Source organism: Legionella sheltonii, assembly GCF_026191355.1.
Taxonomy (GTDB): Bacteria; Pseudomonadota; Gammaproteobacteria; order Legionellales; family Legionellaceae; genus Legionella; species Legionella sheltonii.
Genome location: NZ_JAPHOQ010000009.1, coordinates 113,572 through 224,225, shown reverse-complemented (window position 1 = coordinate 224,225; position 110,654 = coordinate 113,572). Strand labels below are relative to the sequence as shown.

Sequence of the window (110,654 nt, the reverse complement as noted above, 5' to 3'; positions counted from 1 at the left end):
TTCGTGAAGGCGATACCTTGGTAGTAACCCGAATTGACCGATTAACCCGAAGCATTCTCGATTTACAGACCTTACTGCATTACTTAAAAGAAAAAGAAATCCACTTGAAAGCACTGGAACAACCCGTGGATACCTCCAATGCTTCCGGTAAATTCTTTTTGGATATGCTCGGTGTTTTTGCTGAGTTTGAAACCAATCTTCGCCGTGAACGGCAGCTCGAAGGCATTGAGCGTGCCAAGCGCGAAGGCAAGTACAAAGGCCGGAAACCCACTGCACGCTCAAAAACCGATGAGGTCATGAAGTTAATCAATCAGGGGTACACACGCACCGCGATTGCTAAAAAACTCAACATGGGAATTGCCTCTGTTTATCGTATCCTTAAAACTCATCGCCAGGATAATCCAGAAAAAACAATTCCAGGAAGCCAAGGAACTCAAAAAATTGCAGTCGTTGAGGTTTGGTTACGAGTAGAAAACAACAATAAGTTTGTGCGTGGAAAAAATGAATCCAGACGGCAAATCGAGCAATACTGCTTTTCGTCTTTTGATATGGTGAAAAAAGACAAGGATGGCTGGGAGTACATTTTGAAAGTTCCCTATACCAATGATAAAGACTTGGATAAAACTCTTTATGATGTGATGCATGAGGCCGAATCGATTGCCGATTGTCGCAATGGATTTACAGAAATGAGCATCATAGAGCCTGCAACTGGTAAATCCTGGTAATGAATCCCTGGTTCACCACCCTACCCTGGGTTCTTTACCTTAACTTTAAAACAAAAGCGTGTTTTCATACCGCCCGTTTTGAAAAGGCAACACGCTATTACGTCATTCGCCTGGAACAGGATTTATTAGGTGACTGGACGCTTTGCATATCCAATGGACGGATCAAATCAAGACCAGGACAAAGCCGCATTATTGCTTTTGAATGCTTTTCTGATGCTTGTGAACACTTTTGCCTCATGGCAAAAGAACGAAATCAACGTGGTTATCATCCTGTATCCTATGACACAGAGGATCTTCTATATCAAACCATGGTACTATGGGCATGTATTACAGAAAAACCAGTGACCGCACAAAAAAGAAAGACTACAACACATAAGAAACGGGTTAGATCACCATCAAGACCAACTCCAGAGGTTCAATATCCATTTCATGATATTCATCAAATGCCGCTGATTTTTTAAAATTTATTTTACTAAATCGAAACCATCGCTGGATTGCCTTGCTGTTCAACGTGTAGAGGTGCTGTACCAAACATGCATACATGCCACAACCTATCGAGAACAGACATAAATGATGACCTCATCCATTAATTTGCTGATGTAGTAATCTGTATACACAAAAGTTGAAATCCCTTTTGACAAGAAACAGAATATAATAATTACACGCCACTCTTATTAAGGATAATCATGTCATTAGCAGAACATATCGTACAATATGGATTCTCAATCAGCTTAATTGTTAATGCAGCATTATTCATCCCTCAAATCATCTCACTCATTCGCACTAAATCAACCAAAGGTATTTCCTTGATTACTTTTGCAGGATTTAATGTAATCCAGTTATTTACCCTACTCCACGGTCTTTATGTTGACGATTATCTCCTTGCTGGTGGTTATCTTTTAAGTATTATCACGTGCGGCACAGTATCCCTCTTGATTATTTATTATCGTTATATAAGAAAAGAAATAACCTTAACGACAACCAATACAACAGGTGATTAATTAAAAAACTTAGTGATTATATTTTACCCATGTGTTATGATATCCCGCTCTTAAAGTCACTCTACGGAACTGGATATGGAAATAAATCAAACAAACCTGGCTTTACTCCCTTATGATCCCTACATTGTCATCAAAGACATTACTCAGAAAATAAGCATCATCGAGTTGATGAGTGCACTACTCCACCAATTACATCATGCACTTTGTTATTTTGAAAAAAATGAACTTTCTCGATTTGATGCCCAGGTAGGGGAAACACTTTGCCAAATCAGAGCCTACAAGATCTATTATCTTGCTACTTATTCATCACATCATTTTTTAGAGCAGGTTTTGACACTAAAAACCCGTGTGTTAGATGGAATAAAAATATTGTCCATGCAGGCAAAACAGTTCCATCTGGCGCTGAAACAGCATAAAAACGAACGATCTGATTTCATTCGCAATCCAATAACCCTGATCGATTTTTTTAAAGAGTTAAAATGTCTTATTCCTTTATCTGATGATGCCTTATTTTTGTTTAGCTCCTTTTTTTTATGTCATTATCACGTGGTCGATGATAACCATATCCCAATGGCAATTAATTTTGCAGCTATCGAAGAAGAACTTTCCTTATCCCGTAGTTTCGCTAAAAAACTAGGGCATTTTTACCAAAAAAGACTGTCCGAACTGTCCTGCGATTTCATATTCAACCTGGTAAAAGAACTGCCCGAATCCCAGGAGTTGGAATCCATATTACCCCTGGTGCATCACCAGGCAGATGAAGGACGTATGGTCTTACCCTGTTATTGCGTAACCGAAATTATTGTATTGCATATGATAGAGAAAAACGCCAATATGTTGTTTTTGGTCGATGTCATCACGCCAGCCCAAAGAACACGAATACCCTTATTTTTAAAAGGTTCAAAAACCACACACAATTTTGAATTAATAGACCAGTATAATGCTCAAGATGAACCCTGCATGGTCATGTACGGTTCACGTAAATCTCATAGCGCTGCACTTAAAGACATACAGGAACAATTACTCTCTATAGGAATTAAGGAAGTAATTCTATCTAATAATGCTGCACATCCCCAATATTCTGGAAAAACACTGAGTGCCTATAGAGACAACCATTATGAAACCTTAATTTCAGAGCGAACACGGTTATCCGTCCAACAATTAGCGACTATTCAAAAAAGAGCTCATCATTTGGCGCATCTAAAAATTAAGGCAAATATTCTAGGCTGCACCAGCGACAATCCGAAATTATTTGTGCTACAGCATATTTATTGCAGTACCATAAAGAAAGATACACACCAGACGATAAAAATACAGTAAAGGGTATGGTTATTTAAGGAGTATACTTAGTTTAGCAGACGGTTAACTAAGAGGATGGATTGACTGGATGAAAATAAATCAAGTGGTGTCATTACTAGAGCATATTCTCCCTCTGATACCTGGATATGCTTACCTCCAGAATAAAGAAGGTGAATACATCGCATGCACCCATTCACAAGCCCTACTTTGGGGATTAAAAGAACCAAAGGATATTGTTAACCAGACTAATGCCACCCTTCCCCTAGTTCAAAAACATCCTAATTTGATGAATACATTAGATGGCATCTACCAACGCATCTTGAAATCAAAAACCGCTCTCCATTTTGAAGAGCCAGTTTATCAAGGTGAGCAACTAATCGTCATAAACTACTACAAAATCCCCTTATCCGAACAGAATCGATTGGTGGGAATTTTATCTTTGGTTATTGATGATCCGAACCACCCTATTCCTATCAAACCAAATTCCCCCAATGACATTGCTTTAAAACACATATTGACTAACCTTCCAGAACACGTGTACTGGAAAGACAATCAAGGCCGATATTTAGGGTGCAATCTTGCTCAAGCTCAAGATCTCAACTTGAGTCATTGTGATGAGATCATAGGAAAAACAGACTACGACTTATCAACCAAAAACAAAGCAGATCAGTTTTGGGAGGTCGATAATCAAGTATTGTCTTTTGGAAAAACCATCGAGGTCGAAGAAGAAATTATAAAAAATGGGGATAGTCGGATAGTGATTTCGAAGAAATCCCCGCTTTATAATGAGCTCAACCAGGTGATAGGGCTTTTAGGGATCTCTTTTGATATCACGGATCGAAAAATGATGGAAGAAGAACTTAAAAAATCTAAAAATGCAGCTGAAACAGCAAATAATGCCAAAACAGAATTTCTTGCTAATATGCGCCATGACATCAGAACTCCACTTTCAGGCATCGTTGGATTTTCTGAACTGTTAAAATCTGAATCCAATGAACCACGAATCAAAGAATACGCTGATAACCTCATCGCCTCAAGCCATGCATTACTTGATTTAATGGATGAAGTACTCGAAGCAGTTAGAGTAAGCTCTGGTGAAATACCCATGCTGAAACGAAAATTCAATCTGGCGCAAACCCTGGAACAGGTGGTTGCTTTATACCAGGCACGTGCACATCAAAAAAAATTGGCATTATCCCTTTCTTTAGACAAAACACTGCCTCACTTTGTCATAGGCGATAAAATCAGACTGCACCGCATTGCTCTTGAATTAATAGGAAACGCACTGAACTTTACAGATACAGGACATGTAAGCATCAACGTGGTTTTGGCAAAAAAAGAACATCGTGAATTAATAATTAAAATAACAGTTGCTGATTCTGGAATAGGTATTCCTAAAGAGAAACAGCAAGAAATTTATCTGCAATTCAAAAGGCTAACCCCCTCTTATCAAGGCATATATAAAGGTGCAGGACTTGGGCTTTATGTCGTGAAACAATTTATTGATGAGCTAGGCGGTGAAATCTATGTTGACAGCGAACCACGCAAGGGAACAGTATTTACCTGCCTTATTCCCATGCAAGCAGCACTTTTAGATGATGCATCCGGCATCACTCAAGATGAAGATCTAAAACTGGAAAAACCCTACATGCTCCCCTTACACCATCATATAACAGCACCAAAGCCCCAAAATAATTTAGAATGCGAAGCCAAGCATAAAATATTAGTGGTAGAAGATAATTTTATTGCCCAAACTGTAGCCAAAGCACTTTTATCAAAAATGGATTGTCAGGTTGATGTCGCATCCAGTGGGGTGGACGCACTGGCTCTTTATGATAAAACCGATTATGACTTAATCTTTATGGACATTGGCTTAGGTGAAGGTATGGATGGTTATGAAGTCACACACTTTATTCGTTCAAAAACCAGTGTAACCAAACATATTCCCATCATAGCACTCACCGCGCACGGTGGTGATGAAAGCAAACAACGTTGCATTGAGGCTGGAATGGATGCGGTATTAACAAAACCCCTAACTCAGGCACATGCTACAGATATCCTCAAGTCGTTTATTCCCAAGCCACATGAAACACCAACGGTTGAATCCCCCAAAGCAAGACGCGACTTGCCTGATAATGATGATGAGATGTTTCAACTAAACCAGTTCCCTATCTTAAATAGTGAAGAAGCATTGAAAAACGGTACAACTCAAGACATGTTAAAAGAATTATTAACCCTAATGACTAAAGAACTTCCATCAGACTTAGGGTACATGAAAAAAGCATTTGAAGAGAAGGATTATCCTCTAGTTGAAAAAACAGCTCACAAAATCAAAGGCGGAGCGGTTTATGTAGGAACCATTCGTATGAAATATGCCTGTCAGTATGTTGAGCGCTACTGGAAAACAGGGCAACGTGACTTATTTGAAGCACTTTATATACAGGCAGTAAGTACTATTGAAGAAACCCTCACCTACATTGATGGCTGGCTTCAAAGGAAAGCCCCATAAATAAAAAATTATTTCATACACTCGAACAGGAGTGTTTCATTTATTTATCCAAAATGAGATAACACTAAAAAATATTCGCCAGTTAATTAATGAATTTATTCCCACGTAGCAAAAGCCATTAGGGATCGGTTGGTGTCTGCTCTTGCTTTTTCTTTAACTGTTCCTGTTTTCTTAAATAAATTTCCTGCCTGTTCACAGTAACCTGTTTAGGTGCATCAATTCCCAGTTTAAAATGTCCAGGTTCCTGGGTTTTAAAAGGGGTAATCACCACCTTTTGATTGTTCTCTAATGTAATAATTAACTCAGATTCAAAGGCTACTGTTCTTATTTCCATATTGATTTACTCGTTTTAGTTCAAAATAATTGCAAAAAAAACACCGGTTATACTACAGCAACCATCGGAGTCCTATGGGTAGGAGCAGAAAAAAATGAAGGTTCATTTTTTATTGCATAAAACCCATTAATGCTTGGCTTAACACCATCAAACGATTCCTGCACCTCTTCGGGTTGAACCACATCAATTTGTTCCAGACGAATAATCTGCTGTTCCTGCCGGTCTAAAAGCTTGCGATATCTCTGATTACTTTCTTCTAATTGTTTTGTAACAACAGAGAGTTTGCGTTCGGCTTCGCATATTCGCTCCGCTACCTGATCAAAGCTCTTTTCTTTATTAGTTAGGAACTCATTGAGTCTTAATTGAAATGAGGTACGTTGCTCTTCATCTGCGATGACCGTTTTTGATAGGGCTTCTACTGTACTTCTTAGAACAAGGGACAGTGTTTGTGCCTGATCAACCTCTTTACTCATTTTTACTTTAACTTCATCAAGCTCTTTAATTTTTTCAGATAACTGATTCTGATTGTCTTTATATGCCAGAACAACCTGCTCTAATTCCTTTTGAGTGTTTTCTAAAATTTGAGACTGTTCCTCAATAGAGCCTTTAAGCGTTTTGGCAATCAATTCGAGTTCAATCTGAGTCGCACGCAGTGCCTTTTCGGTGTCATTAAGCTTACTGATTTCTGATTTTAATGTATTAATTTGCTCACAAAATTGATCCACATTTTGGGTTAGGCGCGAATTTTCTTTCTGGAATGCATCGATTTCAAGAGCTAGTTGTTCGCGTAAGAGATCTAAAGTTGAAATAACCGTATCCAGCAGGTCAACAAGACTTGATATTCCTGCGTTTAAATGTTTGGTGTTGTTGGTGTTTTGGTTTTGATGATTTTCAAGAAGGATGTGACTTGCCGCATAAATAATTCCAGTAACAATACTGAGCGTAATAAGGGCTGCAAGATTTGCCATGAGTCCAATCATCAAAAGAGGTATGGTGAGCACTGCACCTGCGGTAATTTTTTGCCACAAGGGAATTTCATTCCAAAAACTTGCAGCACGAGACAGCCAACTAGGATTGTTATTCATTGATTGAATCAATTGATTCAGATCTACTTTGATTTTTTGTATTTTATTTTGAGTCGTTACCATCTTTTCAAAACGTTCTTTATCTTTTTTTGTTTTCTGAGCAAGAATGTCTTGCTCCGTGTGTTCTGCTTGATGGAGTTCAGAAGCTAACTCAAGTTCCACTTTTTGATACGACATGATTCTTCCTTACAACGAATGGGTCATCCACTTTTTTTAAATCGAAATGGTGTCACTTGATTTTCAGATCAAGCATAAAATCAGCAGGGTAACGGATAACCTCTTAATTATTGAGTTAATTACCAGTACCTTTTTTACGTATTGGATTGAGGTGTATTTTTGGTTTTTGAGGCACCGTATAAAAACCCTGAACATAAGGTCTTAAGGTTGCTCATTGAGGGGGAAAATTGATTTTTAATATTCAGAATGTTACTCATTACCACGTTTCCTTAATTTGGTTTGAAACAACAATCAACCGGGCGCTTTTCCTTCGAACGGTTAAATCTTGATCATTCTATCGAATAAATTATGTTCAGTCATTCTTTTTTTTTGGTGGCTTTCTTATACAAAAATCAAATACCCCTAAAATGTATTAAAACCTATAGACCATCAGTCATCGATGCACATTAAAAGAGAGTATATTTTAATCAATCCTTACATCACGTATTCTTTTATGCATCAAATCCACAAGGTTATCCTCAGAAAATGTGGATAACTTAATGAAGCGTTGATGCATAGTGTCCATCCAGTTTTTAATAACCTGCTATGTTTAAGCGCACTGTTTTTGATCATTTAACAGCTCCTGTTGACATTGTTGTTCAATGAGAGACTGCTGATACCATAGGTGCTCTAATTCACGCCTGACGTCTTGAATGCGTTCTCGAATAGTATTTATTACTTCTTCACTTGATTGTTCATAAATACTTTGCATGAGTGCATCAAGCTGCGTACTTTTCTCAAGCATTTGAGCTTCTAGTTGAATTAGTTGCTCGTCTTGTTGTTGTTCTTCAACTTGTTCATGGTTAGGATTCATTTCGTTATTCTTTTGTTTTTTCCATCGTTTTTCACGCAATTCTTGTTGGTCTTTAAAATCTTGTCCAAGATAAAAGTGTTTATAAAATCCTTTAGGAGTTTTCCACTGATTGGTACGAATCATTTTGGCAAGAATGTTGTTTCGATGTTTAAAACACGTCACATCAGGGAAATAAAACTCGATGTTCAATAGTGCAAATATGTATTCCGCTGTTAATTGTGCTGGTGATGAAAACTGTTTTTTGTGTTGAAACGTTAAATTAAAAAAAGTTCCTAATATTAGTTTTTTAACTTCATCAGGGATTTCTTCTTTAATTTCTGAATAAAGTAAATTTTGAATGGCATCGAATTGTTGGGTTAACCGCTGAAGTGTTGTTTTATCCACAGAACGGGTTAATTTTTTAAAAATAATATTATTAATAAGAAAAGAAGGATAAAGATCTCTTATATATAATCCCCTCATTTTGAGGGGATCGATCCCCTCATTTATATCAACTTCTTTGCATTCTGGTTCTTTATTATCCTGTTCTTGATTGTCTTCTTGATAAGGATCCTTTGAGTCATTGTGGATATCTGTTGCAGCAGCCGGTGGCGCCTCTGGAACAGGTTTGGAAGGTTTAATCAGTGCGAGTAGTTTATCGGTAATGTGAATGTAATTGCCTTTTTTTACTTCAAAGCCCCCCTGCTCTTTCGTTCTGCTATAAAGCGCCTGACGTCGTTCAATAAAACCCTCTTCAACTAATTCTTTGATGTACCGTTCTAAAGTGCTTTTGGGAATGCCGGTATCTTCTACGATTTCGGCATAGGGTTTCATGAACCATTTACGGTCAGAGTTTCTTAATGTGTACGTACTGGTTTGCCAGCCGAGCAGTATGTAATCTACTAATTGCGCTTTTCGGGCAGATGGAATTACTTTCATGAGACTTTTAAATCTCAGGTGAAAAATTGAACAAAGGTTCCCCATAGATAATATCCTTATCTTATTGTTTTTTTTGGGGAACAAAGCTAAAATAACCAGTGGATGGATCCAAAAATTTCGATGGAACTAGTTATTCCTTGATGATTTTTGGTGTTTAGCTTCGTTCCAAGCTAAATGATTTTCAGTTATGGGGAGGGCCAACTCTCCATAACTGGTTGTTCTTATCCTAGTAATTCTTGTATAGATACTTTTCCTTCTGTTATTAATTCAAGTGCAGCAGCATACTTAGGCCTTGGTTTTCTCATGCCAAGTTCCCACGTTTTTATAGCCGACTCTGAGACATTTAATGCGTTAGCAATTATTTTTCTTGCTAGCATTCTTTTGCCTTTCGGGTATTGATATATGTATTCTCTTAGATTCATAAAAATTAGATTAACCTAATGTAACGTTACGATCAACAAAAAATATTACATAAATGCGATCATTACTTAAGGATACTTAGATCAAATTATTTGATGTTATATTATATTAGATCATGTTATAAATTAATTTTCCAATAAAAACATCATGTTATGTTTTTTGGAGTGGGTTTTTAATGTCATGTAGTATTAAGTTATATTATATAATATAAAATTATATTTACTTATGTTGATTTATTCGTGTAGTATGTAGGTGTATATAATAAAAAATAAGGTATGGATATGGCTGGAAAAGTAATTGCAATATTGCAAAGCAAAGGCGGTGCAACAAAGACATCTACAGCAATAAATATAATGATGGCTTTAAGGGAAATGGGGTTTTCATCTGTTACATGCGATATGGATAAGGAAAAACCAGATGCTATTATGTGGGCAGATTTGGGTTCTGAATTAACGGAATTGGTTATTCCTTTATTTGATGGTAACCCAAAACCCAAAGTGGAAAATTTAACAAAAAATTACGATGTTGTTATATTGGATACCCCACCTAATTTTGAAGGGGCTGCATTAAAGGCTGCATATCTTGCTGATTATTGTATTATTCCTTCCTCACCATCTGCATTAGATACTAATGCTTTGGTAAGTGCGGCGGAATGCGCTTTATTAGTTGGGAAGCCTTACAGGTTTTTGGCTAGCAGGATAGTTAAAAACACCATGATGACAAAAGATTTACTAAAAAATCTTAGTGAAACTGGAGAGTCATTTGAAACTAAAATAACTAATAGTGTCAATATGACTGGAGCTGTTTCTCGTGGTTCTTGGGTTGGTTCGTACATGCCAGGATGTGATAATCATCTTCAATTTAAGGCTCTTGCAGAGGAGCTTATCTTATGTGCACAAATTAAAAAGAATGCTAATCAATTGGTTGGGGTATAAATATGGCAAATGATAACAAGCGCCACCCTTCCATTCTTGGCGGTTCTTCATTGAAGGAGAAATTAAGTAAGGCACGGGAAGAGCTTGATGCTCTTCATGAGGAAAAAGATGTAAGTGTGGTTCATGATGAGATGGCAGTTAATAACGCTGTTAAGAAGAATGAGCCTAAATTCCATCTTACAGGCAGATGTAACAGGAAGGACCAGAAATATACAACAAAAGCATTTTATATTTTGGATGAATTAGATCAAGATATTAAAAAATATTGTAATGGTGGTGATGTTGCATTGTTTAACTATCTTATTTATTTGGGCTTAAATGAGATTAAGAAAAGAGAGGGGCATTCTTTTGATGAAGTATCCAATATGGAAGGCTCTTACTTAAGAAAATAAGCATATCACATAATATAATATCACATAATATAATATTATGTGATATTGCTCGATGTGATGTAATATTACATAGCTGTAATATGTAATTAAATATTGTAGCTACTATGTGATTTGAAAGATGATATTTAAAAAATATAATATTATATAAATCCATATAACATTATATTACATAATGTTATGGTTTTCGGTGTTTGTGAAATTTTTGTATGAGAATCAGAGTTTTTAGAAAGCTTACTTTAAGTCGTTACAATATATATAATAAATCATTTGCTCTGTATTAGGAGGTATTATGGAGTTATTAGACATAGTTGAGGTATTAGCAAAAAATCCATTGATTGATTTATCAATTTTAGAAAATTCAATTTTGAGCCAGAATTTAATTGAAGCTTACAAGAATTCTGATTCGCATGAAGTCAGGAATTTGATAGCACAAAAAAATGAATTTTCAGATATGAGTCATGTTATACCCTTTTCAGATATGAGCCATGTGTTTCCACTGATGGGATAAGATTTGTGAAATTATTGGCGTTAGTTGGCTCAGGAATTAAAACTATTTCCCATATAACAGAAGAGGCGAAAGGTTATATATGCAGCTGCGATAAAGTGTTGTATTTAGTAAATGAGCCTTTACTTGAAGCTTATATTGATAAGCTATCGAAATCTTGTAGATCATTAGCGCCTATTTATTTTAGATCTGAGTTGAGAGAGTGTGCGTATAAAAATATTGCACAAGAAATTCAATTAGAGTTGGATGGGGTTAACTCTTTATGCGTCGTAATATATGGTCATCCATGTGTATTTGCCACCCCTGGATTATTAGCTTTATCAGATATTGATAAAAATATTAAGACGGTAGTTTGTCCAGGAATATCAGCTCAAGATTGCTTATATTCTGATCTAAAATTTGATCCTGCTTCTGGCGGCGTTCAAACTTTTGATGCTACGGAATACCTTTTGTATGATAAATTGGTGGATTCTTCTTCTCATATTATTATTTACCAAATTGGTATGGTTGGTAATTTGGGGTTGCCAACCAATAAAATAAATATGGAAGCAATCAGATTTATAAAGAGAAAATTGCTCTGTATCTATGAAAATGATAAAAAAGCCATTATCTACGAATCTGCTTTATATCCAGGTACTAATCCTAAAATAACTAACTTTAATTTATATGAATTAGATGCCCAAGAGTTAACAACACTATCTACTTTATATATTCCTCCTGACAAAAAACAAAGGGAACCAAATGCTCAAGCTTTAAAATTATTAAATCAAGTTGCAAGGTAGATACAGTTTATATTTAAAGAGAGGGATCATCATGAGCTTAACAGTCAGCTCTCCTAAGATAAGATTTTCTTTTGGGGATTTGCCAATAACATGTAAATTATTATTAGCTCTTATTTTTATAGAAGCTATTGGCGGGGGATTATCTTACCATATTGCATATTATTTTAGTGCAAGCACTAATTTTGATAAGCTCAATATAGGGTTTTTAGGGTTTTCAATGGGGGTAGGTGCAATATTTGGTAGTATATTTGGTGGATATTTTACAGGAAAAATCCAAGCAAAAAATTTAATTGGGAGCAGTTTTTTACTAATAGGGATAGCTTTTGCTTTTTTAGGTAAATTGAGTTCCTTCCATATATCTATTTTGTTCGTATTGTTGATGGGGTTTGGAATTAATTTATTTATTACTTGCAGTAACGCATCATTTCTACAAATATCGAAGAATACTAATCATAGTCTAACTGTTGCTCAATCATATAAAAATGCATTAGAAAATGCAGGTGGTATAGTTGCAATGGTTTTGATAATGATTTTGGCGCAAAATTATTTTAAATCCGTTATGCTTTTAGTCGGATTGTCATTTATATTATTTTCTGCCTATGTATTTCTAAGGTTAGAAGTACATGATGATGCTGTTAAACTTACCAATGCAAATAATAAAGAAAAAATTGAAACTATCTATAGTTCTCTCGTTCCAATGTTGCTTTCAGTATTTTTTATAGGTTTAACATATGGAATACAGAAAACTGTACTTGGGGTTCATCTAAATGAAACTATAGGGAATTCATTTATCATTGGTTTCTTTTTTGCAACAGATCCAGTGTTAATAGCATTATTTCAAGTAAAGCTATCAAAAAGCATAGAGGGCTTTAATAAGCATGTGATTGCTAGTATTGGTTGTATATTGCTCGGAGTTTCTACTTTTGCGATGGGGTTTTCTTCAACAATGCTAGAAATGTTTTGCTCTCTAGTGTTTTTTACTATTGGAGAGATGCTGTTTATGGCGCATTCTGTGGCATTATGTCATCAATATGGCAGTTCTAACCATAGCGGATTAGGAATAGGTGCCTGGCGTAGTTCATATGCATTAGGAATGATGATTGGTCCTTTGGTATCTGGATTTGCTATGTACTATTTTAATGCTAAAAGTGCTTGGACAATATCTTCATTGCTTTGCTTGGTTAGTGCCTACTTGGTCTTTGATTCTAAAAAGAAATAGATTTTTAGCTGGTTATTGAGATGCATCCTTTAAAAAAGGACGCATCTTGGCAAAAATCGTCAATATTTAAATGATTAATCATTGAGTCGTTTTTTATTAATTGATTAACATCTGAAAGCCAAGAATTTTTATGTTCAAACCCATGGTAGTAGGAAAACTGAACTTTTTCTGCCTTTTCCGAAAGTATAGTGTCTGCCCATTCCTCATGTTTAGATGAAAAAAGTTCTTTATATTTATTAGAAACTATATATATCTTTTCAAGTTCGGAAATTAGGGTAGCCTTTTTTCTCGAAAGTCCTTGATAGGTTCTAAAAATAGGATGTTGAAGTGAAAAATAAACAGGTTTTTTTTCAATGTGTTTTTGAGGAACCATTATAGATGGTTCGGTTTTTAAATTATATATATCTTTTAAAACGTGTTTAATCCAGGTACTAGGCAATAACTCATCTGTATTTGTAAAAGCAAACCCATATTTTTCACCTATCAGGATTTCAAATATATATTTAGCTGCATCTTGAATAAAAAAATCTCTTTCTAAATTTGATTTATCAAAAGCAACTCTGAAAATGTGTTGATAGTAGTCTCCATAGTAGGTATAGGCATAATAATGCAGATAGTATTTAAAGAAATATTTATTAATATTTATCCATTCAGGATTATTAAGAATATTTTCAACCCATTTTTCAGAGAAATAAACTATGGATGCGTGCCATTTATTTTCCGAAGTACAAGATTGGTAAATTTTTTTAAAAAAGTCACTATGATCATGATAAGTCTTAGGTGCATCACAATGAATTCCTGATCTTGCAAGACGATTAAGACTTCTTTTACACCCGATATTCTGAATTACATGAGAGGTTTGAGCACCTGCTTTTACGGATAGTATGCCATTAGGCAAATATCGTTTAAGTGGCTTTATTTGAGTAACGTGCCCAATATTAAAAAAATCTCCTTTTTTATCTATATAGACAGGATGGGTTTCATTTTCGGAATTACCTCTTAAATACCACTCAAAGCATTTATCTAAGACGAGTCCTAAAGGGCAGCTATGAAATCCATAAAACAGATCTTTGGTTATTGGATCTACTGTCGAAAAATGGTTGAGAGTTTTTAATTGTCCTTGGTGGGGAATATAAAATGTTTCTGAATCACCAATCAAATCCCCGTATCCAAAATTAAAAATATAAAGAGGGAAATCGTTTCCTGGCGATAATTCATCAACTAAAAAAAAGAACTCAGGATTTGATTGTTTGACTTCATGTTTTATTTCATCCCAATATACTTTGGTAAAATTTCTAAAAGATTCCATTATTAATCAAATCCTGTTCTATTTGTGTTTTTAAAATCCTGATTTGCGTTTTTGCTATAAAAATTATTGATATAAATGACAAAGGTATTGTGCTTTAATTGCAACATGTTTGTCAAACATAGAATGATTTAGCTGTGTAGTGAATAAGGATTTTATCATGAAGATTATTAGTGAAAATGTTATTAAAGGAGAAAATATTGCAGCTCATATCATTGATACAATATTGAATATGACCGAACATAATCCCGTTTCGTTATCAGGGATCTTGGGTATCTCGTTAAAAAAGCTTATTCTAAAAAAGGGATTTTCTACGGATGAGGTTTCTTTGATAGTAAACCTCGGGAGTACGCTTTCTATTAATTAATAGAATACTTTAATCCCATTTTTTAACCAGCCTAATATTTGGAACATTTCTTGAGATTCAAACCTGATTTGTGGCCAATCTGAGTTAATAGGTGAGAAAGTGTAGGCATTGTCAGAGTAACTTATTTTTCTAAATAAGTTCTCGCCAGTAGCTTTAATTTTCATTAAAACTAAATCACAGTCACTTTGTTCCTCATGACAAAAGGTAACTATATCGCCCTCGTTGTAGCTGGGGAACATGCTCTTATCTTCGATAATAAATGAAAAATCATTGGAGCTTATTTTTTCTCGTATGGATAGAGGGATCGGTAGAGAGTCTTCTGTTTTATTGGAGTTGATTATAGGGATTGTTTGAAAGTTATTTTTTTTGGTGGGCTGATCAAGATCTAAAAATAATAACCATGTTGGGGAAACACCTAAAGCATTGCCGAGAATTTCTGCATCTTTAAATTTAGGAGTTCTAGCCCCTCGCTCCCAATTGCTAATTCTTTGAGCAGAAAAGCCTGTCCTTTCAGCTAATTGCACGGCGGATAGATTTTTATTTTTCCGTGATTCTTTAATTCTTGAACCGATTTTTAATTTAATATCCATAAATCTCTTGCAAAATAAACGATTTCGTTTATTATAAAACGAAATCGTTTATTTTTTTTTGTTGTGTTTATTTATCGTTTATTATACATGGAATTTTAATAAATACTAACTGGTTCTGATGAGACAAATAAAATTATCTTAACTACAAGAAATTTATTAAAGATATTAATAATCAAACAATTATTGAGGTAGCAAAAATTGAAATCGGATAACAATTATAAAAAAGTATATATCACGTTACAGTTATCGGAAGCATCCAATGAAATGCTTTCTATGTCCTCAAAAAGATCAAATAGGAAAAAAATTCAAGAAGCCACCTTGCGCTTGGAGGATCACTTAAAAAAATATCGATCAATATCAGAGCTAGATCATGCGATTTCATTAAGTAAGGAATAAAAATAGAGATGTTGATTTTATCCAGAAAAGAAGGTGAGAGCATCATGATTACCGAGGAAATATGTATCACCATTCTTAAAAATATAGATGGTAAAGTTGACGTAGGAGTGTCTGCACCAAAGTCAATGTCTGTTCATCGATTGGAAATATTTGAAAAAATTAAAGCTCAGGAAAATAAGGATTAAGCATGAACGCAAAAAATAGAATACTATCAAATGTTCTTCTAGCTAGCGCTGTTGCTGTTTTAACAGGTTGCGCTGCAACACAAACCGCATTAGAACACCGCACCCTAGAGGTCAGCACTAAACAAAGTGAAACCATCTTTTTAGATCCAGTCTCAAACGCTCAGAAAACAGTATATGTTTCAGTAAAAAATACCTCTGACGAGGAATTGAATATTGCCCCACAATTAAAACCTGCCTTAATTGCCCATGGTTATAAGGTAGTTAATAACCCCAATTCAGCACACTATATATTGCAAGCCAACGTACTTAAGATCGGTAAAATGAGTGTTGCAGCAAGTCAATCGGCATTAGGTGGCGGTTACGGATCAGCCATTGCGGGTGCGGTAGCTGGTACTGCTGCGGGAAGTTTGACTGCGTCAAGCACGGGCATGATTGCCGGCGGCCTTGCGGGTGGAGTTATTGGTTTGGCTGCTGATTCTTTGGTCAAGGCTGTGAATTACACCATGATAACCGATGTCCAAATCAGTGAGAGAGTAGGGAAGGGCATTAAAGTCAATGAGCAGTTCCAATCCCATTTAAAAAACGGAAGCGCTACCGTGACTTCCCAAAAATCATCGCGCGATAGCCAATATCAACGCTACAGAACTCGTGTAGTATCCAATGCGGACAAGGTCAACTTAAAGTTTGTCGATGCACGAGCCTCCTTAGAACAGGGATTAGTTAAAGTCATATCGGGGATATTCTAATGAGTCATCAAACCTAAAAAGACGATTTAATTTCGTTAAAGAAAAACACTCAAGCTTTGTGATTAAAAATTAGGCGAAAAGCGCTTAAGGGATTGTTGCAATCTAAAAAAGGAGAAAATAATGCAAATAGGTAAAAAGGTTGTCAGTTTAATGCAAAAAGGAAGTTCAATACTCGTGTTCACTCTGCTTTCAAAAAGTGTATTAGCGAATGATTTATTGTCCCGTGCATTAGAAGGCGATGTCAAAGATTCATTAGGCAGCGGATCTATGTTTTGGAAAATATTTATTTTGGTGGACATCATTCTGGCAACGGCGATGGCTGTAAAAAGCAAAAATCCCATGGTGTTTGTTGGTGTGACGGCGGTTGCCTTTATTCCAGCCTTTTTACTTAAAACATTTGTTTTTTAAAGGAGGGTTAACGATGAGTACCATGAACTATCAATTCTTAAACCACATTGATGCGCCCAAAAGGGTTTTGACGTTAACCATGGACGAGCTGGTGGTGGCGGGGCTAGGTTTTATGTTGCTCATCATCTCCAATCAAAAAGTGTTGGTATCGATGTTTGGATTGGGTGTGTTAAGTGGGTTGCGGTATTTGAAGAAAGGGGAGGGTCCAAAAGCTCTTTTAGTGCTGGCTTATTGGTATTTACCCAGTTTTATCACCCAATTTTTCCTGCCCAAATTACCGTTATCACACCACCGTGTGTACGTGGCATAAGGAGAGAACATGGATTTTAAAAGTTATCAAAGCCGCTTAAGCCAATTGTCTGCGCGGTTTAATCTGATGGTGGTTTTAGTATTTGGCCTTTTGGTGTCTAACCTCGTGTTGTCTTGCTTTTTATTTAAAGCATGGAATCACCATACCATCGAGGTAACGCCCTTTAGTGGCGAGCCTTCCTATGTGAAATCAGCATCTAGTGTTGATGGCCATTATCTAAGTCTCATGGCAGAAAATTTTGTTAATGAACGTTTAAACGTCACACCAGAAACCGTGGATGCTAATCATCAGCGACTGCTTTCCTATGTAAACCATCAAAATTACACCCAGATGCTACGGCTTTTAACCAATGAGGCCAAGGTCATCAAAGCTAAAAAAATGTCGTCCATTTTTTATATCGACAAAAATAAAGCCAACCCACATGAACTCACAGTGGTTGTTTCAGGCATTTTGAAGCGGTTTGTAGGGCTTCAAGCATTAAATGACGAGCGTAAAACCTATGTCTTGCGGTTCCAATATAAAGACAGTCGCCTGTCTATAGTCCAGTTTTCGCTTTTAAAGGAGAAAGAAGATGCGTAAACCATTAAGTATCGCATTGGCGTTATTATCAACGGTTGCAATGGGTGCGAACAGTATCCCCGTAAAAGACAACAGCGATATTGCATTAACCCTAAGCCAAGGCAATTACAACCGCCTTGTGGTTAAAAACGACAAAATCATGGAAGCGGTGTTTCCTCCCAACGCTATGGCTATTAAGCGTGATGAGCAGGATGGTTCTGTCTATGTGATGCTCTCAGCCGCTAATCCCTTTACTTTATTTCTGACTACAGAGAATGGTCGGCATTTTTCAGTGACTTTAAATGGAGAAGAATCATTAGGTAAGACCATTGAGCTGGTTCCATCATCACCAGTGGTCACAGCAAATAAGACTAACCCCATCAAGACAAATCCTAAAACCATCACACAAGAGGCCGTTCCCGAAGCCATTCTTGCCATGCTCACGCATATGGAGCAGCAAAAACCTTTTGCAGATGTAAGCGTAAAACGCCAATTTGGAAAAGTAGAGCGCTGGTCAAAAGGATTAACGCTTTTACCCAAAGAATCCTGGGACGGCAAGCTGTTAAAGGGCGAAACGATTGAATTGTATAACGGTGGCAAGGAGCCTTTGGAATTGGCGCAAGAGTGGTTTGCCAAAGAGGGAACATTAGCCATTAAATTCTCCAAACCATCCTTAGCCCCTGGTGAAAAAGCCATGCTGTACCGTGTTCAAGGAGCAAGCCATGGCTAACTGGCAATGGAATAAAATGGTTAAAGGGCGTCAAGTGCGCACATTGATTGTGGTTGGAGGCAGTCTATTTTTTATTGTTGCCATGATGATTGTGCTATTAGCCGACGGTAGCCCCAAAAAGAAATTTACCGCCAAAAAATCGGTCGACTTAACTGGAATTGTTGAGGAATCGTTTACTGATGCGGTGGCTGATAATGCCCTTACAGCACAACAAACCGAGCTGGAATCATTAAAAAAGCAAATTATTGAAATGACTCAAAACATTAAAGCGATGGATGAGGCGCATCAAAAAGAGTTGCAGGCGCAAAAAGAAGAACTTAATTCTAAAGTACAAGAGCTGGCTTTGGTTAATCAGGATAAACAAACTAACTCAGAACAGCAAAATAACCCTCAAGAATTAAATCAAGTACAAAATCCACAATTGTGGCATAACCCCAACACCTATGCCATGAACAATGCAATGAATGGAGGGGCGGTGTTATCTGATGCAAGTCCTCGCATTCATACGGTATCTTTTCGGCCTAAACGTCGCATCATCAAAACACACCATAATTTTTATCTAAATCCTGCGCATTACGTACCGTCTAATACATCAGTGAGGGCAGTTATTTTGGGTGGGGCAGATGCTGATGCTTCCGTGAATGGCCAATCAAAAAACAATGGTGTGATGCTCTTTAAGTTCCTGGAAGACGGCACTTTACCTAATGGCCAGCGCTCACGCTTAAGAGGGTGCCGAGTCAGTGCTAATTCCTATGGGGATATTTCCAGTGAACGAGCTTATGGGACGCTTTATCGTCTATCGTGCGCTCATCCTGGTGAGCCGATAATCGATAAAGAAGTAACCGGATGGGTGTTTTTCAATGGCAAGGTAGGTATTAAAGGAAAGCCTCTGATGCGTGATAACAAAGTAATGACCTGGGCGGGTGTTAGTGGTGCGTTATCGGGTATTGCAAGTGCAGCCCAATATGCGCAAAGCGTGCAAGCCATTGGTCCTTATGGCGCCACTTCTGTTGTGCCAAGCAGTCAAATCGCACCCTTTGCTGCTTATGGTGGTGCTTCCAAAGCGGCTGACACACTATCTCAGTACTACGTTAAGCGGGCAGAACAATACCATCCGGTGATTCAGGTAGGCTCTGGCAATGTGGTGACCATCGTCTTTAAAGACGGCTTTTATTTAGAGCCGGATGAAGATAAGAGCCAACACGCAATGAACCAAGTCAAAGCACAGCAAGAATCTCATGAACTGATAGCAAGTCAAGAGGACAACCAAAATTCTGAGATGAATTTTACCGTTCCTCCCGAGGTCTTGGGGAAAATTGACCAGGTAAATACCTTAAGTCGTAATGAAACAGGAGGTTTACGATGAAACGCTCTATGTTTGTCTTAATGCCTATCATATCAGTCCTTTTGACGGGTTGTGGCACGATGAATTCCAATTTCAGTTGTAATGCCACAGCGGGGGACAGTTGTTTGACCATTGAGCAGGTCGATGCCATGACCCGCTTCGCTGATGATGTTAAACCAGTCCCTCCAAGACGTGGCAAGCTGCGCGCGGAAAACACTCTTCAAAATTTTGAGGGGAAAATCATCAAACAAAATAATGGCCAGAATGTGTGGGTTGCACAAAAAGTGGAGGGGCAATCATGGGCTTAACTTTGGCGGCATTTCGTGATAAAGCCCGCAATTTATTGCATCAAGCTGCGACTTTACTTGGGGAAACATCTGGTATTAAACCTGCTTCACTGCATGCGCATGCTGAAAGATCCCCACGAAATTACCAAACACGGTTAAGCTCCTGTTCTATAATCTCTTGTAAGGTTCTAGGGTCAGGGGCTAAGGAACAGAGCTGATTATGCTCAATCATAAGCTTACCCAGGGTAAAATAAGAGAATATTTTCTTATCTTTGACCGTATTGGCTTGGAAGTATTGTTGTTTATTTTGACTATGTGCAATTACTCCAATAACCCAATAAGTAATTTGCACAATAGCAGCAAGAAGCATTTTTACTCCCCATCTATCTACTGAATGAGTACGCACATAACGTCCTGCTAGTCCGAATTGATGACTTTTAACATCTCTAAACGATTCTTCTATTTGCATTCTTTTAAAATAGAGATTGATAATATCAGTAGGCCCTACATCCAATGGTAAATTAGTAGCCAAAATCCATGGCTCTTTATTAGCTTGACTATAACTTCCATTAGACAGTGTCGAGGTGGTTTTTCCTCGTGATGTCTTTACCTTTCTTCCCTTAGGCTTACGATAGGTTGTAACCACCCTACAAGGTCTTGTATGCTCTTTGGTTAATAGAGCATGCTCATAATGTGTCGTTTTAGATTTAATATCAGGGATTAGTTCTTTAATGAGTTTCCATCCCAGTTCTTCGGATAATTGTACCGATTTAACTCCTCTTACACGACTTAGCCAATACCAGCCCAGCGCTTCTATTTCTTTAAACCATTCTTCATAAAAACCGGCATCCATGATTACGATTACTCGACGATTTTTGGGCAAACAAAGACTCAACTCTTTTAAAAAGTCCTTAGCTCGTCCTTTTGTTTCGGTATCTCTATACACTTCTCGATAAAGAGGAAGACTTCTACCTTTTAACGCTATTTCTGCACTGAGCATTTGAATTTCTCGGTCGTCTTTTAAGCAGCAAATATCTACAATCAAAGGTAAGGTTGTATCTTGCGAGATGTAAGTAAAAACAAAGCTTGATAACCCTTGATAAATGGAAAAAAGTTCATTATGCAGTGCCTTATTGCCTTCCAGCCTATCAACTTTCTTTATCTTATTTTTTAATTTTGCATCTCCAGGCAAGTTCCTCCCTAATTCACTTAATGAAAGGTTTTGGCTATGTCTTAAGCCTGATGCTACATCCATTACTGCATTCAATCGTGATATATGAATTTCAGGACATGATTCTGTAAGCGAATTATAAAGATAGGTTTCTACAGCTAACATTTTAATTTCCATGAGTCTTAATGACGCTCATTTGATCATGAGACGCTCTTTATTTCAACTCATAATTCGTGGGGATAGATCAGCTCCTGGTGGAATCGCTTCTTGACTTACATGTTCCACCCCGTCCATTTGCCAAGGAACTAACACACCATGCCAATGGATTGATGTAGGTTTATCCATATGATTGGACACATTAATAGTAACCTCATCGCCTTCCTTAAAACGTAGTGTGGGTGCTGGAATTTGATTATTTACTGCAATTGCTACTCGCGGTTTCCCAGCAAAATAAACGGTCTTGTACGCCACATCTAAATTGACAACACGCTGTGCAGAAAATACATTAGTCATCACCAAAAGACTGGTGAGAAACACCATTATTTTTTTCACCAAAATCCTTTCTCCCTTATTATTCTGAGCGCTCGCTTATTAGGGCGTGTCCTCAATTTAAAGCCATTAATTGAACAGATTTATCGATTTGTAAATTCTTTTTGTTCATCATTCCACCAACCATTTATTTTGTCTTAATTTAAATCAAAAAAACAATTAAAATCCTGTAGACTTTTACTCCTGATGTGCGACTATTTTGCAAAAAATTAGGGGCACATATGCCAAGACAAATACTCACTGATGAGATATGGATACAACTTGAAAAGACAATGCGATTTCACGGCTGCCATAAATGGAATAATGATCGTAGTGTTATGGAGGCCATTTTATGGAAACTACGCACAGGAGCGCCATGGCGCGATATTCCGAAAGAATTATGTCCATGGAAAACAGCTTATAATCGCTTCAATCGGTGGGCTGCAAAAGGATTATGGGCAGATTTTTTTTTGATGTACGAGGCGAAATTGATACGGAATGGGTATTCACCGATGGAAGTTACGTCCGCGCTCACCAGCATGCGAGTGGATCTCGGCTTGGAGAAGAGCGAGCCATTGGTAAGTCTAGAGGTGGAGCTACTACAAAGATTCATATTGCAGCCGATGCGCATGGAAATCCGATCGATTTTGAAATCACTGGGGGTCAAGTCCACGACTCCCAAGTTGCATGTAAAATAATAGAAAAAGTGGGCTCAGCAGATCATTTCATAGGCGATAAAGGTTATGACTCGGAGGATATTCGAGAAGAGGCCAGAAGTGCGGGAATGAACCCTGTTATTCCTCGGAAAACAAACAGTAAAAAACCTAACCCAGAGTTTGATTCATCTTTGTATAAATTACGCCATTTGGTGGAGAATCTTTTTGCTCGATTGAAACACTTTCGAAGTATTGCTACGCGCTTTGAAAAATTGGCACGAAACTTCAAATCGATGCTTTTTTTAGCATGTTCGATAATTTGGCTTAAATTGAAATGAGAAATTGGTGTAATGATGAACAAAAAGAATTTACAAATCGACAAATCTGTTCAATTAATAGCTTTAAATTGAGGACACGCCCTAGTATTAAGAAAAAGATTAAAAATTAATCGAGATGTTGTTCATGGGCTTTTCTCATGATGGTGCTGGGTTTCGCCATCTGTGCTGGGTAAAGACAAAACACCCAAGCCGTGGCGATACACCAACTCACCACCACGCCAGGCCGTAGAAAGCAACAGTCCCTGAACAAGAAACATTGCGATTAGAAACGAAAGGGTCATTGCTTTTTGCTTGTAATAGCGCCATAAAGACCAAATTGCAACGAGCCACATCACAACAGCAGTGGATAATGCCCAATTGCGATGACTCATCATGGCCAAATGCGCTGGTTCATCATGTTTAACGGTATTATAAGCATAGAGCCCTGCAAGAACGGTCAATATCGTTACTAAAGCGGCGCACCATAAACACCACCGGGCTACAATTTCAAATTCTATCGTCATTTTATTTGGAACGAGATGCGTGTATTTAGATATATACGTCAGTAGATAGAAACCAAAAGCGGACGTAAATAACGCCACAGTAAAATGCACTAAAATTGGATGCCAATTGGGTAGTATTTCAAACATTGTAAAATCCTTTTTATTTGTGGCTTTATCATACTGATACCAATTTCATTATGCTCTATTATTGATTATAAATACATCCTCCAAACCAGCACCTTAGGAATGATACACCATTGCTCATCGATAAAAGTTAATGAGTCCCCTAGCGTTGATATTGTTTTTAAGATTGCCTGTATCAGTTGTCTTGTCTCGAATAATGACTCGAGTATTTCCCATAACTGCGCTGTATTGTTTCTCAATGTATTTTATTCATCCAATTCGCCTTAGTATCTTCTTTATCGTTTACATCTCTTGTTTTATCAAGGCGTGCGGCCAACTGCCCTGCATCACTTAAGTTATTTTGCAATGTCTTTGTCGGATCATCCGATAACTCTTGTTTAAAGAATGCAGTGTATTCTACTCAATCAGTTTTTCAGTGAAATTGATGTTGCTAATCATTAGCCTTTATTTGGGATTGATAAGCCAACCAAAACAAAGGGGCTTGCTTTGCTAGATGGGCTCGACCAACGGTTAAATAAAAAACTCCTGGAACATGTGCCCTTAAACTTTATATAAATTGACGTCTTCCTTTAAATGTTTGACAATAGCATCCAATTTGTAAATAAATGCCATCATCTCTTTAATGCCACTAGAAAAAGTTGAAGTCGTGCGATTAATCTCATTCATACTTTCAACAATTTGTTCAATACCTACAGCTTCCTGACGGATGGCTACTTCAATGTGTTGACTGGAAATGGATGCTTCATTAATCATCTGATTTAATGTTTGAATCACCTCACCGGCTTTTTCGATGCATTTTGATCCTGAGTCAAGAGTCTTTGTGCCTTCTTCTGTAACGGTGACAGCTTTTTCAGTAGTTCGCCGAATGTCCTCAAGAATTTTTTGTACGTGCACGGTAGATTGTTCAGATTGTTCGGCAAGATTTTTTATTTCAGTGGCAACTGCTGCAAAACCTTTTCCTGCCTCACCCGCTTTTGATGCTTCAATCGATGCATTCAATGCCAACATCTTTGATTGTTGTGCAAGGGTATTTACTACCGAAGTAATGTCGCCAATTTGTTGGGTATGATTGCTTAAATCAAGAATGGTTTGTGCGATAAGCTTCATCTTTTCTTCTGATGCTTTGATGCCTTGGATGCTTTGCGCTCCCGATTCGGCACCCAGTTTTCCTTGTTCATACGTATTTTTAGCGGCCTCTCTTAAAGCTTGTGCTTTAACCATCGTTTTTTTTGAGCTCTTATCAATTTCTTCTAGAGAAGCACTGATTTCATTAATTGCAGTGGCTTGAGAAGTAATGCCCTCTGCTTGTTCATTCGCTGAAGAGAGAACCGTTTCAACCATAGTCACAATATCATTACTGACTTGAGTAATTTTTTTAGTAATGGACGCCAGACCATCGGTCATCAAATTTAAATCGTGACCAAGATCATGTAAAATATCTTCTTTATCAATCTCAAGACGCTCACGCAAATCTCCTGCAGCAACTTTACTGCTGTGTTCTCTAAATTTTTTCGATGAACTGACCAGTTTCTCAAAGAGTTCTCGAGATTCTTCTTCTTTAACAGGCCTAGCGCTCCGGAACTTGCGCCCTGACGCAAAAATTTAAAATATCAGATCGGAAAATCCCCGATAACATCATTATACTTATCTTGTGCATCGGCCAAGCTTAATTTGGAATAGATTTCCAGAGAGTCTCTTTTAGCATGACCTGAGTAGGGTTGAATAAAAGCATCATCGATATTTTTCTTCTTAAGCCAGGTAAATAAAAAATGCCTTAACTTATGAGGTGATATAGACCGCTCAATACCGGCAAGCTTAGTATATCTCATCAAAATTTTTCTAATTCCACGATCAGTATAGTGGCGTCGAAATCCTGACTCAAATAAAAATAGTCTGTTTTCATTTTTATATTGTTTCATATGAAGCGCCAAAGTTTCTTTAAATGCTGGCGAAAAAGGGACAACTCTATCTTTTTTTCCTTTACCTTGATTAATTTTTATTCGACAATTGGTTAAATCAACATCAGTTAATTGTATATTAATTAATTCACTAACCCTTATTCCTGTATAAAGCAAAACTTTAACGATAAGCATAGGAACAATATCATGAGACTCCCAAACTGCCTTATAAAAAAGCCTGATATCATCCTCAGTGGGTACGTAGGGTAAGCGCTTTGGTGTTGTAGTGACCTCGATATTCAGATTTTCTCTTACAAACCTGAATACATCTCGAAGATAATCATAATTAGGGTTCTGTGCTTTAAGCAAACTTGAAACCTTTTGAGCCATTTTTTTTGCTGATATTCGTTCCATTATGCGGCTACTCCATAATGAAGATGGGGCAAGCGTGTTGATAAATCTAACGGGAATAAGCCATATGGGTTTACGTGCTCATAAATAAGGGGTGTTAACGCTCTTTTATCTTCCGTCGTTAATTTATTTTTTAGTCCCTGCTCTTCTATGATTTGCTGAATCATTAAGGTATTGATATATACCATTGAGAGTTGTAAAAGATGTAAAGACAATACAGATAAGGTTTGTGCCTTCTCATGATTAGAGGATATCTCACCTGAACGGCCATAAAAAATGAACTTGGATACGCCATTCCAAAGCTCAACCACATTTAATCCTTCTTGAATTTCCTGTCTGATAGATTCATGCATCAAATAATTACAGATGAATATGGTTTTTAATACCTTACCTAATTGTGATAATGCTAAATACGCTGGATGTTTCAGATTGTTTTGATTAAAACGCCTAAGAATAGATTCAGGATCAGCATGACCAGCCTTCATTGCAGCAGTATATTTTACAATTTGGCTATATTGCTCTTTAATTAATTGCCAATTAATAGTGTCTGTAAGTACCGGTTGTAGATTTTTATACTTTTGATAATCTCCAAGTTCACATTGTGCCAGTTTTTGTTTGTTCAAATTCGCCAGTCGTGGCATTAAAGAAAATCCTAGAAGATGTGAAAAGGCAAAGCCAACCTCACTTTGGCCATGAGTATCAACATAATTTTTTTGAACCGACATTTCTGTACAGTGTCTTAGTACACCTTCAATCATGGCAGAAACCTCAGAGCTTGATACGCTTTTTAATTGAGAGTGGATGCAACAGGCATTTTTTTCAACATGCCAGTAAATCATCACGCCTCTTCCCCCGTAGCGATTATGGTATTCCGAAATCAAATTTTGAAAATAAGCTGAAAATTGCGTTGAATCACTGGCAACAGCTATAGGCATATCGCCCCATATATCTTTTAATCTGATTTTGAATAAAGCGTTTGCCACTTTGCTTAGCGCGTTTTTTAAGTTATCAGTGGATAAAAAGTAATTTTTGATGTGTCGAAGCTGGTACTCACTTACATGAGCATTTCCCGCACACATATGTTTTAACCCAACATTAGTTCCCATTCCATAAATAGACAATAAGATCCTTTCTGAAATTTCATTGGGTTTTAAATAAATTTTTTGGCCATAGGAAATAAAATCATGAGTAAACTGGTTTTCTAAATCGACCTCTTTAATCATATCAATAAGATTGGTTCCTTCCCATTTTTCCTGTAAATGTTTTTTTATAATTCCAATATTGTTTGATTCTGCCTGGGGTGTAAGAGGAGTTACGATAATACGACCGCCATTTTGGGGGCTAATTCGAACTTTCGTATTTTTGGGAATATTACCATTTAAAGCAGCTAATGCATTTGTGTGGCGCTGTTTTAATTGTTCAATAAATACATCACCGTCAAGGGGCAAAGAAAGTTCATCAAAATACACTTCTTTGTCTTCTTCAAAATTATTTGGCAAATCCTCATCTGGGTTTCGGTGTTTAAATGACGATTCAATCCATATTTCACGGCATCTAATCCTGTCTGCAAGTTTTTTTAGTACATAGACTTCATAACAAATACGTTTAATTTTTCCGCTAGTTGGATCAATAATACGCTTTTTCCATTTATCTGGTAAACAATCTAGAGGTACCTCTTCATTGTCTGGAAAATAAGTTTTGTTGCTGTCAAAATATTTTTTAATGAGTGCCAATGCATCGAGTATTGGTTGATGCTCTGAATTATTGGAGCGAAAAACGATATTTTCTAATAAAGGCTGAACCATGCGCCGATAATAAGTGGCATAAGAACTTCTAATCTGTTGATGCAGTAGACTCTGGTATTTTGGTCCTTTTTTCTTATATTCATCAATGATATTTTTTAGCTTATCCTGACCAACAATAGGAAAAATTTTATCTCGAATTGTTGCATCCGGCTGTTCCAAGCATACTTCGGCTATATTAAATAGAATAGTGTCTTTGCCATAGACTTTTTTTACATCATTGATAAGCTTTCTAACTACGCGCTTTTCCGATTTATGAATCACGTTACGGATGATGCGGTTAAACATATCAATCGTTTTATCTATAACGTTTTCTTTTCGTGTGTGACAATGTATCATTAAATGAGCGCATCGCTTGTTATCAGTCATTTGTTTTAAATCACTCGGATTAAAACGTGTAAATGCTTCTGAATAATGAATGGTTCTTTTTCTTGGCATTAGTTGAATAGTGGCTGAATCAAAGTTAAATCGGTTTAAAATAGACAACTGTTCCATTAAATCTAATATTGAATCTAGTGAAGGATTATTAATTTCTTTATTTACCCATCCTAAATAGGATAGTCCTTCTTTGTAAGGCAATAATAAGCCATTCAATTGTGCTTCATCCGTTGTAGACAAAGAGTTCTTTAGTTTTTCAAATAAATCATTCTCAAATGCATTTGTGGCATCAACAATTACTCGTGCCATCGTTTTTTCTTTAAATGTCTCAATGCCTTTTTCTTTTAAATACTGTATTGCCTGATTTTTAATTTCCTCGTCAGATAAATAATGAGCCGGTAGCAGCTCGCTCTTTATCCATGCTTCAAGTTCTTTATAATGTGTTTTTTTAGAGAATGAAGTTTTAAAATATTTTCTAATCAACGACAGATAATTGTCGTAAGTTCTTGAGGATACTTCACAAATAACAGGTGGAATGTTAAGTTGGTTTGCAACTTGATTGATAATATAAGCTGGTAATTTCGTTAAGTCGCTGATGAATTGATGGCTTTTTTGGTAGTACTTAAAAAGTAAAGCGAATGCTAGTTGCTTACTTGTATGTCTTGTCTTTATAAAGTTAATTTCTTCTTGGGTTAAACCAAATTCATTCATTGTTAAATCGGATACACTCATTTTACCAGTTCCTAGAATAGCCAGAGTCGGAACTCAAATGGCAATATTCACTTAAATTTGTCGTTGTAATTTACCCAAATCCGATGGTAATATCAACCACAATTTTAAAGTAGGAACTCAATATGAATAATAAAAAATTACCCACAGTTCCTGAGGTAACTCAAGAGGAATTTACTAAAATAATGGATATCGTTAAAAAATTGTGCCAAGAACACTTAAATGAGGAATACCACGAATTAGCTCAAGAGCTAGCATCCAAGTTAGCTAGAAAGAGACCGTCACCGTTATTGTCTGGACGAAGCAATACCTGGGCGGCAGGAATCATACATGCATTGGGCATGATAAATTTTTTATTCGATAAATCTCAAGATCCATATCTTTCATCCAAAGAATTGGCAGATTGGTTTGGGCTATCACAAAATACGATAGGTGCTAAAAGCAAATCTATACGTGATATGTTTAAAATGAGACAGATGGATCCAGCATGGACTTTACGCAGTAATTTGGATAATAACCCTATGGTATGGATGATTATGGTGAATGGTTTTATTATCGATGCCAGAAGAGCTACCTATGAAATCCAAGAGCAAGCATATAGAGCGGGCATTATTCCTTATATTCCATCAAACAAAACAACTGCTTAGGTAATTAATTTATCAATATTTGATATATATCAAAAAAGGATATACAATACTATTATGGTCTGGAAAATAATAATACCAACCAAAGTTGGAAAAAAAATATTAAAGCTACCAAAATCGGTTCAGGCTGCCGTGTTATTGTTGGTTCGCGATCTTGAACATCATGGCCCAGCGACTGGTGGGGGTTGGAAAAATTATAGCAAGTTACAAGGTATGCCCGGAGATAAACGCCACTGCCATCTGAGTAAAGGGAAACCAACTTATGTATGCTGTTGGGAAGTTATCGATAAAAAATTGAAAATTACGGAGATATATTATGTCGGCACTCACGAAAAAGCACCATACTGATGATGTTGCCAAAATATCTTGGCATGGGGGACTTTATGCGGTTCCAATTGAAGTGATGGAACGTTATAAAGTTACATCTGATGATAAGTACATTTCGATTGATGATCTATTTAGCGAGTTGACTCAAGAATCTGGTGAACCAAGTGTGTTATTAAAAGGCTTAAGATATCGGGAGGGATTGAGCCAGATTGATTTTGCTAAAAAATTAAACGTCAGTCAAACCAATCTTTCTGCCATGGAAAATGGAAGACGTGCTATCGGTAAAGAACTTGCGAAGCGAATCGCTGATCTTTTTGAAGTAGATTACCGAATCTTTCTATGAAACGGTGTTATTTTTAAATTTTTGCGTCAGGGCGCAAGTTCCGGAGCGCTAGGCCTAACACGGAGAATTTCTTCATTTTTTCTAATGGCTTCTTGCATCGCTTTAAGCGATAAAAGCAGTTTTCCTAATTTATCTCTAGATTGAATCTGGATAACGACATCTCGCTCCCCTGCAGCAATTCGTTCCGCCATATCAATTGCCTTATCTACTGGAGTTGCGATAGCACGTCGAGTCGAGTAGGGTACAACAAGGGTGAGAATAATGGCTAAAATTAATAACCAATAAGCAGAGTTTTTTAAAGAAATTAAGCTGTTATCTATTTTATTAACATTTTTGCCTATTTCACGCGCTAAGTCGCTGAACAACCCGCTCGTTCTTTTGCCCATCTCTTCAGAATATGGACCATCAATGGTATCAATCATTGATTTTTCAAGAGCTCTTGTCTTATTTCTACTGTTTTCTACATTATGACCCCGGGCCGGGATCCTGGTAAAAAAGGGTCATGATTAAATTTGGTACACTATTTGGTTTAATCTGGGATCAATCATAGATTTAATGCTTTAAACATTTTCAAAGCAAGTTGATTATAGTTTTGTGTGTGCAACATTGGCATTGATCAAAATAATCCAAACAAAAAACTTATGAAGTTTATCTGTCACTAACTTGAAGGGGTTCGATACCTCTGATAGGAATGAATAACTCTTCCTCAGAATCAGGATGTTCTCCTATATATTTATCACCCATTATCGCAAAGTGTGGCCTTTCATCAAGTGCAAAACCAGATTCTTTTATCCATTGATAATATATATAATAAAAGGTTTTTTCAGCTTCACTAGGCTTACCGATATAAGTGAATATTGCATAAAGGCCTGCGGGTATAGTTAAAACTTCCAGGTTTTCTGGAAGATTTTCGCTGATATCAGCTTCTACAGCGGCATATTTCTGAAATGTAGTTGTTGGATCAAAGTTTTTAAAAAAATTTGTCTTAGGGAAAATCTGAACTGAATATTTAAAGTTATTTTTTTTATTTGGAATATTTTTTATAGCAGGGCTAAAACTCCGCCACAGTTGCCCCGTTTTATCTTCTGCAAATGACATATCACACTTAGATGCAATAAGTTTTATTTCAGCTATTATGCTTATATTTGGTTCTAAACTTTTTAAGTTAATATTGTTCACGTTTAATTACCCTATAATCTGGATCTCAAATCCATCAAGCAAATGAATCGCATCAGGCAAACTGAACTTTGCTTTTTTAATATCATTTTGAGTTGGATTAATGGAATAGCTGTGAGCTTCCGTAAAATCAGAAGCATACAACTTTGTGTGCACAAATTGGCTTTTTTCGAAGTCAGTTAGCTTAAAGTTGGCACGTCTTAAATCTGCTTCTCTAAAATCAACATCATGTGCAATACAAGCTTCAATAATCAGTTCTTGCAGTTCCAGACCATAAAAACTCGAATGCGATATAATAGAATTGTAAAACTGAAACGGGCTGGATAACCGAATATGTGGCCAGTTCAGCATAGTCCAATTAACGCCTGTTACTTTTGATTCGAAAAAAGTAACATTGTTAAGTGAGGATGCTTTGAATTGAACCGCACTTAGATTGCAATTATTGAACTCACAGTCAACAAATTTACAGCGAATGAACTGGGACTCAGAAAAATTTGCATTGATAAATCGGCATCCTTCAAATAGCTTATCCTCAATTATTATAGAAGGATAACTTAAGCTAGAAAAATTCTGCTCATAAAATTCAGTATTGCTTGAAAAAACAGTAGTTTTCACTGAACTATGCCTCTGACTTAATATGCTCAATAATTTTTTGAACAGACTCATCCACGGTATGCCTTGAAGTATCAACCAACATAGATATTGATTCCCAAGGTTCATAATCTCTATTTAGAACATCGTTCCATGTAAGTAGCTTATGACCATCTATATCTGCTACTCTCTGTTCTACCCTGTCTTGATGTTCCATTTTATCAGAACAAATTAATGCAATTTCAACAAAAACGGTATTTGCTTCTTTCGCAACTTGGCGCCAATCATTGCGCGTAATGGCAATTGGATTAACTGAATCAGCAATAACATCTAATCCCAAGGCTAAATTTTCTTTCGCGATAGCATAGCTTAATAAGTAACCCTCAGAACCTATTACTAATGAATCCGGGTAACCCTCTAAATTTTTTAAAGTTTGTTCAATAGTATCCACTCTTAAGTAAACGGCCTTTAAGCGCTTGGCCACTTCTTTTGAAATTGTTGTTTTACCAGTTCCTGGCAGTCCGCCAAAAATAATTAACATTATAATTCCTGTACTTGTGCGGATAAAATTCGTCTTACCGATGTTCGACCAATACCAAGTTTTTTAGCAATTTCAGATTTGCTCAATCCAGACTTAAATAAATGATTTATTTCAGATTCATACTGTTTTATTGTTGTAGGTCGACCGTGGTTTTTACCTTTTTGTCTTGCATGGGCAATACCTGATTTGACTCGCTCACGTAAAATCTCTCGCTCAAACTCTGCAAAGATTGCAAGTAACCCAGCCATTGCCCTTCCGGTAGCAGTAGTAAGATCTAATGCCTCTGTCAAAGAGATAAATCCAACACCCAATCCATTAAGTTCGTTAAGGGTACGAAATAGGTCATTTACAGACCGACCCCATCGATCTAACTTCCAAACAATAATAACATCAACTTGTCTGCGCTTAGCTTGATTGATAAGTTTGTCACGTAGAGGCCTGTTATCTTTTGCTCCTGATCCAATTTCTGTAATTTCACTTTCTATATGCCATTCACGTGCCTGAGCATATTTTTTCATTGCTTCAATTTGCAGATCTAACGTCTGTTGATCATGTGTTGAAACTCTGGCATAAATTCCTGCTTTCATACCTGGCCAAAAACCCCTTGAAATTTGTCTATCGAAAACCCTTTAAATATAAGGATCAAAAGTCTTGATTTTTACATGGCCATAAACTACTGTTTTCGGCCGCCACAAAAGATACCTTAAATTCACAATGACTGCAATTCACGACACTGCTTATCCAAGATTGAAACCAAATCCTGACGAACAGGAACTCAAACAGAATTTTTTGCCAATAAAAGCAGAGCTTGAACTACTCAATAAAAGCACCAGTGAGAAATCACCTCATAGCCGACTTGGTTTTATGCTTTCACTAAAATGTTATCAATGTTTAGGCTATCACATTCCAATCAACACAATTCCTAAACCGATTATCGAATATATTGCAAACTGCATTGATATCAAAGTGGATAAAGTAAAGCTACAAAATTACATGCAGCTCAAACAACGCAAGCGTCACAAAACAGTTATACGCAAATTTCTGTTCATCAATGAGTGCAAGCAGCAACGCAAGTCAATAATGAAGTCTGCTGGCTTAAAATCTGCGGCTATTAAAGAAAATTTAGCTGATATTATCAATGATATGCTTGAAGAACTAATCAAAAATAATTTTGAAATTCCGGCATTTTCAACATTGCTGAGACTTGCACGTGCTGCTCGAACTATAGTTAGCTCGGTACTGTACCAAAAAGTTAGCGACCAACTTACCGATGAGACTAAACAATTTTTTGATAAGTTATTGCTATCCACCTCACCAGTCCATGAGTTCACTAGTGGCTGGGAATATCTTAAACAAGAAATGAAAAAACCATCTGTCACAAACATTCGAGAATTTACAGATTACCTGGATCAGTTACGTAAGTGGCGAGATGAAAGCCCAATTGATCTTTCTGATATTCCTGAGCACCGTTTAGATCAATATGTTGCTGAAGCAATGGCTTTAGATATTGCCGATATGCGCCGTATTAAAGAAGCCAAAAGATATGCTTTATCAGCCATGTTGTTATATCATCAGTACGCAAAATCACTTGATAGCATTGTCACTGTGCTGACACGCTGGCTGCGTAAAATAAAAACTGATGCAGCGGAAGCGCTACAGGAAATCAGAAATTCCAACCAAAAAATAACAGATCAACTTATTGGCAGCCTTAAACAAGTTCTCGTCGCAAGCAAACAAACTGCCCGAACACCGGAAGAAAAATTAGTGCTTATTGAGCAAAGTTTGCCAAATGATATCGATGCTTCAATTGAAGCCTGCGAACAATATCTGGCTTATGCTGACGATAACGATTTACCTTTAATGTTGAAGTATTATCAAGCAAAAAGACATACTATGTTTCGTTTACTGAAGCAGATAGAGATCAAATCAGCTTCAAAAGATGTTCTAGTAGAAAAGTTAGTCGAATTCATATTGGTACACCAACGAACCCATGGAGAGTATGTTGAAATCAATCCAGAAGAGTTTAGCAATTTAGAATGGCTTGATGACCAATGGTTTCAGTTCATTACCGAGGGCAAGACCAAGCGTTACACCAATCAAATTCGAACCATTAATAAACAGAAGTTAGAATTGGCTATTTTTAGATTTGCCATGGATGAAATTAACTGTGCCGATGCCTTTGCTCTTAACAGCTATGAGAACGATGATCCCAATAAGCAATTTATTCCATGGGACGAATTTTACCAAAACCTAAAACCTTATGCTGAGCTGATAGGTAAGTCTGACGACCCTAGGCTATTTGTAAAAGAACTAAAGGAAGAGCATCAGCAAGCCGCTGAAAAGGTGAATCAAAATTTTGTCGATAATGAATATTTGAACATTATCAACGGTGAGCCAGTATTAAAGCGAGCTATCAGTAAGAAAGTGAGTCAGCAACAAGAAAAATTTTCAAAATTGGTAGCATCAAAAATGCCGTTGACGGATATCGTCTCTGTACTTACTGACGTGGAAAATTGGCTTGGTATCAGTCGCCATTTAAAGCCCTTATCAGGGTACGAACCCAAAATAGATGATTATGATTTACTCATGTTACGCACGATCTATTTTAAGCAGCCATATTTTTAAGCTCCCGCCATGCAAGCTGATTTGCTCTAAGGATCAATCTGTACTTAATGGCAAAATGATTTAATTGAGTTTTTATCTTCAACAATTCCAGCTTGCAGTATGCAATAATAGAAGCATAAATATGATTACACTGAGTTTTAACGGTTCGAGTGGGCGACTTGGTTAAGCTTGCATTTTGCTTAATTGATTTGTGATACTCTTCAATCCGCCACCGTTTCTGGTACACTTCATAAAGACGTTCGGCACTACTTGGCATGTCATTAGAAACAAGATAGAGAATTCCTGTTGAACCGTTTTCGTTTTTGAACACTTTTTTCAGGAGCCTCACGGGGAAGTCTAGGCCTTTAAGCCAGACTGTGTGGGCTACATCCTCTTCTAATTCTAAAGCTCTTACTTGTTGGTACCGTCCGTTTTTGGCCTCGTTTTCAGATAAAGCTAACGTGCGGTTAGATTTAATCCCAATGATAAACGATTTTTGAAGGTCTTTATGGATGTGAACCATATTGGCCTTCGAGCCAAACCAGTTGTCTGCAAGCACATAATCAAACATCACTTTATTGGTAATGGCCTGAGTAATCAGGTTTTGAAATAATTGATTTTTGGTAACCGATGATTTTCTTCTGGCTTGTTTGGTTTTAATATCACAATAGGCAACATCTTTTTTAATCACCTCATACCCTATGGGTACACTGAAGTCAGCATAGCGAACCATGCATGACAAGATGTTGATTCCTTTGAGCACGCTCCCTTTAGCATGAGAGTAATGCCAACAATTAATTTCATTCTCATCCGTGTAGGGTTTCTCTTCGATGGAGTCATCCAGTATTAAGACACCACCAACCGTTTCTTGCGACCTCACTGGCTTTTTTACATAGCGCCAAAGGGATTTTGAATCAAAAGACTCAAAACGAAGAAATCGAGTCACCTTGTCATGCGCAAATGCTCCATCAACCAAATCAGATAATCCGGTGGCTGTCGCATATTTGTTCTGACAAATTAAATAATCACTATAAAGATCAAGCATATCCATTTAACTTCCTCCCTAAAATAAGGACGAAATTCTAATGCTTTTTATTCAAACTACAAGGTCATGTGCGTAACATGAGTGATTTACGCTTTATTGCTACCAGTTTCGCATATGGTTGTAATGTTGGCCCAGTTCAAGCTGAACGATGCTTGAAAAAGTATTCACGTAAACAAATTGCTTGGCTATTCAATCACCACATTACTGAGCTGCGTCTCAATAAAATTAGTGAAGTCATTATCAAGGCATACAAACAGTTTGAGCTGCCTTATATTTGGGGCAATGGTGAAAGTGCTTCTGTTGATGGGACTTATTGGGATATGTATACCAATAATCTACTGGCAGAGCACCATATTCGTTATGGAAAATATGGTGGGATTGGCTATTATCACGTTTCTGATCAGTATGTTGCTTTGTTTGGAAACTTTATCCCGTGTGGTGTTTATGAGGCCATTTACATTTTCGATGGGATTTATGAAAGTGATGAAACCTTACGTCCAGATACAATCCATGGGGATACGCACGCGCAAAACGAAGTGGTATTTGGGTTTGCCTATTTGTTGGCAATAACACTTATGCCCAGAATACGTAGTTTCAAGCATCTCAATTTTTATCGACCAGCTGAAATGAATGAAAAATCATACCAACATATCAGTGATATTTTTATATCGAAAGAGCCCAACTGGCAACTCATAGAGTCAATGTACTACGATATGTTGCGCGTTGTTATGTCAATCCAAAGTGGCAAAATTAAAGCGTCAACTATATTGAAAAAGCTGCGCTCCAATAGCAAGAAGAATAAGCTGCATCAAGCGTTCCGTGAATTGGGGCGAGTAGTACGAACCATTTTTCTTTTAAAATATATTGCTGATGTTGATCTTCGTAAAAAGATTCAAGCAGCTACTTGTAAAAGTGAAGAGTTTAATGATTTTATTGATTGGATCACCTTTGGCAAAGACGGTGTTATTCACGAAAACAATAGTATAATTCAGCAAAAAATTATTGCGTTTGGCAGGATGGTTGCTAATGCGGTGATGTTCTACACTGTTGCCAACACAACCAATGTTTTGAACCAGGGGTTCTTTGCAGGAAGGTACGAAATTTCCCACAGACCCCATATAACCCTTTACCAGTCTAGGCTGCAGCCAATAAATCGATTTTTTTATTGCTCACTAATTTTTCTATAAGATCATGTAAATTAAGACATTCCTGATCGTTATAAAATTCATAAATTCCATCAAGACTGCCTCAATTCTATTTCTTTTCATCCAATCTACGTTTACAGATATAGTCCCTAAGGGATAAATACTTCCCATACCCAAGATGAATTTCAATGATTTTTTGTAAAGGCACGCCCAATTGGTAAAGATTGAAAATTTTTTCCCGGTCTTTATCATACATAGATGCCTGTATGCTACCCTTGGGTTTGCCGAGTTTAATTCCTTTGGCAACACGGGCACGAAGCCCTTCTTTAGTTCGTTCTGAAATAAAATCGCGTTCTAATTCAGCTAACATCGAAAATACGGTGATGAGTATTTTATTGCTCATATTACTGGAATCACTGGGATTTAAATCCAGATTTTGCTTAATAAGAATGAGTCGAGATTGCTTCTCTTTTATGATTATTTCTATTGTATTGAGCGTTTCCTTGATAGATCGCCCAAGCCTTGATAATTCTGAGGCAATAACCACGTCATTAGGTTGTAGTTTACTCAACAGTTCATCAATACGTCGTAATGCCGTCGATTTGCGCGATGACATTTCAAGCTCTATCCATTCATCAACCATCAGTTTGTGATCGATGCAGTAGCGACTGATACTGTTTTTTTGGCTATCCACGTTTTGCTCTTGGGTGCTCACCCGAACGTACCCATAAATCATACAATGCTCACTCTATTTTTACTGATTTTTCTCTTAAGGTGTTTATCAATAATATCACAATAGCATTTTATATGGTCTTATATGATCGCTTATGATACAATTTGGTTTTTGTTAAAACGAAGGTTATGGCCAGACTAAACATACTCTCTGATGACGATTTTAATAAGCTCTACACAATACCTGTTTTGGAAGATGAGGACCGTCCGTTTGTGTTTGAGCTAGATGAAGAGGATAAAGCATACCTTAACTCATTTGATAACGTTCCCAAAAAGATCAATTATATTCTGCAAATTGGATTTTTTAGAATCACAAACTATTTTCACCATATCACGTTTCAGGGGAACAGACAGGATACCTGGTATGTAATCAAGACATATTTTCCTTCAGAAAAATTTCCCAAAACAAAAGTAAGCAAGCGGCATCACTATGATAATCGTAACGCCATTTTGAAAAAATATAATGCATCTATTTATTCGAGTCATCACAAAGATAAAGCACTGCGTTATGCCAGAGAATTGATGAAGCAGCATGCTGTGCCAAAATACGTGTTTGATTCTCTTCTGGAATACTTCCATCAGCATAAGATTATTAGGCCATCCTATACTACATTGCAAGAAATGGTTTCTGAGGCACTAAACAATGAAAAAAATAGATTAAGTAACAAGATATATACCTTAATGGACAAGCCTTTCAGGGAACTATTGGCTGAGTTCCTGGAAAAAGATGAGTTGTTTTATCAATTGACGACTTTAAAAAAAGACCAGAAAGATTTTACAACAGCAGAGATTAACGCTTCCGTCAAAAAGCATCAATTTCTCTCATCGCTCTATCAAAAATCCATTGAAATCATCAAAGAACTGGATATTTCAGAGCAAAATATAATCCACTATGCTGACTTGGCTGTATACCACACGGTTTACGGATTACGCGCTATGAAACAAAAGAATTTATCCAGATTGTATCTCATGTGTTACGCGTACAATCGTTATTTAAAAATAAGTGATCATATAATCAGCAGCTTTACTCACAAAGTGAATCTCTACGCAGGTGAAGCAGAAGAGTACCAAGCCGAAGCAATACTTAATGCCAAGGATGATGATAAAGATCATCGTGATACTGCCGCTGCGATTTTATCGCTGGTAAATAATAAGAAAGTTGCAGACAACGCCATACGAACAAAAGCCTATGAGATTGTGCCTCAAGAAAAATTTCAACAGTTTATACGAAAAATAAAAAAACCAAATTTCACACCCGAATTTTATCGCTGGGAATACTATAAAAAAATAGCACCTACAATTAAGCTTAATACACGTGCTGCATTTAAGGCATTGGATTTTCAGAGCAAAAACAAGGAACTACAAGCAGCAATTACCTTTTTGAAGGGACACTATGCCAGTAATAAAGTGTTCAGCTCTTATCAATTCAAAGATATTCCAATTGAATTTATACCCAAGCTGTTGCGACGCCATGTTATTAAAAAAATCAGATTGGGTACAACCAGCAAAAAAACAAAGTGCATTGATGCAGACAAATACGAAGTAATGCTGTACCTTCAGATTGAAAAGGGCATCAAGTCAGGATCAGTCACCATTTATAATAGCTTATCGTACCGTGCCTTAAATGATGAGCTGCACCCAAAGCAAGACTGGGATAAAAACAAGAAATCTATCATTAAACAGTTGGAGAATAAGCTGCTGGCAAATAATATCAACGACCTTCTTAAAGAGCTTGAAAGCCGATTAGGGCCGCGCTACAAAGAGGTCAATGATAAGATTACTTCTGGCGAAAACAAAAAAATCAAACTGAAGCACAATAAAAAAGGAGAGGTAATTCGTTGGACTTTACCTTATAAAAAATCAGATGATGGTGTTAATAATCCTTTTTATGAAAACATGCCCCTAACCAGTATTGCTAAAATTATACAGTTTACGCATAGCCAGACAGACTTTATGAAAAAATTTACTCATATATTGCCATCAGGCAGTAAAAAGCAAGTCGATGAGTCTGTATTGTCGGCCTGTCTGGTTGCTAAGGGCACTGGTATTGATATTGACAAAATGAAAGACATTAGCGATGTTAAAGAGCATGACCTCAAGTCAACTTACGCTGATTTTATTCGACACATGACCTTAACACAAGCCAGTGATGTGGTTATGAATCGTTTGAAGAAACTCCCCATATTTGAAAAATATACGCTTGCTGATTACGGAATTCATGCGAGCATAGACGGCCAAAAGCTTGAGACAAAATTCAACTCCATTATGGCGCGATTTTCAACAAAATATTTTGGGTTTGGGCAAGGTGTATCTGCTTACACCTTATGCGCGAACTGGTTACCCCTGTGTACTAAAATTATCGGTGCAAACGAGCATGAAAGCCATTATCTGTTTGATATGCTCAATAGTAATACAAGCGATATTGAAATCGCCGCTATATCTGGGGACATGCACAGTATAAACCGCGTGAATTTCATCATACTCTTTCTTTTCGGATACCGGTTTATGCCACGATTTACCCAGTTGGATAAAAAAGCGAGGAATAACCTGGTCAGTTTTGATGATCCAAAGGATTATGAAGGACTTCTGGTAAAACCAAGTAAGAAAGTGAATGTGCAGTTAATCATTAAAGAGTGGGACAATATTTTAAGAATCATGGCAACATTGGGACTGAAAAAGAGCAGCCAAAGTACTATTGTCAAAAAATTATCGTCATACCAATCTAATGATACGTTACGGGCATTGATAGAACTGGATCAAGTCATCATGACACTGTACCTGCTTGATTATATTGATGATGAAGGGATGCGTAAAACAGTTCATCGTTCTTTAAATCGGGGTGAGTCATACCACCAGCTCAGAGCCGCTATCGCAAGGATTAGTAGCAGGAAATTAGCTGGAAAAACCGAGATTGAGCTAACCATTAATAACGAATGCGCACGATTACTGTCCAACTGTATTATTTTTTACAATGCATCCCTTCTGACTGGACTTTATGAGCATTACAAACAGAACAAAATGGAGGAAGAATGTTTGAAAATAATTCGTCTATCCCCCGTTGCATGGCTACATGTTAATTTGATTGGAATTTATGAATTTTATAACGATCATGAATGTCTTAATTTACAAGAACTTATAAAAAAATTGGTAAGCAATGAAAAAATCAATTTATTAGCTAAAACCTAGACTGGTAAAGGGTTATATGGGGTCTGTGGGAAATTTCGTACCTTCCTGCAAAGAACCCCTTGTTGATCGACGAGATCACCTCAGCCATAAAATCTATTGCGGGTGAGATAGGTGAGCGTTATGAGATCAATTTTGAGCAGCTGGGCTGCGATAAAAATCACATTCATATTCTGTGCTCATTTCATCCCAAATACAGCATAGGTGAAGTTGTCCGGAAATTTAAAAGCATCACGGCACGTGAATTATTTAAGAAGTTTCCATTACTCAAGAACGAGTTGTTGGGTGGGGAGTTTTGGTCTGATGGATATTACGTTTCGACAGTAGGTGAGCGCGGGGACTGGAAGGTGGTCGAGCGCTATGTAAAAAATCAAGGTAAGGAATCAGAATCGCAGCAGTTACGCCTCATCTGATACCCCGTGGCTTGCCACGGGGAGGTTCATTGATTTTAACTGTATTATCTATCATGAGAGTTTTCCTCTTGGTTTTGTTTAAAGTTCGCACTTCTATCAAAACCGGAAACTCTCACTTTTTCAAGTACTTGTGTCAGATTAAGTCAAAACTAATTCATCTTAACCCCCTGCATGGTTACTTTTTCTAAAATTTAAGGCTCAATATAAGAACGTAGATGATTTAGCGCAGCTTGCATAATCTCTTTATCAATTTCTTCTTTAAAGAACGACTCGATATGAATTGCAATCCCCTCATCTGTGGCTGCATCAATATTAACGGACACATAATTTACTGTATTATGATATAACGGATAAAAATAAGGTCTTAATTGCAAATTTTCGGTTGAAAATTCTTTAGGGTACTTTCTTTCCGAAAATGTATTTCTGAAATTAAAACTAATAAGCGGGAATTCTTTATTTTTATTCGCAAAGAACTCATACAATATCAGCCCCGCATAGCAATTTGTGATGTTTTTATTAAGATCCGCATATTTTAGCAGCTTCGTGATTGTATGCAATAAGGTACTGAGCCATACTGCCTTTTTCCCATATTTACGATAATACAGCCATCCTAATGCAGCTCCATAAGGAAGATTGGCGTAATTAATGGACTGTCTGTTATGATTTCTTATCTCCTTAGTAAACTCAATGAGGTTTGTGGCAGTATGGCGACCGGCAAAGGAGCGCTCATTCAAACAAGGACCCAGGATTTGCTCGGAATTACTGTAAAAAAGTGGTTGACTGATGATCTGTACCAAATAGTCATTATTGCTGCAATAAGGCCTGAATGCTTGTAATATAGAGCTGATAATCAATTCATCCATGGTGAATTCTTGCTTAAAGCAAAATTCTTTTAGTAGAGCTGCCAGGCGTTTATTCAAACTATAGATAAGCCTTGGTTTGATTTCTGTGTCTTTATCAATGATCTCTGGATTAATTTTACAAGGGCTATACTCATCAAAGTCTTTTTTAATGTGCTGTATAAGATCATTATAGCGTTCAGAATAATAGCTCCTTTCATTATAAATATAGTTCTTGTATGGGGTGTAATGGCTATCTTTTATACCCTGATAATTCCTCCAGAATATTTGCCATAGCATCAATTTGGTCTTAGTATCGATTGCTTTATGGGTGATTACTAATTGCAGTAATGAGTTATTATCATCCATTATGATTAAAATAGGATAGATATTCTGTTTCAGTTTTCGCAAATCAATGTGAGCTAATGTGTGATTAATCTCTTCGAGTTGCTGTGCGGGAGAATTTGAGGTATAAAAACGAACAACGTTTAACTTAATTTTTTGTAACCCTGTTTTCTTTGCCTCAGGCAGCCAATTCTTGACTCTGTAATTGAATATATCGAACTGATTCGCAATATGATTAATTGCCCGTTCTACTTTCTCGATATCCAAGCGTCCTTCAAGAATGCAGGAAGTTACCTCATTTTTGGAATATCTTGAGGTTAACTCCATGCTCCAAAACATAAGTTGGGAAAAACTAAGGGGTATTTTGTTCGGATGACTCATGCAGTCAATAATTTTAACTTGAGTTTTAATACATGATTGCAGCAACAACCAGTTTTCTGTAGCAATGTTTGCTTGTATTTCATCAAGGCAAGCATGCCGAGTTGCAGCAGGCAGAGCAAGAATTCGCCTGGCAATCAAGTCGATTCGCTGATTAATCCGTTTCATTTTCCTTAAATCTCCGTTTCATATTAGTATTGAGTAGTTCAGTACATTCTGTGAGATTTGTTGTATGCGTTACGTTACTCAGCAATCCTTTACTGGATTCTAATTGGGTTAATGTATTATTAATGGCATATTGTGCTGAAAAAAGACATGGGGTGCTGTAAATGGCAATTCCAACGCCGCATTCAGCTAATTCGGGCAAAGTATGAGGACTTGATTTGCCACCATGAATTTGGTTATAGACAATGCGATGTTCTCTTCTTAGGTCTTTCAGGGCATCAAAAGAACAAATTTGATCGATAGACATGCCGTCCACCAAAACACAATCGACAGGCAATTCCTTAATTCTGGATACGCGCTCCTCGATATCCTCTATTTTACTGGCGTCAGTACGAGCCACAACAAAAAGATCATCACTAAGCGATAAAACTTCCTTGAGCTTTTCGATATAGTTCTCTGTTTGCAACAGATTTTTGCCATTATAGTGCCCACAACATCTTGGGCGGGCCTGATCCTCAAGAACAATTCCGGATGCACCTGCATCACGCAAACATGCTGTGATCATTTTTGCATTATGAATATCGACAAAACCATCATCGATATCCACCAAAAGATGGGTGCCAGGAAGAACATTACGCAAACGGCTCACAAAATTTAATAAATCAGTCCACGTATTAAATCCAATATCCGGCAAGCCATAATGGCTTGCTGCGAATCCAAAGCCACTTACAAAAAGTGTGTCATAATGCTTGGCGGCAACAGACGCGGAAAATACATCATAGATGCCAATGAAAGGTAATATATCTTTTTGGGATTTTAACTGCCGAAGATGTTCTCCATAACGAAGCATCTTACCACCTGTAAGTTTATTATTTGTTTTGTAATGATAGACTACAATTTAATTTTTAGCTTAATTAATGTACAAATTTATTTTGCATCATCAAATTTAGAGGCTATTCTATAGTTAGAAACAATGAATTAGTTGTGACACCAATAGCTCTTTGGTGTGTTGGGAGTGATGCATTTATAAAGGATAATATATGCTCGTGCAATTAGATGCTGGTAACACCAGCCATAATGCTGTGGAAAGTACTACTCATAGATTAAATTATGAAACTCTAAATAGCTTGGTCGAATCAATTAAGTATCAATCGGCGTTAATAATTCGGCAGCAGAAAAAACCTTGTCTTCTTTTATTCAACAATAATATTGAATACGCGGCAACATTTTTGGCGGTTACCAAATTATGTCCCGTAATGCCCATGAATCCTAAATTATCGGTAGAGCATATTGTTTCTATTGCCGAATTCATGGCTCCCGTAGCCATATTTTATGATAGTGGTAATGCAGAAAAGGGGCGGCAGATAGCAGAAGTACTCGGTCTAACCGAGCATGAAATAAACTTAGATAAAGAACTGGAACATGCCCAAAGTACTGAGCCAGAAAAGGATGTAGTCCAAACTTATCCAATTCTTGATGAAAATGATATCGCCCTGATTTTGCATACTTCGGGAACTACGGCTAAACCCAAGTGCGTCCCTTTAACTTATAAAAATCTGCGTTGCAGTATCAACAATATTATTAATGCCCTGCAACTTAGCGCTAATGATAGAAATTTGAATATGATGCCATTATTCCACATTCATGGAATTGTTGCCTCAATGCTTGCAACATTTGCCAGCCAGGGTTGTTTTATTTTAAAAGAAATTGACTACGCGAAAATTGGCGAATATTTACGGGATGACAAACCGACCTGGTATACGGCTGTACCGACCATTCATCATAAGATTTATCAATCACTCAGCATGAATAAGGTCGATTTGGATGCCATCAAATTACGCTTTATACGCTCTTGCTCCTCAGCGTTACCTGATGTGTTACACCATAAGGTACAGCAGTTACTCAAAATCCCTATGGTGCAAGCCTATGGAATGACCGAGTCCGCACATCAAATTGCAACCAATCCACTTTCGATTGAGGCGATTAAATTCAATTCAGTTGGACTTGCTCATACCTCAATCCTAATTGTGGGTGATGAGGATACTGTTTTAAACCATAGCGAAATTGGTGAAGTGTGCATTCAGGGAGAACATGTTTTTTCCGGGTACATCAATAATGAAAAAGCCAATAATGAATCCTTCATTCACGGTCATTTTAGAACAGGGGATCTGGGGTATATTGATGAAGATGGCTATCTTTTTTTAACTGGCAGAAAAAAAGAAATTATCAATAAAGGCGGTTTCAAAATATCACCAGCTCAAGTGGATCTGTTGGTATTACAGCATCCTCAAATCAAAGAAACTATTGCTTTTGCAATACCTCATGATACTTTGGGTGAGGATATCGCCATAATGGTTGTTGCTGAGTCCATACTAACTCCTGAAGACCTATATGAATATCTAAAAAATAAATTACCTGATTATATGCTCCCCACTAAAATTTTCTTTGTTGATGAAATACCCAAATCAGCAACCGGAAAAATCAATCGACTCTCTATCGCGAAAGAATTTAAAACGGAGCGCAGTACTCAAGCTGTAGAAAATGAATTAGAACGTGAGCTTGCAGATGTATGGAAAAAAATATTAATGGTTCCTGAAGTGTATCGGGACGATAACTTTTTCCAAATGGGTGGGAATTCTTTGTCTGGGGCAGAATTTTTTGATTATATTCGGAATAGATATGCATTGAATTTACAACCAATAGAACTCTATAAAGCACCAACAATTGCGCAAATGGCCACAATAATTCAGCTTGAAAAAGAAAAAAACAAAGATAATTGGTTAAATCAAATTGACCTAATATTAAAAAAATATGAAGGCTAAATCCTGTTGAGATAAAAAACTATTTTGGAGTGATCAATAAAGAAAGCCCGTCATTAGATTTTAAACGCATAAAATTCAGCGTTGAGATTAATGTAATAATACCCATTGTTAAAAAAGTATGATGAAAGACATTCATCGTAAGTAAATTTTTCGGTACTGAGGAAGCAAACATTTGGATGAATAAGGTCGTAGTAGCCACTCCTAAACTTTGAGCCAGTTGTTGTATAGTACTGACTATGCTGGCTGCATAACTGATATTGTCTTCTGATATTTCTACATAAGCTAAAGAGTTCATTGCACTGTATTGTATCGAAATTAAAAATCCAAAAAGAAAAAGACTCAGGACAATCATACTAATAGATGTATCTTTAGTAATAAACATGAATGTCCACAAAGAGCTACTTACTAATAGCGTATTTAATATAAGTAGTCGTTTAAATCCGCTGTAGCGCAGAAGTAATGAAGCCACGGGTCTTGCTGCTATGAAACCAATAGCCGCCGGGGCTAATAGTAAGCCCGATGCTTGTGATGAATAACCAAGCCCAATTTGTGCCAATAAGGGAAATAAAAAAAGCACACTACCAAACCCTAATTGCGATAATAAGCTTCCTTGGATGGCAATTAGAAAGATGCGCGAAAAAAATAATTCTACTTTAATCAATGAAGATCCGCGTTTTTTTGCATGATAAAAAAATGCTAATAATAACAAGAGGGAAGCAAACATAATCATCCATGCTGGTTGCTTATTGGACAGGGCCGTCTCGCTTAAAGCAGAAAACGCGAAAATAAATCCGCCAATACAACTGCCCAAAAAAATAAAACCTAAAAAATCAAAAGGAGGTGCGGCTTGTAAGGAGGGGGGTTTTAGGAAATATGAAGCCATGAGCATGGTAAATAGGCCTACGGGAATATTGATCCAAAAAATCCATTGCCAAGAAACATAATGGGTTATAAATCCACCTAAAATAGGCCCCATGATAAAGCCTAAAGCGACGACCATAATCACTTTATTCATTGCATCGACAAATTCATGGAGGGCGAAAGTACGTAGAACGATTAAACGTCCTACTGGAACAATGAACGCGCCTCCTATCCCTTGAAAAGTCCTAGAAACCACTAATGATGATAAATGATGTGCAAAACCACAAGATAAGGAACTCAGTGTAAAAATAAATATTCCAGATATAAAAACGTGTTTCATGCCAAATCTATCCGCCAACCATCCACTGGCAGGCATAAAAATAGCCAGACTTAGCCAGTAAGCAATGAGTGTTATTTTTAAATCCAGTGGATTAGCTAATAAGTCACGAGCAATCACGGGAATAGCAGTGTTAATAATCGTTGCATCCAGTGTTTCCATAAATAATGCTAGGGAAACAACTAAAATAATCGATCGCTTATAAGAAATAATGTGTAGCCTCCTTTATGATTTGTATTGCGAATCGGATACTCAACGCGTAAGCATCTTATTTTTAGTATCATAATCAGGATGTAACGTTCCGGTGATTCTATCCCACCAACTAAAATGAGTAGCAAAATTATATTTGACTGCACTATGGTGCTGATCATGGTGTAGTACGGCGACTAAGAATTTGTATTTTAAAGGTAACGTTCCACTAATTTCATAGCCGGAATGGCCCATCATTCCAGTAATTTGATCAAATATTTTATGGGCGAAGAGCACTGATGCAGGAAAAGGCAATATAAGAAAAGCGATTAACCAATAAGATTGCAAAAATAAATTATCCAAGATGGAATCGCTATTATTGGCCCAGGTTGATGGAAAACGAGAACGATGATGCCATGCATGCACGTATTTAAATAAAGGTTGCACGTGAAGTAAACGATGCATCCAGTAAAACCATGTATCAAAGAGAACTAAAGACAGAATAAAATACAGCAGATACATTATTAAAGAAGCAGTGTTTACTTTAAATAGCGAAAAGCCATAATGCCTTAAGGTATAACCTAATCCGAGGAAAAAGCTGATGGTTATCAAGGAAATGATACTTTGGCGGATATCAATTATTTTGTCTTGACGCGAGGTTACCTTGTCTTTTTGTATTTTTAAACTAATAAGATTTACCGTGCTTTTTTCAATAAAAAAACCCGTGATAAAATAAATACCTAGCAAAACCGCATACACCATTAGCCATACACTTAACAGATACAACAGAAATGATGAAATGTTCATATATTTATCCTGAAAATTTTAATAGCCTTAAGCACTATGTATATAATTATAGGCAAGCATTATTGATTTTTGAGTTGTGGTGCCTATAAAAAAGAGCTGATGGCCATAATTCGTTATTTTAGGGAGCATAAAATTAAATACTACCAGCAATTTAAAAAAGTAATCATCGTTGGCGGTTCAAGTGGTATCGGTTTATGTTTGGCGCAAGAGTTAATAACTGGGGTGGATGCTCTATGCCTGATTGCCAGGAATAATGAAAAACTAGTACAAGCCAAAGAATTTTTACAAAAAAAACAAAAAAATGCTGCAATTTATTGTTTTTCAGCTGATATTGCTAACCAACAAGAAATCGAGAACGCGCTCAGCGAAGCAATAACGGTTATGCAAGGTGTTGATATGCTTATGGTTACAGCGGGTATTGCACGGCCAGGTTTAGCTGTAGAACTTGACGTGGCACATTATCAAACAGCTATTAATACGAATTATCTTGGCAGTATATACTGTGTGCATTATTGTCTGCCTTTTTTGCAAAAAAATTCCTGCGCTAAAATTCTTTTAACTTCGTCTGTGGCGGGACTTCTTGCGATTTACGGCTATTCACCTTATGGACCTTCAAAGTCAGCACTTAGTATGTATGGACAAATTCTGCAGCAAGAATTAACTCGGAGTTCTGTCTCTTTATCTCTCCTTTATCCACCGGATACTGATACGGAGCAGCTGCATTATGAAATGCAATTCAAGCCTGAAGTCACCAAAATCATCACTGGCACTGCCGGTTTGTGGAAGCCGGAACACGTAGCACAATATACTTTAAAAAAGTTAAAGCATGATGCTATTGCTCCGGGATTAATAGCTAAAATGATTTTGGTTTTTTCCAGCCTTCTATTCCCTTTGTTTAAAAAATACGCCAGAATATTGCATCGGAACATCAGTAAAAATCGTCTATAATATTCAACCATAACTCGCTCATTCCAATAAAAAATTGGAAAATTTTATTTTTGACCTAAAAGTTCTAAAAGTGAACTATAATCTATACATAAATTTGATGTACTGACCATCTTTGCAACAGAAACGAGACATTGAAAATGTATAATAATAATTTGAATTTTCCTGATCAGTTTTTTAACAATGTAACTAATTCCCCAAATATGATTGCCCTTACATATATTAATGACAAGAATGAGTCGATTGATGTTACTTATAAAGAATTAATGCAGAAAATCAATGGGATTGGGAACACTCTTCTGCGATTGACGCAGAAGGGCGATCGAGTATTATTGCTTTACACTCCTGGAATAAACTTTATTGCTGCCTTTATTGCTTGTCTTTATACTAACCGCTTGGCGATTCCTTCTTATCCACCCATAAATTTTTCGGCAATTTCCAGATTAGAAAATATTCTTGATAATGCCAAGCCAGCCCTTGTGTTGAGCGAAAGAGAAATTTTAAAAAAAATTAAAAAGATTCCCTATATTAACTATTTGCCATTTAACAGCTTGAAAAGAAAGGTCTTAAACCATTTTTCTGTGCCAGAAAATATGGGGCTTTTATTATCAAAGCTAAGCCATGTAATTGCAACCGATGATTTAAGCGCTGAGGAAAGTGCGTTTTCTTTCGAAGAGATGGAGGAAAAAGCCTTTATCCAATACACATCAGGGACCACTGCAAATCCTAAAGGAGTCATCATAAGTCATGATAATATTGCGCATAACTTAGCGCTTATTGGCAAAGCATTTAATATTAATCCTGACTCTAAAGGATTAATTTGGCTGCCTCCATATCATGATATGGGTTTGATAGGTGGTATACTGGTTCCCCTTTATCATCGATTTCCAGTAGTCTTAACCAGCCCCTTTAATTTCATAAAAAACCCACTCATATGGCTTGAGCTAATTTCAAAATACAAGGCGACAATTAGTGGCGGACCCAATTTTGCTTATAATCTCTGTACCAGTAAAGCCAATGAAGAGCTTTTGAGTGCACTTGATTTATCTTCATGGGAAGTCGCATTTTGCGGGGCCGAACCAATTAACCACGCCACTATGCATGCGTTTTTAGATAAATTCAAACCGTGTGGTTTAAGACCGTACGCACTTTTACCCTGTTATGGTAATGCCGAAAGTACACTCATTGTCAGCAGCACTGAAGTGAGCGAAACATTGAATGTTGTTCAAGTTAAAAGAGATTCATTAGGTGAGCGCCAAATTATTTTTGACTCCAGTGAGCATGCGGTGCATTTCGTTGATTGTGGCAAACCTTTAGTCAATGTAACTATTATTGATCCTGAAACCAGATCAACTCTTGAAGAGAATCAAATTGGTGAAGTAGTGATTGGTGGGAAAAGTATTTCCTCAGGTTATTGGAATAATCCGGAAAAAACGAAAGCCGCTTTTAAAATCGGAGCAGATGCAGAACGATATTATCATAGTGGAGATCTTGGATTTATCTCCAATGGAAAACTATATATTACAGGTCGGATTAATGATCTCATTATCATTGGCGGACGTAATTTTTATGCTCATGAAATTGAAGCTGTAGTGCAATCTTGTAATCCTGATATTCGTGGTGGTTGTTGTATTGCCTATGAATCGAGTCAATCAGGAACAAGTAAATTAAGGCTTGCTGTTGAAGTAAAACAAAGAAAATCTATCAATTATGAAGAATTAATGCAGCAAATTTTCGTTTCTATTAATCAAAATTTTGGAATTGCGGCGGAAGTTGTTGATCTAGTTAAACCACATACTGTTCTCAAAACAACTAGTGGTAAATTGCAACGATGCCAATCGGCAAAATACATCCAAGCTCATCCTGAATGTATTTTGTTTCACTATGATATAAATACAACAATGCATAAAACTAATCGTGAATTGGCACAGAATCGCTCTAATTATTCATCGTCACAATCGTCTGAATGTGCTGGTAAAATCTCTCAGGAACTTATTGAAAAAAAGCTGATTCAATTAATCAGAGAAAGTTATCCTAATTCATTGGCAATAAAACCGAAGACATCGTTGGAATGCCTCGGACTTGATTCAATTTTATATGTGAAATTACTTACCAATTTACAGCAAGCTCTGTCTATTGAATTTGAAATAAGTGATGTTATCGCTAACAAAAATCAGAGTATTCGAAAACTGGCTGGAGAAATTTCCCAAAATATAAAAGTAAAACAACAGATCCGCAAGCTCGAAGAATTACCGAAAATAAAAAAATTAATGGAAATGTACACTAATCTTACCATACATGGATATGATAAGTTGTATTTGCGCGCATACGAAAGTGCGTCAAACAGTATTATCAAGCTGGAGGGTAAGGACTACATTAACTTTGCATCTTATAACTATCTGGGATTAAGTGATCATTCTGAAGTGAAACAGTTTATTAAAGATACTGTTGACCAATATGGAAGTTCAGCCTCAGCAAGCCGATTAGTTGCAGGAAACCGTGTAATTACCGAGGCCTTAGAAAAATCGCTTGCTGATTTTTTAGGTTTTGATGATGCCATTGTATTTACAGCAGGTTACCAAACGGTTGTCAGTACGATTACTCATTTATTTGGTCAAGGGGATGCCATTATTTATGACGAACTGGCACATAACAGCAGTTTATTGGGGGCATTGTATTCTGGAGCCGATCTATTCGTATTTAAACATAATGATGTAGAATCATTAGCCACGCAGCTTGCTGATATCAGACATAAATATGAAAAAATATTGATTGTTACTGAAAGTGTTTTTAGTATGGACGGCGATATATCACCTATAGACAAAATAATCGCCTTAAAGAAGCAGTACGAATGCTTTCTTATGATCGATGAGGCTCATTCAATAGGTGTTATCGGGAATACGGGTAGAGGAGTTCTGGAATATTATAAACAATCTCCAGAAGATGTGGATCTGATAATTGGAACCTTGAGTAAAGCTTTGTCCAGTTGTGGTGGTTTTGTCTGCGCTTCAGAGCATCTGATTAAGTATTTAAAATATTCAGCCCCTGGGTTTGTTTTTTCTGCAGGTATTACTCCTGCAAACGCCGCTGCGGCATTTGCTTCTCTAAGAATTCTTAAAAATCATCCGGAATTAATCAGCAAAATGCAAGAAAATGCGGCTTATTTTTTGCACAATATTAATGAACTTGGGCTGGATTCAGGTATGTCAAAAAATACCCCCATTATCCCTATAATCATTGGGGATTCTCAATCTACCATTGAGGCATCTTATCAATTATTCCAGAATGGAATTTGTGCCCCTCCTATTATTGCTCCAGGAGTCACAGAAAATCAGGCACGAATCAGATTTTTTATCACAGCCTTGCATCACAAAGAGCAGATTGACCGCTGTATGGAGCAGCTCGATGGGTTAAAAAAGAGGCTCTTCCAGTGTTAGTCATCCGTAAGTCTACCTTGAGGTTATAGGAATTTCAAAAGACCAAAGGATTGATTTTATACAGTAAAATTAGGGCTCCGTTGCAAAAACGAGCAATAGATTATACTTCAATAAAAACTATTAGACGGGGTTTTATCCAGATAGCACTGGTTTGTCCTGATTTACCTCTTCATTCCTTATAGGGGTTCTTTGCAGGAAGGTACGAAATTTCCCACAGACCCCATATAACCCTTTACCAGTCTAGGTTTTAGCTAATAAATTGATTTTTTCATTGCTTACCAATTTTTTTATAAGTTCTTGTAAATTAAGACATTCATGATCGTTATAAAATTCATAAATTCCAATCAAATTAACATGTAGCCATGCAACGGGGGATAGACGAATTATTTTCAAACATTCTTCCTCCATTTTGTTCTGTTTGTAATGCTCATAAAGTCCAGTCAGAAGGGATGCATTGTAAAAAATAATACAGTTGGACAGTAATCGTGCGCATTCGTTATTAATGGTTAGCTCAATCTCGGTTTTTCCAGCTAATTTCCTGCTACTAATCCTTGCGATAGCGGCTCTGAGCTGGTGGTATGACTCACCCCGATTTAAAGAACGATGAACTGTTTTACGCATCCCTTCATCATCAATATAATCAAGCAGGTACAGTGTCATGATGACTTGATCCAGTTCTATCAATGCCCGTAACGTATCATTAGATTGGTATGACGATAATTTTTTGACAATAGTACTTTGGCTGCTCTTTTTCAGTCCCAATGTTGCCATGATTCTTAAAATATTGTCCCACTCTTTAATGATTAACTGCACATTCACTTTCTTACTTGGTTTTACCAGAAGTCCTTCATAATCCTTTGGATCATCAAAACTGACCAGGTTATTCCTCGCTTTTTTATCCAACTGGGTAAATCGTGGCATAAACCGGTATCCGAAAAGAAAGAGTATGATGAAATTCACGCGGTTTATACTGTGCATGTCCCCAGATATAGCGGCGATTTCAATATCGCTTGTATTACTATTGAGCATATCAAACAGATAATGGCTTTCATGCTCGTTTGCACCGATAATTTTAGTACACAGGGGTAACCAGTTCGCGCATAAGGTGTAAGCAGATACACCTTGCCCAAACCCAAAATATTTTGTTGAAAATCGCGCCATAATGGAGTTGAATTTTGTCTCAAGCTTTTGGCCGTCTATGCTCGCATGAATTCCGTAATCAGCAAGCGTATATTTTTCAAATATGGGGAGTTTCTTCAAACGATTCATAACCACATCACTGGCTTGTGTTAAGGTCATGTGTCGAATAAAATCAGCGTAAGTTGACTTGAGGTCATGCTCTTTAACATCGCTAATGTCTTTCATTTTGTCAATATCAATACCAGTGCCCTTAGCAACCAGACAGGCCGACAATACAGACTCATCGACTTGCTTTTTACTGCCTGATGGCAATATATGAGTAAATTTTTTCATAAAGTCTGTCTGGCTATGCGTAAACTGTATAATTTTAGCAATACTGGTTAGGGGCATGTTTTCATAAAAAGGATTATTAACACCATCATCTGATTTTTTATAAGGTAAAGTCCAACGAATTACCTCTCCTTTTTTATTGTGCTTCAGTTTGATTTTTTTGTTTTCGCCAGAAGTAATCTTATCATTGACCTCTTTGTAGCGCGGCCCTAATCGGCTTTCAAGCTCTTTAAGAAGGTCGTTGATATTATTTGCCAGCAGCTTATTCTCCAACTGTTTAATGATAGATTTCTTGTTTTTATCCCAGTCTTGCTTTGGGTGCAGCTCATCATTTAAGGCACGGTACGATAAGCTATTATAAATGGTGACTGATCCTGACTTGATGCCCTTTTCAATCTGAAGGTACAGCATTACTTCGTATTTGTCTGCATCAATGCACTTTGTTTTTTTGCTGGTTGTACCCAATCTGATTTTTTTAATAACATGGCGTCGCAACAGCTTGGGTATAAATTCAATTGGAATATCTTTGAATTGATAAGAGCTGAACACTTTATTACTGGCATAGTGTCCCTTCAAAAAGGTAATTGCTGCTTGTAGTTCCTTGTTTTTGCTCTGAAAATCCAATGCCTTAAATGCAGCACGTGTATTAAGCTTAATTGTAGGTGCTATTTTTTTATAGTATTCCCAGCGATAAAATTCGGGTGTGAAATTTGGTTTTTTTATTTTTCGTATAAACTGTTGAAATTTTTCTTGAGGCACAATCTCATAGGCTTTTGTTCGTATGGCGTTGTCTGCAACTTTCTTATTATTTACCAGCGATAAAATCGCAGCGGCAGTATCACGATGATCTTTATCATCATCCTTGGCATTAAGTATTGCTTCGGCTTGGTACTCTTCTGCTTCACCTGCGTAGAGATTCACTTTGTGAGTAAAGCTGCTGATTATATGATCACTTATTTTTAAATAACGATTGTACGCGTAACACATGAGATACAATCTGGATAAATTCTTTTGTTTCATAGCGCGTAATCCGTAAACCGTGTGGTATACAGCCAAGTCAGCATAGTGGATTATATTTTGCTCTGAAATATCCAGTTCTTTGATGATTTCAATGGATTTTTGATAGAGCGATGAGAGAAATTGATGCTTTTTGACGGAAGCGTTAATCTCTGCTGTTGTAAAATCTTTCTGGTCTTTTTTTAAAGTCGTCAATTGATAAAACAACTCATCTTTTTCCAGGAACTCAGCCAATAGTTCCCTGAAAGGCTTGTCCATTAAGGTATATATCTTGTTACTTAATCTATTTTTTTCATTGTTTAGTGCCTCAGAAACCATTTCTTGCAATGTAGTATAGGATGGCCTAATAATCTTATGCTGATGGAAGTATTCCAGAAGAGAATCAAACACGTATTTTGGCACAGCATGCTGCTTCATCAATTCTCTGGCATAACGCAGTGCTTTATCTTTGTGATGACTCGAATAAATAGATGCATTATATTTTTTCAAAATGGCGTTACGATTATCATAGTGATGCCGCTTGCTTACTTTTGTTTTGGGAAATTTTTCTGAAGGAAAATATGTCTTGATTACATACCAGGTATCCTGTCTGTTCCCCTGAAACGTGATATGGTGAAAATAGTTTGTGATTCTAAAAAATCCAATTTGCAGAATATAATTGATCTTTTTGGGAACGTTATCAAATGAGTTAAGGTATGCTTTATCCTCTTCATCTAGCTCAAACACAAACGGACGGTCCTCATCTTCCAAAACAGGTATTGTGTAGAGCTTATTAAAATCGTCATCAGAGAGTATGTTTAGTCTGGCCATAACCTTCGTTTTAACAAAAACCAAATTGTATCATAAGCGATCATATAAGACCATATAAAATGCTATTGTGATATTATTGATAAACACCTTAAGAGAAAAATCAGTAAAAATAGAGTGAGCATTGTATGATTTATGGGTACGTTCGGGTGAGCACCCAAGAGCAAAACGTGGATAGCCAAAAAAACAGTATCAGTCGCTACTGCATCGATCACAAACTGATGGTTGATGAATGGATAGAGCTTGAAATGTCATCGCGCAAATCGACGGCATTACGACGTATTGATGAACTGTTGAGTAAACTACAACCTAATGACGTGGTTATTGCCTCAGAATTATCAAGGCTTGGGCGATCTATCAAGGAAACGCTCAATACAATAGAAATAATCATAAAAGAGAAGCAATCTCGACTCATTCTTATTAAGCAAAATCTGGATTTAAATCCCAGTGATTCCAGTAATATGAGCAATAAAATACTCATCACCGTATTTTCGATGTTAGCTGAATTAGAACGCGATTTTATTTCAGAACGAACTAAAGAAGGGCTTCGTGCCCGTGTTGCCAAAGGAATTAAACTCGGCAAACCCAAGGGTAGCATACAGGCATCTATGTATGATAAAGACCGGGAAAAAATTTTCAATCTTTACCAATTGGGCGTGCCTTTACAAAAAATCATTGAAATTCATCTTGGGTATGGGAAGTATTTATCCCTTAGGGACTATATCTGTAAACGTAGATTGGATGAAAAGAAATAGAATTGAGGCAGTCTTGATGGAATTTATGAATTTTATAACGATCAGGAATGTCTTAATTTACATGATCTTATAGAAAAATTAGTGAGCAATAAAAAAATCGATTTATTGGCTGCAGCCTAGACTGGTAAAGGGTTATATGGGGTCTGTGGGAAATTTCGTACCTTCCTGCAAAGAACCCCAACCAGCTTTCTGCTGAAGAAGTCAAATATAGTAAGGATGATTTATCGATTTTATCAGCGTATTTCAGGGAGAATATTAATCGCTATGGTGTTTTTGATTTGTCCAGGTCACGACAGACAATGCCATTACAGTTTGGTATTAATAGAGATTAAAAATTGAACATGACCCTTTTTTACCAAGATCCCGGCCGGGGGTCATTATCTGGATTATTTGGATCTCGAGAGGCATTCAGTATGGAGACTTGGGCTTGATAAAAAGGTACATATAATTCTTGGAGCTTGCCCCACTCATGCTGTAGCTTTGGATTATCTAATTGGCGCATCACCCGATCCCACTGGCCTCTAACACGATTGATTTCATTCCATATATGTGCAAAATACACTTTGTCCTTGGGGTCTCCGGTCATGGCCCAATGTTCAAGAATATCTTGAGCTTGATAAATTTGGCTATCAAGGATTGGTGGTAAATTTTCACGATGAATTTTATGGGTCAGCGCAATGACACAATTTACTCTGGGCAGTAACAGCATAATTAATATCAATAAAGGCAAACTCAGTGCCATAAATCCTATAACTAATCGAGCCCCCATTGTAATTACAAAACTTCGTTTATTGATTTTGTTTTCCATAAATTATTCCTATCCCCTATTCCTTAGGATTAGCAAGAATGATGATGCACTATGAGAATATATTTTAATCACACCATGTTTTTGCTTCCCAATAAGGCGCATTGGCATTCTTATTAAAACTCTAATAAGTTGAAGAACTACAAAGACCTTCTTTATTTAAAGTTTCCTTATGTTCTGTTTGTAAGGTCGTGTGCCTAATCTTAAACTGAGAGAATAAAATGTTCTGAACGTTCACTCTTATAGGCTTCTCCTCTACATTGGAAGCAACAACAAGATGTGCTGTGAGACTGATTTTATCACTAGTAATCGCCCAAACGTGTAAGTCATGTACACCTAAAACTCCTTCTACCCCCATCATATGCGCTTTAATTTTTTCTAGATTAACTCCAGATGGCACCCCTTCTAGAAGAATATTCACCGTTTCTTTCAAAAGAACCCAAGTGCGGGGTAATACCCACAAACCAATTACTACCGCCACAGCCGAATCAACCCAACTCCAACCCAAAAAACGAATGATGAGTGCCGCCGCAATCACCCCTAAAGAGCCTAACATATCACTCCACACTTCAAGATAAGCACTTTTAATATTTAAACTTTTATCTTTTTCTGAAGAAAGAAGCGACATGGAAGCCAAATTGACGACTAAACCCATGCTGGCAATAATAAGCATTCCTAAAGAATAAATCTCAGGAGGTTGTTTGAGGCGCTGATAAGCCTCAAACAGTATATAAAGAGCAACTACAAAAAGAAGGGCCGCGTTAAATGCTGCTGCTAATATTTCAAATCGATAATAACCAAAGGTGCGGCGCTCATCTGCAGGACGTTTACTAATCCGAATCGCAATTAAAGCAATAATGAGTGCGGTCACATCCGTGAGCATGTGTGCCGCATCGGATATTAACGCTAAACTTCCTGTGATAATACCCCCAACTACTTCAGCAATTAGAAAACCACCCGTTAGCAAAAGAGCAGACCAAAGTAACCGCTCTTTTGAAGATTTTTTGACATCAGAAAATACGTTTTTACCCATTACTTCTCCTTATCACCGGCCACTATTTTAATTTAAATGAAACCCCATGGAGGAAAATCGCTGTAATGATAAGAAAAGTAATTAAGGCAACATAAAATTGAATGGTTTTCTTCTGTTTTAGAAATAACAAGGTAAGGCCGATCAATATGAGAATTACGAGACCTAAAGAACCTAAAAACCATCCATTGGTAAACATGATGTATTCCTATTTAGTTGTTCTTGTTTTGATGTACATGCCCACCCTCGCCACCAAATCCACCCTCATAGCCACTTTCAGGATGAGTTTGAGCAGGCGTTGTCTTGGGAGTACACGCTGACAAACCAAAACCCAACATACCAATCAACACCATCATCTTAAATCCATTAGTATTCATTATTTCTCCTTAAAAACGAGGCACATATCATTAACACTCTTCATATCGTAACATAATGAATAATAGAAGATAAATGAGCCTTATCTAACTCTCCAAAATTTTCATTTTACATCCTACCAAAAAGATTCATTTTTTAAGATTTTTTAGAAAATCAAGCAATTGTAATGCATCCATTTTGGATATGGGTTTTTTAAAATAAATCCTGCTGCCCTGAGATTGGTGCTCCTCGTTATGTTTAGAAGTCAAAATGATCGCGGTCGTCTGTTCATTGAATACCGAATTTTTTTGTATGTGGTCAATCAGCTCATAGCAATTTAACTTGTTATCCACTAAGATAAAATCATAAGCTCTCATAAAGGCCAGTTCTATTGCCGATTCATCATCCCAAGCCATATCCACCGAATGCTTGTACTCTAATAAATGTGCACGAATGATAATACGAGCGCCTAATGAAGATTCCACCACTAAAAAACGTAAAGAATGAGCACTATCTTGCTCATTAGGAATCCAGTCATTCATCATTCACCCGATTCAAAGATAAAACTACCAAGTCACTCATTAACCTTTCATTTCCTGATATTCAGAATGCCCCTTGTGCGAGTTAAGTAAGCGCAAACCATTCGCAACAACAATTAAGCTTGCACCCATATCAGCAAATACTGCCATCCAAAGCGTTGCTACTCCTCCCAAGGCCAGAATAAAAAACACCCCTTTTATGGCAAGGGATAACGTAATATTTTGGCGAAGAATACGCGCTGTTCTTCGGCTTAAATCAATGTATAAAGGAAGCATGGCTAAATTATCGTTCATTAACGCCACATCCGCCGTTTCTAAAGCGGTATCGGTGCCTTTCCCCATCGCAAAACTAATCGTGGCTTTAGCCAAGGCAGGGGCATCATTGATTCCATCACCGACCATTCCCACTATTTTATACTGCTCCAAAAGGCGATTAATTGCTTGTAATTTTTCAGTAGGCAAGACATTTGCTTGCACCTCATCAATCCCCACTTCCTTGGCAATAGCTTGAGCGGTCAACGCATTATCCCCCGTTAACATCGCCGTTTTAAGTCCTTGTTGATGCAAGGTGTCAATTGCCCATTTGCTCGTAGCACGAAGCGTATCAGCCACCGCAAATACTGCCAAAACTACGGCTGAATTACTCAATATAACCGTCGTTTTCCCTTCTTCTTCCAAGCGTTTGAGTTCTTGCTCTACAACAAGAGAACATACCTTATTGTCTTCTGCTAATTGATGATTCCCAACGTAATAGAGTTCTTGACCAATAATGCCTTGCACCCCTCGACCGGGAAGTGCTGAAAATTGCGTTACTTCAAGTAAGGACTCATTTAGTTCATTGTTCCGCCAATACTCCACCAAAGCATGGGCAACGGGATGCTCCGAATGACTATCAAGGCTTGCCGCAAGTGCTAATAAGTAGTCTTTTGATTGTGTTTTATCGTAAACGATAAAATCAGTCACTACAGGTTTTCCTTCGGTTAAGGTGCCTGTTTTATCCAACGCAATTAATTTGAGCTGATGCCCCATTTCTAAATAACTGCCTCCTTTAATCAGAAGACCGTGCTGTGCCGCTGAAGCCAACCCGCTGACTACTGTCACCGGTGTGGAAATAACTAAAGCACAAGGACAGGCAATCACTAATAATGTTAAGGCCTTATATACCCAGTCATAAAAAGGGTAGCCAAACACCAAAGGAGGAATAAGTGCAATAAAAAGCGCAATCAAGACCATAATTGGGGTGTAATATTTTGCAAACTGGTCGACAAATCGTTGCGTTGGCGCGCGTTCACTTTGTGCCTGCTCAATGGCTTTACCAATTTTAGCAAGCAACGTATCACCTGAAGCCTTACTGACCCTAACCTCAAAAGCTCCGTGCTCATTTAAAGTGCCCGCAAACACCCCATCACCTACATACTTGCTTACCGGCATGGACTCCCCTGTAATGGGCGCCTGATTGACCGTGCTTTGTCCCGATATCAATACCCCATCAAGAGGTATACGCTCACCAGGTTTTACTTTAAACACTGCACCGACTGCGACTTCTTCTACAGGCAAAGTCTGCCATTGACCATTATCCATCTTAATCTGAGCCACCTCAGGCGCAATTTGCATGAGACTGCGGATGGCCAAGCGTGCCTTATCCAGAGAATACCGCTCGATGCGCTCAGCAAGGGCAAATAAGACGGTGACCATTGCGGCTTCTGGCCAGGCTCCTATAAACAGTGCTCCTGTGATGGCAATCAACATTAAACTATTAATGTTCATGGCTTTGGTGCGCAACGCAAGCAAACCCTTTTTAAGAGTAGGTGGGCCGCTTAAGATTATGGCCAGCACCGCAGGAAGAATAACCCAAATTGATTGCTCACTCGCCCAGAAATACGCCGTTAATTCAGAACCAAGCGCTAAAAAACCTGCCAAAGCAATAAATGGCCATGAGGAATCCACTCGCCTCTTCTCTTCTGTTGCTGAAGAGGTACTGCCCTGAGTGCGCACACTCATGCCCAATGCTTCGATTTGTTTTTGCAATACATCAATAGCAGCAAGTCGATGGTGCACGGTCACCTCTTCTGCAATGAAATTAAAGTCCAACTGCTCCACTTCAGGAACTGCCTCTAATTGCCTCCTGATTAATTGCTCTTCAGACGGGCAATCAAGGCCTGCAACAAAAAAAGTGGTTAAGGTGAGCGGCTTTGTCATAATGAGCTCCCACATTGGCCGCAAAATTTCGCCCCTGCAGCAACAGTGGCGCCACAAGCGCATTGAGTATTCTCAAGGCCACTACCACATTGACTGCAAAAGCGCGACCCAGGAGCAAGAGAGCCCTTACAGCGTGGGCAGCTCAACCCTCCTGATTCAGGATTATTGGAGTAGTTACCGTGTTTGCTTCTTTGACCATGATGAGATTTTCCATATCCACCAGAGTGGCCACCAAGATAATTGCCAAGCATTCGTTTTAAAAAACTCATGTTAATTCTCCGTCTCTTCAGTAAAGTGTTTGAGCATGTCTGCAAGAATACAACGCACATGGACGTCATAAATGCTGTAGTAAATATGTTTGCCATCGCGATTGGCCATTAGAAGCCTGGCTGAGCGCAATAAACTTAAATGATGGCTGGCTAAGGGCACTGAAAGTTGCAATTGTTCCGCCAATTCCGAAACTGATTTAGGTCCTTCAAAGCAGACTATAAGGAGCTTTAGGCGATTAGGCTCGCCCATCAAATGTAAGATATCGCTTAAGGTAATGATTTGGTCTTGAGTTAGCATCATCAGTCAAACAGTTAAATAAGTATTTAACTATTAATATAGCCAAATACATGGTTTTGTCAAATCACTATATCCCGAGTTGTGTTGCACTTTATGTAGACAATTAATTTCATATCGTTAGCAAAGAGGAATAACAACTATTTAAAATGAGCGTCTCATTAAAGACAGCGCATGCTGTTAACGATTGCAACACTTTAATGGTTTTATCTACTTTTCCTTTTTAATGAATGAGATGCTTCCGGCTCTTTCCAAAATAGCAGCATCGACTAAATCGAAATTATCGGTATTTAACCTCTGTCGTAATTGTTCTAACAGATCATTTTCACTGATACTGAAACGACGCATGTTATTATAATTGAATGTTCCATTTTCTATTAGGTAATGAGAACATCCTTTAAATAGAAACCCGATACCCTTAAAATAAAAACAGAGTTTAGATAATATAAAGTGGAATATTATCAGCGTGATCAAACCTTCTACAGTAAGTCCCAATGAGTTTGCCCCTACAATCCCCCTGCTGATCAACCCTCCAGAAATGGTAATGATTAAAAAATCTAACGGAGTATTTAAACTAAACCGATGATTGGTAAAACGGATACATAGCACACTTAAAACAAATAGAATCAAACAACGGATCCAGGCACAAATATATCCCTGACCACTATTAATCCAATCAATATATTCCATCAATTATCCTTACAAGTGCGTTACAGACAGCTCATGTGGGACGGAAAATTTCTAACTGTTTTAGCCATGAAACTCCCTATTCTACTTATTGGTGCGATGATTTTTATAAAATCGCTACTTACTCAGAACTTTTTTTCTTCGCTCATGAAATAAGTAATACAAGCCTGGTAACACGAGTAAGGTCAAAAAGGTGGACGAGATGATGCCACCGATAACCACAGTTGCCAAAGGTCGTTGCACCTCAGAGCCCGTACCCGTGGCTAAAGCCATGGGAACAAAGCCCAGTGACGCCACTAAAGCCGTCATGAGTACTGGGCGAAGCCTTGCCAGCGAGCCTTGTAATACCGCATCTTTTAAATAAAATCTTTTTTCTTCACGCAATTTATTGATAAAAGTAATCATCACCAAGCCATTTAAAACGGCAACCCCTGATAGGGCAATAAACCCCACGCCTGCTGAAATCGACAATGGAATTCCACGAAGCCATAAAGCAAACACCCCGCCCGTTAGGGCCAGCGGAATGCCAGAAAAGACTAATAAAGCATTTTTAACACTACCAAAGCTCATAAATAAGAGCAAGAAAATGCCCAGCAAAGTAATAGGAATCACAATTTGTAAGCGCGATGAGGCTGATTGGAGCTGCTCAAACTGCCCGCCCCAGGTTATCCAATAGGCACTGGGTAGTTTAACGTTTTGTTCAATACGCTGCTTGGCATCCAGGACAAATGAACTTAAATCACGTCCACGTACGTTGGCACTCACTACCACGCGACGCTTACCGGTTTCACGGCTTATTTGGTTGGGGCTTTCACTACGTACCATTTTGGCGACTTCACTTAAGGGAATGAAGTGCCGCAGGCTATCTTTAGAAGGCGGTAAGGGGATAAACACTTGCCTTAGTACATCGGTATCCATGCGTTGTGACTCCGGCAGTCGCACCACAATGTCAAAGCGCTTATCACCTTCAAAGAGCTCGCCGCCCTTCTTGCCACCCGTAGCAATAACAATGGCATCTTGTACCGTACCAATTTGTAAGCCGTACCGCGCCAAAGCATCGCGATTAATCTCCACGGTCAATAAAGGAAGACCACTGACTTGCTCAACTTTTACATCAGCGGCTCCCGGTGTTTTTTCAAGTTGCGCATCAATTTGTTCGGCAATTTTTAATAAAACCTTCAGGTCATCGCCAAACACTTTAACGGCCACATCACTACGCACCCCAGAAATAAGTTCGTTAAAACGCATTTGAATCGGTTGGGTAAATTCATAATTATTGCCGGGTATTTGCTTTATGGCTTCTTCAATTTCCTGTACCAATTCTTGTTTGGTTTTCTTAGGATTGGGCCAGTCTTTACGCGGTTTTAACATAATAAATGTATCGGCGAAGTTCGGTGGCATGGGATCGGTGGCTACTTCTGCAGTACCAATCTTGGCAAAAACATTGTTCACCTCAGGAAATTGTTTCACCCGTTTTTCGACCATATCCTGCATGGCAATGGATTGAGTAAGGCTCGTACCAGGAATACGCATGACCTGCATGGCAATATCCCCCTCGTCAAGGCTTGGAATGAACTCACCGCCCAGACGAAAAGCAATCAATAGACTCACCAGAACTAATGCAACTGCTGCCCCAATCACGCCAATTCGCGCATGAAAGCAACGCCTTAAAACCCGTTCATAGCCTTGTGAAATATAATGTACCAACCAGTTTTCTTTTTCTTGAACGCGACCATTTAGAAAAATGGCAACTGCTGCTGGAACGAATGTTAAGGCAAAGAGCATGGACGCCATCAGGGCAATAATGACCGTTTCAGCCATGGGTAAAAACATTTTCCCCTCCACACCGGTAAGGGTTAGGATGGGTAAATACACCACAGTAATGATAAATACCCCGAAAATACTGGGGCGAATAACCTCGGTCGTGGCATAAGCAATTACTTTTAGTCGCTCTTCAAGGTTTAATAAACGCTTGACCTCATGCTGTTGTTCACCCAAATGTTTGATGCAATTTTCAACAATAATCACCGCCCCATCGACAATCAAACCAAAATCAAGTGCGCCTAAGCTCATCAAATTGGCACTGATTTTATTAGTGACCATGCCGGTAATGGTCATGAGCATGGATAAAGGAATGACCATTGCGGTAATTAAGGCTGCACGAATATTGCCTAGAAATACAAAAAGAATGATACAAACGAGTAGGGCCCCTTCGAGCAAATTATTTTTCACGGTATTAATGGTGGCATTCACAAGCTCAGTACGGTTGTAGACCGTAACCGCCTCAACCCCTTCAGGAAGGGATTTGTTGATTTCTTTCATTTTGGCAGCCACACGCTCAGAAACAGTGCGGCTATTTTCGCCCAGGAGCATAAACACCGTTCCCAAAACCACCTCTTGACCCTCTTCAGTTGCAGCCCCCGTACGAAGCTCTTTGCCAAGCGCCACATCAGCCACATCACGAATACGAACCGGTGTGCCCTCAAAGCTTGCCACCACAATATTTTCAATATCAGGAATGTTTTGCACTTGTCCTGGTACGCGAATTAAATTTTGTTCGCCATTACGCTCAATATAGCCTGCGCCCACGTTCGCGTTGTTACGTCGAAGTGATTCGACTACATCGGTTAGGCTTAAGTTGTAACGTACTAATTTTGCGGGATCTGGAGTGATGTGAAATTGCTTCTCATAGCCACCGATGGTATTGACCTCGGCAACGCCCTCTACATTGCGCAGCTGCGGCTTGATAATCCAGTCCTGCACCGTGCGAAGTTCCATGGGGTTATATTGTTTTTCTTTAGGAAGATTAAATTTATTGGTCACCGTATACATAAAAATCTCGCCAAGCCCCGTGGAGATAGGACCAAGGGAGGTTTCTACTTCCGGTGGCAACTTATCTTTTACTTCTTGCAAACGCTCATTAATTAATTGACGCGCAAAATAGATGTTGGTGCCGTCTTTAAATATCACAGTTACTTGCGATAATCCATAACGAGAAAGAGAGCGGGTGTAATCCAAATTAGGCAAGCCGCTCATGGCAAGCTCAATAGGAAAGGTAATGCGTTGCTCTACCTCATACGGTGAATAGCCAGAGGCTTGCGTGTTGATTTGTACCTGCACATTGGTAATGTCGGGTACTGCATCAATAGGCAGTTTTTGAAAGTTATACACGCCAAAAAGAGCCAGCAACAAAGTAAACAACAGGATAAACCAGCGGTGTTTGAGTGAAAATCGTATGATTTTTTCCAGCATGTTTTATCCTTAGTCCTCGTGGCTTGCGCCTTCCTTGCCAAGTTCTGCCTTGATGAAAAAGCTGTTCTTAGTGACATACTTTTGCCCAGCATTCAAGCCTGAAAGCACTTCAGCCCATTGATTATCCTGCTGGCCTAGGGTGACAGGAGTTGCTTCAAAAAAATTCCCTTGTTGGACAAACACCACCTCTTGTTCCCCCATGCGTTGAATTGCTGAGAGACGAACAGCCACCGGAACGGTTCTTTCTTTAATAATAATCTCCCCATTCACATACATGCCTGGAAGCCACAGCCGAGGCGTATTGGACAAAACCGCACGGGCCAGTGTCGTTTGACTGTCTTCAATTCCTAACGGTGAAATATAGAAAATAGTGCTCGTTGAATCAGGCGTTCCTTCATCACCGGTTACTCTGACTGTCATGCCTTTTTTCACTAAAGACGCTTCTTTACGGTATAAGGTAAAATCAGCCCAGACATCATTTAAATTAGCCACATCGTAAATTGGTTTGGTGCCTTGTGCCAGCTCACCATTGGTCGCATATTTTTGTACGATGGTGCCCGTAATGGGTGCGTTAATCGTGTAGTTTTGTAGGCTTTCATTGCTCTCAATAGTGACTAATGGCTCACCTTTTATCACTTCTTCGCCTAAGATTTTATTCATGGTTTTAATAATGCCTGCATAACGGGGGTATATAGGTGCCATCGTGTCGCGATTGGGTACTATTTTTCCGACTACTTTTAATTGGGTTTTTATGATTTGCTCTTGAGCCGTTTCAGTTTGGATGTCTGCGGCAGCAAGGGTTGCGGGAAGAAGCTTCACGCGCCCCTCATAGCTTGGATAATTCCATTGATAGGTTTTGCCTGATAATGTGAGTTTAACAGCCACATCAAACGAATGAGGCTCGGGAATGGCTTGATTGCTTTGTAGAAAGCCATCATTAGGTTCAAAAGTAATACGGTCTTTATTTTGATTAAATCGCGTAAGCTCAAGAGTAAGCGTGGTATCAGCAGACAAAGCCTGCTTATCGTTTTGATAAAGATAGGCACGAAAATGAGGGGGCATTCCTTGGCTAAAGAGAACAAGCTCAAGACTTACATTCTCTTGCTTTAGCAATCGACCCCCATGAGGCCCTTTTTCAACCACTTCTTCGGTTTTCTCACCCATACTGGCCTCATTAGCCCACGTACTCGATGCATTTAAACTCACCAGGAATAAAAACAACATGAGAAAGGCTTTTAGTGACAGGCAGTTCATTTACTCTCCTTGGTCGGATGAAGGCCCAAAAGTCCAGTGAGTTGAATTAATGTTTTATGAAAATCAGCATGGGCCTGCTGATAATGGCGTTCTTCTTCAAATAAGGTGTTTAAAGAAAGCGATAATTCAATGTAGGTGTAACGCCCCATTTTGTAGCCCTCTTGAGCCAAGGTAATGGATTTTCGCGCGAGAGGAAGCAAGGAGTTAGTCACAAGATTGGCTTCATACTGACTTTGTTGGGCTTGTAAAAACACGGTGTAGACGTTCTGTCGCACATCAAGACGTGCGCCTTGGTACATATGGGCTGTTTGGGTGTATTGCGCTTCAGCAGTGAGAATTTTTCCTTGATTTCTATCAAATACAGGAACTTGGGCGTACGCTGAGGCAACTAGGGCATTGCTGTCATCATCTTCAAAATGACGTCCGCCTAATTGAATGTTTAAATCAGGCCATACGGCCTTCTTAACTGCGGTGATGGTGGCGCGCTTGGCTTGTAACTGAATGTGTAATTGTTGCAATTGCGGGCTTTGCGGCAGTTTCTTAATTAATTGCGACCACTTTAAGGTCACATCAGGCAGGCCTTTATCGACCAATGGGCGGTCTTCCCTTAAGCCATCGCCTAAGAGTCGTGATAATTTAGCGCGTTGCGCTAGAGCGTCTCTGCCTGCCTTTTTCTCTTGAATACGCGCATCGCCTAAGCGTACTTGAGCCAGGCGCAAATCCAGTTCAGCACCCGCACCTGCTTTTACGCGCCTATCAATGGCCACCACAATCTCTTGATTTAATCGAGTTAATTTTTTTGTTACCTGATGCCACTGACCCGCATACAACGCATCCACATAAGTCATCCCCACATTAATGTAGAGTGTTGCCTTATACACCTGAATTTGCGCCAAGGAAGCCAGGTAATCACCATAGGTGGCTTTTTGTTGGTAATAAAGGCGATTTCCTAAAGGAATAGGCTGAGTAATCGAGGCCGTGGTTTCGGCCGCTTCATAACTGGAATAGCTACCTGAACCACCAAAATTTTCTGCAGTTAAAGTCAATTGCGGATTGGGGTAAAGCCCGCTTTGAATAAAAGTGCCGCGCATCGCGCGCGCCTTATCCATTTCGGCTTGTAGCTCGGGGTTATTGCGATAAGCAATGCCCAGGGCTTGTTTGAACGTCAAAGGAGTGGCTGCAAGCCCTTCGTTCATCAAAAGGCTCATGGCACTACAAAGGACTGAATAAAATAAATAACGCATTCCCTACCTATTAAGTAATCCATACTAAACTTTATGATTCCAGTGTACCTTGATTTTGAGTCTTAATACATCCTATAGCTAAAAAATGAAGGAATATCTGATGCTAATCCACTGAAATAATTCTCATATTGGTATACACTGCTCTTATACCTCCTCGTCCTATTTATTCTATGTTCATGCGATTGTTCTTTATTTTATTCATGCTCATAACTGCTGAGCTAAGGGCCCAATCATTAACCATCGGAATGGTAGCATACGATCCACCGTTTTCAATGAATGCCGACCAAAATCATTTCTTTGGATTTGACATCGAGCTCATGACTGAACTATGCAAACAAATCAAAGCCCAATGTCAATTTAAACCCATGCTGTTTGACGCGCTGTTTACCGACCTAAATACTGGTAAAATTGACTTGGCTATAGCCGCAATTACCATCACGAACGAACGACAGCAATCCTTTCTTTTTAGTCTTCCCTACCTGGCCAGTGAAGCACGTTTTATCACTACAACGAACAACTCGATTCGTAACCTTGAGAAGCTAACCAATAAGAAGATAGGCATTATTGAAGGCGCTCTCTTTAAGCAATTAATTGCTCAGAAATTTAAAAACAATTCGCTTAAAGAATACCCCTCGACCAATCAATTAATCACTGCCCTAAATCAACATGAAGTCGATGTCCTATTGATGGATGATTTTTCAGCCGATTATTGGATAGCTAATAATACCCGTTTATTTAAGGGAGTAGGGAAACCTTTTCCTGTAGGCATTGGTTATGGCGTTATGGCTAAAATGAGCTCTCTGGCGTTAATCAATCAAATCAATAAAGCACTAAAACAGGTTGAAAAAAATGGATTCTATTTGTCTTTATATCAAAAATATTTTCACACCATACCCATGCATTAATAGTAAGCGCTCCAAGAACCACAGGCTTACAATTTACAACTTAGGGGTATAATCTAAGCCAATATTCCAAGGCAACAGTTTTTCATAATCATCAACACTGTTGCAAAGAGGAGCGTTCTTTAACAACATGACATAGTAATGATAAGGGTCGAGATTGTGTAATTTAGCCGTTCTGATGATACTGAAGTGTAAACACAAGGCCTCAGCACCTTCAACAGAGGCGCAAAACAAGAAGTTCTTTCGAGCAATGACCAAGGGTTTGATTTCTTGTTCAGTAAGATTGTTATCGATTTCCAGACGCCCATCATCTAAAAAGCGCATCAGTCCATCTCTATATTTAACACAGTAATTGAGTGCTTTCCCAAGCGGTGATTGGGGCAAAGTTGTAGGATAGACCTTATCAACCCATGTATTAAAGGCTTCCATGAGTGGTTTGGATTTTTCCTGACGCAACTGGTGACGTTGGTCTGGATTCAGTTGATTATTTTTAGCCTCACGCTCTATTTTATAAAGCTCTTTAAAAAAGCGCATGGCTTCTTTGGCAATGCCTTTGCCTTTATTAGATTGGGCAATAGGTTCAAATTTTCTGCGCGCATGCGCGTTGCAATTGACAATGTGCGCATTGCTGCTACCCACAAGTTCAAAAAAATTGTCACCATCGACATGTAAATAGCCATTGAATCCGACAAACCAATCGTAAATAAATTGTTTGTGCTCCACATCGTTGTAGTCACTCATGTTACGCACGATCTATTTTAAGCAGCCATATTTTTAAGCTCCCGCCATGCAAGCTGATTTGCTCTAAGGATCAATCTGTACTTAATGGCAAAATGATTTAATTGAGTTTTTATCTTCAACAATTCCAGCTTGCAGTATGCAATAATAGAAGCATAAATATGATTACACTGAGTTTTAACGGTTCGAGTGGGCGACTTGGTTAAGCTTGCATTTTGCTTAATTGATTTGTGATACTCTTCAATCCGCCACCGTTTCTGGTACACTTCATAAAGACGTTCGGCACTACTTGGCATGTCATTAGAAACAAGATAGAGAATTCCTGTTGAACCGTTTTCGTTTTTGAACACTTTTTTCAGGAGCCTCACGGGGAAGTCTAGGCCTTTAAGCCAGACTGTGTGGGCTACATCCTCTTCTAATTCTAAAGCTCTTACTTGTTGGTACCGTCCGTTTTTGGCCTCGTTTTCAGATAAAGCTAACGTGCGGTTAGATTTAATCCCAATGATAAACGATTTTTGAAGGTCTTTATGGATGTGAACCATATTGGCCTTCGAGCCAAACCAGTTGTCTGCAAGCACATAATCAAACATCACTTTATTGGTAATGGCCTGAGTAATCAGGTTTTGAAATAATTGATTTTTGGTAACCGATGATTTTCTTCTGGCTTGTTTGGTTTTAATATCACAATAGGCAACATCTTTTTTAATCACCTCATACCCTATGGGTACACTGAAGTCAGCATAGCGAACCATGCATGACAAGATGTTGATTCCTTTGAGCACGCTCCCTTTAGCATGAGAGTAATGCCAACAATTAATTTCATTCTCATCCGTGTAGGGTTTCTCTTCGATGGAGTCATCCAGTATTAAGACACCACCAACCGTTTCTTGCGACCTCACTGGCTTTTTTACATAGCGCCAAAGGGATTTTGAATCAAAAGACTCAAAACGAAGAAATCGAGTCACCTTGTCATGCGCAAATGCTCCATCAACCAAATCAGATAATCCGGTGGCTGTCGCATATTTGTTCTGACAAATTAAATAATCACTATAAAGATCAAGCATATCCATTTAACTTCCTCCCTAAAATAAGGACGAAATTCTAATGCTTTTTATTCAAACTACAAGGTCATGTGCGTAACATGAGTAAGTGAAATAGCTATGGCGCTGTGAAATAGAAACATCATGAACCATCTCCTTTGTGCTCAGTTTTTTTCCCAAGATGTGGGATAAAAGCCGGAGTAGCCGCTGCATAACGTTTATATTCTTCACCAAATTCCACCAGCACCTCTTTTTCTTCACGACGAGCCAAGCGGATATATATGTAGACAAGTATAGGAAACATCACTAAGGTAATCAAAGTTGGCCATTGCAATAAAAAGCCTATCATTATGATAATAAAACCATCGTATTGAGGATGACGCACTTTGGCATAGAGTCCATCGGTTGCTAAGCGATGTTGCTGCTGTGCTTTGTACAGGGTGTTCCACGCTGATGCAACCATAAGAAAACCAATAACGATTAAGATATTGCTTGCAATGTGGAATGGGTCAAAGTGAGGATCTCCTTTTAAGCCAAAAAGATTGTGTAACAAATGTCCATTTTCATGTGAATAAAAGTTCACCCCGGGGTAGTATTTCGACAGCCAGCCAGAAAGTAGATAAATAGTCAGTGGGAAGCCATACATTTCTGAAAAATAGGCGATAACAAAAGCTGAAAAAGTACCCCAGCTTCGCCAATCTGTTTTAGTTTTAAATTGCGTAAAACTGTAAGCAAATAAAATAAAAATGGCTGAGTTAATAATCACGAGTAGCCAAAGATTATAACCGTAGGTAGCATGTTCCATGTTATGTTAATCCTTTTCTTGCTGTGATTTGTCATTATTTTGTTGATGATCATGGTGGTCATGTCCGTGATGCATAAAAAGATGCATCAGAGGACATAATAACAAGAGCAATAACGGTAATAGGTTAAAGAGATGTGCTCTATGCTCCGTAAAAAGGTAATACCCCATCGCCAGGAGTAAAAAAAGGGTAACTATTCCTGGCACAGTAAACCACCAATTTTGGGGATGATTCTTTTCTCTAAGGTGAGCCTCTTTTTTATGTTCATTCATTATTATTGTCCTTGATAATGAATTAATTTTTATTAAAGTTATTCTAATGATAGTCTATTTTTGGGCTCATGTTGTTTCTTGTTGTATCTGAAATAGATATTATTGAAATAAGGTGATGAAGGATTGCAATTTTGTTGAAGATGTATCATGGTATTGGTTTCTAAAGTGGGGGTAAGAACAGGCGGTTTGAGCACCACGAGAGTTCATGGGTAATGTGATATAGGTAATTTGCGATGCGAATAAGATAGAGATTATAAAAATATTGGGTGGATCAGTGAGAATAGGCATGGAGCATAAGAACAATCCTACAAATCAAGGCACTATTATTTCTGTGCGCGGTAGCGTAGTCGATGTTTTATTTTCGGATTATTTACCGCCTATCTATTCATTATTACGCGCAGGTCAAAAGGGACAGGTGGCTATTGAAGTACTAGCACAGCTTGATGCCCATCGTGTGCGAGGTATTGCGCTAACCCCAACCCAAGGTCTTGCACGCGGTATGTTGGTAGAGGATACCGGAGGTCCTCTGAAAGCACCTTTTGGTAAGGAAATTTTAGGTCGAATGTTTAATGTGTTTGGAGAAATAATTGACCAAAAGGAAGTACTCCCAAACATTCAATGGCGTACTATTCATAGAAATCCTCCACCTTTAGCTCATCGCTCTATTAAATCAGAAATCTTTGAAACGGGTATTAAAGTAATTGATGTGTTGGCTCCGCTTGAGCGAGGTGGTAAAGCCGGTTTATTTGGTGGTGCGGGTGTGGGTAAGACCGTCTTACTCACAGAAATGATTCATAACATGATCAAGCAACATGAAGGGGTAAGCATTTTTTGTGGCATAGGTGAGCGTTGTCGTGAAGGCCAGGAACTGTACCATGATATGAATGAGGCTGGGGTTTTATCCAATATGGTCATGGTCTTTGGGCAGATGAATGAATTACCAGGGAGTCGTTTTCGTGTCGGGCATGTCGCATTAACTATGGCCGAGTATTTTCGTGATGATGAGCATCGTGATGTATTACTGCTTATTGATAATATTTTTCGTTTCATTCAAGCAGGTTCAGAAGTTTCGGCATTGATGGGGCAGATGCCTTCACGCCTAGGCTATCAACCGACGATGAATACAGAACTTTCAGAATTAGAAGAGCGTATTGCTAATACGGATGCGGGGGCTATCACTTCAATTCAAGCAGTTTATGTTCCTGCCGATGATTTTACTGATCCCGCTGCAGTGCATACCTTTTCACATCTTTCAGCATCCATTGTTCTTTCGCGCAAACGTGCCAGCGAAGGTTTTTTCCCAGCAGTAGACCCTTTGCAATCGAGTTCCAAAATGGCGATGCCCAGTGTTGTCGGTGAACGGCATTATCATTTAGCTCAAGAAATTCGAAGAACATTGGCACAATATGAAGAGCTTAAGGATGTGATTGCGATGCTTGGTTTAGAGCAACTGTCATCTGATGATCGTAAGGTTGTTGCTCGCGCACGACGATTGGAGCGTTTTCTCACCCAGCCGTTTTTTACTACAGAACAATTTACTGGACTTAAAGGAAAACTGGTGAGTCGTGAAGATGCATTAGAGGGGTGTGAGCGTATCTTACAAGATGAGTTCAAAGATTATCCTGAAAGTGCGTTTTATATGATTGGCACCATTGATGAAGTAAAGAAACCAACACCATTGCAATCGGAGAAAAGTAGTGCCTGACTCCCTAATGAATCTGAAAATTCTTTTGCCCTTCCAAATTTTTGCACAGAAGACTGGAGTGCTTCGTATCGTTGTGGAAACGGAACAAGGATCTTTTGGATTATTACCACAACGACTTGATTGCATTGCCGCTTTATGTCCAGGCATTCTCACCTATGAAACTGAAGCAGAAGGGGAGGTTTATGTAGCCGTTGATGAGGGCACATTGATTAAGACTGAAAGACAGGTACTGGTTTCGGTACATAACGCGATTGGTGGAAAAGATCTGGATACCTTATATGAATCCGTGCAGAATGAATTCTTAACTACAAGCGAGCAAGAACGAAATGCGCGTGTTGTACTTGGCAAGTTGGAAAGCGCTTTTGTTCGTCGCTTTGTGGAGATATCACATGGCTAAAAACTCATCAAAGAAAGATGCATTCGTTAAACAAATTGGAAGCAAAGTGGCGCAAAAAAGAAAAGCAAAACGCCATGCCAGGTTCATTATTTGGTCTGGTTTGGGTATGATGGGATTAATTGGTTGGTCCATAGCAGCTCCGACGTTACTTGGTGTCGCATTGGGCCATATATTGGATATGCATTATCCAGGAAAACACTCTTGGACACTCACCCTCATGATTATTGGCTTGATTTTAGGCTGCGTTAATGCTTGGTATTGGGTGGCCAAAGAGGATAAGGAAATACACAAGGAGCAGAAAAATGACGATGAATGAGTTCGGAATTCTGTTACTAGCACTGGTTGAAGGGATGTTGATTGGTGGATTTTTCTATGGAGGACTTTTATGGACTGTCCGCCAAGGCATTTCATCAAAACGTCCGGCACTTTGGTTTATGAGTAGTTTTTTACTGCGTACAGTTATTGTCCTCGCAGGTTTTTATTTTGTTTTAATAGAAGGTCAATGGCTGAAGTTGCTCATTTGCTTGCTAGGATTTGCCCTTGCCCGTTTTATTTTAACACGGATATATGGGCCAGAGGCTAAGCAAATGCATTGGGCACCGGAGACAACTAATGCGTCTTAGTCCTGATGACATCATTTTCTGGCACTATGGTTTTTTTAAACTTAATGCAACGATTGTGGTTACCTGGGGGCTTATGTTGGTACTGGCGATGGGTTCCTATCTAATTACACGAAAGCTCTCAACGACTCACAAACGCTCTCGTTGGCAAAACTTTTTAGAAATGCTTATCATTACCGTACAACAACAAATTAAAGAGGTAGGGCTTAGCTCTCCTCATCAGTATCTTAGCTTTCTTGGCTCGCTTTTTCTATTCTTAGCTACTGCTAATTTATTTATTATTATTCCTGACTATGAGCCACCCACAGGCTCCTTGTCGACTACAGCAGGGCTTGCACTTTGTGTTTTTGTGGCTGTGCCCTTATTCGGAATTAAGGATCAAGGCCTCTTGGGCTATTTAAAAACGTACCTGGAACCTACTTGGATTATGTTGCCTTTTAATCTGATCAGTGAACTCACGCGTACTTTGGCGCTTGCGGTTCGTTTATTTGGTAATATGATGAGTGGAACCATGATTCTTGCCATTTTATTGACCATTGCCCCTTTTGTTTTCCCAGTCTTTATGAGCGTGCTCGGTCTTTTAACGGGTATGGTTCAAGCCTATATTTTTACCATTTTGGCATTGGTCTATATTGCTGCTGCCACACGTACCCGTGAATTACCCCAAGAGCCTGAGGCAAAAGTAATTCCTGGTGCGGACATCAAGTGAACTTAGAGGAATAATAGAATTTAATTTTAAAGGAAGAGTACATTATGGACAATACAACCCTAATTGGAATTGTTGCCATTGCTTCGATCATTAGCGCTGGTATTACTATTGGTTTTGGTGCAATAGGTCCAGCCTTAGGTGAAGGACGCGCAGTAGCTATGGCATTAAGTTCATTAGCACAGCAACCTGATGCCGCGAGCTCCATTACACGAACGTTGTTTGTGGGGCTTGCTATGATTGAATCTTTAGCCATTTATTGTTTTGTGGTGTCTATGATTCTTATTTTTGCGAACCCATTTTGGAATTATGTGATTACTCAGGCGGCGGGGAAATAAACCATGTTAATTGATTGGTTTACTGTTATTGCACAAGTAATCAATTTTCTCATTTTAATTTGGTTACTCAAACGCTTTTTATATCATCCCATTCTGCATGCGATCGATGCGCGAGAAGAGCGAATCGCCTCGGTGATTGCGGCGGCTAGTGCAAAAGAAGCTGAAGCTCAAAAAGAGCGGGATACACTTCACAAGCAGAATGAAGAATTCAACCAACAACGCGCACTGCTCCTGAAAGAAGCAACTGATGAGGTAACTGTTGAACGTAAGCGACTTACTGATGAGGCCAGATGCGAAGTTGATGATTTACGCGTGCAATGGAAAGAATCATTGAGAAGAGAACAATTCAACTTACGCCAAGAAATTACCACTCGCATTGAAGAAGAGGTTTTTTCTCTTACAAGAAAAATATTCATTGAGCTTGCAAATACTCACTTTGAATCCCAGCTTATAGATCGGTTCCTTAAGAACCAAGATGAAGTAAAAGAACAACTGGCGTCAATGACTAAAGACTCATCTTTTGGGGTACTCATACGCTCAGGATTTGAGCTTTCGTCAGCCCAACGACATGCCCTTGAAAAGGGTGTCAATGAAATTATTGGTCCCGATACCGACATTTCGATTCAGTTTGAGACCTCTTCTCATCTGATTACGGGTATTGAGCTGGTCATTAATGGACAAAAGATTGGATGGAATGTGGCAGATTACTTAAGCGATTTGCAAAATCACGTGGACGCATTTTTTCAAGAACAATTCAAATCGGATTTTAAAACACTGAGTCATTGACGATGGAATCGAACAATCTACACGAGATTATCAACACTACGTTCGCAGGAATCAGCCAAGTGCGTGACGCTTTTAAATGGCAATGCACACCTCGTGAAGTAGGTACCATTAGTATGATTTCCACAGGCATTGCTAAGGTTCGAGGCCTTCCTGGTGTCGGTTTTGAAGAATTAGTCCAATTTCCTGGAGATGTATTTGGCATTGCATTTGATATCGAAGAGGATGAGATTGGTGTGGTTCTCCTTGGTGAATACGATCATCTACGAGCAGGTGATGAAGTAGAACGCACCGGACGTGTTATGGATGTTGCAGTAGGCAGTGGATTGATAGGACGGGTAATTGATCCATTAGGCCGGCCACTCGACGGAAAAGGACCTTTAGTTTTGAGTAAACGTCTCCCTATTGAACGGCCTGCACCTTCGATTATGGACAGAGCAGCGGTCACTGTTCCTTTACAGACGGGAATTAAGGTGATCGATGCGCTTATTCCCATTGGACGAGGTCAGCGGGAATTGATCCTTGGTGACAGACAATCAGGTAAAACGGCAATAGCTCTTGACACCATACTCAATCAGCATGATCAAAATGTGGTCTGTATTTATTGCGCTATTGGTCAAAGGACTTCAGGGGTAGCTAAAGTTATAGCAACATTGAATGAAAAAAAAGCGTTTGCTTACACCATTGTAGTAGTTACTGAAGGTAATGAGGCACCCGGTCTTGCATACATCGCACCTTATGTTGCAACCAGTATCGCAGAGCATTTCATGGAGCAAGGTCAAGATGTATTGATTGTTTATGATGATCTGACCCATCATGCTCGAGCCTATCGCGAACTCTCTTTATTACTGCGACGTCCACCTGGTCGTGAAGCATTTCCTGGGGATATTTTTTACATTCATTCTCGACTTCTGGAACGTGCAACACATTTACATGAGCGACTGGGGAACGGTTCGATTACAGCACTTCCTATTATTGAAACCGAAGCAGAGGATATGTCTGCTTATATTCCTACCAATCTTATTTCAATCACTGATGGACAAATTTATCTCTCCCCATCACTGTTTGAATTAGGCATGCTTCCTGCAGTGGATGTCAGTCGCTCGGTATCAAGGGTTGGCGGAAAAGCACAGCGCGCTGCCTATCATGAAGTAGCAGGGGATCTCAAATTGGCTTATGCGCAGTTCGAAGAACTTGAGAGTTTTGCCCGATTTGGGGCACGCTTAGATGAGGCGTCTCGTAAAATCCTAGAACACGGATGGCGAATTCGTTCATGCCTTAAACAACAGGAATCTGCTCCGGTAGCTGTAATCGCCCAAATAACTGTTTTATTCGCTTTAACCGCTGGATATTTTGATCTGATTCCGCTTGATAAGATGAGTGAGGCAGAGCATGCTCTAATTGGTGGGGTGAACGTTATTCCTGGAGAAGTTGGTGAGCGGCTAATCACTGGAAAGGTATTGAGTGATGAAGATCGTAAGCTGATTTTGCAACTGGCTAAAAAAGTGCTTGTTGTTTTTGAATCAGCACCGGATAGAAAGAACATCAAAATCTCGATATAAGAGAAGAGCATGAGTGATACTACTGCAAGTTTACATCGAAAGATCACCGGTGCTGAAGAACTTCAATCGGTTGTGCGCACGATGAAAGCTTTAGCTGCTGCAAGCATTGGCCAATATGAGAAGTCGGTTCAGGCTTTGACTGATTACTACCATGCATTGGAACTCGGATTATCTGTTTGTTTTCGAGATATGAAACTCAAAGTTGGACAGGTAAAAGAAAAAACGGGTGTAGGTGAAATAGGCGCAGTTGTATTTGGTTCCGATCAAGGATTAGTCGGGCAATTTAATGACTTAGTAGCAGAATATGCCTTTAAGACTCTGAGTGTGTTACCAGGAACACTCCATGTATGGGCTGTTGGTGAGCGTGTTTATGGGCGCATGAACGATATTGGCTTACCTTTGTGTGGACTTTTTTCAGTCCCTAACTCCATTAAAGCAATTTCTCCTTTAGTAGAACAAATTTTGATTGAGAGTGCGATATTCCATGATGACATTGAAATCAATGAGCTGTATCTTTTCTATAATCGTCATGTGACCGGGGCCGTTTATCAGCCTACAGGGCAACGGTTACTGCCGCTTGATGAACAATGGCGATATCAATTGTCGCAATTACCTTGGCCGACAAAGAAATTGCCGCAAATCTTAGGGGATAGGACGACTACCTTGCGCGCTTTAATTCGCGAATATCTTTTTGTTTCACTATTTAGGGCCTGTGCTGAATCACTAGCAAGCGAGAATGCGAGTCGGCTCATTTCGATGCAGCGTGCAGATAAAAATATTGATGAATTACTCGAATTACTTAATCGAACCTTTCATCGTTTTCGTCAAGAAAAAATTGATGAGGAATTATTTGATGTCATCTCGGGTTTTGAGGCATTGTGTGTTCCTAAAGGTTCTAAATAACGCCACAACTTGGATTAGTTAAAAATAAAGAGTATAGTGATGTTTTAAATAATTTAAATGAATTTGTAAGTAATTGGGATATTGCTTCATGAAGTTGATTAGTTTTAAATCAACGCAACTGTTGATGAAAGGGATTTTGGGATTATTATCGACAATTACTGTTGTATGGTCATTAAATGCCTATGCAGCTCGATTATCAACACCCCTTTCTTTTTTTGAAGCAGGACAACTTGCAATCCAACAGGCTCCTGAGTTGAAACGTTTGCGCGCGGATGCCTTAGCATTAGATCAAAAAGCCATTGCGGATAAACAATTACCCGATCCCAAATTAATGGCGGGAACTCTTAATGTGCCTACCAATAACTTTAGTTTTACGCAAGATGAGATGACCATGATTATGGGAGGCCTGGAACAACGTTTTCCACCTGGACATTCTTTAGCAATCAAATCACGACAAACCCTCGCTGAGGCAAGAGCAACGCGTGAGCGCTTCCAAGAGCAGTCGCTTGCAGTATTGCGTACTGTAAGAGAGGCTTGGCTTGAATTATATTATTGGGAACATGCAGGAGAGATTATTCGTACCAATCGTCAATTATTCAGGTACTTACTGAAAGTTGCACAATCACAATATGCTGCAGCAAAAGTGACTCAATCGGATGTGCTGCAAGTACAATTAGAATTATCCCATTTGGATGACAACCAAGTTCAAATTAAAGAACAGATTGAGCAAGTCCGGGCAAAATTGGGGCGTTGGGTCGGTCAAGAAGAAGCCAAACGTCCACTGAGTGCTCATTTACCTCACTTACCTAAGCCACCACCATTAAGTGTGTTACAAACTAAAATGCAGTCTCATCCTTTATTAAAAGCAGATTTAGGAACGATTAATGCAAGTCGCGAAGCAGTTGCTCTGGCAAAAGAGCAATTTAAACCGGGTTTTGTATTGGATGTAAGTTATGGGGTGAGACAAGGTCATATGGATAATGGGACACCTCGTGCGAATATGTTGACTGCACAAGCAACAATTGATTTACCCATTTTCCCACGTCATCGTCAAACGCCACGTTTAAAAGCAAAATATCTTAATTTAGAGTCTGCTTTCTTAGATAGAGCCGCACATTATCGCGATTTAAAAGAAATGCTTATTGGATCTTATGCGACATGGACGCAGTTGATACGACGTGAGACTTTGTTTACCCAAAAACTTATGCCAGAGGCAGCACAAAATGCAACAGCAGCTTTACGTGCCTATCAAAGTGCTACAACGGATATGACCACGGTTTTGCGTGCCTATACAGGCCAGCTCGACATCAAGTTGGAGCAATTGCGCGTACAGGTGGATGAGCGTAAGACCCATGTGGCGCTTCTTTACATACAAGGAAAAACTTAGATGAAAAGGAAAATCGGTCTGCTGACGGTTATTTTACTAATAATTATTTTGATTGGGTTAATAAAATATAGTTTTTATGCCGAAAAGTCAGCCAATCAACAAAGTGCTAGCAATGAGAAAAAGCCTCTTTTTTGGATTGACCCCATGAATCCTATGGTGCGCTATAAGGAGCCAGGGGTGTCGCCAATGGGAACGAAATTGGTTCCCGTTTACGCAGATACCGAGCAAAATGCGAAAGGAGAAGTAACGATACGGATTGCACCTGAAATTGTCGATAATTTAGGTGTGCGTACTGCTCCTGTTATTGAAGGGACACTCTTTCGCAAGATTGAAACAGTAGGTTATGTAAGTCCTGATGAGAATCGAATCAGTCATATTCATTCCTATGTTGATGGGTGGATTCAGAACTTGGTTGTCAAAACTACAGCCGCGACCGTTACAAAAGGACAATTGCTCTTTCAACTGTATTCTCGTACTTTAGTGAATGCAGAAGAAGAATATTTGATTGCCCTGCAAAGCAAACAGCAGTCCCTCATTGAGGCATCTTGGCAAAAGCTACTTGCTCTGGGGATGGCCGAATCTCAAATTCAACAATTGAAGAAAACGCATAAAACAAGTCATTTGATTGATATTTATAGCCCACAAAAAGGTATTGTGGCTGCGTTGAATGTTCGTGAAGGCACGCAAGTCACCCCGGAAAAGGACATCATGAGTATTGTGGATCTATCCACCATTTGGGTTATGGTAGAGGTTTTTGAACAACAAGCCTCATGGGTCAAGGTAGGTGGTCCTGCAAAAGCCGCCTTTCCTGCTTTTCCTGGTAAAACCTGGAAAGGCGCTATTGAATATGTTTATCCTGAGCTAAACCTCAAAACTCGCACGGTTAAAGTTCGCTTACGGTTTGATAACCCGGATACTTTTTTAAAGCCCAATATGTACGCGATGATTACCTTACCCGTCACTCCATTGACCAATGTGTTAAGCATCCCTAAAGAAGCGCTGATACAAACACAGGAAGGAACTCGGGTCATTGTCTCTTTAGGAGAAGGTCGATTTAAGGTGCAATCTGTCACACCCGGTATGGAATCCGGTTCGCGGGTCGAAATCTTGTCTGGATTAAAAAAAGGGGAGCTCGTGGTGACTTCAGGAGAATTTCTAATTGATTCTGAGGCGAGTCTAAAAGCAAGTTTACAGCGCTTAGATACTGAGAAGAGTAAATAAATGCATCATGAAATGAATCGCTTCATTCTAGGGGAGTATTGTCGATGATTGCGGCCATTATTCGCTGGTCCATCCAGAATCGAGCTTTTATACTTTTGGCTACTTTTTTATTGATTTTTTCGGGTATTTACATAATCAAACAAACACCATTAGACGCGATTCCTGATTTATCTGACGTACAAGTCATTGTTAAGTCATTTTATCCAGGACAGGCACCACAAATTGTCGAAGATCAAGTGACTTATCCTTTGACTACAAAACTTATTGTGGTACCAGGTGCTGAAACCGTAAGAGGCCAGTCTGCTTTTGATGATTCTTATATTTACTTGATTTTTAAAGATGGAACGGATCTGTATTGGGCACGTTCTCGCGTGCTTGAGTATTTAAGCCAAGTGCAAAACCGTTTACCGGCCAATGTCAGTACGGCATTAGGACCTGATGCAACAGGAGTTGGCTGGGTTTATGAGTATGCGTTAGTGGATACCACCGGAAAGCATGATTTATCGCAGTTAACAACCCTTCAAGATTGGTATTTAAAGTTTCAATTGCAAAAAGTGCCAGGAGTTTCTGAAGTCGCGCGAATTGGTGGGATGGTGCGTCGCTATGAAGTGGTTCTGGACCCGAGTAAATTACGTGCTTATGATTTAACACTGTCACAAGTCATTTCAGCCATTCGTGATGCCAACCAAGAAGTAGGGGGTTCTACCATTGAAATGGGGGAAGCAGACTATATAGTACGTGCCCGTGGCTATCTAAAAAAACGCTCTGATTTTGAGAATATTCCTTTAGGTGTTTCAAAACAAGGGACGCCCATTCTCTTATCTGATGTGGCCACGATTCGTCTTGGACCAGAAAATCGTCGCGGTATCGCTGAATTAAATGGTCAAGGTGAAGTGGTCGGTGGGGTGATTGTAATGCGTTTTGGTGAAAATGCCAAAAAAACCATTGAAGCGGTTAAAGCAAAATTGGCAGAACTAAAAGACAGTTTGCCACCGGGTGTAAAAATGGTTGAAACCTATGATCGTTCAAGCCTCATTCAACGGGCAGTAAGCACCCTTAAGGATAAGTTATTTGAAGAGTTTGTATTGGTTTCGATTATTTGTTTTGTCTTTTTGTTTCATTTGCGTTCGGCTTTGGTGATTATCATTACACTGCCCATTGGCATCCTGGCTTCTTTTATTATCATGTATTGGCAAGGCATCACGGCAAACATCATGTCCTTAGGAGGGATTGCTATTGCTATTGGAGTGATGGTGGACGCGGCCATTGTCATGATAGAAAACGTGCACAAGCATTTTGAGCAGACAGAAGTGACCAAAGAAAATAGGTGGCAAATTATTCAAGAAGCGACGTTACAAGTGGGGCCTTCGCTCTTTTTTTCCTTGCTGATCATTATGTTTAGTTTCCTCCCTATATTTACATTACAAGCGCAGGAAGGCCGTTTATTTGCGCCCTTAGCGTTTACTAAAACGTATGCTATGGCGTGTGCGGCTGCTTTATCCATTACCTTAGTTCCGGTGCTGATGGGTTATCTTATTCGCGGGCACATTCGTCCTGAAACCGAGAATCCTTTGAATCGGGTCTTGCAAGCAGTATATCACCCAGTGATTCAAGCAGTGCTCAAAGCACCAAAAAAGATTTTAGCCATCGCGTTCATCCTTGTGGTCATTGGTTTTTGGCCCATCACTCGCTTAGGCTCTGAATTTATGCCGCCTTTAAATGAAGGTACGCTCCTTTATATGCCCACCACGTTCCCAGCAATTTCTGTGGGTAAGGCACAACAGCTCATCCAGCAAATTGATAAACTCATTCTTACGGTTCCGGAAGTAAAATCTGCGTTTGGGAAAATTGGTCGTGCTGAAACAGCAACCGATCCTGCGTCCATGTCAATGATTGAAACGACCATTCAATTTAAGCCACAAAGCGAATGGCGTCCGGGCATGACTTTTGAAAAAATTAGAGATGAGCTCGATCAACACGTACAGATACCTGGAGTAAGTAATGTATGGGTTATGCCCATTCGTAACCGTATTGATATGCTGGCTACGGGGATTAAAACGCCATTAGGGATTAAAATTATCGGTCCTGACTTGAATGTTATTCAAAAGATCGGAGAGCAAATTGAACAGGTACTTAAACCCTTACCAGGAACTGCCTCTGTGTTTGCCGAACGTGTTGTGAGTGCCCGCTATGTGAATGTGGATATTGATCGTTTAAAAGCATCACGTTATGCATTAAACATCCGTGACGTACAGGAGATGATTGAAAATGCCGTAGGCGGCATGAATATTACGCAGACGGTTGAAGGACTTGAACGATATCCGGTGAATTTACGTTATCCGCAATTTGTGCGTGATTCAGTCGAACAATTACGTCAGCTACCTATTGTAACACCTACTGGGGCACACATCCCCTTAGAGGCGGTTGCCACATTATCGGTAACCAATGGTCCTGACATGATTAAAACAGAAAATACACGCCCCTCAGGCTGGATTTATGTGGATATTACAGGACGTGATTTGGGTTCTTACACCAATGAAGCCCAACAAGTCGTGAAACAAAAGATTAAGCTGCCTCCTGGTTACAGCCTTATATGGACGGGGCAATATCAGTACATGCAACGTGCCCAAGCACGGCTTATGATTGTTATTCCCTTAACGCTTCTGATTATTGTCGTGTTGCTTTATTTGAATTTTAAGCGTTTTTCAGAAGTATTCATTATTCTTGGCACGCTGCCTTTAGCACTCGTGGGTGGCATCTGGTTTATTTATTTACTAGGCTATTATTTATCCATTGCCGTTGGTGTGGGCTTTATTGGGCTAGCAGGTGTTTCTGCAGAGACAGGAGTGATTATGCTTATTTATTTGGATCAAGCATTACAAAAGCAGAAGCAATTAGCACAACAAGAAAATCGGGAACTCACCAAAGAAAACGTTCAAAGTGCCGTGGTTGAAGGCGCCGTACTTCGCCTAAGGCCTAAGATGATGACGGTATTAGCAATTATTGGCGGACTGCTGCCGATTATGCTTGGTGGTGGAACAGGATCTGAAATCATGCGTCGTATTGCCGCGCCCATGGTGGGGGGCATGATTACTGCGACGATTCTCACTCTTATTGTGATCCCTGCTGTTTTTTTAGTGTGGCAGGAAGCAAAAGTAATGAACAAGCAGCAATAAGGTCACTAAGGATGCATGAAAAAGGATAAGCATGGAATACTAAAGTGCATTATTTTGAGCCATATTAGGGATGAATGATGAAGAAGGAAGATAAAGTATGCTGTGAGAAGATGAAGACCGAAGGTGAGTGTGAACATGTTTGTTGCACTCCGGAAATTCGCCCCGATCCTTTTTTTAAAAATTTGGATGCTTTTTTTCAGGCTAATCTTGCTAAGCTTTCGGCAGGAATGAGTCCAGCGGCATTAGAGACTTCGTATTTGTCTTGGCTTTCTCAACTTAGGCAATCACCAGGGCGTTTATTCGAGTTGGCACTCTATCCGTTCGTGCACGCCGATGATTGCGTCAATAAAGTGATGTGCAGTCAAGATAGACCAGGCAATGGGGAAGATGTTCGCTTTCATAAAGACAGTTGGCAATACTTACCTTGGCGGTGGTGGGCAGAAGGGTTTCTCTTAACAGAGAATTGGTGTCGCTTAGCGACAACGGACTTACCTGGCTTGCCTCAGCCTGTGGAGCGTACGATTTCGTTTACGGTGCGTCAAATACTCGATGCCTTATCGCCTTCTAATTTCTTTTTAACAAATCCCGAGCTTTTTTATGAAACCATAAACACAGGGGGACTGAACTTAATTCGAGGTACGGAAATTGCAATCAAAGATATTGCAGAGCGGCTAACCGGCATACCTCCAGCGGGTGTAGAACATTTCACGCCGGGTAAAGCGGTAGCAAATACTCCAGGCCGAGTAGTCTATCGCAATCATCTCATCGAATTGCTTCAATATGAACCGCAAACAAAGACGGTGTTGCAAGAACCGATTTTAATTTTGCCTGCCTGGATTATGAAATATTATATTCTTGATTTATCTCCTGAAAACTCCATGGTGAAGTGGCTGGTAGCCCAAGGACATACCGTATTCATCGTTTCCTGGCGTAATCCAGATAGTGAGGATAAAAACTTAAGCATGGATGATTACTATCGATTAGGGGCTATGGCAGCGGTGGATGCGGTGTCCACTATCTTTCCAAAAGTAAACATTCATCTCATGGGCTATTGCCTTGGTGGAACTTTGGCAATGATTACGGCAGCGGCTATGGCGCAAAATCAGGATACGCGCCTTAAAAGCTTAACTCTTTTGGCAGCACAAGGGGACTTTACTGAAGCCGGCGAATTGATGCTGTTTGTTACTGAAAGTCAAGTTGCTTTTCTTAAAAACATGATGCAAGACCAGGGTTACTTAGATACCAAACAGATGGCGGGAACATTTCAAATGTTGCGTTCCTATGATCTTATTTGGTCGAAAATGATCCATGATTATATGGAGGGCAAAGAGCGAGGGATGATTGATTTGTTGGCGTGGAATGCGGATGCTACACGTATGCCCTATAAAATGCACAGTGAATACCTTGAAAAATTGTTCTTGCATAATGACTTTGCTGAGGGGCGTTTTATAGTTGAGGGGGAACCTGTGGCTCCTGAAACCATTCATGTACCTGCTTTTGTCGTGGGTACTGAACAAGATCATGTGGCTCCTTGGCGCTCAGTTTATAAAGTCCATCTGATGCTGGATAGCTCCATTACTTTTGTGTTAGCCAATGGGGGACATAATGCAGGAGTTATCAGCGAACCTGGTCATCGTGGACGCACGTATCGGATCCATGAGCATAAACAACATGAAGTGTACTTAAATTCTGAGAATTGGCTTAAGGTGGCACAAAAAAAAGAGGGTTCTTGGTGGATTGCCTGGCATAAGTGGTTGGTGGCTCAATCAACTCCTGAACGAGTTGCCCCACCGCCTATGGATAGGTCTTTGCCTGCGGCACCTGGAACTTATGTGCTGCAGAAATAAAAGGATGACTATGGATAAGGAATTTCTTGAGAATGTCACTTTTGATGAATTAACGCTGGGTCAGCAAGCGAGCTTTAATCGAATCTTAACCCAAGAAGATATCGATCTTTTTGCTGCCATGTCAGGGGATATCAATCCTGCGCATGTTGATCCCATATTTGCCCAAAGCGATCTCTTTCATGGCGTTGTAGGTCATGGCATGTGGTCCGGTTCACTGATTTCAGCGTTGCTGGGTACGGTGCTTCCAGGACCAGGTACCATTTATCTGAAGCAAGAGATTGAATTTAAAAAGCCGGTGCGGATTGGTGATGCGATTACGGTGACCCTTATTGTCCGGGACAAAGGTACGGACAAACCCATTGTGACTTTTGATTGTAAAGGAGTAAATCAGCGGGGAGAAGTTGTGGTCAAAGGCGTGGCTGTGGTTTTGGCGCCGATACAAAAAATCCGTGTTGCGCGTACCCAACTACCCCAAGTGGTGATTCATCGTCCCGATCCTTTTCGTCGCATTATTAAATCCTGTAAATGCATCCCAGCTATTCGTACTGCAGTGGTTCATCCCGTGCAAGCGAGTGTGCTGGAAGCTGTAGCGGATGCAGTAAAGTCAGGGTTGATTCTTCCTGTGCTCATTGGACCGCAAATAAAAATCGAAGCGGCAGCTCAAAAAGCAGGAATCGATACGTCACAATGGGAACTTCTCGATGTAGATCACAGTGATGCGGCAGCAGCTGCAGCAGCGGAATTAGCCGCTTCTGGCGGGGTTGATGCGATTATGAAGGGATCGCTGCATACAGACGAATTGATGTCTGCCATTGTGCCTACAGCCGCAGGGCTTCGTACAAAATATCGGTTAAGTCATGCTTATGTCATGGATGTGCCCTCCTATCACAAGCCGCTAATAATTACCGATGCAGCAATTAATATTGCGCCTAATGCCAGCGACAAGGCAGATATTTGTCAAAACGCGATTAATCTTTGGCGAATCCTACATGGTGAAGATCAAAAGCCTAAAGTTGCAATTCTTGCAGCCGTTGAGTTACTTAACCCTAAAATGCAGGCGACGGTTGATGCAGCCATCTTGTGTAAAATGGCCGATCGGGGTCAGATTACGGATGCGATACTTGATGGCCCATTGGCTTTTGATAACGCCATCAGTAAAGAGGCGGCGCAAGAGAAAGGCATTACATCCTCGGTGGCGGGTGACGCGGATATTCTTCTTGTTCCTGAAATTGAATCAGGCAATATCCTGGCAAAACAATTGACTTTTCTAGAGCACGCGGATGCTGCAGGCATCGTTCTTGGAGCACGTGTTCCTATTATCCTCTTAAGTCGGGCTGATTCACTACGGGCAAGACTTTTATCTTGCGCATTGGCCGTGAGAATGGTGATGGCCAGAAATCAAGGAAAAATTAAATGATCCAAGCGATTCAAGAAGATATTCTGATGCACAATACTCATTCATCAAGGATAAAAATCTAGGTGTTTTACTAAAATGTTAATAAAGAATAGGTTATGGTACTGTGTACGTTGACACTTCTAGAGAACATAAGGAGTGATGTTTATGGATAATAGAAAAGGGCTTATTGTTGGTGTTGCTAACGAACAGTCCATTGCTTGGGGTTGTGCCAAAGTGCTTCATGCAGCAGGTGCGAAGCTTGCAATTACTTATCAGAATAATAAAACGAAAACATACATACAACCGTTAGCGGAGCACGTTGTATCGCCTATTTTTATGCCTCTTGATGTGACCAATGAGGAACAGTTAAACTCTTTATTCGATACGATAGAAGAACAATGGGGACGACTTGATTTTATCATTCATGCGATCGCATTTGCTCCAAGAACTGATTTACAAGGCCGTGTTGTAGACAGTTCGCGGGAAGGATTTCTGATGGCTATGGACATCTCTTGTCATTCATTGATAAGGCTTGCTAAGGCCGCTGAGCCCATGATGACAAAAGGAGGCTCAATTGTCACTATGAGCTATTATGGGGCGGAGAAGGTCGTAACGAATTACAACCTTATGGGGCCGGTTAAGGCGGCTCTTGAAGCTTCTGTACGTTATTTGGCAGTGGAGCTTGGACCTAAAAATATCCGAGTGAATGCACTATCCCCTGGCCCAATACAGACCCGTGCTGCTTCAGGCCTTGCCGATTTTGATAAACTGATGGAAAAAGCGGCCAAGCAGGCGCCGCTTCATCAGCGGGTTACCCTTGAAGCAATAGGTGAAGTAACCACATTTCTTTTATCTGATAAGGCACGTTGTGTTACCGGACAAGTGATTTATGTCGATAGTGGTTATAACATCAAAGGATAAGTAAGCGTCCTTTTGTTGTAAACGTGTCATGTAACCTAATGGGAATAAAAAATAACAAAGGAGTGATGTTGATGGAACAAAGAACAGCAGTTGTCACCGGAGGAACAGGTGGAATAGGCTCTGCAATTTGTCAGCGTTTGGCGGCTGATTATCGGGTTATTGCCTGTTATTTTAAGAATGGTAATCATGATGAAGCAAAACAATGGCAAACGGCTCAAAAAGAAGCAGGTCTTGAAATGGATATCCTTTATGCGGATACCACACAGTTTTCTGATTGCGAAAAACTGACTGACTTGATGATGGAGCGCTATGGGCGGATTGATGTTTTGGTGAACAATGCCGGGATTACCTGTGATACCACCTTGAAGAAAATGACTTCTCAACAATGGCAACAGGTTATTGATGCAAACTTGACCAGTGTATTCAATATGACTCGCAATGTGTTACCTGCGATGTTGGATAAAGGTTATGGACGGATTATTAGTATTTCCTCGATTAATGGTCGTAAAGGTCAGTTTGGACAATGCAATTATGCTGCTACCAAAGCTGCTTTATTTGGGTTTAGTAAAAGCTTAGCCTTAGAAGTAGCCAATAAAGGCATTACGGTGAATACCATTTCACCTGGTTATATTGAAACACCCATGCTTGCCGCCATGCGCGAAGACGTCTTAAAATCAATTGTGAGCGCCATTCCGGTGGGACGTTTAGGAACGCCACAAGAAATTGCCAATGCTGTGGCTTTTTTGGCAGCGCCTGACGCTGGGTTTATCACGGGGGCCAATCTTGATATTAACGGTGGGCAGTACATGTAAAACACGGAATTGAGTACCCAAAATCTACTCATAAAGTCGCATAACTCCTCCCTCAGCACGGATGAAGGAGTTATGCGACTAACACTTCCTTACTGTATTTTCATTCCATGATTCCACTGAGTGAATTTGTTTATTCCATCATGTGGCATCCCATCATTTTATCATTCATCATCATTTTTTGAGAATCCATCATCATGTGCATCATCCTCTGCATCATTTCCATGCGCTGTTTCATCATTTCTGGTTGAGCCGCTGCATCACTCCCCATACCCATCTGTTGCATCATTTCCATTCCATGTTGCATCATGGACATTTGAGTTTGGAATGCGGTTTTCTTTTCTGCAGGTGTTTTTGCATTCATCAGTTTCTCATGCACCTCCTGCAGTTTTTTCATTTCTTGTTGCAGTTGTTGCATTGGTGTTGATTGTTGCGTTGTGTTTTGTGTTTGCTTATCAGACATCTGATTCATATTCATATCAGAAGACATGTCTTCCGCATAGAGTATGGGCGTCGTCAAGCTCAAAGTAGTAAGAATAATGAATGCGCTTAGTTTTAACATAAAACCTCCTTGTCATTTTTATAAGTATCCCGATACAGAAAAAGTATAGATTATTTCTCAGAGTAAGTGCTTTCTAAGTTTACTTAATAGTTCAAGCAGACTATGAAAGCAGTCACTTGAATGACTTCCGCCAGAAGTCAAAACGTTTCAGTTGTTGTTAGTGGCTTTAATGATGCTTATAAAAACCAACCCCCTTAATGTCATTAAAAGAAGTTGTTTGATGACATAAATAACATTGTGTGACGTTTGCAGACTCTTCATGCGCAACTTTTTGGGAAATCATGACAAAGTGCTCCATGTAATGACTGGGCGGCGCCTTATGGCACTGGGCACAGTCTTGAGAATGTACAGAAGGATGCTTAAAATGAGGAATACTCCATTGGGTCGTCGCATGACATTGGGCACAGTTTTCCCCAAACAAGCCAAAGTGCTTGTCCTTTGTGCCATGACACGCAACACAGCTTAGTTGTGATTCGGTGGCGGATACGAGAGGGTGATTTGCACTAGCCTCATGTTGGCTTGGTGTATTTTCGCTAAGGAATTCTTCAGCAATTTGTATTAAGGCTTCATGGTCCATGGTGTTTAAGTTGGCATTGCGGCCTTGATGTTCCACATGGCAGGAAGAACAATGACCGATAAAGCCATGAAAGGAGGAAGGTTGTCTTTGCAGCAATGCTTTATCGTAAGCATGGCAACTGATGCATTTGGTATCATCAACCCCCTTAATGGGGGTATGGCAGGCAGAGCAGTTTTGGGAAAGCTCGGCATGCGCCGCTGATAACTCTCCCGGCATGACCATACTTTGCCCTGTTTTCGAAGGGACAAAATAAATGAATGCTGTAACTAAAAGCACGAAGCTAAGGATAACAATAATTTTCTTCATTTAAGCCCATGTTATTCCATAATCGATTTCGGTCCAAATATGCATCGTGAGTAATAAATAAAATGCACATGAACTGACTATATGACAATAAAGCCAATACCTTGTTCTGCGCTTGAGTGCTTCATGCATTTTGATGGCATATTCAACATCTGCAATGGATTCGACAAGTCCCATTGTACGCAAAGAAAGAGGGGTATTTGTCTCCATAAATGGTTTTTCAGGCACAAAAAGACCGTGCGCTGCGCGACTTAAAAAATGGTGTGTTGCTGCAGAAGTGAGCTTTGTATTAGGTTGTTGTGATAATTGATTCACGAGCTTATTGTATTCATAGGCTAATACATTCAGCATTTCCTTTTTCTCATGCAGTTCTTGAGCGGTGTAAGCAAGAAAATAGCGTCCAATAAAACCACTAAATACAGTAAGTAGCATCAGGGTGGTAAGCCAAATCCCTATACTGCTTTCAAAGCGATGCCCCGTGTGCAGGATGGCAATAATCGAACCCAAAATACCTGTATATACATGCCAGGTTAAAAGCGTTCCCAATGAAATGTATTTGCTTATTCTTGCTTTAAATTGTGGAATGCGTTTCACTGCTGAATACAATAACGAGGGAATCACGAAAAGTGATGCGGCGGTGATGGCGAGGATGCCGCCCATTAAACTTCCTGGAAATGTGGGTGCGCGATGGACTAAAAAACCCAACCACAAAATGAGTAGCAGCAAAAACAAACCGGCGACAATCGTTCGTTCCTGTTTCATGATTAGGCATCCACCACAACATCGTCGCATGCTTTGGCTTGGCAGGCGAGAATGATGTTTTGTTTTTTATCTTCATTGGTAAGTCCATCCTCAACATCCATGGTGACTCTTCCTTTAAGCAGTTTTGTTTTACAGATGCCACAGACACCGATTCGACAGGAATACTCAATATTAACGCCCACATCTTCGGAAGCCTCAAGAATGGTTTTTTGCGGTGTAAGCACCGCGGTTTTATTGGATTTGGCAAAGCTGACCACAGCGGTTTTTCCAATCTCTTCAGGGCGTTGGGGTTCTGTTTTAGGCGGCAGTACTCCAGAAAAAATTTCAACGATGATGTTCTCTTTTGGTACCTGCAATGTTTCAAGCATCATCTTAACTGCATTCATCATCGGTGGTGGGCCACAAACATGGATGCGGCGCGTGATGAGTTCAGGGACGTGTTTAGTTAAAAGGTCTTTGGTAAGAGGTCCTTGAATGAATTGATTCTTTACGGGTTCACTTAGGTTATCAAGAACAAGAAACACATGCAGATTCGGAAAGCGTTTGCGTAAGTACTCGATTTCTTCTGCAAAAATAATGTTTTCTTCATCCTTACAACAGAAAAAGAAAAAAATATCACCTTTCCAGGAGCGGTCGGTTAAATAGCGAATGACACTCATCATCGGCGTGATGCCCACACCGCCAGCGATGAGCACGATACTTTGTGCTTCTTGTCCTGTAAACGTGAATTTGCCTGAAGGACCGGTACATTGCAGCACGTCGTTTTCGTGAACTTGGGTGTGTAAATAGTGGGATACCGTTCCTTTTTCTTCATGCTTGACGGTAATTTCACAGCAATCCCTGAGTGTGGGGGATGAGGCAATGGTATAAGAGCGCTTCACCGGAACATCGTTTAAATTGAGTGTTATCGTAATGAATTGTCCAGGCAGATAATTAAACGGAAGCTTACCGCTTGCTGGGTCCACCAGGCGAAAGGTTTTCACCGTGGGGGTTTCCACAAAAATACCGGCTACTTGTAAATTGCCGGTCCATGCATTGGATTTAGTGGGTGCAATCACTGCATTGACCGGAATTGGCTCGACAGGTGGTGTCAGGGTGGTGGGTAAGTACGCACTACCGGCAGAGACACTCGGTTCTGCGCCGCCTCCTGTCAATCGGGCCATTAACACACTCACCCGTTTCATTTTTTGGAAGTACATCCAAAGCATGGAACACGTGAATAAAGCAAAGAGCATCATGATGATGTAGTGAAACCACGAAAGCCCAAAAAAACCATGGGGCTGAGACGTGCTTTCCTCAAAAGGCAGGTTCATTTCTTTTCGAAACCATTGCAGCGCAGTACCTTGAATGTTTTTCTTTTCTGCTAAAGCACGTTGCGCAGTAAGTCCACTTTGAATCATGTTTTGGCCAAGCCAGATTTGTTCGTTGGCTTGCTCCATTGCTTCAGCATCGTGTTTTTGGGTGGCAAGTCGTAGTTTTTCAACCCCAGAAGCTAATAACTGGTTGCCTTGATTGACTCGTTCATCGGCCAAGCGTTTTGCGTCCTCATAGGCTTCTGGAGTCATTGGTTCTTGCATCATCGAAGGATAAAGTTCTTTTTTAGGCGTACCGTGCTCCTTCATCATCTCGCCCATCATTTTACCCATGCCTCCAGAACCTGCATGGTGTTTTGCATGCTCATCAGGAGTTTGAGTATTGGGAGTTTGGGTGCTAGGCATCCCGCTTTGCATGCTTGGGGTTCCACTGGGTTGGGCATGGTGTTGGGCATGTTCATCAGGAGCTTGTGCCAAAGAAGAGTACGTGGGAATAGTCAATACAATGGCAAAGGAAATACGTATAAGAAAAGCGTTCATGAGTTCATTGCCGTCCTTAGTTTTATAAACTCGATAATATTCTACTGTTTGTTCCTGATTGATACCCTAATTCCTATAGATAGAGCCAAGGAGTTTGTGCAAAATAAGCACAATTTATTCCTGGTGCCTTGAATCCTTAGTGCGGTATCCGAATCTACTTAATGGAACTATATCATGTAGCCTCGAAAAAATACCATACAATCATTGGGTCAATGAACAGATAATTTTGATTATTTATTGGGTACTGGTAAAATGAGGTTAAGAGCAAAAGGATTAATCTCCTGGAGGAGAAATGGAATTAACATTTTTAGGTGCTACCCAAACGGTTACTGGCTCAAAATACTTAATAAGTATTAGATCTAAAAAAATTCTTATTGATTGTGGGTTGTTTCAGGGACACAAAGAATTGCGCTTGCGTAATTGGAGCCCACTTCCAATCAATCCAAGTGAGATTGATGCCGTTATTTTAACCCATGCACACATTGATCACAGTGGTTATCTGCCTTTGCTCGTCAAACAAGGGTTTAAAGGGAAAATTTATAGTACCCCGGGTACAAAAGATTTATGTGCTATTTTATTGCCTGACAGTGGTCATTTGCAGGAAGATGAAGCTCGACTTGCCAATAAATATGGTTCTTCAAAGCATCAGCCTGCTCTGCCTTTGTATACGGAGGAAGAAGCAGTCGCTGCTTTAAATCAGTTTGAGACGATTGATTTTAATACACCCCATACACTCTTTAATGAGTTAACCTTTGAATTTCACCATGCGGGTCATATCATTGGGGCGGCAATGATCCAATTAACAACTGGCAATCGTTCTATTGTGTTTACAGGAGATATTGGTCGGTTACACGATCCCGTGATGAAGGCGCCCAGCGTGATAGAAAAAGCCGATTATTTGGTTATGGAATCCACGTATGGGGACCGACTGCATGATACAACGAACCCGCTGCCGCAAATTGGCGAGCTGATTAATCAAACCATCAAACGAGGGGGTTCGATTATTATTCCCGCTTTTGCAGTGGGCCGCGCGCAAAGTCTGTTGTATTTTATTTATCAGTTAAAGAAACTAGGACAAATCCCTAAAACATTACCTGTATTTTTGGACAGCCCAATGGCTATTGATGCGACACACCTCATGTGTACCTATAAATTAGACCATCATTTAAGTAAAGAAGAATGCCATGGAGTTTGTGGTACGGCAACCTACATTCATACAGCAGAACAATCCAAAATGCTCGATCAACAAAAAATGCCCAAAGTGATTATCTCTGCTAGTGGGATGGCTCAAGGAGGTCGAATCCTGCATCACTTAAAAGCCTATGCTTCCGATTCGAAAAACACCCTTTTGTTTACAGGATTTCAAGCGGGCGGCACTCGAGGAGCCAGAATTGTTAATGGAGAAAAAGAAGTCAAGATTTATGGAGAAATGGTGCCTATACGCGCGCATGTGGTTGCCATGAGCAGCACTTCAGCCCATGCGGATTATCAAGAACTGTTAACCTGGTTAAACAATTTCAAGTCACCGCCGAAAAAAGTATTTATTACCCATGGTGAAATTCATAGTGCGCAATCGCTTAAAGAAAAAATCGAACAGAAATTCAACTGGAATTGCACCATTCCTTCTTATCTGCATGCTGAGGAATTATCTTAATGAAAAAGATGGGGCATACCTTGCGATTAAAACGTCTTGGTCTTGATACCTATCATGAAGCAATCATTTACATGCGTGAAGATTGCCATGTATGTCATTCCGAGGGATTCGAAGCACAAGCACGAATTCAAGTGACATTAGGCCAGCGTTCTATTATTGCAACCCTTAACAGAGTCACTTCAGAACTCCTTAAACCTGGTGAAGCGAGTTTATCTAATTACGCATGGGATGCTTTAGACGCACAACTGGGAGATGAAGTGCAGGTAGCTCATCCTCAACCCTTAGACTCTTTAGGCTACATCCACGATAAGATTGATGGAAATCCATTGTCTTTAAAACAATTAAAAAGCATCATCACGGATGTGTTAAGTGGTCGACTTTCTGATGTGCAAATCGCTGCTTTTTTAGCGGCCAGTGCGACGGGGCAGCTCAATAAAGCGGAGATAGTCCGGTTGACACAGGCGATGATTGAGAGCGGAGATCGTCTTACTTGGCCTTATTCGCTGATTGTGGATAAGCATTGCGTGGGGGGCCTTCCCGGGAATCGTACCACTCTCATTGTGGTACCCATTCTTGCTGCGTTTGGCCTCATCATCCCCAAAACATCTTCTAGGGCCATTACTTCCCCTGCAGGCACTGCAGATACCATGGAAACATTGGCTCCTGTGTCGTTAAATCCCCAAATGATGCGTCAAGTGGTTGAAAAAGAAAACGGTTGCATTGTTTGGGGAGGGGCTGTGAGCTTAAGTCCTGCGGATGATGTACTCATTCGGGTGGAACGAGCACTTGACTTGGATAGTGAGGGACAATTGGTTGCTTCCATTTTATCGAAAAAAATCGCAGTAGGTTCAACGCACGTGATGATTGATATTCCTGTCGGACCCACTGCAAAAATACGAAGCATGGATCGGGCAATTTTTCTGCAACAATTACTTGAAGAAGTCGGAAATCAATTAGGTATCGTAGTTCGTACGCTCATCACCGATGGGTCGCAACCTGTAGGATATGGGATTGGTCCTTCATTAGAAGCACGCGATGTTCTTGCGGTATTGCAAGGTAAGTCTGATGCGCCCCAAGACTTGCGCGAAAGAGCATTAACTCTTGCTGGGAGTGCTTTGGAGTTTTCATCGGATATACCCACGGGAACAGGAAAATTGCTTGCACAGCAACTACTTGAGAGTGGGCAAGCATGTAAAAAATTTTTAGCCATCTGCGAGGCACAGGGGGGATTTAAAGAGCTTAAAATGGCTCCCTATACTCATCCTGTACTTGCTCAAAAGGCTGGGAAAATAGCACAAATGGATAATTGGTTGTTGGCACAAATTGCCAAATTAGCGGGTGCTCCTAAATCGAAATTAGCTGGCATTGATTTGCATGTCAAACTTGGAATACGCGTTGAGAAGAATCAGCCCCTCTTTACCATTCACGCAGAGTCCATTGGTGAATTACATTATGCACTGCATTTTATGCAGCACAAAAATATTATTGTCATTGAGGCGTTAAGTGATTAATAATCGTCTAATCTTAGGTAAAGAGAACTAGTTGTTATAAGAAGGGAGGTCAGATGAAACCGCTTCTGTTTTCATTATTTGGCGCTTCTGCATTAAGTGAACGCCTTATCGAAAAGCTTAACGTCGATAGAGGGCATGTGATGTTGCATCGATTTCCAGATGAGGAGTCTTATGTGCGCATCGATACCCCTATCAAAGAGCGCGACCTTATTGTCGTGGACAGTTTAACTGTGCCCAATCAAAAACTCATGCCTTTGTTGTTTTTTGCCAAAACGGCTCAAGAATTGGGAGCGAAAAAAGTAGGGTTAATCGCCCCATATCTTGCTTATCTTCGTCAAGATAAGCGTTTTCACGAAGGGGAGGCCATTACTTCACGCTATGTTGCCCAATGGCTCTCTGACGCTTTTGATTGGTTGCTGACGGTTGATCCTCATTTGCATCGTTACAAATCTTTAGATGAAATTTATACTATCCCCACTTTTGTAGTGCACGCAACAACACCGATTGCATGCTGGATTAAAAACAACATTCCTACCCCTCTTCTTATTGGTCCAGACATGGAAAGCCAGCAATGGGTCGCTGAAATTGCCAGCCAAGGGAATTTTCCTTACCTTATCTTAGAAAAAACCCGTTATGGCGATAAGGAAGTATCCATTTCACTTCCATCGATTGAGCAATTTAAGTCATGTACCCCGGTGCTCGTTGATGACATCATTTCAACAGCGAGGACTATGGTCGCAGCGGTAAAACAGTTGCAAAAAATAGGCTATACATCAATTCACTGTATTGGCGTGCATGCTCTTTTTTCAGAAGATGCCTATGCGATTTTATCGAAAATGGAAGGAGTCCACATTACTACCTGTAATACGATTTATCATAAGACCAATGCTATTGATGTCAGTGACTTAATAATGACTACCCTCATGCAGCACCGTTTAGTCGCTTCATGAGAACAGCGCTTTTATTTTTAAGGGAGAAACGATGCGTACGTTACATTTATTTAAAAAAATAATTCTTGTATTTTTTCTTATAGGAACCCAGGTATTGGTGAGCTCCTGCGCAAATACCACACCATCTGCTTCGTCATCAAATTCTGCGCCTGAAGGGTTTGGGGGGCATAGTGGTGGACACGGAGGACATGGTGGTGGAGGGCATTAGGCCTGTTGCTTACTAAAATAATGGAGCCTAATGCATGCGACCTGAATGATTACAGTTTGTTTTGATGAGGGTAATAAGGGTCACTCACGAGTCAGTATCAAGTATATGACTGGCAAAGTAGTATCGCCATAATGAATAGGAAGATTCTATCATGATTGAAATTATTCCCAATTGGCATCCGATTTTTGTTCATTTTACCGTGGCTTTATTTACTGCGGCTTTTGGCTTCTTTTTCCTTGCTTATCTGGTGACTTATATTAAAATCATTCCACCGAGGATGGCTTTAGAATTTGAAATTGTTGGTCGCTGGTGCTTGTGGAGTGCTGCCGCGGTTACTGTGCTTACTGTCCTGGCAGGTATTTATGCTTACAATACCGTCAAGCATGATGAAGCAGGGCATATGGCCATGACCAATCATCTTCATTGGGCGTTAGCTACCGCTTTTTCTATGTGGTGCGTTGCTATTTGGTCTGTATGGCGCTACTCTAAGCAAAAAGCAATGAGTATTAATTTTTTGGTGGCACTGCTTTTTGTACAGGGGTTACTCCTTTCTACAGCTTGGCGTGGAGGCGAACTGGTTTATCGTCATGGGTTAGGCGTCCTATCCTTACCAAAAGCAGAGGCGCACCATCATGAGGGTGGTCAAATGCAAAAAAATGAGCCTAATACCACTTCTACAAAATAAGACAAGAAACAGCATCGGAAAAAAATGCGGGGGAATGGATTCAAGTGAAAAAAATAATAACCTTACTTTTCAGCACGTTGTTTTGGTCCAATACGTTTGCTGCAGAGCGCGTCATCAATTTGGTTGTAGGATATAAAACCGTGCATTTTGCAGGCAAAGCACGCCAAGCCATTGCGGTGAATAATCAGATCCCAGCGCCTACCTTGCATTTTAAACAAGGTGATCGCGTAACGATTAATGTTTCGAATCAATTGGATAAAGGAACCGCCATCCATTGGCATGGACTGTTAGTGCCTTGGCAAATGGATGGAGTTGAAGGCGTTACCCAAAGAGAAATCCCACCAGGTAGTACCTTTCGCTATCAATTTACGCTTGAGCAATCAGGTACCTATTGGTATCACGCGCATGCAGGCTTGCAAGAGCAGCAGGGTTTGTATGGCGCGTTTCTTATCGACCCACCGACACTTCCTAAGTATCATTACACCAAAGATTATGTGGTGGTACTATCGGATTGGAGCAATACCCTACCGGAGCAAATTCTTACCAACCTAAAAAAAGATGGAGGGTATTACGGACCTCGATTCCCATTACAACCCTCATTGACTAAATTTTTGCACGATTACCGCAAGGCCTCTAAAGAAGAGCGGCAAAAGGTACTTGATGATTACAAAATGATGCAGCAAATGCGCATGAGTATTTATGACATCAATGACGTGGCTTATGATGCTTTTTTAGTAAATGGACATCCCCCTGCCAATCCTTGGACTGCTCCGGTTAAAGTAGGGGATGTGGTGCGCTTACGATTTATTGGGGCAGGCGGAAATACAATTTTTAATGTCAAAATCCCAGATACCACGATACAGATGGTGCATGCCCAAGGAAACGATGTGACTCCATATCCTATTAAGGATTTTACGATCGCACCAGGTGAAACCTACGATGTTTTAGTAACCATCCAAAAAAACAAACCCTACATTATTTATGCGGAATCAAGGGATACCGTAGGCCATGCCTACGGTGCTTTACTCACCCAGCCAAACCAAGTAGTAAACTACCAACATGTGGCTCCTTTTCCAGAACCTTTACCTGTCACCCGAGAAATGATGGATTTGATGATGGGTGCGATGAATCAAGGTTCTTTGCCGCATGAGAAAGCAAAAGGCACTAAGAATACCATGCCCAAACCCATGAACATGAGTGGGATGAACATGAGCGGTATGGATATGAGTACTATGAAAAATCATCCATCATCCCCAAACACCCAATCTACCTCGGGAATAGCTAGTAAATCAAAATCTCATTCGATGTCTATGAGTGAGGGGACTCATAAAATGCCCATGCAAAAAGGCATGGCCATGAACGATTCTTCATCACAAGGGATGCAGCATACTGGAATGACTCAAACTACATCGCAACCTCAGCATATGGAAATGAATACCACGTCTCAGACGCAATCCAGCGCCTTAGGTCTTCATCCCATGCATGGAATGACTAATGAGCCCACGATGCAACATGGCAAGCACAAGGGGATGTCACAATCCATGAATTCGATGCAAGGGATGAATATGGGACACGGTAAATCGATGAATCATACGATGACGATGCCTACAGAACCCACTCGTTTTGGTGATACGATTGAGCCTCCCAATTCAATGTACCGCACGTCGTTAGGAACAAAGTATCAACCCATGCGCGCAGTTGTTCCAACCAACGATCCCAATAAACCCATTGCTGGGGTGATTAACATGGAGTTGTTTGGTTATATGGACCGATTCATTTGGTTTATCAATGGGGTACCTGAATACAAAGCCAAGCCCATACCTTTAGAGCCTGGAAAGCGTTATCGTATGGTCTTTACCAATACCTCGATGATGTATCATCCCATGCACATTCATGGTCATTGGTTTATTTTACGCAAGGGAGAGGATGCCTACGACCCTCTATTACATACCATCAGTGTTCCGCCCGGGGCCACAATGACTGCAGACATCGATACGGATGCCAGTGGACAGTGGTTTTTCCATTGTCACCTTCTTTATCACATGATGGCAGGTATGGCACGTTCTTTTCAATACACGACATTAATAGGCATTACCCAAGGCAAGGATAAGCCACAGGATATTGTGCACCAAACCGCTTATTCTAATCGTCCGATCGTTCGGGTGGATGAAGTCAGACCCATCGATGTATCCTTAGTGAAGCATCCCATGGCGCATCATGCAGGATTTTGGCTGGCTACCTTTTTAGATGTCGGTGCCGATCCCTTTAATAACGCACAACGGCTTAACTATAAAGGGCTTTATGGGCCGGATTACAATAAATTAGAACTATTTGTTAATGACGCAGAGTTGAATAAGGGAAATTTAGAAAATGCAGACATCGATATTTTTTATTGGCATCTAATCAGTCAATTTTGGGCCGTCAAGGCTGGGGCAAATTACTTTAATCGACCTGCCAAGACACCGTATTGGCAACCGGGATTAGGGATTGAGGGATTGATGCCTTGGTACATTGATACCAACGTGAGAACCTATTATTACCGAGGAAGTGCGAAGCTTGATGTGGAGCTGTCACGCGATACCCAAATCACTAATAATTTTTTCATCAGGACCGGGGTTCGCAGTATTCTTGCTTCTAAAACTGTACTGCAAGCAGAATTGGGCAGTGGTTTGAACCAAATGCGTTACATTGTCAGACCTTATTATCGCCTGATGCCTGGACTGAACGCTTTTGTTGAATACGAAAATGAACAAGACTATGGGGCGTTCAAAACGATTCAACAAAATAACGGGGATGCCACGTCCCAAAATACAGTAACTTTTGGCCTTGTGGCTTTATTCTAATCATTTATGGGGCTATTGATGATTAGATGATAGTCTGAGTTAGGGATAAAGTTCTTTAAATGAGCCAATTTAATCGAGGCTAGAGAGAAGTGATTTTTACTTTTCTCGAGCTTCTTTTTTCTAATAGAGACCTTGGTCATTCATTCGCAAAATAACAGACGAACTACTATGATTAAATTTAGTGATTACTTGCGATAAGGGATTATGATGTTGCATTTATTCAACCAACAAGCAGCCTATTTCGTTGATTCTTGGCAGAGAAGTGTTCTTTTTTTAGATGTATTGCGACAGAGAGCGAATAATTTATTGGAGCATGACCAACAAGGTTTGCCACTTATTCTTAATTTTAATTATGAAACGTTATTGGATGCCCGCACTTTTGACCCACCGGCTAACTATGCCTTGCTTAAAATTACAGCTGTTGGTGATGCGTGCTTGGAAGAATGCCTTGATAAAAGCAAACGCCCGGTTCTTATCGTTGATCCACGGGCTGGCCATGGTCCTGGTATTGGTGGATTTAAACGGGATTCTGAAGTGGGCGTCGCGATGATGGAAGGGCACGCAGTTTATTTCGCCTCCTTTTTTCCAGAACCCTGTTTCGAGCAAGATATTACTGATGTGCTCCATGCTTTACGCCAGTTTGTTGAAGAAATTTCAAGGCGTCATGATGGAATGATGCCCGTATTGTATGGTAATTGCCAAGCAGGATGGTTGATTGCATTGCTTTGTGCCGATTGTGCGGGTTTAGCTGGACCTGCAGTGCTTAATGGATCGCCGCTTTCCTATTGGGCAGGTGAAGATCAGATCAATCCAATGCGTTTGAGCGGTGGATTATTAGGTGGTAGTTGGATTGTCCATTGGCTTGCAGATACTAATCAAGGGCTTTTTGATGGCGCCTGGCTGGTCCAAAATTTTGAAAATCTTAACCCTGCTCATACACTTTGGGAGAAGAACTATAAGCTCTTTTCCGAGATAGACACTGAGAGTGAGCGATTTCTTGAGTTTGAGCGCTGGTGGACTGGTTATTTTCAGTTTAGTCGTCAAGAAATTATCTCTACAGTTGAAGATTTATTCATTGGTGATCAGCTAGAAAAGGGGCTTTTTCGTGTCTGTAAATGTTGTTATGCTGATCTTAAGCGGATCCGTAATCCCATACTTGTTTTTGCTTCAAGTGGCGATAATATTACACCGCCTCATCAGGCGTTGTATTGGATTTATACCGCGTACCAAACCACTAAAGCACTAAAAAAGGCAAAGCAACGCATCGTCTATCTTCTTAATCCTCATGTAGGACATCTTGGCATTTTTGTTTCAGCGAATGTGGCTCGTTTTGAGCATCGAGCCATTCTTGAACATGTGGACGAGTTGGAACAATTAAAACCTGGGCTGTATGAAATGAAAATTTCTAATACATCAGGCGATCCTGATTGCCATAAACCACAATATACAGTTTCCTTTGAAGAACGTTTGGTGGAAGACATACAGCAACATTATCCTTATGAACCTAAGGCATTTGAAAATGTAGAAAAGACATCAGAACTCAATCAATTGGTCTATGAAACCTGGGTTAGACCTTGGTTTGAGGTTTATGCTCCGGGTGAGCAACAGCAGATGTTTTTTAAATGGCTTCATCCTATGCGATTAAAGAATTGTCTGTTTTCAGAACGGATCAACGCAGCAATGGCTATCATGCCTTTCTTAGCTCATTTTGTTCAGGAGAATCGCCAACCTGTTGATGCTCATAATTGGTTTAAAGAACTTGAACAAGTGTATAGTAGCTCAATAGCTACTTCCTTAGATTCATATAAAAAAATAAGAGATCAACAACTTAGTTTTCTTTTTAATCTGATTTATGGAGAATAATACCTAATCGCTATTTGGCTGGGTAAGTACATTTATGTTGGTGTCCTGAAATAGAGAATACTTGGCTAAAACCAGCGCTGCGTAAATATTCCCCTTCACCATTAAATAAGCGATCGTTGTTATTTGAGAGATTAAGGCTTGGATTAGGCCAAAGATCTGCTTGGATCCAACGAGACTTGGCGATAGCCACATTATAGCGCGCCGCATTTAAATCCTTGTTGTTCACTAAAGCAATTTGGATGATTTTTTGAAGAGTTAGTGCTCTCCTTGCTGTAGCCAAAGAGGCATACAGCAACAGAAGGATTATCCCATCAAAAAAGCGCCAGGCATGATGATGTTCCATAAAGATAGCTCAAGAAGTCTATCTATTGCTTTATCTTACAGTGGTAGGCTCGACCTACCATCCAATGGTCTGCTACGAAATCATTTTTGGGCTTGCCGTCATAAGTTTGCTGATGTTGAGTTACTAAAACCGTGTTAGCTCCTAATAGAGCTGCTTCATTTTTTAAGATATTTAATTCATCTTTAATCAAATGCTCATGCGATTGATAAGATTGGCTCATACCATTGCGATCGTAGGCTTTGACTTCCCCTAAAAAGGCACAGTCTTTTGAGAGCTTGCCGGATTGGAAAATGGTCACTTTTTCTCCTTCAGGGGTTAATTTGGCATTATAAGAACAGCTTACAAGGAGTGCAGGCACCAAAAGTAGGCGAGCGTGTTGCATTAAAAAATGGGTCATAAATTCATACCTTCTTTTTATTATTTTATTTATTAGTATCTCCTGCCCAATGTTTTTAAACAAGAGTTGTAAAATAATAGAAGATGCGGCGCAAAAAACAGAAAATAATCTCATTAGACGTTTATTGTTGCAAGATGGCTGTTTTGTATGTTTTCGTTTTTATATTGGACAATTTTATTGTTACTGAATCGATAGGGTTGTTAGTTGTTGCAAGCATTGGACTAAAAACACAACGAAAAAGCTTTTAAAACAAACCGGATCACCAAGTGAGAGATGATTTACATTTTTATCTGGCGAAATAAAATGGTGCCTCAATAAAAAACTTTTAAAAAAGATTTAGCGTGCAAAAGAAAAATTTTTCCTTTTTTTTGAGTTAAATGAATGACAGCTGAATTGATTTGAGCTCACTTTTTCGTGTCTTAAGCCGATTCAAATTTGAGCTGAGTTATTGAAATGTGACACTTATTAGTTGACACGTATCACATCAAATTCATGATCTTAATCAATAACGTCGATGAGAAGGTAAATTGCTTTCTGAAAGATATTCAATGATCGAATAAACAATTAAAAGCAAAATGAAGTTACCAAATTAATATTTGGGATACCTCTACTTGTATTTATTTCCTGTCTTAAAGGCACAATCATGATATCATTCTATTTGCTGATCAAAATAGATCAAGTCGTTGCTAGTAAATGGCTTTAAAATTGCCTCAAAGGATGAATTAAAATTGACCTGTAGTGATTGTTCATGAAGAAGCCTCCAGGAATGAACTTATTTGCCCATTAAGATCAATTATCGCTCTGTTTAGTTTTATTTGAGACGAGTTATCGCCTGGGTTCAAACACCCCATAAGAAAAATTATGCTTTGCTCAGAGCTCTATTTGGGACTAAAAAAATGTCTCAGATTGATCATTGTATAGGCTATGGTTTTCATGGCATAGTGATGTGGGCTATGATGCTCAAATCGAAGAAGCAAGCGTTTGAATTTGTCTTCCCAAGCAAAAACTCGCTCAATCGTACGAAACCGCTCTTTAAAAATAGCTTTGTTGAATAACCGCTTTCTTCCTCGCTTGGAGCGTTTGCGATTGCGTTTGTTTTCATTAATATTTGGGATCATGCCCGCGTTAAAGATCATCTTGCGATTGGCTTTGCAATCATAAACACCATCAAGGCTCATTACCGAGCCCTCCAGTGAGAAGCCCACTGCTTGGGCAATTTGTTTTAGGGGTTTAAACGCATCCCGTAGCATGGGGGATTCATTTTTGTTCCCTGGTCCAGTGACAAATGGCGCAATAACATTGCAGTTTCGGTCACAAAGAGCAACAACTTTGTCTCCTTTGAGATGTTTATGTCCACTGAACCCGAGGTTATCGCCCCTTTTTTAGCAGCAGTTGTTGTGCCGTCACCATGAATAATACTTGTGTCGAGTAGATTGTTTTTGGAAAGTAATTCCACAGAGGCCTCAAACATCCGATCAAAGCAACCTTTCTTGAGCCAGGCTCTGAAGTGTTTGAAAATACGGGTGTAACTGATTTCTGGCTTGCCGTCAGCCATTTTATCAATCGGCAATTTATACCATTGGCACCCTGTATGAATGACGTACAAAATGTAGTTAAATATTTTATACAGTGCTACTTTGGGCCTTGGTCCGCGTTTTCCTTTTTGCAGATAGGGAAAGACAAATACATTGAACTCATTTTCAGTTAATTGCGTTGGAATCCTGTTGTAGCCTCGCTTACTCACATTAGCCCCCTGTTTTTATTTTCTTAATTATAAAATTAAATGTTGGGGCAATTTGTTGAATTTAAATGTATTTTTATAAATTACAAAACTAGCAACGAGTTGTATGGATAAAAAGCCAAAAGTTGCTATTCTTGCTGCGGTAGAGTTGGTTAACCCGAAGATGCAAGCGACGGTGGATGCGGCAACATTATGTAAAATGGCGGACCGCGGTCAAATTACCGATGGTCTTCTCGATGGGCCGCTGGCATTTGACAATGCCATCAGCAAGCAGGCCGCAGAGGATAAGGGCATCATCTCTTCGGTTGCTGGGGATGCTGATATTTTGCTCGTCCCCGAAATTGAGTCAGGCAACATTCTGGCAAAACAGCTGACTTTCTTAGGCCATGCGGATGCCGCCGGGATTGTTTTAGGCGCACGTGTTCCCATCATTTTAGTCAGCCGAGCTGACTCCTTACGAACTAGACTCTTTTCTTGTGCCTTGGCGGTTAAAATAGCAGCGGCACGTAAGGCAGGGAAGATTAAATGACACACAGGATACAAGAGTGCATTTTGGTGATTAATGCTGGCTCATCCAGCGTCAAATTTCAAGTCTTTTCGAAAGAACCAGCGCTTCCCCTTCTAGCTCGAGGCAAGATCTATGATTTAGGCGGCACCCCTTCATTTACAGCCGTTGATGAAACACAAGGCTCCCAAGATAAACAATCTAATAAAATAGAGCTTCCATCTGACTATACTCATGAAAATGCGATGCGTTTTATTCTTCACTGGATTGAGAAGCAAAATCAAAGCTGGCAGATTAGCACCGTTGCTCATCGCATGGTCCATGGAGGAAAACGCTTCACAACCAGTGTGCGAATAACTTCGGATGTGATGACCCAAATGCAAACACTACGCCCTCTAGCACCTTTGCATCAAGAGCATAATCTTGCGGCAATTGAGATGATTAAGGCACTTAGACCAGAGATCATGCAAATAGCATGTTTTGATACCGCCTTTCACGCCCATCATGAACCCTTATTTACAGAATATGCCTTACCGCAAACACTGCGTGACCGAGGTATTCGCCGTTATGGGTTTCATGGTCTTTCTTATGAATGGATTGCCCATGCTTTGCGCCAGAATGAACCGGTGTTGGCAAAGGGGCGAATTATTGCAGCCCACTTGGGCAATGGTGCCAGTCTATGTGCTATGCATCATGGCATAAGTGTTGATACGACTATGGGCATGACTGCCCTTGATGGCTTACCAATGGGTACACGTTGCGGGAATCTTGACCCAGGCGCTGTGATTTATATGATGCGTGAGCTTCATCTGTCTCCTGAAGAAATAGAGTCTATCCTTTATCATGAGTCGGGCCTTAAGGGATTGTCGCATTGGACACACGATGTCAGCCTTTTACAAAACAGTAAGGACCATGATGCGCAGTTTGCGCTCAATTATTTTTGCATGCGAGCTGCACAACTGATGGGCATGATGGCAGTGGCATTAGGTGGTGTCGATGGCATAGTGTTTACCGGCGGAATAGGAGAGAACTCAAGCTTCATTCGCGACATAATTCTCAGCCACCTTGCGTTTTTAAGGCCATTTGAATTATGCATTATCCCAACCAATGAGGAGCGAATCATGGCCATGCATACGTTGTCTCTTCTCGAAAGCAATAGGGAGAACAACCAATGACTCATTTAAAAGGACTGATTGTGGGTGTAGCGAACGAACATTCCATTGCTTGGGGATGTGCTCAGGTCTTGCATGAGGCAGGGGCAGAATTGGCTATCACCTATCAGAATGAAAAAACAAAACGGTATGTACAGCCCTTGGTTGATGGCCTTTCTTGCCCCATTTTCATGCCGCTGGATGTTACCGATGACTCTCAATTGGATGCCTTATTTCAGCGGATTAAAACCCATTGGGGGCAACTGGATTTTATGATTCATGCGATTGCGTTCGCACCGAAAGCGGATTTGCACGGTCGGGTTGTGGATTGCTCTCGCGAGCTGATCTATCCCCACGAATTATGAGTTGAAATAAAGAGCGTCTCATGATCAAATGAGCGTCATTAAGACTCATGGAAATTAAAATGTTAGCTGTAGAAACCTATCTTTATAATTCGCTTACAGAATCATGTCCTGAAATTCATATATCACGATTGAATGCAGTAATGGATGTAGCATCAGGCTTAAGACATAGCCAAAACCTTTCATTAAGTGAATTAGGGAGGAACTTGCCTGGAGATGCAAAATTAAAAAATAAGATAAAGAAAGTTGATAGGCTGGAAGGCAATAAGGCACTGCATAATGAACTTTTTTCCATTTATCAAGGGTTATCAAGCTTTGTTTTTACTTACATCTCGCAAGATACAACCTTACCTTTGATTGTAGATATTTGCTGCTTAAAAGACGACCGAGAAATTCAAATGCTCAGTGCAGAAATAGCGTTAAAAGGTAGAAGTCTTCCTCTTTATCGAGAAGTGTATAGAGATACCGAAACAAAAGGACGAGCTAAGGACTTTTTAAAAGAGTTGAGTCTTTGTTTGCCCAAAAATCGTCGAGTAATCGTAATCATGGATGCCGGTTTTTATGAAGAATGGTTTAAAGAAATAGAAGCGCTGGGCTGGTATTGGCTAAGTCGTGTAAGAGGAGTTAAATCGGTACAATTATCCGAAGAACTGGGATGGAAACTCATTAAAGAACTAATCCCTGATATTAAATCTAAAACGACACATTATGAGCATGCTCTATTAACCAAAGAGCATACAAGACCTTGTAGGGTGGTTACAACCTATCGTAAGCCTAAGGGAAGAAAGGTAAAGACATCACGAGGAAAAACCACCTCGACACTGTCTAATGGAAGTTATAGTCAAGCTAATAAAGAGCCATGGATTTTGGCTACTAATTTACCATTGGATGTAGGGCCTACTGATATTATCAATCTCTATTTTAAAAGAATGCAAATAGAAGAATCGTTTAGAGATGTTAAAAGTCATCAATTCGGACTAGCAGGACGTTATGTGCGTACTCATTCAGTAGATAGATGGGGAGTAAAAATGCTTCTTGCTGCTATTGTGCAAATTACTTATTGGGTTATTGGAGTAATTGCACATAGTCAAAATAAACAACAATACTTCCAAGCCAATACGGTCAAAGATAAGAAAATATTCTCTTATTTTACCCTGGGTAAGCTTATGATTGAGCATAATCAGCTCTGTTCCTTAGCCCCTGACCCTAGAACCTTACAAGAGATTATAGAACAGGAGCTTAACCGTGTTTGGTAATTTCGTGGGGATCTTTCAGCTCGCGAGGGCTTTAGTATGGCGATGGATGTTTCGTGTCATTCATTCATCCGCTTGGCAAAGGCTGCTGAACCCCTGATGAAAAACGGGGGAAGCCTGATAACCATGAGTTATTATGGGGCAGAGAAAGTGGTAAAAAACTATAATTTAATGGGTCCTGTTAAAGCAGCCCTAGAGACCACAGTGCGCTACCTCGCCATGGAACTGGGCAGTAAAAAGATTCGAGTCAATGCCATTTCTCCAGGCCCCATCAACACGCGCGCTGCATCAGGATTGGCGGATTTTGACGAGTTGATGGAAAAAGCAGCCCAAGAAGCTCCTTTGCATCAGTTGGTGCCCATCGAGGCAATTGGTGATGCGACTGCATTTCTCGTATCCAAGCAAGCCAGATACATTACCGGTCAGGTACTCTATGTGGATGGCGGTTATAATATTCGGGATTAATTTAAAAGGAAATGAATCATGTCATCAGAACATCAGCAACACTCACAGCAAAAGCCGCCTGAAGGAAGGCATTTTTGGCGCACTCTTCCTGGCGTTATTGCACTCATAATCATTGTCATCATCGGCTATTATCTCATTGCTGAGCATGGGGCGCACATCGCCAGTTTTTTGGGTGCTTCACCTTTTTTGCTGCTCATCTTACTCTGCCCGCTGATGCATCTGTTCATGCATAAAGGACATGGTGGGCATGAAGACAGTCATCATCATAAAACTGAAAATGAAGAGAGTCATTCTTCTGAAAACAAGGATTAAACGCAAATGGAACATACTTCTTATGCTTATGGTTTCTGGTTATTAGTCATAGTCAATTCGGTC

General features: G+C 39.5%; 107 protein-coding genes and 4 pseudogenes (1 of these 111 running past the window's edge). 63 read left to right on the top strand and 48 right to left on the bottom strand.

Going from position 1 to position 110,654, the window contains the following annotated elements; all coding sequences use genetic code 11:
* The 5 genes from OQJ26_RS12020 to OQJ26_RS12000 form a co-directional block, all read left to right on the top strand.
* Positions 1-725 (top strand): recombinase family protein (locus tag OQJ26_RS12020; protein WP_265704009.1); only part of this gene is annotated, 725 nt, incomplete at its 5' end.
* Positions 725-1,186 (top strand): WGR domain-containing protein, encoded by a 462-nt coding sequence (locus OQJ26_RS12015; RefSeq protein WP_265704008.1) that lies wholly within the window; start codon positions 725-727, stop codon positions 1,184-1,186. The genes OQJ26_RS12020 and OQJ26_RS12015, both read left to right, overlap by 1 nt.
* A 225-nt stretch (positions 1,187-1,411) precedes the next feature.
* Positions 1,412-1,726, top strand: a complete 315-nt coding sequence (locus OQJ26_RS12010) for a SemiSWEET family sugar transporter (protein WP_265704007.1) — start codon at positions 1,412-1,414, stop codon at positions 1,724-1,726.
* A 75-nt stretch (positions 1,727-1,801) separates the two neighbouring features.
* The gene (locus tag OQJ26_RS12005; RefSeq protein ID WP_265704006.1) at positions 1,802-3,046 is read left to right on the top strand and encodes a hypothetical protein; all 1,245 of its coding nucleotides are present in this window, start codon (positions 1,802-1,804) and stop codon (positions 3,044-3,046) included.
* Between the two features lie 67 nt (positions 3,047-3,113).
* Entirely contained in the window at positions 3,114-5,534 is a 2,421-nt protein-coding gene (locus OQJ26_RS12000) for a PAS domain-containing sensor histidine kinase (RefSeq protein WP_265704005.1), read from the top strand.
* 118 nt (positions 5,535-5,652) lie between these two features.
* On the opposite strand, the gene OQJ26_RS11995 is transcribed toward OQJ26_RS12000, so the two are convergent.
* From OQJ26_RS11995 to OQJ26_RS11980, 4 genes are all read right to left on the bottom strand, one after another.
* Complete coding sequence (locus OQJ26_RS11995; protein WP_265704004.1) at positions 5,653-5,868, bottom strand: carbon storage regulator; 216 nt, start codon at positions 5,866-5,868, stop codon at positions 5,653-5,655.
* 47 nt (positions 5,869-5,915) lie between these two features.
* Entirely contained in the window at positions 5,916-7,130 is a 1,215-nt protein-coding gene (locus OQJ26_RS11990) for a LegC2/C7 family Dot/Icm T4SS effector (protein ID WP_265704003.1), read from the bottom strand.
* A gap of 589 nt (positions 7,131-7,719) precedes the next feature.
* A complete protein-coding gene (locus tag OQJ26_RS11985; RefSeq protein ID WP_265704002.1) occupies positions 7,720-8,901 on the bottom strand; it encodes a helix-turn-helix domain-containing protein in 1,182 nt (393 codons plus the stop codon).
* A gap of 221 nt (positions 8,902-9,122) precedes the next feature.
* Entirely contained in the window at positions 9,123-9,278 is a 156-nt protein-coding gene (locus tag OQJ26_RS11980) for a helix-turn-helix domain-containing protein (RefSeq protein ID WP_265704001.1), read from the bottom strand.
* Positions 9,279-9,602: 324 nt separating this feature from the next.
* Between OQJ26_RS11980 and OQJ26_RS11975 the strand changes: the two genes are divergently transcribed.
* The 5 genes from OQJ26_RS11975 to OQJ26_RS11955 all read left to right on the top strand — a co-directional run bounded on the left by OQJ26_RS11975 (position 9,603) and on the right by OQJ26_RS11955 (position 13,154).
* Positions 9,603-10,256 carry a ParA family protein gene (locus tag OQJ26_RS11975; protein ID WP_265704000.1) on the top strand — a complete coding sequence of 218 codons (654 nt, stop codon included), beginning with the start codon at positions 9,603-9,605 and terminating at the stop codon, positions 10,254-10,256.
* Positions 10,257-10,258: 2 nt separating this feature from the next.
* A complete protein-coding gene (locus OQJ26_RS11970) occupies positions 10,259-10,648 on the top strand; it encodes a hypothetical protein (protein ID WP_265703999.1) in 390 nt (129 codons plus the stop codon).
* Between the two features lie 289 nt (positions 10,649-10,937).
* The gene (locus OQJ26_RS11965) at positions 10,938-11,156 is read left to right on the top strand and encodes a hypothetical protein (RefSeq protein ID WP_265703998.1); all 219 of its coding nucleotides are present in this window, start codon (positions 10,938-10,940) and stop codon (positions 11,154-11,156) included.
* Between the two features lie 5 nt (positions 11,157-11,161).
* The gene (locus OQJ26_RS11960) at positions 11,162-11,935 is read left to right on the top strand and encodes an SAM-dependent methyltransferase (RefSeq protein ID WP_265703997.1); all 774 of its coding nucleotides are present in this window, start codon (positions 11,162-11,164) and stop codon (positions 11,933-11,935) included.
* Positions 11,936-11,966: 31 nt separating this feature from the next.
* Positions 11,967-13,154 carry an MFS transporter gene (locus OQJ26_RS11955; RefSeq protein WP_265703996.1) on the top strand — a complete coding sequence of 396 codons (1,188 nt, stop codon included), beginning with the start codon at positions 11,967-11,969 and terminating at the stop codon, positions 13,152-13,154.
* 4 nt (positions 13,155-13,158) lie between these two features.
* Here OQJ26_RS11955 and OQJ26_RS11950 read toward each other — a convergent pair whose 3' ends face one another.
* Complete coding sequence (locus OQJ26_RS11950) at positions 13,159-14,463, bottom strand: hypothetical protein (RefSeq protein WP_265703995.1); 1,305 nt, start codon at positions 14,461-14,463, stop codon at positions 13,159-13,161.
* A gap of 157 nt (positions 14,464-14,620) precedes the next feature.
* Between OQJ26_RS11950 and OQJ26_RS11945 the strand changes: the two genes are divergently transcribed.
* Positions 14,621-14,827 carry a hypothetical protein gene (locus OQJ26_RS11945; protein WP_265703994.1) on the top strand — a complete coding sequence of 69 codons (207 nt, stop codon included), beginning with the start codon at positions 14,621-14,623 and terminating at the stop codon, positions 14,825-14,827.
* On the opposite strand, the gene OQJ26_RS11940 is transcribed toward OQJ26_RS11945, so the two are convergent.
* Positions 14,824-15,417 (bottom strand): helix-turn-helix domain-containing protein, encoded by a 594-nt coding sequence (locus tag OQJ26_RS11940; RefSeq protein WP_265703993.1) that lies wholly within the window; start codon positions 15,415-15,417, stop codon positions 14,824-14,826. The two genes, OQJ26_RS11945 and OQJ26_RS11940, sit on opposite strands and share 4 nt — an antisense overlap.
* Positions 15,418-15,615: 198 nt before the next feature.
* On the opposite strand from OQJ26_RS11940, the gene OQJ26_RS11935 reads away from it, so the two are divergent.
* The 9 genes from OQJ26_RS11935 (at position 15,616) to OQJ26_RS11895 (ending at position 20,403) form a co-directional block, all read left to right on the top strand.
* Positions 15,616-15,813, top strand: coding sequence for a TraY domain-containing protein (locus OQJ26_RS11935; RefSeq protein ID WP_265703992.1), 198 nt, complete (start codon positions 15,616-15,618; stop codon positions 15,811-15,813).
* A gap of 8 nt (positions 15,814-15,821) precedes the next feature.
* On the top strand, positions 15,822-15,998 hold the full coding sequence (locus OQJ26_RS11930) for a carbon storage regulator (protein WP_265703991.1): 177 nt from the start codon (positions 15,822-15,824) through the stop codon (positions 15,996-15,998).
* A 2-nt stretch (positions 15,999-16,000) separates the two neighbouring features.
* Positions 16,001-16,744, top strand: coding sequence for a complement resistance protein TraT (locus OQJ26_RS11925; protein WP_265703990.1), 744 nt, complete (start codon positions 16,001-16,003; stop codon positions 16,742-16,744).
* A 120-nt stretch (positions 16,745-16,864) separates the two neighbouring features.
* Positions 16,865-17,152, top strand: coding sequence for a hypothetical protein (locus OQJ26_RS11920; RefSeq protein ID WP_063230501.1), 288 nt, complete (start codon positions 16,865-16,867; stop codon positions 17,150-17,152).
* A 13-nt stretch (positions 17,153-17,165) separates the two neighbouring features.
* On the top strand, positions 17,166-17,462 hold the full coding sequence (gene traL, locus OQJ26_RS11915) for a type IV conjugative transfer system protein TraL (RefSeq protein ID WP_265703989.1): 297 nt from the start codon (positions 17,166-17,168) through the stop codon (positions 17,460-17,462).
* A 9-nt stretch (positions 17,463-17,471) separates the two neighbouring features.
* A complete protein-coding gene (gene traE, locus OQJ26_RS11910; protein ID WP_265703988.1) occupies positions 17,472-18,041 on the top strand; it encodes a type IV conjugative transfer system protein TraE in 570 nt (189 codons plus the stop codon).
* A complete protein-coding gene (gene traK / locus OQJ26_RS11905; protein WP_265703987.1) occupies positions 18,034-18,750 on the top strand; it encodes a type-F conjugative transfer system secretin TraK in 717 nt (238 codons plus the stop codon). Before traE ends, traK begins: the two co-directional genes overlap by 8 nt.
* Positions 18,743-20,116, top strand: a complete 1,374-nt coding sequence (locus tag OQJ26_RS11900; protein ID WP_265703986.1) for a TrbI/VirB10 family protein — start codon at positions 18,743-18,745, stop codon at positions 20,114-20,116. Before traK ends, OQJ26_RS11900 begins: the two co-directional genes overlap by 8 nt.
* Positions 20,113-20,403, top strand: coding sequence for a conjugal transfer protein (locus OQJ26_RS11895; RefSeq protein ID WP_265703985.1), 291 nt, complete (start codon positions 20,113-20,115; stop codon positions 20,401-20,403). Before OQJ26_RS11900 ends, OQJ26_RS11895 begins: the two co-directional genes overlap by 4 nt.
* 121 nt (positions 20,404-20,524) lie before the next feature.
* Here the strand turns inward: OQJ26_RS11895 and OQJ26_RS11890 are convergent, their stop codons facing one another.
* Together OQJ26_RS11890 and OQJ26_RS11885 are read right to left on the bottom strand one after the other, a co-directional pair.
* Entirely contained in the window at positions 20,525-21,730 is a 1,206-nt protein-coding gene (locus OQJ26_RS11890) for an IS4 family transposase (RefSeq protein WP_265702028.1), read from the bottom strand.
* 42 nt (positions 21,731-21,772) lie between these two features.
* The gene (locus tag OQJ26_RS11885; RefSeq protein ID WP_416209960.1) at positions 21,773-22,066 is read right to left on the bottom strand and encodes a multicopper oxidase domain-containing protein; all 294 of its coding nucleotides are present in this window, start codon (positions 22,064-22,066) and stop codon (positions 21,773-21,775) included.
* Between the two features lie 257 nt (positions 22,067-22,323).
* Here OQJ26_RS11885 and OQJ26_RS11880 point away from each other — a divergent pair.
* Positions 22,324-23,075, top strand: a protein-coding gene (locus tag OQJ26_RS11880; RefSeq protein ID WP_416209942.1) for an IS5 family transposase whose coding sequence is annotated in 2 segments (ribosomal slippage) — positions 22,324-22,525 and positions 22,525-23,075 — 753 coding nt in all. Because the reading frame shifts where the segments join, the coding sequence is not laid out codon by codon here.
* A 122-nt stretch (positions 23,076-23,197) separates the two neighbouring features.
* Here the strand turns inward: OQJ26_RS11880 and OQJ26_RS11875 are convergent.
* The 4 genes and pseudogenes from OQJ26_RS11875 to OQJ26_RS11860 all read right to left on the bottom strand — a co-directional run bounded on the left by OQJ26_RS11875 (position 23,198) and on the right by OQJ26_RS11860 (position 28,922).
* Complete coding sequence (locus OQJ26_RS11875; protein WP_265703984.1) at positions 23,198-23,704, bottom strand: DUF2231 domain-containing protein; 507 nt, start codon at positions 23,702-23,704, stop codon at positions 23,198-23,200.
* A 537-nt stretch (positions 23,705-24,241) separates the two neighbouring features.
* A pseudogene (locus OQJ26_RS11870) lies at positions 24,242-25,261 on the bottom strand (methyl-accepting chemotaxis protein); the annotation flags it as partial.
* Positions 25,262-25,311: 50 nt separating this feature from the next.
* The gene (locus OQJ26_RS11865) at positions 25,312-26,013 is read right to left on the bottom strand and encodes a tyrosine-type recombinase/integrase (protein ID WP_058472556.1); all 702 of its coding nucleotides are present in this window, start codon (positions 26,011-26,013) and stop codon (positions 25,312-25,314) included.
* A complete protein-coding gene (locus OQJ26_RS11860; protein WP_058472557.1) occupies positions 26,013-28,922 on the bottom strand; it encodes a Tn3 family transposase in 2,910 nt (969 codons plus the stop codon). Before OQJ26_RS11860 ends, OQJ26_RS11865 begins: the two co-directional genes overlap by 1 nt.
* 122 nt (positions 28,923-29,044) lie before the next feature.
* Between OQJ26_RS11860 and OQJ26_RS11855 the strand changes: the two genes are divergently transcribed.
* Genes OQJ26_RS11855 through OQJ26_RS11845 form a run of 3 tightly spaced genes read left to right on the top strand, consistent with a single transcriptional unit; the run spans position 29,045 to position 30,233 of the window.
* A complete protein-coding gene (locus OQJ26_RS11855) occupies positions 29,045-29,566 on the top strand; it encodes a DUF6398 domain-containing protein (RefSeq protein ID WP_265703982.1) in 522 nt (173 codons plus the stop codon).
* 54 nt (positions 29,567-29,620) lie between these two features.
* A complete protein-coding gene (locus OQJ26_RS11850) occupies positions 29,621-29,911 on the top strand; it encodes a hypothetical protein (protein ID WP_265703981.1) in 291 nt (96 codons plus the stop codon).
* Positions 29,880-30,233, top strand: coding sequence for a helix-turn-helix transcriptional regulator (locus tag OQJ26_RS11845; RefSeq protein WP_265703980.1), 354 nt, complete (start codon positions 29,880-29,882; stop codon positions 30,231-30,233). The genes OQJ26_RS11850 and OQJ26_RS11845 overlap by 32 nt, the downstream gene beginning before the upstream one ends.
* A 26-nt stretch (positions 30,234-30,259) precedes the next feature.
* Here OQJ26_RS11845 and OQJ26_RS11840 read toward each other — a convergent pair whose 3' ends face one another.
* The 5 genes from OQJ26_RS11840 to OQJ26_RS11820 form a co-directional block, all read right to left on the bottom strand.
* Complete coding sequence (locus OQJ26_RS11840; protein ID WP_265703979.1) at positions 30,260-30,655, bottom strand: HAMP domain-containing protein; 396 nt, start codon at positions 30,653-30,655, stop codon at positions 30,260-30,262.
* 226 nt (positions 30,656-30,881) lie between these two features.
* Positions 30,882-31,412, bottom strand: coding sequence for a GyrI-like domain-containing protein (locus tag OQJ26_RS11835; protein ID WP_265703978.1), 531 nt, complete (start codon positions 31,410-31,412; stop codon positions 30,882-30,884).
* Between the two features lie 6 nt (positions 31,413-31,418).
* Positions 31,419-32,024, bottom strand: coding sequence for a pentapeptide repeat-containing protein (locus OQJ26_RS11830; RefSeq protein WP_265703977.1), 606 nt, complete (start codon positions 32,022-32,024; stop codon positions 31,419-31,421).
* A gap of 4 nt (positions 32,025-32,028) precedes the next feature.
* On the bottom strand, positions 32,029-32,541 hold the full coding sequence (locus OQJ26_RS11825; RefSeq protein ID WP_265703976.1) for a P-loop nucleotide/nucleoside kinase family protein: 513 nt from the start codon (positions 32,539-32,541) through the stop codon (positions 32,029-32,031).
* Complete coding sequence (locus OQJ26_RS11820) at positions 32,541-33,128, bottom strand: recombinase family protein (RefSeq protein ID WP_265703975.1); 588 nt, start codon at positions 33,126-33,128, stop codon at positions 32,541-32,543. Before OQJ26_RS11820 ends, OQJ26_RS11825 begins: the two co-directional genes overlap by 1 nt.
* A 127-nt stretch (positions 33,129-33,255) precedes the next feature.
* Between OQJ26_RS11820 and OQJ26_RS11815 the strand changes: the two genes are divergently transcribed.
* Positions 33,256-35,166 carry a DUF4158 domain-containing protein gene (locus tag OQJ26_RS11815; RefSeq protein ID WP_265703974.1) on the top strand — a complete coding sequence of 637 codons (1,911 nt, stop codon included), beginning with the start codon at positions 33,256-33,258 and terminating at the stop codon, positions 35,164-35,166.
* Here the strand turns inward: OQJ26_RS11815 and OQJ26_RS11810 are convergent.
* Positions 35,147-36,196 carry an IS701 family transposase gene (locus tag OQJ26_RS11810; protein WP_265701959.1) on the bottom strand — a complete coding sequence of 350 codons (1,050 nt, stop codon included), beginning with the start codon at positions 36,194-36,196 and terminating at the stop codon, positions 35,147-35,149. The genes OQJ26_RS11815 and OQJ26_RS11810 overlap by 20 nt on opposite strands.
* A 71-nt stretch (positions 36,197-36,267) precedes the next feature.
* Between OQJ26_RS11810 and OQJ26_RS11805 the strand changes: the two genes are divergently transcribed.
* Complete coding sequence (locus OQJ26_RS11805) at positions 36,268-37,377, top strand: Tn3 family transposase (protein ID WP_265703973.1); 1,110 nt, start codon at positions 36,268-36,270, stop codon at positions 37,375-37,377.
* 67 nt (positions 37,378-37,444) lie between these two features.
* On the opposite strand, the gene OQJ26_RS11800 is transcribed toward OQJ26_RS11805, so the two are convergent.
* Positions 37,445-38,071, bottom strand: coding sequence for a recombinase family protein (locus OQJ26_RS11800; protein WP_110540140.1), 627 nt, complete (start codon positions 38,069-38,071; stop codon positions 37,445-37,447).
* Between the two features lie 125 nt (positions 38,072-38,196).
* Between OQJ26_RS11800 and OQJ26_RS11795 the strand changes: the two genes are divergently transcribed.
* Both OQJ26_RS11795 and tnpA read left to right on the top strand, forming a co-directional pair.
* Positions 38,197-41,253, top strand: coding sequence for a Tn3 family transposase (locus OQJ26_RS11795; RefSeq protein WP_247359132.1), 3,057 nt, complete (start codon positions 38,197-38,199; stop codon positions 41,251-41,253).
* A 14-nt stretch (positions 41,254-41,267) separates the two neighbouring features.
* Positions 41,268-41,663: an IS200/IS605 family transposase gene (gene tnpA, locus OQJ26_RS11790; protein WP_265704016.1), complete on the top strand. Its 396-nt coding sequence runs from the start codon at positions 41,268-41,270 to the stop codon at positions 41,661-41,663.
* A 191-nt stretch (positions 41,664-41,854) separates the two neighbouring features.
* On the opposite strand, the gene OQJ26_RS11785 is transcribed toward tnpA, so the two are convergent.
* Positions 41,855-43,393 carry a condensation domain-containing protein gene (locus OQJ26_RS11785; RefSeq protein WP_265703972.1) on the bottom strand — a complete coding sequence of 513 codons (1,539 nt, stop codon included), beginning with the start codon at positions 43,391-43,393 and terminating at the stop codon, positions 41,855-41,857.
* Complete coding sequence (locus OQJ26_RS11780; protein ID WP_265703971.1) at positions 43,380-44,240, bottom strand: isocitrate lyase/PEP mutase family protein; 861 nt, start codon at positions 44,238-44,240, stop codon at positions 43,380-43,382. The genes OQJ26_RS11785 and OQJ26_RS11780 overlap by 14 nt, the downstream gene beginning before the upstream one ends.
* Before the next feature lie 190 nt (positions 44,241-44,430).
* Between OQJ26_RS11780 and OQJ26_RS11775 the strand changes: the two genes are divergently transcribed.
* Positions 44,431-46,212, top strand: coding sequence for a non-ribosomal peptide synthetase (locus tag OQJ26_RS11775; RefSeq protein WP_265703970.1), 1,782 nt, complete (start codon positions 44,431-44,433; stop codon positions 46,210-46,212).
* A gap of 19 nt (positions 46,213-46,231) precedes the next feature.
* Here the strand turns inward: OQJ26_RS11775 and OQJ26_RS11770 are convergent, their stop codons facing one another.
* Together OQJ26_RS11770 and OQJ26_RS11765 are read right to left on the bottom strand one after the other, a co-directional pair.
* Positions 46,232-47,599 carry an MFS transporter gene (locus OQJ26_RS11770; RefSeq protein WP_265704015.1) on the bottom strand — a complete coding sequence of 456 codons (1,368 nt, stop codon included), beginning with the start codon at positions 47,597-47,599 and terminating at the stop codon, positions 46,232-46,234.
* A 63-nt stretch (positions 47,600-47,662) separates the two neighbouring features.
* The gene (locus tag OQJ26_RS11765) at positions 47,663-48,406 is read right to left on the bottom strand and encodes a sterol desaturase family protein (RefSeq protein WP_265703969.1); all 744 of its coding nucleotides are present in this window, start codon (positions 48,404-48,406) and stop codon (positions 47,663-47,665) included.
* 99 nt (positions 48,407-48,505) lie between these two features.
* Between OQJ26_RS11765 and OQJ26_RS11760 the strand changes: the two genes are divergently transcribed.
* Together OQJ26_RS11760 and OQJ26_RS11755 are read left to right on the top strand one after the other, a co-directional pair.
* On the top strand, positions 48,506-49,354 hold the full coding sequence (locus tag OQJ26_RS11760; protein WP_265703968.1) for an SDR family NAD(P)-dependent oxidoreductase: 849 nt from the start codon (positions 48,506-48,508) through the stop codon (positions 49,352-49,354).
* Positions 49,355-49,491: 137 nt separating this feature from the next.
* The gene (locus OQJ26_RS11755) at positions 49,492-52,788 is read left to right on the top strand and encodes an aminotransferase class I/II-fold pyridoxal phosphate-dependent enzyme (protein WP_265703967.1); all 3,297 of its coding nucleotides are present in this window, start codon (positions 49,492-49,494) and stop codon (positions 52,786-52,788) included.
* Between the two features lie 240 nt (positions 52,789-53,028).
* On the opposite strand, the gene OQJ26_RS11750 is transcribed toward OQJ26_RS11755, so the two are convergent.
* Positions 53,029-56,085: a Tn3 family transposase gene (locus OQJ26_RS11750; RefSeq protein WP_247359132.1), complete on the bottom strand. Its 3,057-nt coding sequence runs from the start codon at positions 56,083-56,085 to the stop codon at positions 53,029-53,031.
* Between the two features lie 125 nt (positions 56,086-56,210).
* On the opposite strand from OQJ26_RS11750, the gene OQJ26_RS11745 reads away from it, so the two are divergent.
* On the top strand, positions 56,211-56,837 hold the full coding sequence (locus OQJ26_RS11745; protein WP_110540140.1) for a recombinase family protein: 627 nt from the start codon (positions 56,211-56,213) through the stop codon (positions 56,835-56,837).
* Positions 56,838-57,189: 352 nt separating this feature from the next.
* Here the strand turns inward: OQJ26_RS11745 and OQJ26_RS11740 are convergent, their stop codons facing one another.
* From OQJ26_RS11740 to OQJ26_RS11685, 12 genes are all read right to left on the bottom strand, one after another.
* Positions 57,190-57,645 carry a hypothetical protein gene (locus OQJ26_RS11740; RefSeq protein WP_265703966.1) on the bottom strand — a complete coding sequence of 152 codons (456 nt, stop codon included), beginning with the start codon at positions 57,643-57,645 and terminating at the stop codon, positions 57,190-57,192.
* 121 nt (positions 57,646-57,766) lie between these two features.
* Entirely contained in the window at positions 57,767-58,675 is a 909-nt protein-coding gene (locus OQJ26_RS11735; RefSeq protein ID WP_265703965.1) for a cation diffusion facilitator family transporter, read from the bottom strand.
* 22 nt (positions 58,676-58,697) lie between these two features.
* Positions 58,698-58,871, bottom strand: a complete 174-nt coding sequence (locus OQJ26_RS11730) for a hypothetical protein (RefSeq protein WP_265703964.1) — start codon at positions 58,869-58,871, stop codon at positions 58,698-58,700.
* 13 nt (positions 58,872-58,884) lie between these two features.
* On the bottom strand, positions 58,885-59,049 hold the full coding sequence (locus OQJ26_RS11725) for a hypothetical protein (RefSeq protein WP_265703963.1): 165 nt from the start codon (positions 59,047-59,049) through the stop codon (positions 58,885-58,887).
* A 126-nt stretch (positions 59,050-59,175) separates the two neighbouring features.
* Positions 59,176-59,571, bottom strand: coding sequence for a response regulator (locus OQJ26_RS11720; RefSeq protein WP_265703962.1), 396 nt, complete (start codon positions 59,569-59,571; stop codon positions 59,176-59,178).
* 36 nt (positions 59,572-59,607) lie between these two features.
* The gene (locus OQJ26_RS11715) at positions 59,608-61,764 is read right to left on the bottom strand and encodes a heavy metal translocating P-type ATPase (protein WP_265703961.1); all 2,157 of its coding nucleotides are present in this window, start codon (positions 61,762-61,764) and stop codon (positions 59,608-59,610) included.
* Positions 61,761-62,033, bottom strand: a complete 273-nt coding sequence (locus OQJ26_RS11710) for a zinc ribbon domain-containing protein (protein ID WP_115222852.1) — start codon at positions 62,031-62,033, stop codon at positions 61,761-61,763. The genes OQJ26_RS11715 and OQJ26_RS11710 overlap by 4 nt, the downstream gene beginning before the upstream one ends.
* A gap of 1 nt (position 62,034) precedes the next feature.
* Entirely contained in the window at positions 62,035-62,331 is a 297-nt protein-coding gene (locus tag OQJ26_RS11705; RefSeq protein ID WP_115222851.1) for an ArsR/SmtB family transcription factor, read from the bottom strand.
* A 207-nt stretch (positions 62,332-62,538) separates the two neighbouring features.
* A complete protein-coding gene (locus tag OQJ26_RS11700; protein ID WP_265703960.1) occupies positions 62,539-63,018 on the bottom strand; it encodes a DUF421 domain-containing protein in 480 nt (159 codons plus the stop codon).
* Positions 63,019-63,132: 114 nt separating this feature from the next.
* Positions 63,133-66,267 carry a CusA/CzcA family heavy metal efflux RND transporter gene (locus tag OQJ26_RS11695; protein WP_265703959.1) on the bottom strand — a complete coding sequence of 1,045 codons (3,135 nt, stop codon included), beginning with the start codon at positions 66,265-66,267 and terminating at the stop codon, positions 63,133-63,135.
* A 9-nt stretch (positions 66,268-66,276) separates the two neighbouring features.
* The gene (locus tag OQJ26_RS11690) at positions 66,277-67,521 is read right to left on the bottom strand and encodes an efflux RND transporter periplasmic adaptor subunit (RefSeq protein ID WP_265703958.1); all 1,245 of its coding nucleotides are present in this window, start codon (positions 67,519-67,521) and stop codon (positions 66,277-66,279) included.
* Entirely contained in the window at positions 67,518-68,765 is a 1,248-nt protein-coding gene (locus OQJ26_RS11685; protein ID WP_265703957.1) for a TolC family protein, read from the bottom strand. Before OQJ26_RS11685 ends, OQJ26_RS11690 begins: the two co-directional genes overlap by 4 nt.
* A gap of 170 nt (positions 68,766-68,935) precedes the next feature.
* Between OQJ26_RS11685 and OQJ26_RS11680 the strand changes: the two genes are divergently transcribed.
* Complete coding sequence (locus tag OQJ26_RS11680) at positions 68,936-69,670, top strand: transporter substrate-binding domain-containing protein (RefSeq protein WP_322783965.1); 735 nt, start codon at positions 68,936-68,938, stop codon at positions 69,668-69,670.
* Between the two features lie 33 nt (positions 69,671-69,703).
* On the opposite strand, the gene tnpC is transcribed toward OQJ26_RS11680, so the two are convergent.
* The 4 genes from tnpC to OQJ26_RS11660 all read right to left on the bottom strand — a co-directional run bounded on the left by tnpC (position 69,704) and on the right by OQJ26_RS11660 (position 72,520).
* On the bottom strand, positions 69,704-70,408 hold the full coding sequence (gene tnpC, locus OQJ26_RS11675; protein ID WP_265703955.1) for an IS66 family transposase: 705 nt from the start codon (positions 70,406-70,408) through the stop codon (positions 69,704-69,706).
* 17 nt (positions 70,409-70,425) lie between these two features.
* Positions 70,426-71,475 (bottom strand): IS701 family transposase, encoded by a 1,050-nt coding sequence (locus OQJ26_RS11670; RefSeq protein WP_265701959.1) that lies wholly within the window; start codon positions 71,473-71,475, stop codon positions 70,426-70,428.
* 112 nt (positions 71,476-71,587) lie between these two features.
* A complete protein-coding gene (locus tag OQJ26_RS11665; RefSeq protein ID WP_265703954.1) occupies positions 71,588-72,250 on the bottom strand; it encodes a methyltransferase family protein in 663 nt (220 codons plus the stop codon).
* A gap of 6 nt (positions 72,251-72,256) precedes the next feature.
* Complete coding sequence (locus OQJ26_RS11660; protein WP_265703953.1) at positions 72,257-72,520, bottom strand: DUF2933 domain-containing protein; 264 nt, start codon at positions 72,518-72,520, stop codon at positions 72,257-72,259.
* Between the two features lie 286 nt (positions 72,521-72,806).
* Between OQJ26_RS11660 and atpD the strand changes: the two genes are divergently transcribed.
* The 16 genes from atpD (at position 72,807) to phbB (ending at position 90,294) form a co-directional block, all read left to right on the top strand.
* Entirely contained in the window at positions 72,807-74,225 is a 1,419-nt protein-coding gene (gene atpD / locus OQJ26_RS11655; RefSeq protein ID WP_265703952.1) for a F0F1 ATP synthase subunit beta, read from the top strand.
* Positions 74,218-74,622: a F0F1 ATP synthase subunit epsilon gene (locus OQJ26_RS11650; protein WP_265703951.1), complete on the top strand. Its 405-nt coding sequence runs from the start codon at positions 74,218-74,220 to the stop codon at positions 74,620-74,622. Before atpD ends, OQJ26_RS11650 begins: the two co-directional genes overlap by 8 nt.
* Positions 74,615-74,938, top strand: a complete 324-nt coding sequence (locus OQJ26_RS11645; protein WP_265703950.1) for an AtpZ/AtpI family protein — start codon at positions 74,615-74,617, stop codon at positions 74,936-74,938. Before OQJ26_RS11650 ends, OQJ26_RS11645 begins: the two co-directional genes overlap by 8 nt.
* A complete protein-coding gene (locus tag OQJ26_RS11640; RefSeq protein WP_265703949.1) occupies positions 74,925-75,245 on the top strand; it encodes an ATP synthase subunit I in 321 nt (106 codons plus the stop codon). Before OQJ26_RS11645 ends, OQJ26_RS11640 begins: the two co-directional genes overlap by 14 nt.
* Positions 75,235-75,951, top strand: a complete 717-nt coding sequence (locus OQJ26_RS11635; RefSeq protein ID WP_265703948.1) for a F0F1 ATP synthase subunit A — start codon at positions 75,235-75,237, stop codon at positions 75,949-75,951. The genes OQJ26_RS11640 and OQJ26_RS11635 overlap by 11 nt, the downstream gene beginning before the upstream one ends.
* A gap of 44 nt (positions 75,952-75,995) precedes the next feature.
* Positions 75,996-76,286: a F0F1 ATP synthase subunit C gene (locus tag OQJ26_RS11630; protein WP_265703947.1), complete on the top strand. Its 291-nt coding sequence runs from the start codon at positions 75,996-75,998 to the stop codon at positions 76,284-76,286.
* A 3-nt stretch (positions 76,287-76,289) separates the two neighbouring features.
* A complete protein-coding gene (locus OQJ26_RS11625) occupies positions 76,290-77,072 on the top strand; it encodes a F0F1 ATP synthase subunit B family protein (RefSeq protein WP_265703946.1) in 783 nt (260 codons plus the stop codon).
* Positions 77,073-77,074: 2 nt separating this feature from the next.
* On the top strand, positions 77,075-78,631 hold the full coding sequence (locus tag OQJ26_RS11620) for an alternate F1F0 ATPase, F1 subunit alpha (RefSeq protein ID WP_265703945.1): 1,557 nt from the start codon (positions 77,075-77,077) through the stop codon (positions 78,629-78,631).
* A gap of 9 nt (positions 78,632-78,640) precedes the next feature.
* Positions 78,641-79,534, top strand: a complete 894-nt coding sequence (locus tag OQJ26_RS11615; RefSeq protein WP_265703944.1) for a F0F1 ATP synthase subunit gamma — start codon at positions 78,641-78,643, stop codon at positions 79,532-79,534.
* An 88-nt stretch (positions 79,535-79,622) separates the two neighbouring features.
* A complete protein-coding gene (locus OQJ26_RS11610) occupies positions 79,623-80,921 on the top strand; it encodes a TolC family protein (protein ID WP_265703943.1) in 1,299 nt (432 codons plus the stop codon).
* Complete coding sequence (locus OQJ26_RS11605) at positions 80,922-82,142, top strand: efflux RND transporter periplasmic adaptor subunit (RefSeq protein ID WP_265703942.1); 1,221 nt, start codon at positions 80,922-80,924, stop codon at positions 82,140-82,142.
* Between the two features lie 44 nt (positions 82,143-82,186).
* Positions 82,187-85,318, top strand: a complete 3,132-nt coding sequence (locus OQJ26_RS11600) for an efflux RND transporter permease subunit (RefSeq protein ID WP_265703941.1) — start codon at positions 82,187-82,189, stop codon at positions 85,316-85,318.
* Positions 85,319-85,395: 77 nt separating this feature from the next.
* Positions 85,396-87,165, top strand: a complete 1,770-nt coding sequence (locus OQJ26_RS11595; RefSeq protein ID WP_265704014.1) for a PHA/PHB synthase family protein — start codon at positions 85,396-85,398, stop codon at positions 87,163-87,165.
* Between the two features lie 10 nt (positions 87,166-87,175).
* On the top strand, positions 87,176-88,582 hold the full coding sequence (locus OQJ26_RS11590) for a bifunctional enoyl-CoA hydratase/phosphate acetyltransferase (RefSeq protein WP_265703940.1): 1,407 nt from the start codon (positions 87,176-87,178) through the stop codon (positions 88,580-88,582).
* 144 nt (positions 88,583-88,726) lie between these two features.
* Positions 88,727-89,482 carry an enoyl-ACP reductase FabI gene (gene fabI / locus OQJ26_RS11585; protein WP_265703939.1) on the top strand — a complete coding sequence of 252 codons (756 nt, stop codon included), beginning with the start codon at positions 88,727-88,729 and terminating at the stop codon, positions 89,480-89,482.
* 71 nt (positions 89,483-89,553) lie between these two features.
* Positions 89,554-90,294 (top strand): acetoacetyl-CoA reductase, encoded by a 741-nt coding sequence (phbB, locus tag OQJ26_RS11580; protein ID WP_265703938.1) that lies wholly within the window; start codon positions 89,554-89,556, stop codon positions 90,292-90,294.
* 130 nt (positions 90,295-90,424) lie between these two features.
* Here the strand turns inward: phbB and OQJ26_RS11575 are convergent, their stop codons facing one another.
* The 4 genes from OQJ26_RS11575 to OQJ26_RS11560 all read right to left on the bottom strand — a co-directional run bounded on the left by OQJ26_RS11575 (position 90,425) and on the right by OQJ26_RS11560 (position 94,348).
* Positions 90,425-90,853, bottom strand: a complete 429-nt coding sequence (locus OQJ26_RS11575; protein WP_265703937.1) for a type IV secretion protein Dot — start codon at positions 90,851-90,853, stop codon at positions 90,425-90,427.
* A gap of 166 nt (positions 90,854-91,019) precedes the next feature.
* On the bottom strand, positions 91,020-91,736 hold the full coding sequence (locus OQJ26_RS11570; RefSeq protein WP_265703936.1) for a hypothetical protein: 717 nt from the start codon (positions 91,734-91,736) through the stop codon (positions 91,020-91,022).
* A complete protein-coding gene (locus OQJ26_RS11565; protein WP_265703935.1) occupies positions 91,737-92,495 on the bottom strand; it encodes a hypothetical protein in 759 nt (252 codons plus the stop codon).
* 2 nt (positions 92,496-92,497) lie between these two features.
* Complete coding sequence (locus OQJ26_RS11560) at positions 92,498-94,348, bottom strand: 2Fe-2S iron-sulfur cluster-binding protein (RefSeq protein WP_265703934.1); 1,851 nt, start codon at positions 94,346-94,348, stop codon at positions 92,498-92,500.
* 292 nt (positions 94,349-94,640) lie between these two features.
* On the opposite strand from OQJ26_RS11560, the gene OQJ26_RS11555 reads away from it, so the two are divergent.
* From OQJ26_RS11555 to OQJ26_RS11525, 7 genes are all read left to right on the top strand, one after another.
* Entirely contained in the window at positions 94,641-96,002 is a 1,362-nt protein-coding gene (locus OQJ26_RS11555) for an MBL fold metallo-hydrolase RNA specificity domain-containing protein (RefSeq protein WP_265703933.1), read from the top strand.
* The gene (locus OQJ26_RS11550) at positions 96,002-97,513 is read left to right on the top strand and encodes a thymidine phosphorylase family protein (protein ID WP_265703932.1); all 1,512 of its coding nucleotides are present in this window, start codon (positions 96,002-96,004) and stop codon (positions 97,511-97,513) included. Before OQJ26_RS11555 ends, OQJ26_RS11550 begins: the two co-directional genes overlap by 1 nt.
* A 53-nt stretch (positions 97,514-97,566) precedes the next feature.
* A complete protein-coding gene (locus OQJ26_RS11545) occupies positions 97,567-98,463 on the top strand; it encodes a ribose-phosphate pyrophosphokinase (protein WP_265703931.1) in 897 nt (298 codons plus the stop codon).
* Positions 98,464-98,494: 31 nt separating this feature from the next.
* Positions 98,495-98,671: a hypothetical protein gene (locus tag OQJ26_RS11540; RefSeq protein WP_265703930.1), complete on the top strand. Its 177-nt coding sequence runs from the start codon at positions 98,495-98,497 to the stop codon at positions 98,669-98,671.
* A 151-nt stretch (positions 98,672-98,822) separates the two neighbouring features.
* Complete coding sequence (locus tag OQJ26_RS11535) at positions 98,823-99,356, top strand: DUF2231 domain-containing protein (RefSeq protein WP_265703929.1); 534 nt, start codon at positions 98,823-98,825, stop codon at positions 99,354-99,356.
* 44 nt (positions 99,357-99,400) lie between these two features.
* Positions 99,401-102,199, top strand: a complete 2,799-nt coding sequence (locus OQJ26_RS11530; RefSeq protein WP_416209959.1) for a multicopper oxidase domain-containing protein — start codon at positions 99,401-99,403, stop codon at positions 102,197-102,199.
* A gap of 204 nt (positions 102,200-102,403) precedes the next feature.
* Positions 102,404-104,062 (top strand): DUF3141 domain-containing protein, encoded by a 1,659-nt coding sequence (locus OQJ26_RS11525; protein WP_265703928.1) that lies wholly within the window; start codon positions 102,404-102,406, stop codon positions 104,060-104,062.
* Between the two features lie 43 nt (positions 104,063-104,105).
* Here OQJ26_RS11525 and OQJ26_RS11520 read toward each other — a convergent pair.
* The 4 genes and pseudogenes from OQJ26_RS11520 to OQJ26_RS11505 all read right to left on the bottom strand — a co-directional run.
* Positions 104,106-104,405, bottom strand: a pseudogene (locus OQJ26_RS11520) (TolC family protein); the annotation flags it as partial.
* A gap of 22 nt (positions 104,406-104,427) precedes the next feature.
* A complete protein-coding gene (locus OQJ26_RS11515; protein WP_265703927.1) occupies positions 104,428-104,802 on the bottom strand; it encodes a DUF4156 domain-containing protein in 375 nt (124 codons plus the stop codon).
* A gap of 878 nt (positions 104,803-105,680) precedes the next feature.
* A pseudogene (locus tag OQJ26_RS11510) lies at positions 105,681-106,106 on the bottom strand (transposase family protein); the annotation flags it as partial.
* Positions 106,025-106,546, bottom strand: coding sequence for a transposase (locus tag OQJ26_RS11505; protein ID WP_265703925.1), 522 nt, complete (start codon positions 106,544-106,546; stop codon positions 106,025-106,027). The pseudogene OQJ26_RS11510 and the gene OQJ26_RS11505, both read right to left, overlap by 82 nt.
* 79 nt (positions 106,547-106,625) lie before the next feature.
* Between OQJ26_RS11505 and OQJ26_RS11500 the strand changes: the two genes are divergently transcribed.
* The 7 genes and pseudogenes from OQJ26_RS11500 to OQJ26_RS11470 all read left to right on the top strand — a co-directional run.
* Complete coding sequence (locus OQJ26_RS11500) at positions 106,626-107,072, top strand: phosphate acyltransferase (RefSeq protein WP_265704012.1); 447 nt, start codon at positions 106,626-106,628, stop codon at positions 107,070-107,072.
* Complete coding sequence (locus tag OQJ26_RS11495) at positions 107,069-108,223, top strand: acetate/propionate family kinase (RefSeq protein ID WP_265703924.1); 1,155 nt, start codon at positions 107,069-107,071, stop codon at positions 108,221-108,223. Before OQJ26_RS11500 ends, OQJ26_RS11495 begins: the two co-directional genes overlap by 4 nt.
* Entirely contained in the window at positions 108,220-108,564 is a 345-nt protein-coding gene (locus tag OQJ26_RS11490; RefSeq protein WP_265703923.1) for an SDR family oxidoreductase, read from the top strand. Before OQJ26_RS11495 ends, OQJ26_RS11490 begins: the two co-directional genes overlap by 4 nt.
* 47 nt (positions 108,565-108,611) lie before the next feature.
* Complete coding sequence (locus OQJ26_RS11485) at positions 108,612-109,817, top strand: IS4 family transposase (RefSeq protein ID WP_265702028.1); 1,206 nt, start codon at positions 108,612-108,614, stop codon at positions 109,815-109,817.
* Between the two features lie 18 nt (positions 109,818-109,835).
* A pseudogene (locus OQJ26_RS11480) lies at positions 109,836-110,279 on the top strand (SDR family oxidoreductase); the annotation flags it as partial.
* 18 nt (positions 110,280-110,297) lie between these two features.
* Positions 110,298-110,591: a DUF2933 domain-containing protein gene (locus tag OQJ26_RS11475; RefSeq protein WP_265703922.1), complete on the top strand. Its 294-nt coding sequence runs from the start codon at positions 110,298-110,300 to the stop codon at positions 110,589-110,591.
* A 6-nt stretch (positions 110,592-110,597) separates the two neighbouring features.
* Positions 110,598-110,654, top strand: partial view of a methyltransferase family protein gene (locus OQJ26_RS11470; protein WP_265703921.1) — the 5' portion only. The gene runs 597 nt beyond the window's last position; only the first 57 of its 654 coding nucleotides appear in the window; its start codon is at positions 110,598-110,600; the stop codon falls past the right edge of the window.

Excerpts from the sequence above, each read along its gene's own strand:
- OQJ26_RS11525 (WP_265703928.1), top strand. The coding sequence starts at position 102,404 with ATGATGTTGCATTTATTCAACCAACAAGCAGCCTATTTCGTTGATTCT.
- OQJ26_RS11575 (WP_265703937.1), bottom strand. The coding sequence starts at position 90,853 with ATGTTAAAACTAAGCGCATTCATTATTCTTACTACTTTGAGCTTGACG.
- OQJ26_RS11665 (WP_265703954.1), bottom strand. The coding sequence starts at position 72,250 with ATGGAACATGCTACCTACGGTTATAATCTTTGGCTACTCGTGATTATT.
- OQJ26_RS11940 (WP_265703993.1), bottom strand. The coding sequence starts at position 15,417 with ATGGATATTAAATTAAAAATCGGTTCAAGAATTAAAGAATCACGGAAA.
- OQJ26_RS11740 (WP_265703966.1), bottom strand. The coding sequence starts at position 57,645 with ATGGAAAACAAAATCAATAAACGAAGTTTTGTAATTACAATGGGGGCT.
- OQJ26_RS11890 (WP_265702028.1), bottom strand. The coding sequence starts at position 21,730 with ATGGAAATTAAAATGTTAGCTGTAGAAACCTATCTTTATAATTCGCTT.
- OQJ26_RS11815 (WP_265703974.1), top strand. The coding sequence starts at position 33,256 with ATGACTGCAATTCACGACACTGCTTATCCAAGATTGAAACCAAATCCT.
- OQJ26_RS12000 (WP_265704005.1), top strand. The coding sequence starts at position 3,114 with ATGAAAATAAATCAAGTGGTGTCATTACTAGAGCATATTCTCCCTCTG.
- OQJ26_RS11785 (WP_265703972.1), bottom strand. The coding sequence starts at position 43,393 with ATGAAACGGATTAATCAGCGAATCGACTTGATTGCCAGGCGAATTCTT.
- OQJ26_RS11700 (WP_265703960.1), bottom strand. The coding sequence starts at position 63,018 with ATGGAATATATTGATTGGATTAATAGTGGTCAGGGATATATTTGTGCC.
- fabI (WP_265703939.1), top strand. The coding sequence starts at position 88,727 with ATGGATAATAGAAAAGGGCTTATTGTTGGTGTTGCTAACGAACAGTCC.
- OQJ26_RS11560 (WP_265703934.1), bottom strand. The coding sequence starts at position 94,348 with ATGAACGCTTTTCTTATACGTATTTCCTTTGCCATTGTATTGACTATT.
- OQJ26_RS11645 (WP_265703950.1), top strand. The coding sequence starts at position 74,615 with ATGGCTAAAAACTCATCAAAGAAAGATGCATTCGTTAAACAAATTGGA.
- OQJ26_RS11670 (WP_265701959.1), bottom strand. The coding sequence starts at position 71,475 with ATGGATATGCTTGATCTTTATAGTGATTATTTAATTTGTCAGAACAAA.
- OQJ26_RS11895 (WP_265703985.1), top strand. The coding sequence starts at position 20,113 with ATGAAACGCTCTATGTTTGTCTTAATGCCTATCATATCAGTCCTTTTG.
- OQJ26_RS12005 (WP_265704006.1), top strand. The coding sequence starts at position 1,802 with ATGGAAATAAATCAAACAAACCTGGCTTTACTCCCTTATGATCCCTAC.
- OQJ26_RS11885 (WP_416209960.1), bottom strand. The coding sequence starts at position 22,066 with ATGACTAATGTATTTTCTGCACAGCGTGTTGTCAATTTAGATGTGGCG.
- OQJ26_RS11760 (WP_265703968.1), top strand. The coding sequence starts at position 48,506 with ATGGCCATAATTCGTTATTTTAGGGAGCATAAAATTAAATACTACCAG.
- OQJ26_RS11690 (WP_265703958.1), bottom strand. The coding sequence starts at position 67,521 with ATGAACTGCCTGTCACTAAAAGCCTTTCTCATGTTGTTTTTATTCCTG.
- OQJ26_RS11820 (WP_265703975.1), bottom strand. The coding sequence starts at position 33,128 with ATGAAAGCAGGAATTTATGCCAGAGTTTCAACACATGATCAACAGACG.
- OQJ26_RS11875 (WP_265703984.1), bottom strand. The coding sequence starts at position 23,704 with ATGTTTGAAATACTACCCAATTGGCATCCAATTTTAGTGCATTTTACT.
- OQJ26_RS11635 (WP_265703948.1), top strand. The coding sequence starts at position 75,235 with ATGCGTCTTAGTCCTGATGACATCATTTTCTGGCACTATGGTTTTTTT.
- OQJ26_RS11990 (WP_265704003.1), bottom strand. The coding sequence starts at position 7,130 with ATGTCGTATCAAAAAGTGGAACTTGAGTTAGCTTCTGAACTCCATCAA.
- OQJ26_RS11535 (WP_265703929.1), top strand. The coding sequence starts at position 98,823 with ATGATTGAAATTATTCCCAATTGGCATCCGATTTTTGTTCATTTTACC.
- OQJ26_RS11715 (WP_265703961.1), bottom strand. The coding sequence starts at position 61,764 with ATGACAAAGCCGCTCACCTTAACCACTTTTTTTGTTGCAGGCCTTGAT.
- OQJ26_RS11755 (WP_265703967.1), top strand. The coding sequence starts at position 49,492 with ATGTATAATAATAATTTGAATTTTCCTGATCAGTTTTTTAACAATGTA.
- OQJ26_RS11765 (WP_265703969.1), bottom strand. The coding sequence starts at position 48,406 with ATGAACATTTCATCATTTCTGTTGTATCTGTTAAGTGTATGGCTAATG.
- OQJ26_RS11680 (WP_322783965.1), top strand. The coding sequence starts at position 68,936 with ATGTTCATGCGATTGTTCTTTATTTTATTCATGCTCATAACTGCTGAG.
- OQJ26_RS11570 (WP_265703936.1), bottom strand. The coding sequence starts at position 91,736 with ATGAAGAAAATTATTGTTATCCTTAGCTTCGTGCTTTTAGTTACAGCA.
- OQJ26_RS11710 (WP_115222852.1), bottom strand. The coding sequence starts at position 62,033 with ATGAGTTTTTTAAAACGAATGCTTGGCAATTATCTTGGTGGCCACTCT.
- OQJ26_RS11595 (WP_265704014.1), top strand. The coding sequence starts at position 85,396 with ATGAAGAAGGAAGATAAAGTATGCTGTGAGAAGATGAAGACCGAAGGT.
- OQJ26_RS11900 (WP_265703986.1), top strand. The coding sequence starts at position 18,743 with ATGGCTAACTGGCAATGGAATAAAATGGTTAAAGGGCGTCAAGTGCGC.
- OQJ26_RS11965 (WP_265703998.1), top strand. The coding sequence starts at position 10,938 with ATGGAGTTATTAGACATAGTTGAGGTATTAGCAAAAAATCCATTGATT.
- OQJ26_RS11605 (WP_265703942.1), top strand. The coding sequence starts at position 80,922 with ATGAAAAGGAAAATCGGTCTGCTGACGGTTATTTTACTAATAATTATT.
- OQJ26_RS11975 (WP_265704000.1), top strand. The coding sequence starts at position 9,603 with ATGGCTGGAAAAGTAATTGCAATATTGCAAAGCAAAGGCGGTGCAACA.
- OQJ26_RS11640 (WP_265703949.1), top strand. The coding sequence starts at position 74,925 with ATGACGATGAATGAGTTCGGAATTCTGTTACTAGCACTGGTTGAAGGG.
- OQJ26_RS11930 (WP_265703991.1), top strand. The coding sequence starts at position 15,822 with ATGTTGATTTTATCCAGAAAAGAAGGTGAGAGCATCATGATTACCGAG.
- OQJ26_RS11695 (WP_265703959.1), bottom strand. The coding sequence starts at position 66,267 with ATGCTGGAAAAAATCATACGATTTTCACTCAAACACCGCTGGTTTATC.
- OQJ26_RS11980 (WP_265704001.1), bottom strand. The coding sequence starts at position 9,278 with ATGCTAGCAAGAAAAATAATTGCTAACGCATTAAATGTCTCAGAGTCG.
- OQJ26_RS11565 (WP_265703935.1), bottom strand. The coding sequence starts at position 92,495 with ATGAAACAGGAACGAACGATTGTCGCCGGTTTGTTTTTGCTGCTACTC.
- OQJ26_RS11860 (WP_058472557.1), bottom strand. The coding sequence starts at position 28,922 with ATGAGTGTATCCGATTTAACAATGAATGAATTTGGTTTAACCCAAGAA.
- OQJ26_RS11495 (WP_265703924.1), top strand. The coding sequence starts at position 107,069 with ATGACACACAGGATACAAGAGTGCATTTTGGTGATTAATGCTGGCTCA.
- OQJ26_RS11995 (WP_265704004.1), bottom strand. The coding sequence starts at position 5,868 with ATGGAAATAAGAACAGTAGCCTTTGAATCTGAGTTAATTATTACATTA.
- traK (WP_265703987.1), top strand. The coding sequence starts at position 18,034 with ATGCGTAAACCATTAAGTATCGCATTGGCGTTATTATCAACGGTTGCA.
- OQJ26_RS11705 (WP_115222851.1), bottom strand. The coding sequence starts at position 62,331 with ATGCTAACTCAAGACCAAATCATTACCTTAAGCGATATCTTACATTTG.
- OQJ26_RS11590 (WP_265703940.1), top strand. The coding sequence starts at position 87,176 with ATGGATAAGGAATTTCTTGAGAATGTCACTTTTGATGAATTAACGCTG.
- OQJ26_RS11810 (WP_265701959.1), bottom strand. The coding sequence starts at position 36,196 with ATGGATATGCTTGATCTTTATAGTGATTATTTAATTTGTCAGAACAAA.
- OQJ26_RS11920 (WP_063230501.1), top strand. The coding sequence starts at position 16,865 with ATGCAAATAGGTAAAAAGGTTGTCAGTTTAATGCAAAAAGGAAGTTCA.
- OQJ26_RS11800 (WP_110540140.1), bottom strand. The coding sequence starts at position 38,071 with ATGATTTATGGGTACGTTCGGGTGAGCACCCAAGAGCAAAACGTGGAT.
- OQJ26_RS11780 (WP_265703971.1), bottom strand. The coding sequence starts at position 44,240 with ATGCTTCGTTATGGAGAACATCTTCGGCAGTTAAAATCCCAAAAAGAT.
- OQJ26_RS11660 (WP_265703953.1), bottom strand. The coding sequence starts at position 72,520 with ATGAATGAACATAAAAAAGAGGCTCACCTTAGAGAAAAGAATCATCCC.
- OQJ26_RS11805 (WP_265703973.1), top strand. The coding sequence starts at position 36,268 with ATGAGTGATTTACGCTTTATTGCTACCAGTTTCGCATATGGTTGTAAT.
- traE (WP_265703988.1), top strand. The coding sequence starts at position 17,472 with ATGGATTTTAAAAGTTATCAAAGCCGCTTAAGCCAATTGTCTGCGCGG.
- OQJ26_RS11725 (WP_265703963.1), bottom strand. The coding sequence starts at position 59,049 with ATGAATACTAATGGATTTAAGATGATGGTGTTGATTGGTATGTTGGGT.
- OQJ26_RS11540 (WP_265703930.1), top strand. The coding sequence starts at position 98,495 with ATGCGTACGTTACATTTATTTAAAAAAATAATTCTTGTATTTTTTCTT.
- OQJ26_RS11795 (WP_247359132.1), top strand. The coding sequence starts at position 38,197 with ATGGCCAGACTAAACATACTCTCTGATGACGATTTTAATAAGCTCTAC.
- phbB (WP_265703938.1), top strand. The coding sequence starts at position 89,554 with ATGGAACAAAGAACAGCAGTTGTCACCGGAGGAACAGGTGGAATAGGC.
- OQJ26_RS11955 (WP_265703996.1), top strand. The coding sequence starts at position 11,967 with ATGAGCTTAACAGTCAGCTCTCCTAAGATAAGATTTTCTTTTGGGGAT.
- OQJ26_RS11750 (WP_247359132.1), bottom strand. The coding sequence starts at position 56,085 with ATGGCCAGACTAAACATACTCTCTGATGACGATTTTAATAAGCTCTAC.
- OQJ26_RS11775 (WP_265703970.1), top strand. The coding sequence starts at position 44,431 with ATGCTCGTGCAATTAGATGCTGGTAACACCAGCCATAATGCTGTGGAA.
- OQJ26_RS11555 (WP_265703933.1), top strand. The coding sequence starts at position 94,641 with ATGGAATTAACATTTTTAGGTGCTACCCAAACGGTTACTGGCTCAAAA.
- traL (WP_265703989.1), top strand. The coding sequence starts at position 17,166 with ATGAGTACCATGAACTATCAATTCTTAAACCACATTGATGCGCCCAAA.
- OQJ26_RS11625 (WP_265703946.1), top strand. The coding sequence starts at position 76,290 with ATGTTAATTGATTGGTTTACTGTTATTGCACAAGTAATCAATTTTCTC.
- OQJ26_RS11865 (WP_058472556.1), bottom strand. The coding sequence starts at position 26,013 with ATGGAACGAATATCAGCAAAAAAAATGGCTCAAAAGGTTTCAAGTTTG.
- OQJ26_RS11475 (WP_265703922.1), top strand. The coding sequence starts at position 110,298 with ATGTCATCAGAACATCAGCAACACTCACAGCAAAAGCCGCCTGAAGGA.
- OQJ26_RS11735 (WP_265703965.1), bottom strand. The coding sequence starts at position 58,675 with ATGGGTAAAAACGTATTTTCTGATGTCAAAAAATCTTCAAAAGAGCGG.
- OQJ26_RS11600 (WP_265703941.1), top strand. The coding sequence starts at position 82,187 with ATGATTGCGGCCATTATTCGCTGGTCCATCCAGAATCGAGCTTTTATA.
- OQJ26_RS11720 (WP_265703962.1), bottom strand. The coding sequence starts at position 59,571 with ATGATGAATGACTGGATTCCTAATGAGCAAGATAGTGCTCATTCTTTA.
- tnpC (WP_265703955.1), bottom strand. The coding sequence starts at position 70,408 with ATGAGTGACTACAACGATGTGGAGCACAAACAATTTATTTACGATTGG.
- OQJ26_RS11985 (WP_265704002.1), bottom strand. The coding sequence starts at position 8,901 with ATGAAAGTAATTCCATCTGCCCGAAAAGCGCAATTAGTAGATTACATA.
- OQJ26_RS11610 (WP_265703943.1), top strand. The coding sequence starts at position 79,623 with ATGAAGTTGATTAGTTTTAAATCAACGCAACTGTTGATGAAAGGGATT.
- OQJ26_RS11745 (WP_110540140.1), top strand. The coding sequence starts at position 56,211 with ATGATTTATGGGTACGTTCGGGTGAGCACCCAAGAGCAAAACGTGGAT.
- OQJ26_RS11545 (WP_265703931.1), top strand. The coding sequence starts at position 97,567 with ATGAAACCGCTTCTGTTTTCATTATTTGGCGCTTCTGCATTAAGTGAA.
- OQJ26_RS11485 (WP_265702028.1), top strand. The coding sequence starts at position 108,612 with ATGGAAATTAAAATGTTAGCTGTAGAAACCTATCTTTATAATTCGCTT.
- OQJ26_RS11855 (WP_265703982.1), top strand. The coding sequence starts at position 29,045 with ATGAATAATAAAAAATTACCCACAGTTCCTGAGGTAACTCAAGAGGAA.
- OQJ26_RS11620 (WP_265703945.1), top strand. The coding sequence starts at position 77,075 with ATGGAATCGAACAATCTACACGAGATTATCAACACTACGTTCGCAGGA.
- OQJ26_RS11925 (WP_265703990.1), top strand. The coding sequence starts at position 16,001 with ATGAACGCAAAAAATAGAATACTATCAAATGTTCTTCTAGCTAGCGCT.
- OQJ26_RS11615 (WP_265703944.1), top strand. The coding sequence starts at position 78,641 with ATGAGTGATACTACTGCAAGTTTACATCGAAAGATCACCGGTGCTGAA.
- OQJ26_RS11630 (WP_265703947.1), top strand. The coding sequence starts at position 75,996 with ATGGACAATACAACCCTAATTGGAATTGTTGCCATTGCTTCGATCATT.
- OQJ26_RS11845 (WP_265703980.1), top strand. The coding sequence starts at position 29,880 with ATGTCGGCACTCACGAAAAAGCACCATACTGATGATGTTGCCAAAATA.
- OQJ26_RS12015 (WP_265704008.1), top strand. The coding sequence starts at position 725 with ATGAATCCCTGGTTCACCACCCTACCCTGGGTTCTTTACCTTAACTTT.
- OQJ26_RS11850 (WP_265703981.1), top strand. The coding sequence starts at position 29,621 with ATGGTCTGGAAAATAATAATACCAACCAAAGTTGGAAAAAAAATATTA.
- OQJ26_RS11950 (WP_265703995.1), bottom strand. The coding sequence starts at position 14,463 with ATGGAATCTTTTAGAAATTTTACCAAAGTATATTGGGATGAAATAAAA.
- OQJ26_RS11840 (WP_265703979.1), bottom strand. The coding sequence starts at position 30,655 with ATGATTGATACCATTGATGGTCCATATTCTGAAGAGATGGGCAAAAGA.
- OQJ26_RS11490 (WP_265703923.1), top strand. The coding sequence starts at position 108,220 with ATGACTCATTTAAAAGGACTGATTGTGGGTGTAGCGAACGAACATTCC.
- OQJ26_RS11515 (WP_265703927.1), bottom strand. The coding sequence starts at position 104,802 with ATGACCCATTTTTTAATGCAACACGCTCGCCTACTTTTGGTGCCTGCA.
- OQJ26_RS11825 (WP_265703976.1), bottom strand. The coding sequence starts at position 32,541 with ATGTTAATTATTTTTGGCGGACTGCCAGGAACTGGTAAAACAACAATT.
- OQJ26_RS11730 (WP_265703964.1), bottom strand. The coding sequence starts at position 58,871 with ATGTTTACCAATGGATGGTTTTTAGGTTCTTTAGGTCTCGTAATTCTC.
- OQJ26_RS11970 (WP_265703999.1), top strand. The coding sequence starts at position 10,259 with ATGGCAAATGATAACAAGCGCCACCCTTCCATTCTTGGCGGTTCTTCA.
- OQJ26_RS11685 (WP_265703957.1), bottom strand. The coding sequence starts at position 68,765 with ATGCGTTATTTATTTTATTCAGTCCTTTGTAGTGCCATGAGCCTTTTG.
- OQJ26_RS12010 (WP_265704007.1), top strand. The coding sequence starts at position 1,412 with ATGTCATTAGCAGAACATATCGTACAATATGGATTCTCAATCAGCTTA.
- OQJ26_RS11550 (WP_265703932.1), top strand. The coding sequence starts at position 96,002 with ATGAAAAAGATGGGGCATACCTTGCGATTAAAACGTCTTGGTCTTGAT.
- atpD (WP_265703952.1), top strand. The coding sequence starts at position 72,807 with ATGGAGCATAAGAACAATCCTACAAATCAAGGCACTATTATTTCTGTG.
- OQJ26_RS11945 (WP_265703994.1), top strand. The coding sequence starts at position 14,621 with ATGAAGATTATTAGTGAAAATGTTATTAAAGGAGAAAATATTGCAGCT.